Genomic DNA, 92,776 nt, shown 5'->3' on the forward strand with positions numbered 1-92,776 from the left:
TTCTTTTTGTACTTCAGCTTACATTCATATAATCTGCATACTTCTCTTAAGATAGCGGGAAGTGTCTTGATCAACGTGATACAAATGCTGGTCAAACAGACTATGAAGAAATGATTCACCATAAAAACCCTAAAGATAAAGTACATACGCTCTCTTCAAAGAAAACATTTCAGTAATCCTCCTACAAGTATATATACGTAAAAAAAAGTAAAAATCCTAAAAAACTTTTGGAAAAAAGTAAAATAACCTATAAATAATATAAAAATTTTTATCATGTATAAGATTTAACTACATTTTTTGAAAATATTCCATAAAGCAATTATTGATGATGTTGTTGAATTTCATGTTCAAAAGAAAAGCTTGATCGTATAAAAATTAAAATAAATGATTAGAATATATGACAGAGTGTATAGAAACTAAAAAAAGTTATAAATACCTATTGTAAACCATAAAAAAGCTGATATAATAGACATGTATCAGTAATGCATACGCAAACAAAGAAAACATGAGAAAAGGAGAAGCAGGCGCGCTTCTCCTTTTCAATTTCGTAGTTGGACTGAATCAATGAGAGTTCTTTATGTACAAAAGGAGCTCACCATTCTTCCCAAAAACTAATTACTTCTTTTTCTTCTTTTTGTACTTCAGCTTACATTCATATAATCTGCATACTTCTCTTAAGATAGCAGGAAGTGTCTTGATCAACGTGATACAAATGCTGGTCAAACAGACTATGAAGAAATGATTCACCATAAAAACCCCAAAGATAAAGTACATACGCTCTCTTCAAAGAAAACATTTCAGTAATCCTCCTACAAGTATATATACGTAAAAAAAAGTGAAAATCCTAAAAAACTTTTGGAAAAAAGTAAAATAACCTATAAATAATATAAAAAATTTATCATGTATAAGATTTAACTACATTTTTTGAAAATATTCCATAAAGCAATTATTGATGATGTTGTTGAATTTCATGTTCAAAAGAAAAGCTTGATCGTATAAAAATTAAAATAAATGATTAGAATATATGACAGAGTGTATAGAAACTAAAAAAAGTTATAAATACCTATTGTAAACCATAAAAAAGCTGATATAATAGACATGTATCAGTAATGCATACGCAAACAAAGAAAACATGAGAAAAGGAGAAGGCTCACCATTCTTCCCAAAAACTAATTACTTCTTTTTCTTTTTGTACTTCAGCTTACATTCATATAATCTGCATACTTCTCTTAAGATAGCGGGAAGTGTCTTGATCAACGTGATACAAATGCTGGTCAAACAGACTATGAAGAAATGATTCACCATAAAAACCCTAAAGATAAAGTACATACGCTCTCTTCAAAGAAAACATTTCAGTAATCCTCCTACAAGTATATATACGTAAAAAAAAGTAAAAATCCTAAAAAACTTTTGAAAAAAGCAAAATAACCTATAAATAATATTGGCTTGTGTAAGATTTAAATACATTTCTGAAAAAATGTATGGAAAAGTGAATGAAATTTTCTGCTGAAAATATCATAGGGAGTGAATATCTGTCGGGACTCTGATATCATAAAGAAAAGGAGATGTGTTTATGAATCAATTTGTATATTATGCACCGACAAAGGTGTATTTTGGAAAAGGACAGGAAAACCATGTCGCAGAATATATTAAACAGTATGGTGGAACGAAAGTGTTGCTGCATTATGGTGGACATAGTGCTGAAAGAAGTGGTCTTTTGGACCGTATCAAAAATCTATTAGAAGAAGCTGGATTAGCTTATGTATGTCTAGGTGGTGTTGTCGCAAATCCAGTATTATCTAAAGTCGAAGAAGGCATTGCTTTATGTAAAAAAGGTGGTGTTGACTTTATTCTGGCAATCGGTGGAGGAAGTGTGATTGACAGCGCAAAGGCAATTGGCTATGGTGTTGTAAATGAAGGAAATCTTTGGGATTATTATGAGAAAAAACGTACAGTTACAGGCTGTCTTCCAATCGGATGTGTGCTAACAATTGCGGCTGCTGGCAGTGAGATGAGTAACTCCAGTGTCATAACCAATGAAAATGGTCAGTTGAAGCGGGGACTGACAAATGATTATGGAAGATGTCGTTTTGCGATTATGAATCCGGAATTAACATATACGTTGCCTCCATATCAAAGTATGAGTGGTGCGGTTGATATTATGATGCATACGTTAGAGCGCTTTTTTGTCAGTGAAGAACCGATGGAAATCTATGATCATTTTGCGCTTGGTGTATTGAAGACAGTAGTTCATCATGCGCCAATTGTTTTGAAAGAGCCGATGAATTATGAAAGTCGCTCAGAGCTTATGTGGGCAAGCAGCTGTTCACACAATGGTATGAGTGGACCAAGAGAAATCGGCGATTGGGCATGTCATCAGCTGGAACATGAATTATCAGGAAAATATGGTGTTGCACATGGTGCTGGATTAAGTGCTGTGTGGGGCAGCTGGGCAAGATATGTATATGAAGCAGATGTAAAACGGTTTGCGAAACTTGCCAGAGAACTTTTCGATATGAAAGAAGAAGACGACCATGTTTGCGCATTAAAAGGAATCGAGGCAATGGAAGCATTTTTTACATCAATTCAAATGCCGATTTCTTTACATGAATTAGGGCTTGAAGTCAGTGATGAGGATATCAGAGAACTGGCGCATAAGTGCAGCTTCTTTGGAAAACGAACAATTGGATGTGTAAAGAAATTAGATGAAAAAGATATGCGAAATATATATAAAAACGCAAAATGAAAATAATTTTCAGAAAATAAATCAAAATATTTGTAAAATATCTTGAAAATGTTTGAAACGAGTGATATACTTTAATCAGATTTTGAAATAAATCTATTCTATACATTTTATAAAAGGAAGAGTTCGTGTGAACGTAGTGTTCGTTCAACCTCCTTATTTATAAACTTTCCTAATTATCTCGTTTCTTTCATAAAATGTACATTAAAATCGCCAAGTGCGATTTTTTTTGGTATAATAATGAGGGTTTTCAAATTTTGAAAAGAAAACAAGATAGAAAGGTGTTTTGTATGAAAATAAAACATGGAATATTGTTTGTCGTATTATTGATGATAGATCAGATTACAAAGTGGATCGTTGATACGAATATGCAGCTTCAGCAGTCAATGGATGTGATTCCCGGTTTTTTTAGAATTACGTATTTACAAAATACAGGTGCAGCATGGAGTATGCTGGAAGGTAAAATGTGGTTTTTCTATATCATTACCATCATTGCGCTTGCGGTTATGGTGTATTTCTATATCAAAAGTAAAAAAGGTGATATACTGTTTCAGACAGGAATCGTATGTATGATGGCAGGTACCGTCGGTAATTTAATTGATCGAGTTATGCTACAGCATGTGCGTGATTTCTTGGATTTTTTGATTTTGGGATATGATTTCCCAGTATTTAATGTTGCGGATATGGCACTGTGTTTTGGGGTATTCTTGATCATAGTGGATATACTGCTGGAAGAACGAGGTGTAAAGGCATGAAAGAAATAACCTATATTGTAAGTGAAGAAGAAGCTAAGACACGTTTAGATAAATATTTAGCAGCACAGGATGAAGCTTTATCAAGAAGCCGTATCCAATCCCTTGTCGACGAAGGGCAGGTATGTGTGAATGGGAATATACAAAAAGCAAATTATAAAGTAAAAGCCAATGATACCATTGTATTAAAAATGGAAGATGATCGAGAATTGGAAGTAGAACCGGAAAATATTCCTTTGGATATTCGTTATGAAGATGAGGATGTCATTGTGATCAATAAGCCAAAAGGTATGGTGGTGCATCCAGCGAATGGCAATCAGAATGGAACACTTGTCAATGCTTTATTGTATCATTGTAAAGATTTAAGTGGCATCAATGGCGTTTTACGTCCTGGCATTGTTCATCGTATTGATAAAGATACGACAGGATTGCTGATTGTCGCAAAAAATGATATGGCACATGCATCTTTATCCAAACAACTGCAGACAAAGAGTGTCAATCGTTTGTATTATGCACTTGTTCATGGTGTTATCCCACATGATTTTGGGACAATTGATGCACCGATTGGAAGAGATGTGAATGATCGTCAGAAGATGGCAGTAACAGCCAGTAATTCAAAGGATGCCAGAACCCATTTTAAAGTAATTGAGCGTTTTAAAGAATATACATTAGTAGAATGCCGTTTAGAAACTGGAAGAACACATCAGATACGTGTACATATGCAATATATTGGACATCCCGTCGTTGGTGATGAAAAATACAGCTATCGTAAAACCATGAAAACAGGTGGACAGCTGTTGCATGCACATCAATTGACGTTTGTACATCCAAAAACCAATGAAACCATCACAGTGGAAGCTCCTTTGCCAACGCAGTTTGAAGAGATTCTTGAAGAACTCAGGGCAAAGGAGGCGTAGCGTATGGATATTACGATTTATGATTTATATACCATGCAGCTGCTTCATTATTTGATTACGCAGTATGACTATACGATTGTAAAGGTTCAACAGCATAATGAAGATATATGGCTGATGAATGCCCGCTCTCAGGATTATCCGGTGCTTCGTATCTGTAACAAAGAAAATGCGTGTACACTTTCCGATACAGATTATATCCGAAATGTTCACCGTTTGATTTTAAATCTGATTCATCGTGAGGGTCCGGTAATGATTTTAAATGTGCATCCAGACAGTGCACCAATTGAAAATCCATTATTGACGCAGATTCGCATTACCAAAGATCAGGTGAGCAATCCATCCATTCTTAAAACGTTTCCAGGCATTGATCATATCATTCATGATGTAGAAAATGTACAAGATGAATATGCGAAATTAAGCAAAGAAATAGAAGAAGCTCAGCTGATTCAACAGAAAGAGTCTTTGGAAAAAGCCAAAAAAGCAGCCCGTCCAAAGGCAACGGTAATACTTATGGTCATTAGCGTTATCTGGATGGTGATAACCTATATCATGAGTATCTTGTGCAAAGATGCCTTAATGGGGGTGTTGGTGAGTGGAGGCTACTATAAATTGAATGTTGTCGCTGCACATGAATTCTATCGTTTATTTACAGCGGGTTTTGTTCATGGGGATGTTTTTCAGCTGATGGTCAATCTGTTTGTGCTATATAGCGTTGGCAAGGTATGTGAACGCATGTATCAAAAGAAACAATATGTATGGATCTTTTTGGTATCCATTGTCATTGGCAATATATTTGTTTATATATCAGCCGGCAACACGATCAGTTATGGCATGAGTGCTGGTATTGTCGGTCTGATTGCCGCTTATCTTACTGCCTTATTCAGTAATGGCAGCTGGCGGATTCCACTAGTTCGTTTTTCGATGATCAAGATTATTTGGTTTGGTCTGTTGATGTTAATCGTATCTGGGGTACCGATGATTGGATGTGTGGGCGGTGCTGTGTGTGGACTGTTTATGGGAATATTATTTTCTAGAGGCAGAAAATACATGTTTTTGAAAAATAACATTCGATTATCCGGGGCTTTTTTACTAGTGGCGCTAGCATTTATGATGAGCCAGGTATCTACGGTACAGCCGATTCATAAGGATGTAGATACACAATTAATTGAAGTTTATCGACATACACCGCTTGATGGGTATGCAAATTATTTACAGCGTTGTTTTGAAAAACAATATGCAAAGGAGGAGCTTTCATGAAACGTGAAGATGTATTGACTTGGGATGAGTATTTTATGGGACTGGCGCATTTAAGCGCAAAACGTAGTAAAGATCCCTCTACGCAGGTGGGGGCAGTGATCGTATCAAAAGATCATCGTGTTGTAGGAATAGGATATAATGGATTTCCAAATGGATGCAGTGATGATGAATTTCCATGGGATCGTGAAGGCGAATTCGCACAGACAAAGTATCCATTTGTTGTACATGCGGAATTAAATGCCATTTTAAACAGCAATTCTGATTTACGTGGATGCAGTATTTATGTATCTTTATTTCCATGTAACGAATGTGCGAAAGCGATTATTCAAAGCGGCATTTCCAGAATTGTCTATGAATCTGATAAATACGCAGATACAGATGGCACAAAAGCAAGTAAACGTATGTTGAAGGCAGCTGGTGTACAGCTGGAACAACTGCCATATCAAATGGAATTGTCTATTCATAAAAAAGACCAATAAAAAAGCGTAAAATTATACATACGCTTTTTTTCATCGAATTTTTAAATATTGCTTCGTAAGGTGTATCCTATTACCCCAAAGCTTTCTTAGTATTTGCAAAGTGAAGCTTTGCGACCTTATATAACTCATCTTTTCCAAAGCGTTTCACAAAATCACGGATATTTTGATCTACTTTATTACTTGCGCCTTTTAAGAAATGGAAATCATATTGTTTTTCCATCGCGTCAAAGGATAACAGAAAGGCATAGCGGGCAATGATGGATCCACTTGCGACTGCCAGATATTTGTTTTCTGCTTTTGTTTCAAAATGGATATCACGAATGACCTGTGGTTCTTCTTTCAGATAACGATAATAACTTTTTCCTTGTACGAATTGATCGATAATCACAAAATTCGGCCAGTTTTCTACTTTGTTTTTTAGATGTACAAAAGCCTGATTATGTAGCTTGCATTTAATCGCAACCATATTATCTGTATCATGAATACGGTTATATTTCGCATTGTTTAATATTAATAAACTGTGTGGCAGGCGTTCCATCAGCTTTGGCCCCAGCTCACGTATTTTGGTATCGTCCACGGCTTTAGAATCTTGAATGCCTAGTTCTCGAAGCCATGCGACATCTTCTTTGGATACATAGCTTGCGCAAACAACAACTGGTCCAAAGTAATCTCCGGTACCAACTTCATCACTTCCACATTGGGGATACAGCTGCTCACGAAAACTGCCTTTTTCTTTTGTGGTTTTTTTCTTTTCAATGATGGCATAACTGTCCGCATGATAATCGGCGCCATCTCCTTGAAAAACAACTTTTCCTGATTCATAAGCAGTAATGACACAATCACTTAATTTGATCTGATAGATTGCATAGGGAGGTGTTTTACGCTCCTGTGCCATAGGATAGCGGGCTTTTAAATCCATGATTTCTTTTTTTGATAAAACGACTGTTTTTGTACTCATAAAATACCTCCTCGTGCTTGTTATTTTATCATAAAAACAGGCATCCCGCATATATTTCGTATAGAAAATGTGGTAGAATAAGAAAGCAAAAGTAGGTGTTAGATATGAATATTGAACAAAATACATGGTTGATGATCGATCTTGTTGTGGTCATAGTTTTCGCATTATTGTTATTTAGCGGATATAAACAGGGGTTTTTGATGAAACTCATCAGTATTGTAGGATTTGTGGTTGTTGGCATTTTTTCATGGTGGATATCCGCACCGATTTCTCGTATGCTGTCTTTATATCCAAAGAGTCAGCTGCCCATAGAAAATGATTTGATCAGCTCATTTATATATGATAATATCAATCGGTTATTCATCTTTGTGGTGTTATTTGTGATTTTAAATATCGTGATTTTATTTTTAAAGCCACTAATAAAAGCCATCTCTGATATCCCCGTGGTATCCGCAATCAATAAGGTAGCAGGTTTGTGTCTGGGTGCGATACAGGCAGTTGTTTTGATGTTTGTGGCAACATTGATTTTACGACTTCCTTTCATATCCCAAGGCAATACATATGTAGAAGGCAGTCTTTTAAAATATAGTGAACCAATGATGAATACCCTGATGTTTTATGCGAAAGAACCACTGCAGCAGATATCCGCTGTATTCGATTTGATCAATGAAAAAGAAACATTAACGAAACAGGAAGTTGAAAATATTCATGACTGGCTTGTTTCACAGAATTTAAAGGAGGAACAGGTAAACGCAATCATGGCGAGCCTGAATAGTGAAAGATGATGAAAGATAAACAGGAAGCATTACAATTAGACGAGGTAAAAGAACAGTTTGTACATCACTGTTCCTTTTCCCTTGGTAAACAAAAAATAAGAGAAGCATATCCCAATTATGATTTATTGTGGATCAATCGTGAATTAAGAAGAGCGAAGGAAGCGTACGATTTAGTCGTACGTTATGGAAATATGCCTTTTGGCGGTATACATGATGTATCCTTGAGTGTAGAGGATGCGATGAAGGGAATCACGATTCGACCTCAGGAGCTGCGTCAGATAGCAGAAGGAATTCGTGCATCCGAGAGTATGCGTAAATATATGAAAAGCAGTGAAATTGAAACACCATACATACAGGAGCTGGTAGATTCTTTAAGTGATCATATGAAATGTGCAAGCAAGATTGAAGCATGTATCAATGTAAATTATGAAATCTATGATAATGCCAGCAGTGAACTAAAACATATCCGAAAAGCGATGCATACATGTACACAGGAAATATCCGTTAGTGTCCAGCAGTTTATCTCACGCAATGCAAATAAGTTAATGGATACAATTACGACCATGCGTAATGGGCGTACATGTGTGTTAGTGAAAATCAGTGAAAAAAACAGTGTAGAGGGTATGCTGCATGGGGAAAGTGCCAGTGGACAGACCGCATATATTGAACCACGTTCTTTGGTAAATCTGAATAATAAACTACAGAGTCTGATCAGTAAAGAAAAAGAAGAGATTGAAAAGATTTTGGCAATGTTAAGCGCTGAAGTGGCATTGATTGGTCATGAATTGTTAGGCAATCTAGATACATATGGTCTGTTAGACAGTATCTTTGCGAAGGGACAGTGGTGTAAACAGTTTGATGGATGTATCGCAAGTATTGAAGAAAAAACAGAGCGATTATATCTTAAATCTGCACGTCATCCCTTGATTGATCCACATCATGTTGTTGCGAATACATATGAAATCACACCACCTTATCACAGTCTGTTGATTACTGGAAGTAATACGGGTGGGAAAACGGTAACTTTAAAAACGATCGGTTTGTTTGCGGCCATGAGTATGGCAGGTTTTCCAGTCGCTGCCCAGGAAGCGATATTTCCAATGTTTGATGGTATCTTTGTGGATATTGGAGATGATCAATCTATTCAAGAATCTTTATCCACGTTCTCTTCCCATATTTCTAAAATGGCATATATCGTTGATCATGCAGGACCAAAATCACTTGTATTATTAGATGAATTAGGCAGTGGGACAGATCCAAAAGAGGGAGAACCACTGGCAGTTGCGATATTAGATGATTTACGTCAGAAACATGCGATGGTCATTGCGACAACACATTATTCCGCACTTAAAACATATGGCGCAGATCATGAGGATGTATTATTGTCCAGTGTGGAATTTGATATGGAGCATCTTCGTCCAACGTATCATTACATTCAGGGAATCTCTGGAACATCCAATGCTTTTGAAATCGCAAAACGTTATGGCTTAAAAGATGCCATCCTGCAAGAAGCACGCAAACGCAAGGAAGCGTCTAAGACTAGAGGGGAAGAAGCGATGGAACAGCTGGAAGCTTCTTTGATGGAAAATCACGAATTAAAACAGCAGCTGGAAGAAAAACTGGAAGATGTACGAAAGCTTCAAAAACAGCTGCAGGATGAAAAAACAAAACTGCAGAATGAAAAACAGAAAATTTTAGATGAAATCAAGGAAAAGGCAGAAAGCCGTCTTGAAGAACGTTTAAAAGAAGCAGATGATATCATTGATCTGTTGAAGGAAATGAAAACAGACGCAAAACCACATGAAATCAATGAATTAAAAGGCGCATTACGTTCACTTGATGAAGAGGAAGAAGAAGTCATTGAAAAGAAGGAAGAAACATTCGCAATCGGTGATTATGTGAAAATTGATAAACTGAATTACTATGGAGATATCATCTCCATCAATAAAGAAAAAGTATGTGTCATGACCAATGGAATGAAAATGAATACGACCATACATGATATATCCAAGGCAGTAAAACAGGTAGAGAAGAAAAAGAAAAGTAAAGGCTACAGTAAAAGTGGTGTGAAATCTTTTTCCATGGAAGTCAATGTTATCGGTATGCGTGTTGCGGAAGCAATTCCCATTATTGATAAATATTTGGATAATGCATGCCTTGCGAAAGTTTATCGTGTACGTATCATTCATGGCATGGGGACTGGGAAACTACGTGCCGGCGTACATGATTATCTAAAACATAATGCAAGAGTGGAAAGCTTTGTCATGGGTGGACAAGGTGAAGGCGGCCTTGGCGCAACCGTTGTGACCTTAAAGCAGAAGAAGTAGGTGATCACATATGGCCAATATGGCAAAAATACAGGATAAACTGGCAATTCTGCCAGCACTTCCCGGCTGTTATCTGATGAAAAATAAAGATGGAGATATCATCTATGTCGGAAAAGCCAAAAAACTAAAGAATCGTGTGCGTCAGTATTTTGTGGGCGCACATGATTTTAAGACAACTCGTCTGGTTTCTAATATTGATGATTTTGAATATATCGTTACAGGCAGTGAAAAAGAAGCGCTTTTATTGGAAATCAATCTGATTAAAAAGCATACACCTCCCTATAACATCATGTTTATGGATGATAAGACCTATCCCTATCTGAAGCTCACAAAAGAAAAAGCACCGGTGCTTAAGGTGGTACGCAATACCAAAGATAAAAAGGCAGAATACTTTGGACCATTTCCTGATTCTGGGGCAGCTTGGGAAACAGTAAAGCTGTTAAACCAGCTGTATCCTTTACGCAAATGCAAACGTCTGCCAAAAAAAGAATGTCTGTATTTTCATATGGGACAATGCCTTGCGCCCTGTGTAAATGAGATTGATCCCAAAACATATCAGGATATGGCCGCAAATATTCGTAAGTTTTTAAAAGGTGATGTAAGGGATATTTTAGATACGTTACAGAAAGAAATGGAGGAAGCAAGCGAAAACCTGTTGTTTGAGAAAGCACAGGAGAAACTTGATTTGATCCATGCGATTCATCATGTCACAGCCAAACAACAGATTGACTTTAAAGATCGTAAGGACAGGGATGTATTTGGCTATTATGTAGACAAGGGCTATATCTCGATTCAAGGCTTCTTTGTACGTGGTGGAAAGCTGTTAGAGCGTACCTTGTCCATTGAACCATTATATGAACGGGAAGAGGATGCTTTTGTGTCCTTTGTTGCCCAGTATTATAGCGCAAATCCATTGCCACAGGAGATTTTAATACCAAAAGAATATGATATTACCCAGCTGGAGGAAATCCTGGATACTAAGATTTTACAGCCGGTACGCGGGGATAAATTAAAACTGGTAGAAATGGTACTAGCCAATGCGAAAAATGCCCATGAACAAAAATTTGAACTGGTAGAACGTAAAGAAAGTCGTAAAGAAGAAGCGATGGCACAATTATCCAACCTTCTACAAAAAGAAATCCACCGTATCGAAATCTTCGATAACTCTCACATATCCGGTTCTTTTAATGTCAGCGGCATGGTTGTATTTGTGGATGGGGAAGCCAGCAAGAAAGATTATCGATTATATAAACTAGGAGAATATGTATCCGATCTGGATTCCATGAAAGAAGTCGTTTACCGACGGTATTTCCGCTTATTGAAGGAACGTGGAAGATTTCCTGATTTATTGATTGTGGATGGTGGCTATTTACAGATTGAAGCCGCAAAAGAAATTCTGGATGCATTAGATATCCCATTGACCTTGTGTGGCTTGGTAAAGGATGATAACCATCGTACAAGCAATCTAATGGATCGCAATGGAAAAATCATTCCAGTGCCACGAGATTCCTCTTTATTTTTCTTGTTGACACAGATGCAGGATGAAGTGCACCGTTTTGCGATCAGTTATCATCGTCGTGTCCGTAATAAAGCCATGACCAAGTCCATTTTAGATGAAGTGGAGGGAATTGGAGAAGTACGCAAAAAAGAGATCTGGAAACATTTCAAATCTTTAAAACGTCTGAAAGAGGCCAGTGTTGAGGAAATCGCCCAGGTGATTCCTGAAAAGACAGCCATAACCTTATATAATGTTCTACATAACACAGACCAAAATGGAAATGAAGCATAACATAAAGATAGGTAGGATATTGTATAGGGGGTAAATACTACGCAGAAAATATTGACGAAACGCGAGAAAGAAGTCTTCGATCTTCTGATTGACAATTATAGTACCGCCGAAATCGCAGAGAAAATGCATATCTCTGATAAAACGGTGCGAAACCATATATCCAACGTGATGTTAAAGCTTGGAGTTAAGGGCAGAGCACAGGCAGTCGTGGAATTGATCAAGCTCGATGAACTGAAATTATAGACAAAAAAGCTTCTGAAAGAAATTTTCAGAAGTTTTTTTAGGATTTTTGTACCTTTTTTACGTATATAAATAAGTAGGAGGTAATTGTCTATGAAAAAGAACTTAGAAGTGACGTATGTATTAAAAACGACACCGGCGCAGTTTCGTTATCTGAAAACCGAAATGAACAAAACCATGCAGATGTATGAAACCATTTGTAAAGAACAATGCCGATGTCAAAAGCAGTATGAATTATCACAGCGCATCAAAGGCTACGCAAAGGCGTATCTGCCAAAGATGAGTCCACAGGAAATGAAGCATATGGAAGATTGTATCAGGACTCATTCTGCCTATGGATTAAAACATGTGATCGGTTCTGGCTTTATCTGGAGAGGCATCCATTTGTTTCAGATGCTGATGATACCACATACATGGATGAAAGAACCCATCATATTTCATGCGCCGATATTAAACAGCCATTTATATGAAAAAAATGATCAGCTGTACCTGCATATCTGTTTTGGACGTATACATACATGAAAGAGCCTGCTCTTTCTATTATAGATTCTTACGAATTTTGTACTATTGACTTTTTATTCCTACTTTATGGTATAATGACTAATGCGAGGTGTTTATGATGAAAATCAAACGAATGTTGTTTATCATAGTTTTGATTGCTTTATTTGGTGGTTGTTTTTATGCGATGAACCAGCACTATGATGAACTAGCAAGATACCCTTATGAACTTACACAAAAACAACGTGACATCGTCTTAGAGCATCTGGATACAGAACAAATCAATTATCTAGTTGCTCAAAAGATAGAACCGGATGAGTTTCTTCCTTTTATTGAAGAAGAAGGGTTTACATTAGAAAATACACTATGGTATACCAAAGCTATGAGTACCAGAAAAGAAGAAAAGTCATATATCGTAAACTTCATCAATAAGTATAAAGAACATATGGAATATGGCGAATTACAAAACCTTTTGACATATTATTCTTATAATGTTTTAACACGTTTTTATGATGAAGGATATACCTATGGAGAACATGCAAAGCTTATCGCAAATCCAAGTAGTATGTATACGATTTTAAATACATCCAAAACGATATATACATATGAACCAAAAAACTTAGTGACAATTACCACCCTGCCACATGATTCTATCGTGGATAATGCTAATGATATCATGATTCAAAAAGAAGTCGTCAAACCTTTGGAAGAATTGATGAAGGCAGCAAAAGAAATCAATCGTAAAAACTATGGAGATATGGTCATTACAACCGGCTATTTATCTTATGAAGATCAAATATCACTGTATGAGAGCAAACAAAAAGAATTTCCAAAAGATTTTACGATGTATTGGGATCATCCTGGACAAAGCGAATACCAGCTTGGCTATACGATTACCCTGAAACCTAATGATAACAAAGGTGACAGTGAAGAAAAGAAAAAAGAAGAAGATCGTGAACAGGCCGTCTGGTTGAAAGAAAACGCATATAAATATGGTTTTGTGATACGATATCCAAAACATAAAGAAGATGTGACGAAAAAAGCGTATCAGCCATATACCCTTCGCTATGTTGGAAAACAGGCAGCAAAGCTTATGCATGATGAAGATAAAGCGATGGAAGAAATAGATTTCAGTGTATTTGAAAAATAGAATTACGTGCATTCGCAAAGGGTGCACGTTCTTTTTATGTATCAGCCTTCATAAACTTAAGACAGAGGTGAAGGTATGCAGCGCTTTAAAAAACAATTTGCATTCTTATTCGGGATGATTGCCATTGCGGCATATGCATCCATCCGTTTCTTTCCAACAGAAGAGGCAACAACACCTGTCATTCAAAGTGAAACAACAGGTAATCACATGCAGATTTATATGATGGATCATGATAAAACCCTGATTCCTATCAGTATTCCTGTGGATGAGGAAATGAGTGAAGAGGATCAGGTCAATATCATGCTTGGCTATATGAGTGGGAAACAAAGCCTGAAAGGTTTTTCTCCATTATTCACGAAAGAAGTGCATATGGACAGCTTTCAAATCAATAATGGGATCATCGCAGTAGACTTTGATGACAGTTTAAAAAATTATACAAAAGAAAATGAATTACGTATATTAGAATCCTTGACATGGGGATTAACGCAGTTTCATGATGTAGAACGTGTCAAGTTAATGATGAATGGGGAAACATTAACAGCAATGCCAAATGGCTCTACACCGATTCCAGAGATATTAAATCGCAGCATTGGCATCAATCATTTTGAAACATCCACGTCTGCTTTGCATACAAGTGATGAAATGACAGTCTATTATACCAAGAAGGTACAGGGAAATACCTATATGGTACCAAAAAGCAAACGTTATCCATCCACACGCTCTTCTTTAGAATCCAAAGTCAATGAAATCATAGAAGATGTATCAGTATCCAGTACCCTGACACAGCCAATGGTAAAAGACAGTATCAAAATGGAGTCCATGAGCTTTGAGAAAGGAACATTAAAGGTATCTTTGGATGAACATATCTTAGGCGCAGATAAAACCGTAAAGCAGGATGTTTACGACTCACTCACCTTATCTTTATTAAGCCTTCCAAGTGTAGAACATGTACAGGTGCTGGTTGATGATGTGGTCGTTTCTTTACAAGATGAAGCAAAAACAGTTTCCCTGCAAGATATTTCATATAATGAAGTAATGTTTTGAAATAATTATTTATTCTTTCATGGATTTTTGGTATACTTACTACAGTAGGTGATCAAAATGAAAATTATACTTGTTAGTGACAGTCATGGAAAAGATGAAGCGTTAGATAAGGTATTAGAAACATATCCAGATGCGGATGCATTCGTTCATTGCGGGGATATAGAAACATATCCAGAATGCTATCCACAATTTATCACAGTACGTGGAAATAATGATATCTATTACGATTATCCAGAGGAACAAACATTGCATATCGCAGGACATGGAATCTATATCACCCATTCTCATCATTTTATGTATACACACAGATTGGAACAGATGGCAGAAAAAGCAAAAAGCTTAGATTGTGATATCGTGTTTTACGGGCATACACATATTGCCGCAGATGATGAGGTAAATGGTGTACGACTCATCAATCCGGGTTCATTATGGAGAAGTCGTGATGGCCGTGGACCATCTTATGCTATTGTGGATTTAGATTCCTATCATGTGGATGTGGAATTTGTATTTATGCCAAAACCGAAAAGCCGTTTTGGATTTTTCTGAAAAATGTAAAAAAGTCATGTTTGTTTCATGACTTTTTTCTTTTCTTTTTCCATAAATTACGCTATAATAAGTCTGCGTGTAAACGTTTTATTTAAGAAAGGTGTTTGAAAAACATGGAAAGAAAAGTTGGAACAATTTCTCGTGGGGTACGCTGCCCGATCATTCGAGAAGGTGATGATTTAGCTTCTATCGTCGTTGACAGTGTATTGGAAGCCGCTGAATCAGAAGGATTTGAAATGCGTGATAAAGATGTAGTTGCGATTACAGAATCTATCGTTGCCCGTAGCCAGGGAAATTATGCCAGTGTGGATGCAATCGCAGAAGATGTGAAAGCTAAGCTGGGTGGAGAAACCATTGGTGTGATTTTTCCAATCTTGAGTAGAAACCGTTTTGCAATTTGTTTAAGAGGAATTGCTAAGGGAGCAAAGAAAATTGTATTGATGTTGAGCTATCCTAGTGATGAGGTAGGAAATCATCTAATCAGTGTAGATGCATTAGATGAAGCAGGTGTCAATCCATATAGTGATGTATTATCACTTGAAAAATATCGTGAACTGTTTGGAGAAAACAAACATGAATTCACTGGTGTCGATTACGTGGAATATTATCAGAATCTGATCAAAGAAGAAGGCTGTGATGTAGAGGTAATCTTTGCGAACAGCGCAAAAACGATCTTAAATTATACAAAGAACGTATTGACTTGTGATATTCATACAAGAGCTAGAACAAAACGTATCCTAAAAGAAAATGGTGCAGAAAGAGTATGTGGTCTGGATGATATCCTGACAACTTCTATCAATGGCAATGGCTATAACAGTGCATATGGTCTGTTAGGTTCTAATAAATCTACAGAAGATACTGTAAAACTGTTCCCAAGAGAATGCCGTGATTTAGTATTTGATATCCAGAAAAAATTAAAAGAACGTTGTGGCAAAGATGTAGAAGTCATGGTGTATGGTGATGGTGCGTTTAAAGATCCTGTTGGAAAGATCTGGGAACTTGCTGATCCATGCGTATCACCTGCTTATACAGATGGTTTAGAAGGAACACCAAATGAATTGAAACTGAAATATCTTGCAGACAATGATTTCAAAGATTTAAGTGGTGAAGAACTACAGAATGCCATTGAAGCAAAAATCAAAGAAAAAGATGGCAATCTGAAAGGGGATATGGCATCTCAGGGTACAACACCAAGAAGATTGACTGACCTGATTGGTTCTTTATGTGACTTAACAAGTGGTTCAGGTGATAAAGGTACACCAATCGTACTTGTTCAGGGTTACTTTGACAATTTCACAAACTAAGAACTGGAAGAAGGACAAATCGTCCTTCTTTTTTAATGGAAAGAAGAATAAGTATTGAGGTGTTAAACTGCTTCTCATGTTTCAAATGATGGATTATTTTAGGCTTTTCAATCATAAAGGTTCTTGGATAATATGATAAAAATCGGTATAATAGGTATTGAATAAATACTGTATAATATTTACAAGGAAAAAAGGGGAATTTTACACATATGGAAAAGATTAAAGAGTATATCACAAAGAACAAGAGAATTGTTATACCTGTAGTAATCATCATTATTTTATTATTGATTGGCGGTATCTATTTTGCTTTGCAATCAATTAATGGCAACAGTGATCCAAAAATAGAATCAACTAAACAAGAAACGAATAAAAGCAAGGAAAAAGAAACTACAAAAGACCTAGACACTTACGTAAAAGGTATAACAGACTGGACAATCGAAGTGGGTGCCAAGAACGTAGACTTCCTTAAGGATTTCACATTTGACAAGAAGGTCATAAAAGACGTTACTGTTGATGCCAGTAAGGTTGACCTCACAAAAGAGGGAAAATATGATCTTATATACAATATCATTCCTATTGACACCACAATCGACAAAAAGACTGTAACAAAGACAGTCGAAGTAATTTCTAAAGAAAAAGCCCAGAAAGAAGCAGATAAAGGAAATCAAGTCATTACTTCTAATAATGAAATTAAGAAGAACTCCAAAGAAGATGGTACCGACTCAAAGAAGGAAGTATCTTCTAATCAGAATAATTCCAATACTGCAAATACTTCCGACTCACATAATACTGATAAAAATAGTACTAGTAATAACAACAATGGAGGTTCTAAGCCGAATACGGATAACAATTCTGGAAACTCCAGCTCTAATAATAGTAAACCTGTCAAACCGACTAAGCCTGCACCAGAACCTCCTGTTCATCAGCATAACTTCAGCATCTTCGTACCAGAAAAAAGTCATATCGAATATGGCGAAGAAACATATGAGGAACAAGTTCCAAAATATATTAAAATTTATTGGTACGAATGCAATGTCTGCCATGAACATTTTGATGATGAAACAAAAGTTGCAACACATTGCGAAGATGTTTGTGGTTGTGGCTACGCATTTAAGAAAGACACCGTTCAAGACGGTTACGACACTGTTACAAAAACACGTCCGACATCTACCAAAGTCGTTGACGACCCAGCTCACTACGAATGCAGTTGTGGCGCACGTAAGTAAATACCATATTGTTGTTCATACACATTATAACGAATTTACTATTTTAAAAGAGTTTTACCTATGAATGTATAAACTAGATGATAAAGAAAAAGGTATTAAGAAAAGGGGAATTTTGCACATATGGAAAAGATTAAAGAGTATATTACAAAGAACAAGAAAATTGTTATACCTGTAGTAATCATCATTATTTTATTATTGATTGGTGGTATCTATTTTGCTGTGCAATCAAATAGTGACCACAATGATCCAAAAATAGAATCAACTAAACAAGAAGCGAATAAAAGCAAGGGAAAAGAAACTACAAAAGATCTAGACACTTACGTAAAAGGTATCAAAGATTGGACAATCGAAGTGGGTGCCAAGAATATAAACTTCCTTAAGGATTTCACATTTGACAAGAAGGTCATAAAAGACGTTACTGTTGATGCCAGTAAGGTTGACCTCACAAAAGAGGGGAAATATGATCTTACATATAATATCATTCCTATTGACACCACAATCGACAAAAAGACTGTAATAAAGACAGTCGAAGTAATTTCTAAAGAAAAAGCACAGAAAGAAGCAGATAAAGGAAATCAGGTCATTACTTCTGGTGATGAGATTAAGAAAAAATCTAAAGATAACGATGCCGACTCAAAGAAAGAAGTTGCTTCTAATAAGAACAATTCCAATACTTCCAACTCACAGAACACTAATGGAAATAGCGATAACAACAATAACAATGGAGGTTCTAAGCCGAATACGGATAACAATTCTGGAAACTCCAGCTCTAATAACAGTAAACCTAGCGAATCTACTAAACCTACAGAACCAGTAAAACCAGTTCATCAACATGATTTCAGCATTTATGTACCAGAAAAAAGTCATACAGAATATGTGACTGAAACATGTGAGGAACAAGTACCAATTTATGAGTATGTAGAATGGTTTGAATGTAACAATTGTCATGAACACTTTGATAATGCAACTGATGTAGCATATCATTGTTTAACCGTATGTGGTTGTAATTACACTCTGAAAGGTGATAACATCCTAACAGGTTACTCAACTGAAACCAAAACTCGCCAGAAAGCTATAAAAGTTGTTGACGACCCAGCTCATTATGAATGCAGTTGTGGCGCACGTAAATAACACCTTTGAGTACAGAAAAAGGTTTTATATGAGCATTAATAAAAAACTCCGCAATGAAGTTTTTTTGCGGCTACCAACTGCAAAAATTCTATCACGGAGGAATGACAAATGAATAAACAATATTCAGATGTCTTATATAGTTTGCCATACATGTTATGGGGTTGTAAATATAGGGCTTATGCACAACTTGCCATTGTGAAAAGCAGTTTTCGGTAAAATGATAGAATATCGTGAAAAAGATTATAAAAAAATTTTTTTTGAAAGCGGTTATATTATGGAAAATGGTGTATAATAGAAGAAGATATAAGGGGTCGAGGTCATGAAAGAGAAGAAAGTAATGTATCCTTACTTTATCGTGGCATTGCTTACGGTATTTATCATTGGAACAATGGCTTATTTTTATATGGACTATTTGAATGCACAAATTGGTGAAGAAACCATGATCAGTATGAATGAAGTTAGTCAGAAGAATGCTGCCACTATAGAAAATCGTATCAAAGATAATCTGCAAATGGTAGATTCTTTATCTGAAGTTGTCATTTATGAAGATCTTAATAAGCCACAAGAAATTGTTGAAAAGATGAAATACCTGGCTGAAAAAAATCATTTAAAGCGTATTGGTATTGCGGATGTAACGGGTGATTGCTATACCACGGATGATGAACATTTAAATATTTCCCAACGTGAATATTTTCAGAAAGCTTTAAAAGGTGAAAGCAATGTTTCGGAAGTAATTACAGATAAAATAGGTGCTGGAGATAAAATCAATGCATATGCAACACCAGTGATGCGTAATGGAGAAGTCAAGGCAGTTTTTTTCTATGTTAAAACAGTGGAAGATTTTTCACAGGATATTCTGATTACCAGCTTTGGTGGAGAAGGGCATTCTATTTTAAGTGATACAACAGGTAAAATTATTTTACGATGTGATGATTATGATGGTTTTGATGGAATTGATACAATGAAAGATTTGTGTTATTCAGGTAAAACGAAATATTTTGACGATGATAATGACAGTGGATTTATTAAGTTTATCGATGCGAAGGGAGAAGATTGTTACTTATCTTTTGAAGGTATTGATTATAATGGCTGGTTTGTATTGACAGTTGTACCGGCTTCTGTTGTGACCGCAAGAATTACTTCTTTTTCAAAAATTGCCTTCCTCACATGGTTTATCATCATTCTGGTTGCGGTAATATTCTTTGTGGTGTTCTATCATTTCCGTCGTCGTTCTCAGCGTCAGATGGAGGCAGCACTTTATAATGATCCATTGACTGGTCATGAGAATTTTAATAAATTTAAAACAGATGTATCGTTATTGTTGGAAACATCACCAAAACGTGATATCTTCAGTATCGTGGAATTTGATATATGTGAATTCAAGATGTTTAATAAAATCTATGGCTATGCTTTTGGGGATGATTTGTTAATTACAATCATGTATGCGGTCAATCTGCATTTACGCTTCGGAGAGCATGCGGCACGTATCAGTGAAGATCGATTTGTCGCATTGCTACAGGAACATGAGGAAGAAGAAATCACCAAGCGAATATCTAAGATTTATGCGGAAATACAAAATGACTATACAAGGCATCATCCTGGCAGCAAATTTGCCATGCAGTTTGGTGTTTATCAGATGCATATGTATGATTATGATTTGATGAAATGTCTGGATAAAGCCATTTATGCGAAAAACAATAAGAAAAATGACCCTAAAGCATTTATTTCATTCTATAGTGAAGAAATGTATCAGGATATCGTAAGAAAAAAACAAATCGAAAGTCGTATGCAAAGTGCGATGGATCATGGAGAATTCGTTGTATATTTCCAGCCAAAGGTAGATATTGAAACAAATAAAGTGGTTGCTGCGGAAGCTCTTGTGCGCTGGAAAGATCCTCAAAATGGATTGATTTCTCCGGGAGAATTTATACCGATTTTTGAAAAGAACGGATTTTTGGAAATTCTGGATATGTATGTCATTGATACGGTATTGACCTATATGTCCTCATGGCGAGGAAAATATGCGCCAATCAGTGTATCTGTCAATCTTTCTAAAACATATATTTTCCAGGAAGGATTTGCCCAGCGAATATATGACATGACACAAAAACATGGCATTGAAGCGAAATATCTGGAATTAGAGATTACAGAAAGTACGATGTTAGATAACAGTGAACGTCTGATAGCGTTAATTAAGGAATTAAAATCCTTTGGCTTTTTGATATCCATGGATGACTTTGGCAGTGGCTATTCTTCTTTGAATATGTTGAAGGAAATGCCAATCGATATCATCAAATTGGATCAGGTATTCTTACGCAGTAATGAACAGACAAGAGAAAAGAGTAAACTGATTGTTGAAGGTATTATGGATATGATCAATCTGTTAGGTATTGACAGTGTGGCAGAAGGTGTAGAAACAAAGGATCAGCTACAGCTGTTATATGATGTACATTGTCGTATTGCACAGGGATTTTATTTCTATAAACCAATGCCAATATCAGAATTTGAAAAATTATTGTAAAGGGAAACGCAAATGTTTCCTTTTTTTCGACAACTTGCCATCCTGCTATCGCTTATAATGCAATAGGAAAGGATGAAGGGTATGGAAGGATATATAGAAGTCAGTTTTCTTTTTTGTTTTCTTACCATCTATTTATCGGTGAAGCTTGCTTGCTTCAGCTGTATGAAGATGATCAATAAAAAACAGATACTGTTCTATAGTGCCATCACAGCAATCCATGGATGTCTGTTTTTTGATAACGCATGGATATGTTTGATTATATGGGAGTGGTTGTGCTTTCTTCAGATATTTAAAAGTCGCAGAAAGGTTTATTTTATGGCATATGCTATTCGCGTTCTTCTGTTTTTCAGCGTATTTGCATGGTATCATGGAAGCTTTCATAATGGCATGTATTATCTACCAATTGATGAACATATGTGGATGGTGTGGCTGCTTTATGCATTCCTCTTTTTTATGCTGAAAAGAAAATGGCATACCTTGCTGGCACAGGGCAATTATGTATATCCTGCGACATTATCCTTCGCCGAAAAGAAACTGTATATCAAAGGGTATCTGGACAGTGGCAACTTGCTTCGTCATAAAGATTTGCCGGTTGTTTTTCTGGATGCGAAATATGCGTCATATTTTGATGAAAAAAACATAGAATTGGTAGTAATGGATACCATACAGAAAACAGGCATGATGCAGTGTATGAAAGCACAGCTTTACATGGAAGGAGCTGGTACACAGCCAGTATATGTCAGCTTTGCGAAAACATTGCATTTACCTTTTGATTGTGAGGTACTCTTAAACATGAACGTGATGACGTTGGGGTGATGAACATGAAAAGACTATGGAAGTTATGGAAACTGCTGTTTGGAAAAGAAACAGCAATGGATGTATTTTACATCCAGGGAAGTGATGTATTACCCAAGCCTTTAAGCAAGGAAGAAGAAACAGCCGCATTGATTGCATTGGAAGATGGAGATGAGGAAGCAAGAAACACATTGATTGAGCATAATCTAAGACTTGTTGTTTACATAGCAAAACGCTATGAAACCAATCCGATTTTTATGGAAGATCTGATCAGTATTGGTTCGATTGGACTAATCAAGGCAGTCAACACTTTTAAACGAGATAAAAACATTAAACTGGTCACATATGCCTCCCGATGTATTGAAAATGAGATCTTGATGTTTTTACGTAAAAAAAGCAGAAGGAAAGTGGAAGTTAGTTTTGATGAACCTTTGAATGTGGATTATGATGGCAATGAACTATTGTTGAGTGATATTCTGGGTACCGATGATGATCTAGTCACAAAGGAATTTGAAAAGAATGAAAATAAGCGGGAACTGATTGCCGCCATGAGCACCTTAAAGGAGCGAGAACGTATGATTCTACAAATGCGTTATGGTATTGAGCATGAAGAACTGACGCAAAAAGATATCGCTCAAAGACTTGGCATATCACAATCATATATCTCCCGTTTAGAAAAACGTATCTTAAAGAAATTGAAGGTACAGATGAAGCAAAATCAAAGATAAACAAATAAAAAAATTAAAAAATGTATTGACAGCAACCGCTTACAGTGATAAACTGAGAATGTAAAAATTGAACGGAACGTGTGTTACTGGTAAAGCAGGCATTAACGATTAAAGCATGATACAAAGGATATTTGTATATGTGGAGAAGTTAGTGCCTTTTTTGTTGGATTGCGCGCGTTCAACAGGGCACCCGTCAGTTTTACTTGATAAAATAAAAGGAGAAAAAAGTTATGAAAGATAAAATTTTCGGTGTTCTGCAACGTGTAGGTAGAAGCTTCATGCTTCCAATCGCAATTCTTCCAGTTGCTGGTTTATTCTTGGGAATCGGTGGTTCCTTTACAAATGCAACTATGATTTCTGCGTATCATTTAGAATCCATCTTAGGTCCTGGTACCTTCTTATATGCAATTTTGACAGTTATGAGTAAAGCCGGAGATATCGTATTTGCGAATCTTCCAATCATCTTCGCAATGGGTGTTGCCATCGGTATGGCAAAGAAAGAAAAAGAAGTAGCAGCACTTGCTGGTGCAATCGGCTTCTTCATTATGCATACAGCCATTGGTGCTATGTTAGATATCACTGGTGCTGCCGCAACAATGCCTAATGGTTCTGTTACACAGGTTGTAGGTATTACATCCTTACAGATGGGTGTCTTTGGTGGTATCATCGTTGGTCTGGGTGTTGCTGCATTACACAATAAATTCTATAAAATCAAACTGCCTCAGGTATTAAGCTTCTTTGGCGGTACACGTTTTGTGCCAATCATCACAGCAGTTGTATATTTGTTTGTAGGTATCGCCATGTTCTATATCTGGCCATTCATTCAGGAAGGCATTTATGCAATCGGTGATGTTGTACGAGGTTCAGGTTACTTTGGAACCTTCATCTATGGTGTTATGGAACGTGCATTGATTCCATTTGGTTTGCATCATGTATTCTATCTTCCATTCTGGCAGACAGGTGTTGGTGGTACAATGATGGTTGCTGGCAAAACAATCGAAGGTGCACAAAATATCTTCTTTGCTCAATTAGCTGATCCTAATACAGTTAAATTCTCAGTAGAAGCTACTCGCTTCATGTCTGGTAAATTCCCATTAATGATCTTTGGACTTCCAGGTGCTGCTCTTGCAATGTATCGTTGTGCAAAACCTGAAAAAAGAAATGTGGTTGGTGGTTTATTGATTTCCGCTGCCTTAACAAGTATGTTGACAGGTATTACAGAGCCATTAGAATTCACCTTCTTATTCGTCGCACCACTTCTGTATATCATGCACTGTGTATTAGCAGGACTTGCCTATATGTTAATGCATATTTTCCAGGTAGGTGTTGGTATGACATTTTCTGGTGGCTTGATCGATATGTTCTTATTTGGTATCCTGCAGGGTAATGATAAGACAAACTGGATCTGGATCGTAATCGTTGGTATTGTTTACTTTATCGTATATTACTTCCTGTTCACTTTCGTTATCAAAAAGATGAATTTAAAAACACCTGGCAGAGAAGATGACAATGAAGAAACAAAACTATATACTCGTGCAGATGTAAATGCGAGAAAAGAAACATCTACTACATCAGGAAAAGCAGATGAAAACAGTGTTTCTGCTATGATCTGTGATGGCTTGGGTGGAAAAGACAACATCTCTGATGTAGATTGCTGTGCTACCCGTTTACGTACAACTGTAAAAAATCCTGACCTTGTAAAAGAAGATGTCTTAAAAGCAAGCGGTGCTGCCGGTGTCATTAAAAAAGGCAATGGTATCCAGGTCATTTATGGGCCAAGAGTTACTGTGATTAAATCAGACTTAGAAGATTATTTATCAAAATTATAGGAGGAATCACGTATGAAGCTATATTTGAAACGCATGTGCGCTTATGCAGTAGATTTATTGATCACTGCGGTTGTATTAAACATCTTTCTGTTTTCCTATCAGGTATTTCAACTAGATCCACAAATGGCAGTCAAAGGTAATTATATGCTGTTGTGTGCAGTTTTAAGTATATTGTTTCTATTCATTTATATCCCAACCAAACAAAATGGGCAAACGATTGGGAAAATGCTGTTTCATTTACGTGTCGTAAATACAAACGGACAAAAACGTACATGGTTTCAAAGCTTCCTGCGTGAATGTGTATTAAAGTTTTCATTCATTGTATTCTTGATTCCTATGGATATCGTGTATACAATCATGGAAAGCATTCGTCAAAGAAAATTTATAATCTGTATCGGGCATGATGCATTATTGAATACTGAAGTATTAGGAGGATAAAGATATGGGATTATTTAACAGAGGTAAAAAAACAATTGAACTACAGGCAATCTGTCAAGGTGAAGTAAAAGATATTATCGAAGCCAGTGATGCGGTGTTTTCTCAAAAGATGATGGGAGATGGTGTGATGGTTATTCCAGAAAGCGGGGATATCTATGCGCCATGTGATGCCACTATCGCTATGGTATTTCCAACCAAACATGCTATGGGTTTAAAATTAAAAGATGGTAGCGAGCTGTTATTGCACTTTGGTATCGATACAGTAAACTTGAATGGAGAAGGTTTTACAGTGTGTGTAAAAGAAGGCGATCAAATCAAAGCTGGTGATGCATTATGGCATGCGGATTTAGCCTATATCAAGGAGCATGCGCCTAGTGAAGCGATGATGATCGTAGTAACTTCACTTGCGGATGGAAAAACGATAGAAAAAGTACTTGGCAACAAAAAAACAGGCGAAAAGTTTTTGGAAATTCGTTAAACCGTGTTACAATAAATACGTAAGGTAGGGAAGGAAGTGTCATATGTATCAGATACAAAGAGTTCTAAATAATAATAGTGTACTGGTATGTGATGAGCATCAGGAACAGATCATCTTTGTGGGTAAAGGGATTGGTTTTCATCGCAAACCGAATGAATCCTTTCAATATGAAGACTGGATGGATGTCTTTCGCTTTTCAAAGAAAACAGAAAAGGGCGATGCCATGGAAATTATTGAAAGTGTGGATCCTGTGTTCATTGAAGCAGCTGCCGCTATCATTCATGAGGCACAAAAGGTGTTTGAAAAGGTGGATACCAATATATTGTTGCCATTAGCTGATCATATTGCCTTTTCCTATGAACGTATCAAATCAAACATGGTGATTTCAAATCCATTCGCAAATGAAATCCGCTTACTGTTCAATGATGAATATGAGGTTGCTTTAAAAGGCAAAGATATCATTAAGCAAAAGTGCGGTTTTGAGATCAATGAAGATGAAATCGGCTATATTACATTGCATGTTCATTCAGCAGCGTGTTCAGAAAAAGTGCCAGAATCCATGCAGGCTGCCATCATCATCAAAGAAAGCATTGAACAGGTAGAAAAAGATTTCCATATCCGTATTGATGTAAATTCTATGTCTTATATCCGATTGATGAATCATATGAAATTTCTGTTATGGCGCTTACAGACAGGTGAAAAGCTACAGGTAGATTTAAGTGATTTTGTGGCTGAAAAATTTCCGTATGCGTATCAGACCGCAGAAAAAATTTGTAAAGATTTATCAAAAGCATTAAAAAAGGAATTAAGTGAAGTAGAAATTGGTTATCTTGCGATTCATATCGAACGAATTAAATCAAGTGAATTAGAAAAAATAAAGTAAAAAGTCAGTTATACAGAAGGAATGGTTTCTGTATAACTGTTTTTTTTAATGGAATTCTTTATCTATTTCAAAATCAAAACACCTGTGAATAAGATATCCTTCTTTTACATTTACAGGATAAATGCAAGAGGGTGAAATATCCACCGTTTGTACTGTAAATAATTATAAAAAGCTTTTGGTTTTCTGCTATTCATTATTAGAAAAATATGATAAACTAATACTGATGTTTTTAAAGGAGTTGGACCTATGTTAGGATTATTTACCCCCAATTATTATATACATCGATTCAATGCATTACGTCCTGCATATCTAAAGGAACATGGTATTGAGCTTTTGGTGTGTGATATAGACAATACCCTTGTGGCGCATGATATTGCAGTACCTGATCAGGATGTATTGGATTTTCTTACAGCGATAAAAGAAGCAGGCATACAAATTGTATTTATTTCCAATAATGTAGAAGAGCGTGTCGCAACATTTGCGAAAGGATTAGATATTCCCTATTATCCTTTTGCGTTAAAACCACTTCCTAAAACTTATTGGAAGATGCTGAAGGATTATAAAATAAATAAAAAACATGTCGCAGTTCTTGGCGATCAGCTGATGACAGATATTTTGGGTGCTAACTTTGTAGGCTTGCATACCATCTTGACTGCACCAGTTGTGGAACGTGATCTGGCATGTACAAAAATCAATCGTAAGTTTGAAAATATGGTATTTAAATTATTGAAGAAAACAAAGCGATTGACGAAAGGAGTCTATCATGAGTAAAAAATGTAAGGGCTGTGGTGTTACATTACAGACAACAGATAAAAACAGTATTGGATATACACCGAAAGCAGATGCGGATTATTGTCAGCGTTGTTTTCGTATCCGTCATTATGATGATGTGACCATCAGTATGAAGCAGGGCGTTGATGGTGATCAGGTGCTGGCACAAATTGCGCAAAAAGATGCTTTGATTGTTTGGGTTGTGGATCTGTTTGATTTTGAGGCAAATTTGATATCTGGATTAAATCGTCACTTGTTAGGGAAAGATATTATCATGGTGGCGACAAAACGCGACTTGCTGCCAGAAACTGTTGGTAATGAAAAATTAGGGCAGTTTATCTTATCCCGATTGAAAGAAAACGGCATTATTGTACAGGGAATTGTTATTTGTGGTGATTTAGCAAAGCATGCAAAACGTGAAGATAACGCTTCTGTAGAAGAAGTAGAATATGCAATCGATCAATATCGTCATGGCAGAGATGTTGTGGTTATGGGAATGGCAAATGCCGGCAAGAGTACATTATTAAATGCAATCTGCGATAATCAGGAGTTAACAACTTCTCGTCATCCTGGTACCACACTTGATTTTAATGAAATTGAAATGGATGGATATACTTTGTATGATACACCGGGTATTACACGTATGGATAGTATTTTAACCCATGTGGATGATGACTTGTTGAAAACAGTGATTCCGTTAAAACCATTAAAGGCAAGAAATTATCAGTTGTATGAAGATCAGACATTATCCATTGGTGGACTGGTTCGTTTAGATTTGATAGGTTGTGAACAGGTAAGCTGTGTTTGTTACTTTTCTGAACGATTAAAGATTCATCGTAGTAAACAGGCTAAAGCAAATCAGTTATGGAGTGAGCATATCGGGGAATTATTATCTCCGGCGATGTGTGACAACTATACAGAAATGAAAACTTTTGAATTACATGACATTCATGAAAAAACGGATGTAGTAATTCATGGACTTGGATGGTTTTGTATCAGTGGACATGTAGAACATATAAAAGTATTTGTACCTGCGCAAAGCAGTGTAACATTTAGAAAGGCGATGATTTAATGTTAACAGGAAAACAAAAAAGCGAATTAAGAGGAATTGCACAGACAAAAAAAGCATTGTTTCAGATTGGTAAAGATGCAATATCAGAAAATATGGTAAAAACCATTGGTGATTCATTAGAAGCACACGAATTAGTAAAAATCAATTTATTAAAAACCTGTGCGTTAAGTGCAAATGAGGCAGCTATCGAATTAAGTGCTGCAACACATAGTGAAGTAGTACAGGTAATTGGCCGTACATTCACTTTATATCGTAGAAGTAAGAAAAATAAACTGGGGATGTAGTCTTATGAGAATTGCGGTGTTAGGCGGAAGCTTTGATCCCATTCATAAAGGACATATTCAGATTGCGAAAATGGCGTTGAAAAAAATGCGAATTGATCAAGTTTGGTTCATGCCGGCAAAAGACGCCCCATTAAAGGATCATCAAAGTGTATCTTTTTATGATCGCTGTCAGATGGTCAGATGTGCCATACGACCATATCGTCATATGAAGCTTTGTACCTTGGAAGGCGAGCGAAGTGAAAAATCTTATACGATTGATACAGTAAAAGAATTAAAACGACGTTATCCTAACGATGAATTCTGCTGGCTGATTGGAGATGATCAGGCAAAACAGTTTTCTGCATGGAAGGATCATGAACAATTATTGAAAGAAATCGACTTTTATGTATTCTCAAGAGAAAAAGATATGGAATTAGATGAACGTTTTCATCGGGTGACGATGCCTTTAATCGATGTATCCTCTTCACAGATACGTGAAGGAAAAAAACTATATCAGCTTTGTAAGAGTGCACGTATATACATGGCAAAGCATGGGTTGTATTTTGACTTGATTACAGCAGCACACATGAGTGAAAAGCGATATCGGCACTCTTTATCTGTCGCAGATTTATGCGTGGAATTGGCAAGGGCACATGGATTAGATGAAAAGAAAGCCTATATGGCTGGCTTGATTCATGATGTGTGTAAACAAATGCCAGTTGATCAACAGCGTATTTGGATGAAGTATCATTTGCCACAGTTTTTAGATGAAGCAAGTGCTATCTGGCATGGATATATTGGCGCATATTATGCAAAACACACATTGTATGTAACGGATAAAGATGTAATTCACAGTATTTATCATCATGTCAAAGGAAGAAATATCAACGATTATGAAAGGATTTTGTTTATTGCGGATAAATTGGATCCTTCTCGTGGATATGATTCTTCAAAAGAAATCAAAATTAGTAAACAGAATTTAAAAAAAGGCTATGAAGTTGTGAAACAACAACAGCAGGAATATCTGAAGAAAGAAGGGAGTATTGCCTAAATGAGCGAAATGTTAGAAGTATTAAGAAAAGCAATCGATGAAAAAAAAGGAGAACGTACCATCATTTATGAATTCAGTTCTTTGAATCCATTTATTGATCATGTCATTATTACCGAAGCAAGCAATCTGCGTCAGGTCTATGCCATCGCAAGTAATATTGTGGATCGTATGAAAGAACATAATTTCCCTGTAAGAAGCATGGAAGGGGATAAGGACAGCCGCTGGGTCTTAGTAGATTTACATAGTGTGATCGTACATGTGTTCTTAGATGAAGAACGTGATCATTTCCAATTGGAAAAATTATATGCGGATTTACCTTGTGAGGACTTTTCTTTATGATGTATCAGGTACTTGCCAAGTATTATGATGCATTGGTCAAGGACGATGAAGCAACAGCTGCATGGGTGGATCTAATCAAAGCACATATGCCAAAAGGCGATATTATGGAGCTGGCATGTGGAAGTGGTGAAATCACAATTGCACTTTCTAAAGAAGGCTATCATGTATCTGCTAGTGATTTGAGTCAGGATATGATCAATGCCGCAAAGTCAAAACCGGGAAGTGAAGCAATCAGCTGGTCTGTAATGGACATGAGTGAATTTGAAGATGAACATACCTATGATGGTATTCTTTGCTTGTGTGACAGCTTTAATTATCTGTTAAGTGATGAACAGGTAGATCATATGTTTACAAAGGTCTATGAACATCTGCGTGAGCATGGTGTTTTCATTATGGATATGCACTCCATGGATCGTTTAGATGAATTTGAAGAAGAATACAATGAAGCAGGCAAAATCATGTCACATGAATATCAGTGGACAATTTATGCAGTAGAAGATCGAATCTATCAAAATTTTGCTTTTTACGATGAAGAAGGCAGAGTTACATTGGAACAGCATATCCAAAGAGTATATGATCCATTGGATATCAAGACACGTTTAGAGAAAACAGGCTTTCAGGTAGAAATTTATACGGATTTTACAGAAGAAGGAATCTGTGAAGGTGAGAAACAGTTTTTTATCTGTAGGAAGGAGTCATTATGATTGCAGTCATTGCGGCTATGGATTCAGAAGTTTCCGCAATCGTATCAAAAATGAATGCAGAAGCTAAAAAAATACAAGGCATTGAATTTTATGAAGGAACATTAGAAAATAAAGATGTTGTGGTCATGAAAAGCGGTGTTGGAAAAGGCAATGCAGCGATGTCCACAACGATTTTACTGGAGCATTACCCAGTAGAGCAGATTGTTAATATCGGGACTGCTGGTGGCTTAAAAGAAAATGAAAACATTTTAGATGCAGTTTTAAGTGAACGTGTTGTTCAACATGATTTTGATACCAGTCCCATTGATGGAGAAGCAGGAATTGGTCTATACTATGATGCTGATCCAAAACTTTTAGCAATTTGTGAAGCAGCGTTAAGAGGCTTAGCTGTGACAGTACACAAAGGCCTTGTGGCAAGTGGAGATCAATTTATAGCGGGGGAAGCGACAAAGAATTTATGCGATAAATTTCCAGATGCTATGTGTGCAGAAATGGAAGCTGGCGCTATTGCGCAGGTTAGCGCACATTATCAGGTACCATTTGTAATCTTAAGATCATTATCAGATGTCGCATGTAAACCTGATTCTCATATGGATTTTCAAGAATATGTAAAACATGCAAGTGAGCGAAGTGCAATGTTTACACAAGAACTAATGCGAAGATTATAATTCGCATTTTTTTATATCCTGAATTGCGGTGGATATAAAGACAAAAAGCGAAAAATTGTGTATAATAATACCATATGTGAAAGGAGTTCTTTTCATGAAATTTAATGGAAAATCAATAGCATTTACCACTTTGCTGGTAATCATATTACTGGCAGTGATTTTTATAGAAATCGCATTATTTATTACTGGTCCATCTGCCAAATATGATGCGAAAGTTGAAAAACAAATACAAAATATACAAAAAAACTATGAGAAAATTGAAAATATACAGCGTCATGTATTCCACTATATCATTTATATTGGAGAAGATGAGGATAATATCGTTTGGTTTAACGAAGAAGGTAAGCCAATCGTTACCAAAGAAAAAGCTACTTTACAAAAAGATAAGGCTGCGCAAGAAGCACAAAAACTATATGGCTGGAAAGATGTAAAAGTAACGCTTGGATATGGTTATGATCAGCCAGTATATGTAATAGAAGCAAATAACTGTGAAGTTTTATTAGATTATGATACCTTAAAGGTGGTATATTATCTGGATAAGGATGTGAAGTCATGAATACAAAGTGGTATAAAGAAAAATTTATCAACCGGAGAAACTGGATATTGGATCATTTAGATGAATTAAGTGTAAGTGCAGAAGAAACCCTCGTATTGTTGCTGATTGATTTTATGAATGAATATCAAATTAGTGTATCGCATCAGGTATTAGCAAAAAAACTGAAAAAAAGTGATGATGAAATTGATGATATTTTATCAAGACTTAGCGCAAAAGGTTTTTTGAATCTGGAACTAAGAGATGGAAGAATCATTTTTGAAATCGATGGGATTTTTGAAGGTGAACAAGAAAAGCCAATCGCTATGGATACTTCCTTGTTTGATCAATATGAAACAGAATTTGGCAGACCATTATCCCAAATGGAAATGCAGCGACTGGCAGAATGGACAAATACATATCATCAGAAAATGATTATTTATGCATTACGTGAAGCGCTTACCTATGATAAGAAAAGCTTTGATTATATCGAGCGTATTTTGATTGAGTGGAAGAAGCGAGGCTTAACACCAGAAGAATACGAGGAAGGGAAACGATAATGACAACGGATGAAATTTTAGATATTTTAGAAGAAATGTTTCCAAATGCAGAATGCGAATTGATTCATAAAAATGCTTTTGAATTATTGATTGCGGTGGTATTGTCTGCACAGACTACCGATGCATCCGTAAACAAAATAACTCCGGGTTTATTTGAAGCATTTCCTACACCGCAGGCATTAGCAGATGCAGATATTAAAGATGTAGAAAATAAGATTAGAAGAATTGGATTGTATCGTAATAAAGCACATTCTATCAAAGAATTAAGCAGAGCGCTGGTAGAGAACTTTGATGGTGTGGTACCAGAAACGATGAAAGAACTGACAAGTCTTGCAGGTGTTGGTCGTAAGACAGCCAATGTTGTACGCAGTGTCTGCTTTGATATCCCTAGCATTGCCGTGGATACCCATGTAGAGCGGATTAGCAAACGTTTAGGACTTGCCAAGCCACAAGACAGTGTAGAAAAAGTTGAAGAAAAGTTAAAACGAAAAATCAAAAGAGAACGCTGGAATCGTGCACATCATTTATTTATCTTTTTTGGAAGATATCATTGTACTGCCAGAAATCCTAAATGTGAGAGCTGTCCTTTTCAATCATTCTGTAAGAAAGACAAGCTAGAAGCATATAAGAGTAAATTAAAGGTAAAATCTTGATTTACTCTTTTTTTTCACAAAGAAAAAGGGAAGCGCGAAATTGCGTTTCCCAAATTTTTTAATCCTTACGGAGCAGGTGTTTCACCTTGATTGTCTGCAGGTGGTGTTGGTGCTTCCGGTGTATTTTTTACCAATCCATTTACTGCATTCTGCAGGTTGTTTAATGCCTGATCAACTTCTGCTTGAGTAGCACTTGTGTTATCCATGACAATTTTTGCAGCCTGTCTTGCGGAATCAAGTGCCAGCCAGCTTTCTGGAGTATATTCTGTATTATTCAGGGCAGATGCACTTTGATATAATGAATTTAATGAATCTTTGCTAACGGCAGCAGTTGCTGAGATTTCTACACACTTCTCATTTGATTTTGCTTTCGCATCATCAGAATTCTTGTACTGATAGAAGCCACAAACTTTTCCAGTTTTTCCTTCAGGAATAGCACCAGATATTCTACCAGTTGTCGATGTGTAAGTTTCCTGTTTTGTTACACTGCCATCAACTGTAATCACAACTTTATAAACAATGTCACCATACATCTTAATCATATCACTGTTCTTATCACCAGGATAAGCACCGAATGTGAAGTCGATATCTGTTCCTGCAGCATTTGCTTTTGTAACAACAAAGTTCACAAGATTAGATGGTGGAGTAATGGTAGCATTTTCTAAATTCTTCGCATATTCAGATTTGATCAATCCAGAGATTGCATCTTTTGCACCTTTTGGCGCAAGCTTGTAAGGATACATACCTTTCATAACAGTGATATCGGATAAGCCACTTGGTCTTTGTATTGGACCAGCGCCTCTTGATACAGTTTTTAACATCGTACTACAAATCTTTCCAGGTGTTCTTGTTGCTAATAAATCTTCATAGCTAATATAAGTGGTTCCTGTTTCAGCACCTCCATCAAAGCCTGTCCATGTCGCACATACATAATTGCTTGTATAGCCAATCATCCAGTTATCTTTGATAGCCATAGGTTCTATACCATAACTGTTTTCACCCCAGTTTGTTGTACCTGTTTTACCATATGCAGTATAAGAAGAATCTAACAGATCTCGAAGGAATGCACCCTGTACACTGTATTTTCCACTTACCGCTTTATTTAACAGATCACTCATCATATAAGCTGCCTGTGGTGACATGATAGAAGTCTTTTCATATTTAGGATCAAGGATTTTACTGCCATCTTTGAATTCTACTTTTGTGACCATATGTGGCTCTATATAATATCCACCATTCGCAAATGAGGCATAAGCCGCAGCCATTTGCGTAGGGGAAGCTTCCATTTCTGAACTACCTATACCAAATTGTGTATTAAAATTTTCTGTGGTTATATTGTTAAATCCAGCTTTATTCATATATTCTACAACACCATCTACACCAATTTTTCCGATGATTGCTTGTAAAGATTTAATTGCTGGTGGGTTAAATGATTCTGTGATTGCCTGTTCCATAGAAACTTCTCCATGGTATTTACCATCAGCATTTACTAGATTATAACCACCCATATCCACTGCTTCATCTTTTAATGTGTGAGCTGTAGACCAGCCTAATTTATCAAATGTCAATGCATAATCTAATACCGGCTTGATACTGGAACCAGGCTGTCTTGGTTCAATAGACATATCTTTCCAGTTGCCGCTTGCATAATCTACATTTAAACCAGGTCCGATTGCAACGATTTCACCTGTCTGGTTGTTCATCATTGTGAAACCAAACTGATAATACTTGTTGTCTAATAAGGTTAATCCTTCACCAGAACAAAGCTTTGTTGCCTGTTCCTGTGCATCTAAATCAATAGAAGTATAAATCTTCATCGGTGTGGTATAAGGATCTTGTCCAGTTAATTTCTGTACTTCTTTTGCGACTTGATTGGTAATGGCGTTGAAAGAAGAATCATCAGATGATGAGCTGCCACCTGCTAACTGGAATGCCAGTTTCGTGGACTTAGCTAAAGCTGCTTCTTCTTTTGTGATATAGCCATGATTGACCATCATATCCAATGTTTCATTACGTCTGTTGGTTGCGGCTTTATAATAATTGACATTACCCACAACACCGTTATAAGGGTTAAAGGCATTTGGCGCATTGATGACACCGGCTAAGAATGCACTTTCACTTAGATTTAACTCTTCTACATTTTTGCCAAAGTAATATTGAGCTCCCTTTTGAATACCACGTGCATGCTGACCAAAGTTGATCTGATTTAGATAAGCAGTGATGATATACTCTTTACTTACATCATTATCTAATGCCATACTCAGATAGATTTCTTTGATCTTACTGACGATTTTATCCAGACTGCTGTAAGTTACACCATTCTTCTTATCTTCTTCCTCTTTTGGCTTGATAATATAGTTATCAATTGTCTGCATCGTTAATGTAGAACCACCCTGAGATAAATCTTTATTTTTCAGGTTGTTCATGGCACTACTGATGAAACGTGGAAGGTCAAAACCATTGTGTGAATAGAAACGGCTGTCCTCAATCGCCAAAAAAGCATCGATTGTGACCTGTGGAATCTGTTCATAGGTAATAACTTCACGACTTTCTCCACCAATTTCATTCATTAATACTTGTTTGCCATTTCTTACCCCATATATTTCTGATGGTTCCTTGCTTACAATTTTTGATGGAAGATCTTTGGTTTCTACTTCAGATACAATTTTAGCAAATACACCAAATACACTTACACCGCCAATTAATACCAGCGCCAGAAAAACAATGATCACACGATCAAGTATGCTTCTTCTGGGTTTTTTCTTTTTAACAGTTTTCTGTTTGTTATCAGGATTCTTTTCCATATGATTCCTCCTCTTTGAAGTATATTGCATCAACATTGTCCAGATAGCGAAGTCTTGGTGTTAGACTTTCTTTGATTAAAGAGCCACATTGCTGAACATCTTGATAAGTGATTGATTTTTTCCCTTCATCCCACATTCTGATGATGATTCCCGCATCAATCAGGAATGTTTGCCCATAAGATGTGAAACGGATAATAAAAAATCCAATTCCCTTATGATAGAGAACCTTGCGCAGATGCTCTATCTGATGCTTATGTATACTTTTAAATGGGAAAGACGTTTTTGACTTTGTTTCTTTTGCCTCAAAATCGATCGGTTTCCCGCGATAGATGCCATTGTAATCTGTTGTACTTGGCGTTTTATAATACGCTTCACAGATCCTGGCGGCACTTCGTGCAGGATACTCCACTTTTACCACCTGAATCGGTGTCGGCTTTTTATGAATCAGGGCACGATCAACATGTTCATAGTACGTATTGGAATCATTGAGATCTTTTTCAAGATTCATCCCACGTCCCATATGATTATCGCTTTTTTGTACCGGCTGTTCCATTTGTTTTCTATTTGGATATCCTATCAATACTATCACCATTTCTTATTATATACAATTTCACTTTTAATTTCCATAGTTAAACGAAATTCATGTGATTTTAAGAATCCTGTAAGAATTGGGAAAAACCACTTGGCAAAGATGAAAAGAAATGCAGAAATCTAAAATTTCACTTGCAATTTGTCATCTTTTTTGAGAAACTATTTAAGTGGAAGGTGAGACAGATGGAAAAAAGATTTAATTTGACTGTACAGGAAGTACTTGATAAACAGTTCAATGTGGACTTTAAGGGATACTCTTCTGTAGAAGTTGATGAATTTCTGGATCTGGTCATTGCAGATTATCAGGAATATGATGAAATGATCTCTACTTTAGGGGATAAACTTCAGGAGTATGAGAAACAGATCAATACATTAAAAGCTAAAATTATTGAATTAGAAGGAAAACAGGATCTGGCGGAGGATGCTTCAGCAATTGCCGGCAGCAATGTGGATATTCTAAAACGTCTGACTCGCTTGGAAAACGCAGTGTTTAAAAAGCAGTAAAGTAAAAACAGTTCATGACGACAGTCGCTGGCCATTATGGCTAGAGGAAAGTCCATGCTCGCACGATCTGCGATGATCGTAGTGTTTGTGCTGGATGAAAAAATAAATCCAGGCAGTGTTAAACTGACGGCTGAAGGATGCCTAAGGCTTCATGCTATGGCATAACTTCTTTAAAAGTGCCACAGAGACGAGCTTTAAGAGAAATCTTAAAGATGGAACGGGTAAACCCCGCAAGCGAGAAACCCAAATTTGGTAGGGGAATCCTTCTTTGGTGAAATGAAACCATTGGGGAACATGAGCAATCATGTAGATAAATGACTGTCACCTTGAAAAAGGCTACAGAACATGGCTTATGAAATGAACTGGTAAAAGCTGTCAGAAGACAGCTTTTTTTCTTACGAAAATTAATGGAAATTTAAGGATATAAGATTTACATATCAAAAAATGAATGCTACAATAATAGAGATTAGCAAATCAGGTCATAGTAATACAGAATAAGAGGTGCTCTATGGAAAACATCGGTAAATTATTGAAAGAAAAAAGATTAGAGCTGGGGTTGACCATTGAAGAAATCAGTGAGAAAACCAGATTAACTACAAAGCATATTAAAGCGCTGGAAGAAGGAGATATTTCATTTTTTAAGAATGATCTTTCATACCTTCGCTTTTTTGTGAAATCCTATTGTGAAGCAGTAGGAATTGATTTTGAAGATGTAAAAGATGATCTTCGTGAATGTGTAGATGACTATACAATGGCATTTACCAATACCATGACGATGGAACATGAGGAAATGGAAAAACGCATTTCTAAAACAGAATTAAGCAAAGTTTCAAAAACTGAAGAAGATGGAAAAAAAGTATTGCATCATGCGCATACAGTGAGAAAGAAAAATAAGAAAAAAATGAAAAAACCTGATTTTTCTTTAGTATCTTTGATTGCTGTAGCAGCAGTTGTTGCAATCATTCTGATGGCGGCATTTGTCATTTATCTAAATTCTAGTAAGAAAGATGATTCTCCGGATGTAAAACCGCCAGTGGCAGATGTACCAAGTGAAGGTGCAACGAATACATATCCAAAAGAAGATGAAAAGCCAAAAGAAGAAGAGAAAAAAGAACTGACGATTACTAAAAATGACGCAACCCACTATACCATCACAGATTATAAAGAAGGCGATGAAATAACGATCGGCACTTTATTTATCGGATGTGATACAGCTTATAGTGTAACGGTTGTAGAAGATGGTAAATCAAATGTTTTAAGTGATCCTGCAGGAATTATTTATTATTCAAAAGATCATGCTGAAAAACCAGTTGATGCGAAAGTGACTGCCAAGAAGGGTACAAAAGTACAACTATACTTTGGACACATTTACAATATTGGTGTAAAAGTGAATGATAAGTCATTAAAAATTGATGAATCTGTGATGTATTCTGGAGGTTCTTATACTCTGGAAATCACGTTTGGGTAATGCGTATGAATCTGCCTAATAAATTATCTATGTTTCGTATCATACTGGTACCGGTAATCGCTGTTTTATATCTGCTGCCTTATGATATGGGCACGCTGGTTTGGGAGTTTCAGGGAGTAAGTGTCAGTGTGGCACCTATGGATCTTGTGGTCTTAGTATTATTTGCCATTGCTTCATTCACAGATTTTCTGGATGGAAATATTGCCAGAAAGAATAATCTTGTGACATCTTTTGGAAAATTCATTGACCCAATTGCGGATAAATTGCTGGTAAACACGATGTTTGTGCTATTTGCAGTGCAGGGTGTTGTCAGTGTGATTCCCGTTATTGTCATGATCTGGAGAGATACAATTGTAGATGGACTTCGTATGAACGCCAGCAAGTCAGGTGTTGTTGTGGCTGCTGGATGGCCGGGTAAAGTAAAAACCGTTTTACAGATGTTTGCGATTATTTTCCTGTTACTACATAATATCCCATTTGCGTTCTTTGAACTGCCTGTTGCGGATATTCTGGTATGGGGAGCAATGATTGCTTCTGTGATTAGTGGAATCAAGTATTTCATGGAATTAAAAGATATCATAATGGAGACGATGTAAATGCAGGAACTGATTGCATTATTGAAAGCAAAAAATTTAACAATAGGAAGCTGTGAAAGCTTTACGGCAGGCTTGTTTTGCGCAAGCCTTGCTTCTGTTTCTGGGGCAAGTGCGGTTTTGAAGGGTGGCGTAGTGACTTATGCAACCTGTATAAAAACGGATGTTGTACATGTAGATAAAAATATCGTTGATACCTATGGGGTCATCAGTAAAGAATGTGCAATAGAAATGGCAAAAAAAGCCCAGCAGCTATTAGATGTGGATATATGTGTTTCTTTTACTGGTAATGCTGGTCCATCAGCAATGGAGGGCAAGCCGGCAGGAGAAGTATATTGTGCAATTGCTTATCATGATGATGTAATTGCTTATCAGCTTCAAATTCAGGAAGAACGAAATAAAGTTCGTGAAGAAGCGGTGCGTTTCATGTGCCAAAAGCTTTGCGAACGCTTATCATAATAAACACTTTAGAAAGGATGACAACGGTAGAACTTATGGATGAAAAAAAGAAAAGTGCAAGTGCAGAAAAAGCAGCACAGAAAAATGATGCGGCACTAAGTGAAGCTATCAAAACAATTGAAAAAGCATATGGAAAAGGTAGCATTATGCGCTTGGGGGATCGAGCAGCAGTAGAAGTGGATGCCATTAGCAGTGGCTCATTGAAAATTGATGAGGCACTTGGAATCGGCGGATATCCAAAAGGCAGAATCATTGAAATTTATGGTCCTGAATCAAGTGGTAAAACAACCCTTGCTTTACATGCCATTGCGGAGGTACAGAAAAAGGGTGGACGTGCTGCATTTATTGATGCAGAAAATGCAATTGATCCTATTTACGCAAAAAATTTAGGTGTAGATATTGATGATTTGATTCTTTCTCAGCCAGATAGTGGAGAACAGGCACTAGATATCACAGAAATGTTGATTAAAAGTGGTGCGATTGATTTAGTTGTTGTAGACTCTGTAGCAGCGCTTGTACCACAGGCAGAATTAGATGGGGAAATGGGAGATTCACAGGTAGGTTTACAGGCTCGTTTAATGTCAAAGGCAATGCGTAAATTAAGCGGCGTCATGAATCGTAGTGAATGTACTGCAATCTTCATCAATCAGTTGCGTGAAAAAGTAGGTATCATGTTTGGTAATCCAGAAACAACGCCTGGAGGAAGAGCATTAAAATTCTATTCTTCTGTACGTTTGGATATCAGAAGAAGTGAAGCAATTAAAAATGGTACAGAAATCATTGGTAATAAAGTAAATGTAAAAGTTGTAAAGAATAAAGTGGCGCCACCTTTTAAGACAGCCGCCATTGAAATTATGTATGGAGAAGGAATTTCTTATGTGGCAGAGCTGCTAGATTACTGTGTAGATTATGATATCATCGCTAAAAGCGGTGCTTGGTTCTCTTATAATGGAGAAAAAATCGGACAGGGTAAGGAAGCTGCGAAAAACTATTTAAAAGAACATCCTGATTTTATGAAGGAAGTAGAAGGCATCTTGAAAGAAAAGATGAATCCTAAACCTGCGGAAGAAGAAACAGCAAAGAAAAAAACAGAGAAAAAAGAAGAAAAGAAAGAAGAAGCACAAGGGTAAATCCCAGCTTCTTCTTTTCCTTTTGCGATAAAAATTATGGAAACGCTTTAGCTTTTAGCATTTTGTTTGGGAAATGTTACACTTTTCTGTTGTGAAATTTCTATTTTTTAGGTACAATAGAATACAGGAAGAAACTTACTTCCTAAAATAAACACAAGATGAATGGAGGAGATATGCTATGAATAATGGCGTAATCATCTTTTTATCTGGGTTGACAGGTCTTGCTTTAGGAATTATTGTAATGATCGTAATTTCAAAAGCGGGTTTAAATAAAGATCAGCAAAAGGCTAATCTAATGCTTAAGGAAGCAGAATCAAAAGCTGATTCTATGGTAAAACAAGCAGTATTAGATGGTCGTACACAAGCACATGAATTAAAGATTGCAGCAGAAAAAGAAATCAAAGAGAGAAAACAGGAAGTAACAGATATGGAAAACAAACTGTTACGCAGAGAAGATAACCTGAATTTCCGTGATGAAACATTAACAAGTAAAGAAAAACAAATTGATGTGAAAAATGCGCAATTAGCTGATAAAATGGCAATGCTAGATAAAAAAGATAAAGAATTACAGGCAAAGATTGATGTACAGGTACAGGAGTTAGAACGTGTAGCAGCGATGACCACTGCAGAAGCGAAAGAAGAATTATTCGCAATCACTGAAAAACGCATGGAAAAAGAATTAGTATCTTACATTAAAGAAAAAGAAGAAGAAGCAAAGGCGACAGCAGATGAAAAAGCTAGAAATATTGTGGCATTAAGCATTCAACGCTTAAGCAACGATGAAGCAATTGAACGAACTGTTTCTGTTGTTGCACTACCAAGTGAAGAAATGAAAGGTAGAATTATCGGACGTGAAGGACGTAATATCAAGGCAATTGAACAGGCGACTGGTGTTGACTTGATTATTGATGATACACCGGAAACAATTACCGTCAGCTGTTTTGATCCAATCCGTCGTGAAGTTGCAAGACTTGCATTAGAGCATTTGATTAAAGATGGAAGAATTCAACCAGGACGTATTGAAGAAGTTGTCAATAAGATCAAACGTGAAATGGATACTAATATTATGAAAACTGGTGAAGATACAGTATTCAAACTTGGTATTGGTAAAATTGATCGTGAAATCGTGAAGATGATCGGACGTTTAAAATATCGTTATTCTTATGGACAAAATGCATTACAGCACAGTATGGAAGTTGCACACTTAAGTGGTATGATGGCCGCAGAACTTGGCTTAAACCAACAATTGGCAAAGCGTGCAGGTCTGTTACATGATATCGGTAAAGCAATGGATTTTGAAGTTGAGGGAAGTCATATTGAACTTGGCTATAAATTCTGTAAGAAGCATGGTGAAAAAGAAGTTGTATTAAATGCAATCCAGTCACACCATGGGGAAGTGGAACCAGAATTCTTAATCAGTAATCTGGTTATTGCAGCGGATACATTAAGTGCAGCCCGTCCAGGTGCACGTTATGAATCTTTACAGAACTACATCAACCGTCTGGAAGAACTGGAAAAGATCACAAAATCATTTGATGGTGTGGAATCCAGTTATGCAATTCAGGCTGGTAGAGAAGTACGTGTCATGGCAATTCCAGAAAAAATGGATGATATTGCCTGCCACAAATTAGCTCGTGATATCAAAGACAAGATCGAAGCTGAATTGACATACCCTGGTCAAATCAAGGTTACTGTCATTCGTGAAACTAGATCATGTGAATTAGCAAAATAGTATGAATGTTTTATTTATTGGAGATATTGTTGGTGCCAGTGGCAGAGAGGTTGTAAAAAATCTGCTGCCCGAATTAAAGGAACGCTTTCAAGTGGACCTGGTGGTTGCCAATGGTGAAAACTCCGCACATGGAAAGGGCATTACCCGTAAGATTTATCATCAGCTGTTAAGTTATGGCGTAGATGTCATCACAATGGGAAATCATACATTTTCCAAGAATGATATCTATACTTTTATTGAAGATGCTGATCGAATGGTACGTCCAGCCAATATGGAGCCATGTGATTACGGAGAAAGTACTATTGTCGTGAATGTTTTAAATAAAAAAGTTGCGATTACAAATCTATGCGGAGAGATATGGATGAACGATGTTGTAGATTCTCCTTTCTATTGTATGGAAGATGTATTGCAGGATATTGATGCGGATATTTATCTTGTGGATCTGCATGCGGAGGCAACTAGTGAAAAAATTGCTTTTGCGTATAACTTTGCCGGACGTATCGGGGCAGTTGTAGGGACACATACACATGTACAGACAGCCGATGAGCGTATCATAGGTGGAACTGCTGCTATTACCGACTTGGGAATGTGTGGCGCATATACCAGCGTGTTAGGTAGAGATGTGGATGAGATATTGACACGCTTCATGACAAATGAGAAAACACGATTTACAATAGCGCAAGGTCCAGCAATATTTTGTGGGGCACTTGTTAGCTTTGATGATAAAACAAATCAGGCAATTGCGATAGAACGAATTCAAATTCGACCAGATGAGAATTAAGGGAACCTTGTGTTCCCTTTCTTTTTTACAATGTAAGCATATCAATGTTGCGAAATAACATAAAAATGTTGCGTTATGAGCGTTTTTCCGCTATAATAGAAACGGTTGTAAAGGAGGAATAAAGAATGCCAGTTAATGTAAATGAAGATGCTTGCATCGGTTGCGGTGCTTGTGTAGGGGTTTGTCCAGTTGGCGCTTTATCAATGAATGGTGACGGCAAATCTGTATGCGATGAAGGAACTTGTATTGACTGCGGTTCATGTGTAAGCGCATGCCCAGTTGAAGCAATCTCTCAGTAAACCAAGCAAACGCTTGGTTTTTTTAAGGTATTCTTTAAAAATATACATCATAGAAAAAAAGGAGTTGTAATCATTATGAAAAAACAGCCAGGTTGGGCACTTCCAGATTTAAAGGAAGCACAAAAAAGAACAAATGCAGAAGCACACATAGAAAAAAATCTGTTTCAGATTCCTGAACAAATCAAAATGCTTGGACAGGGTAAAAAATATTATTTGCGTACCTATGGATGTCAGGCGAATGAACGTGATTCTGAAACATTGGCAGGCATTCTGGAAGAAATGGCATTTACACCATGTGATAATCCAGAGGATGCTGATTTTATCCTGTTAAATACCTGTGCGATAAGAAAAAACGCTGAAGATAAAGTGCTGGGGGAATTAGGCTCTTTAAAACGTTTAAAAAGAGAAAAACCAGATATTGTATTTGGATTATGCGGCTGTATGGCGCAGGAAGAAGAAATCGTAGAGACACTATTGGAAAAATATCGTCATGTTGATTTGATTTTTGGAACACATAATATCCATCGTCTGCCTGAATTATTATATCAGGTCATGATGAATGGAAAACGTAGTGTGGAAGTGTTAAGCAAGGAAGGCGATGTTATTGAAAATCTTCCTGTCAGACGCTTTGGCAAACATAAAGCATGGGTAAATATCATGTATGGATGTGATAAATTCTGTACCTATTGTATTGTGCCATATACCAGAGGAAAAGAACGTTCCCGTACTATGGAGGATGTATTGGATGAAATCCGCACATTAAAACAAGAAGGATTCAAAGAAGTAACATTGCTTGGTCAAAATGTAAATTCATATGGAAAAGATCTACATATTGAAGGCGGATTTGCGAAACTGTTGGAAGAAACTGCGAAAATTGGTATAGAACGTATTCGTTTTACAACAAGTCATCCATGGGATTTCAGTGATGAAATGGTCGATGTCATTGCTCAATATGACAATATCATGCCATTTATCCATCTGCCAGTGCAAAGCGGTGACAGTGATGTATTAAAGCTAATGGGCAGACGTTACTCTATCGAACAATATAAAACGCTGTTTCATAAGATTGAAGAAAAGATTCCTGGATGTGCAATATCTACAGATATCATCGTTGGTTTCCCAAATGAAACAAAAGAACAGTTCCAGCATACGTTGGATTTAGTTGATGAATGTAAATTTGATAATGCATTTACATTTATTTATTCTCCAAGAGAAGGAACACCTGCGGCACGAATGGAAGATAATATTCCTTTAGAAGAAAAACAAGAACGTTTACAGCAGTTAAACGAACGTTGGAATAAGTATGCATTAGAAAAAAATCTGGCATATATCGGTAAAACAGTAAAGGTGCTGGTAGATGGCCCAAGTAAGAAAAATAAAGACATTTACAGTGGATATACAGACACCAATAAACTTGTAAACTTTGTAAGAAAAGATGCAGAGCCAGGAGATATTGTAGAAGTCAAAATTACGGATGCGAAAACCTTCTCTCTGGATGGAGAACAGCTATAAAGAAGTGAGTAATCACTTTTTTTCTTGGAAAAAATTTTTGAAAAATAAGCAATAATCGCCTAAGAGATGTAAAAACGTGGTATAATATAACCAGTTTATCGTGCTTTTGAAGAATTATAATCAGCAAAACATAATAACAACTATAAATTGGAGGTAAAACTATTATGGATAAAGTACGCATTTTTGCGCTTGGCGGACTTGATGAAGACGGAAAAAATATGTACGTTGTAGAAGTCAATGAAGCTATATTTATTATTGAAGCCGGTTTAAAATATCCGGACACAGACCAGTTAGGAGTGGAATTTATCATTCCGGACTTTACGTATTTAATTGAAAATAAAGATCGAATTCAGGGTATCTTTATTACACATGCACATGACGATGCCGTTGCGGCGTTGCCATATCTTTTAAAACAAATCAACATCCCTGTCTATACAGGACCATTAACTGCGAACATCATTCATGAAACACTGAAAAAAGAAGGTGTGAAGAATGCGAAGATTCACCGCATGAAACGTGCCAGCAAACAGGTAATTGGTGGTGTCAAGGTAAGAACATTCCCAATGACACATGCATTTCCTGATAATTTTGGTCTGGCTATTCAAACAGATCAGGGATATATCGTGTATACAGGTGAATTCATCGTTGATTACGATATGCTGCAGGAAGAATTCCTGTGTGATCTAAATGAATTAAGTGATATTGGAAAGAAAGGTGTATTATGTCTTTTATGTGAATCCCAGTATGCAGATAAGAGTGGACATACAGCACCAAAACATCGTGTAACTTCTTTGATTGAACCAATCTTTGAAGAAAGCAGAGGAAGAATATTGATTTCCAGTTATTCACAGAGTTTATTCCGTATTATTGAGATCATTGAGCTAGCTAAAAAATTCAATCGTAAGATTTTCTTCCATGATAAAGATATGCGCGATATGTTAAAGATTTTAGAAGAAATGAAATACTATCGTGTACCAAAAGAAATGCAGGTTACAGAAAAGAATTTCGATGATGAAATGGAAGATATCGTGATTCTGTTGACAGGAAGTGGTAAAAACTTATTCCGTACGATGTCAAATATTGCCAATCATGAAGATAAATTTGTATCCTTTAGAACAAGTGATACCATTATTGTCGCAAGTCCTATTGTCAGTGGTACTGAAAATGATGCCAATGTCATGGAAAATGAAATCTATAAAGAAGGCGGAAAAATCTTTACACTGGATGGAAAAACGGTTTTATCCATGCATCCAAGCAGTGAGGATTTAAAGATGATGCTGTATTTATTCCGTCCAAAATACTATATTCCGGTAAAAGGTGAATATCGTCATTTATATGTTAATGCGAACCTTGCGACCAAGATGGGATATGGACCAGATAAGATTTTAATTCTAGACAATGGACAGGTTGCACAGTTTGAAAACAAAGTGTTGACCAGTGTTGGCGAACGTCTGGAATTGGAAGATACACTGATTGATGGTAAAGAAAACTGGGACGTTACCGGTGTTGTATTAAAAGATCGTGAAGTGTTATCTACGGATGGTGTCATGGTAGTTGGCGTAGGTGTCAGCTTTAAGACAAAAGAAGTCATCAATGGACCAGATGTACAAACAAGAGGTTTGATCTATTTAAAAGATGCAGAATATATTATCAAAGAAGTTGGTAATATTATGGAACGCTGTATTGAAGCTGCTGTCAAAGAAAAACGTTATGACAATTTGCAGGTTCGTGCAGAAGCAAGAGATAAAATCAGTAAATATCTGATGAAGGAAACAGGAAAACGTCCAATGGTGTTGCCTGTGATTCTAGAAATTAATATTTAAAATTTTATGTAGGAAGGGGCGAGGTTTGCGTTGGCAAAGGCTAAGACTAGAAAATCAACGAAACAGAAGCAGAAACTGGAGAATGAAATTCTGGTATACATTTATGCCCTGGTGCTGATTACGTTATCCATTATCGGTGGATTACAAATCGGATTCATTGGAGAAACAACGACTGGAATTATTCGCTATGTATTTGGAAATTTATATGGAGTTGTTTATGCCCTCGTCATCATTGGCAGTATTGCCATGATGTTGAAAAAAAGCATGAAGGATATTCCTGTAAAATACCTTTTAGGTATCGGAGTGTTGCTTTTGGCATGGATCATTGCGGCCAGTGTACCAGAAGATACGACATTAAAAGGTATGGATATTTTCAGTAAGTTTTTAAAAGACAGCATGCTTGTATTAAAAGGTGAAATAGCCGCAAAAGGTGGCTTGATTGGTGCTTTCTTGGTATCTTTAAGTACCTTTCTGTTTGATTATAAAGGAACATGGATCGTTGTTGGCGCACTTGTTATCTTAGGTTTGATTTTACTGCTTTGCGGGGCGCCGTTTGCTTCTATAAAGGAAATGGGTGCCAATATGGTGAAACCCTTTCAAACATGGAAAAGCAATGGTGGACAAAGAAAACAAAAGCGAAATGATAAACAAGAACAGCGTCGCAGAGAAAAAGAAGCCAGAGAACAGGAAGCAAGAGAGCGTACCCAGCAAAAACATGAAACCATGCTTGGAAAAATCAGTCTGGATGATCGAGTAAAACCTGGTCAGGTATCTTTTCTGGATATCGATGATGATTTTGATATCGAAAGCAGTAAGGAGCATATACCAGTAGAACCAGAACCGGAAGAAGAACCTTACATACCAAACAGCGATGTTGTGGTTGGATTCCATGAACATAAAAAACAGGATGATAAACGAATCATCGAAGAAACAATTGGTAAAGAAGATACCTTTGTATCGGAGTTTACTCAGGATTTTAGTAAGTATAAACTGCCGCGTTTAACCTTATTAAAAGATCCTGGCAAAAAGAATAAAAACATGAATAACATTGCGGCTGCCAATGACAGTGGCCGCAAGCTGATTGAAATACTGGATGAATTTGGTGTCAAAGCCACCCTTGTGGCGACGCATATTGGTCCAAGTGTCACAAAATTCGAAGTAAAACCAGATCTTGGCGTACGTGTAAATAAAATCAGTAATCTTCAAAACGATATCAAAATGGCGTTGGCAGCCAAAGATATTCGTATAGAAGCACCGATTCCTGGAAAATCCAGTGTGGGTATTGAAATTCCAAATGTAGAAAAAACTACGGTAAGCATGAAGGAATTGATGAAGAATGTACCCGAAAAATATGCGGACAGTAAATGCCTGTTTGCACTTGGAAAAGATTTGATGGGAAACTGTGTTTATGGGGAATTAAACAAGATGCCGCATTTATTGATTGCGGGTGCGACAGGTAGTGGGAAGTCCGTATGTGTGAATTCCATTATTACATCTATCCTGATGCGTGCAAAACCAGATGAAGTCAAGCTGCTTCTGGTCGATCCCAAAAAAGTAGAATTTACACCATATCAAAAGGTACCACACTTGCTTGGTCCAGTCATTACAGATGGAGAAGAAGCAAATCGTGCATTAAAAGTCATTGTGACAATGATGGACAACCGCTATGAGTTATTTTCGATGGCAGGTGTTAGAAATATACAGGGATATAATGCATATCTAGATGCTCATCCTGAAGAACAGTTACAGCGTTTGCCTTGGATTGTTGTCATTATTGATGAGTTAGCTGATTTAATGCTTGTGGCCGCAAAAGAGGTAGAAGGCAGTATCCAGCGTATCACGCAGCTGGCACGTGCTGCGGGTATTCATTTGATTGTCGCAACACAGCGTCCTAGTGTGGATGTCATCACTGGTGTAATCAAAGCAAATATTCCAAGTAGAATTGCATTTGCTGTTTCCAGTGCTGTTGACTCAAGAACAATTCTTGATCAAATGGGCGCAGAAAAACTGTTAGGTTATGGAGATATGCTGTATGTACCTGTTGGAGAAACTGTCGCAACACGTGTACAGGGAGTATTTGTATCAGATGATGAAGTTCAGGCAATCTGTGATTTTGTGTCAAAACAGGCAAAACCTAAATATGAAGACGCATTCCTTCGATTAGAAGCGTTAGATAACAGTATGGGCTCCTCTGGCGATGATGTTAGTGACCCTCTTTATGAAGAAGTAAAAGAATTCATTATACAGACCAGAAAAGCAAGTACATCACTGATTCAGCGTAAATTCAGTATTGGATATGCGAGGGCAGCACGTTTAATCGATACCATGGAAGAAAAGGGAATCGTTGGACCAAGCCGTGGCAGTAAGCCAAGAGAAGTGTACGCAAAGAGTGAACAAGAAGAAATGGAATAACTCCTGACATTCAGGAGTTGTTTTTTTGAAACAGACAGTGTTTAAAGATACTGTTTGTGTTAAAATAGTAATACATGTTTATACTAAGGATATGGAGGTTTTAGAATGGACATAACAACAGGAGTCAGACTGCATAAAATACAGACAAAGAAATTTAAAGATATTGGAATCAGTATACGTTTTCAAAATACCTTGGAACGAAAAACAGCATGCGCAAGAAGTCTTTTGGCATTGATGCTGTGTGATCGCAGTAAACACTATGATACAAAGAAAAAAATGAGTGATGAACAGGATGCCTTATATGGAGCTACCCTGAATGCACAGACGGCAGGATATGGTTCAAGTCAGATCATTGAAATCAGAAGTAAAATCATACATCCCTGTTTTGTGGATGAAAAGGAAGATATCCTTACAGAATGGCTGAGCTTTTTAAAAGAAATCTTGTTTTCTCCTTTATTAAGTGAGGAAGCATTTGAAGAATCAAAACATATTTTATTATCAAAAATTAAACGAATGTTAGATGATCCAGCGCAATATGTCATTAATGAGTGTTTAAAGCTGGCAGGTAAGAATACTTCTCTGGGTATTTCTGCACTAGGTGAAAAACAGAATGTAGAAGCCTTATGTTTAGATGATGTCAAAAAGGTCTATGAAGATATGATCCAACATGATCAAATTGATATTATGATTTGTGGTGATATCCAAGAAGATATGATGGAAACCATCGCTTCCCAGTTGAACTTTACACCAAGAAAGACTGCTTTTGAAAGCTATTATGTAGCTCAAAATGATTTACATGCGGAAGTGGCACAACAGTATAAAAATATTTCTCAAAGTTATATCATGATGACATGGTTCACCAATACAAGTGCAGTTGATAAAGATTATTACGCCTTGCGTGTTGCGAATGCAATGTTTGGTCAATATTCTACAAGTCTTTTGTTTCAGGAAGTACGTGAGAAAAACAGTTTATGTTATTCTATCTTCAGTAATCTTATCAGTTATGATGCTGCACTGGGTGTAACAACAGGTATAGAAAAAGAAAATATCGAAAAGACCAGAACACTGATTATGGAACAGTTTGAACGATTAAAAAATGGCGATTTTAAAGATGAATTAATGGAAGTAAGTAAAACGATGATCATCAATTCCCTTCGAGCAAGTGATGATTCTATGAATTCATTGATTGCTCTTGCATATCAAAACACACTTTTACAACGCAATTATACAAGTGAAGATATCATTTCACTTATACAAAAAGTCACAAGAGAAGATGTGCTTCGCGTGATTTCCCGTTGTGAATTGAAACAAACGCTGATTGTCACAAAGGAGGATGATGCTCATGATCAAGAAGGAGAATAAACGTTATCAGGAAAGTTATGTGGAAGAAACCTTGGATAATGGACTACATGTTGTTTTATGGCAGAAACCAGATTATGCGAAAAGTCTGTTTATGATGGCAACGCCATTAGGGGCGTTAGACATGAAACAAAAGGATGAAGATGGGAAAGAATATGATTTTCCTGCAGGTATCGCACATTTTTTAGAACATAAAATGTTTGAAATGGAAGATGGAGATGTTATGGATTTATTTTCCAATATGGGTGCCAATGTGAATGCATTTACCTCTTATACAGAAACGGTATATTATTTTTCTACCACAGCAGATGTCATTCAGCCTTTACATTTATTATTAGATTTTGTACAAGATTTATCCATTACGAAGGAAAGCGTAGAAAAAGAAAAGGGAATTATCATACAGGAGCTGAATATGTATAAACAGATGAGTGATCAGCGCCTGCTGATGGAAACATTTTCATCTTTGTATAAACACCATCCACTACGCTATGATATCGGTGGCGATGCAGAAAGTGTCACATCTATCACTTTGGAACAGTTAAAACAGTGTTATGATATTAATTATCATCCAGGTAAGATGATTTTGGTGGGTGTCAGTGCACAAGATCCTGAAGTTTTATTGAAAGAAATCAAGAAAAACCAACAGGCCAAAACTTTTCCAGCAGGTAAAAAGGTTATAAGAATGATGCAGGAAGAACCTTATGAACCAGCCAGAAAAGATTTTGAATTTCAAATGGATGTCAGTATGCCAAAGCTTTCCATTGCGTATAAGATGCGTGGTGTAGAAGATATTTATGAACGTATCAAAAAGGAGTGGGCGATCCGTATGGTATTGGATGCGACCTTCTCATCATTAAATCCAGACTTCCAGAAATGGTTAGATGAAGGTATTATCAATGATTTTGTGGGCAGTGATGTCGATCTGGGTAAAGATTATGGTATGATGATGTTTTATAGTGAAACAAATAAAAAAGAAGCATTCTTAGCGATTGTAAAGGATATTGTTCAAAAGATTAAGCAGGAAGGTATTTCTGAAAGTTTACTTGAACAGTTGAAAAAGCGCTATTATGGACAATCTTTACGAAGCTTAAACAGTTTTGATGATATTGCGATTACCATGGTACGTAATTATTTTGATCAAAGCGATTTCTTTGCTTCTATGGATGTATTATATGATATTACACTACAGGATGTAAAAGATGCCTGTCAGATGATAGATGTCGACAATTTCTGTGTGATTGATCTTTTACCAGAAAATAAATAAAAAAAGTCCGTATTTGCAGATTCATCAAATAAATTTACATTTTTATAACTGAAATCAGGAAAAAATGTAAAAAAAGATGATTTTTATGCAAATACGGATTTTTGCATTCCTTTTGAATATCCATCATAATAGATAAAAAGAAAGGAATGATGAAAATGAACGTAGTAGCATTTGTAGGAAAAGTAAAAGAGATGCCGGTATTAAAAGAATCCAATGCAGGCAATAAGTTTGCGACCATGATCATGGAGGTTAACCGTAACTTTCAAAACAGTGATGGAACCCTTGATACAGATAAGATATCTGTGACGTTATGGAAGGGGATTGCAGAAACAACGATCAATACCTGCCGCCCGGGTGACTGGATTTCTGTAAAAGGCAGATTACAGGCACATGAATATGAAGGCAGAGATGGCATGATGCGCAGTGCATATGATATCATTGCAGAACATGTATCTATATTACAATAAAAAAACAACCAAATCGGTTGTTTTTTTTTAAGACTATCTGTTGTAGAATTCTACTACAAGCAGTTCGTTGAATTCCTGGTTTAATTCAGAACGTTCTGGAAGACGAAGGTAAGTACCTTTCTTAGCGTCTTTGTCAACGTCAACGAATGCTACAGTATTTAAGCTTGCTTCTAAAGCTTCTGTGATAGCTTTCATGTTTTTAGATTTTTCTTTAACTTCGATTGTCATACCAGGTTTACATACGAAACTTGGGATATCAACTTTTTTACCATTTACTAAAATGTGTCCGTGGTTAACCAGCTGACGAGCTGCTCGACGAGTTCTAGCAAATCCTAAACGGTAAACGATGTTATCTAATCTTGATTCAAGTAATGCTAAGAAGTTGTCGCCCTTAACACCTTTCATTTTACTAGCTTTCTGGAAAGTGTTATAGAACTGACGTTCATTTAAGCCATACATGAAACGAATTTTCTGTTTTTCACGTAACTGCATACCATAGTTGGTAAGTTTTACACGTTTTGTAGGTCCGTGCTGACCAGGTGCATAAGCACGTTTCTGTAATTCTTCTCCAGTTTCTAAAATTGAGAAACCAAGACGGCGGGATGTTTTCCAAACCGGTCCATTAATTCTTGACATTTTATGTCCTCCTTATTGTTTTATAAGCTATAAAACAATAACAGTACGATACAAATCATCATTACACTGTGTTTCTGCTCACGATATCTTCGCCTGGCAGCCAGGTTACACAATATCCCGTATAACACGTCAGAAACGCTGAACTATGCAAGACTTTGTATGCTGCTATCAATTTTACGCCACTTTACTATAACAAATCTAACTTTTGTTGTCAATCAATTTTCAGGATTATTTTCTTATATTTCCTATTTAAATTACGTTTTATAACGGAGAAAAATATGATACAATATAGGCAATGAGAAATAAAGAGGTGTCGGCATGGAAAACTTTATCAACAATATCAAAAACGTCGTTTCAATTGATATACTGATTTACATTATTATCGCATTGATCGCATTGATTATTTTGACGATTGTCATTATGGCGTTAAGAAAAAAGAAAGCACGTAAAATGCTGGAAGATATGGAACTTCGATATAACACATTGAAAGGTGTGCCACTGGCATTTAAACTGAATAAAGCAGTTGCTTTATCCCGTGTAAATGAAATGATAGCGGAAGCAGTGGACAGCTGTAAGAGTGCTTTTGATATCGTACAGGAAAAACTAAAGGATTGTAGTGTACAGTTAGCGGAAATTGATGATTTGATTTATGTACACAAAAGCAAAAAAGCTAGAAATAAAATGCAGGAGTTGGAGGAAGATCTGAAAGTATGTGAAGAAAACGTAAATAAGATCAATGAAACACTGGATGGAATTCTGGAGCAGGAAAATGAACAACGTGTGCATATCAATCGTTTAAAAGAAAAATTCCGTTCATTGAAGAAAAAAATCGCAGATAATAAAACTTCTTATAATCAAAGCAATGAATATCTAGATAAAGAAATCGTACGTATAGAAAAGATGTTCTCATCTTTTGAAGAATGGATGTTTGCGTCTGAATTTAATAAAGCCGCAGATCAGCAAAAAGAAATCGGTGATGCCATCAAGGCATTAGAAGAATTAACAGATGTATTGCCTTCTATGTATGAACGTGCGAAAGGTGTTTTGCCAAGAGCAATCGATGAAGTGGGATACAATTATGCACAAGCAAGAAATAAAGGCATTTATTTAGAACATTTAGAAGTAAAACGTAATTTGGAAGTTATCAGCGATATGCTGAAGAATGATTTAAATAAATTGAGAAATGGAGATCCACAGGGTGTTCATGAAGATTTGAATGATTGTGAAAAACGTATTGTTCAGCTGCAAGAACAGATTTCCAAGGAAGAAAAAGCATTTGAAGAGGTCAGCAGTAATATTGATATCCTTTATGATAGTATTCGTACCATCAATCAGGATGTAGAAGACATCGAAAAGCTGTATGGAAAAGTTTATGAACGTTTTGGCTTTGAAAACTGGACATTACGTTTGAAAGAAACAAGTGAAAAGCTGGCAGCATTAAATGATATGAAACGCAGTGTTGATAGAATTATGAGTGAACATAGTGTACCATATTCTACCTTGCTTATCAGTTATCGTGAACTTGAACAAAGTACTGCAGTGTTTGCTGGTGAAGTTGTGGAGATGAAAACTAAGCTGAACAACGCATGTAGTGATGAAGAACGTGCGAAAAAACAGCTTGTAAAATTACAGTTGATTGTAAATGAGATTCAGGTGAAAATGCGTAAACACAGACTTCCTAGTGTATCACAGAAATACGAAGAAGATCTGCATAAAGCAGAGCGCATGATCAAAGATATCAAAGTGATTTTAGACAACTCTCCATTGGATGTGAAAGAGCTGAATAAAGAATTGAAAGTTGCAATTGATTATATTTATACCTTATACAATAGTGTGAATAATCTGGTTGGTATGGCAATTATGGTTGAAAATACGATTGTATTTGGTAACCGTTACCGCAGTACGTATCCTGAAATAGATTCAGAATTAACACGTGCAGAACTGTGTTTCCGTAACGGACAATATACAAAGGCTTTAAAGATTGGTATCCAGTGTATTGAAAAAATGCATCCGGGAGCATATGAAAAACTAATCAATAAAGACGACACAAGTTTATTACGACAGGAGGCATAAAAGATGATTTATTTAGATTATGCTTCAACAACGCCAATACGTAAGGAAGTATTAGATACATATACAATGTTATTATCAAAATATTATGGGAATAGTGATTCTTTACATGATATCGGACGTGAAAGTGCCAGATTGATGGAACAAAGCCGTGCAAATATTGCACAGCTTTTCCATGTTCAGAAAGATGAGATATTTTTCACTTCCTGTGCAAGTGAATCTAACAATTATGCGACAAAAGCATATGCATGGGCAAATCAAAGAAAAGGCAAACATTTGATTACGACCTGTGTGGAGCACAGTTCTATTACCAATGCAATGAAACAGTTAGAGGAAAGCTTTGGCTTTGAAGTAACGTATTTACCAGTCAATGAGAAAGGCGTTGTTTCTTTAGAAGATTTAAAGAAAGCATTGCGTAAAGATACCATATTAGTATCTATGATGATGGTAAACAATGAAACAGGGGCAATCAATCCAATCAAGGAATGTGCTGATTATGTTCATCAAAATTCACGGGCAGCTTTTCATATGGATGGGGTACAGGCATTAGGGAAAATTCCGGTAGATTTAAAAGATGTAGATATGGCTACTTTTTCTGCGCATAAAATCTATGGTCTAAAGGGCAGTGCCTTATTTTATAAGAAGAAAAACATACAGGTTTTGCCTTTGATCAGTGGTGGTCAGCAAGAAGAAGGACTTCGTGCAGGCACTAGCAATGCGCCAGCGGATATCGTATTGGCAAAGACATTGCGTTTAGCACTGGAAAGTCTGAATGACAATTATACCTATGTAAAAAAATTAAATACATGGCTTCGGGAAGCATTATCAACATGTGAAGATATTGTGATCAACTCACCAGAAGTGACATCTCCTTATATATTAAATATATCTGTGTTGTGTATTGGCAGTGAGGTTATGTTGAATGCTTTAAATGATAAAGGGTTTGCGGTATCTGCGCAAAGCACCTGTTCATCAAAGAGTAAAGCAATATCCCATGTATTATTGGAAATGGGACTTGGGGAATTAAGGGCAACACATGCCATACGTATTTCCATGTCACATATGACCACAATGGAGGAATTAGAATTATTCGTGAAAGCAATCAAGGAGGTTATTCATGACTATCGAACAAAATAAACTACAATACGACCATATATTGGTGCGTTTTGGAGAATTAAGTACAAAAGGAAAGAACAAAAAAGATTTTATCAAGCGTCTATTAACCAATGTGAAAAATGCATTGCGTGATTATGACAAATTAACTTATGAGCGTACCCATGATCGTATGTATATCATGCTGCATGGGGAAGATCCACATGAAGTAAGTGAACATTTACAGAAAGTATTTGGTATTTCTTCATTTTCATTTGCGATAAAAGTTGCGACCGATATTGAAGAAATGAAGAAAACAGCATTGATCATTGCCCAGCAAAGCGATGCAGAAACATTCAAAATCATTGCACGCAGAAGCTATAAGCGTTTCCCAATGATATCTGATGAAATTAATCGTGAATTAGCGGGAGAAATCCTGCGCAACACATCTTTACGCGTGAATGTGAAAGAACCACAGCTTCGTATTCAGGTGGAGGTACATGAATTTGATACCTATATCATGACCGGCAAAATTGCTGGTGCAGGTGGATACCCTGTTGGTGTAGGTGGAAAAGGAATGGTCATGCTTTCTGGAGGAATTGATTCACCAGTCGCAAGCTATCTGACCATGAAGCGTGGTGTTGCAATTGAATGCATTCATTATGCATCACCACCATATACCAGCAAAGCAGCTCAGGAAAAAGTTTTACAGTTAGCCACAAAACTTGCGCCATACCAGGGGCATATCCGTGTACATATCGTACCATTTACGGATTTACAGCTTGCCATTTACCAAAATTGTGATGAGTCTTATGCAATTACCATTATGCGACGTATGATGTATCGTATTGCCCAGCGTTTAGCTGAGAAACAAAACTGTCTAGCAATTGTGAACGGTGAAAGTATTGGACAGGTTGCCAGTCAAACATTAGAAAGCATGCAGACAATCAACTGCGTAACCAATATGCCAGTGATTCGTCCAGTGGCATGTCTTGATAAATTAGAAATCATCGACATTGCGAAGAAGATTGATACATATGATATCTCTATTCAGCCTTTTGAAGACTGCTGTACGATCTTTACTCCAAAAAATCCAGTGACAAAGCCTACAATACACAAGGCGGAGCATCTGGAATCCAGATTTGACTGGGATAAATTAATTGATGAATGCATAGAAAAAACAGAGAGCATCAATTTATATCCAACCAGCAAGATTGGTGAAGAAGATAACGAAAATATTTTTTAGTATAAATCTCAAAATCATCTCCATACTATTATCGAGGTGATAAAAATGGAAAGAAGAAATCAGCATAACGAACAAGTTCAACAGGACTTATATCAGTACGAAATGGGTATTGAATTAGGCGCAGATGTAGAATCTGAAAAGAGAAACCATCAGCGTGAATATGATGTTGAAAATTGCGGAAAAGACTTCAAAAACGAAGCCAACAACAAAATGAACAACAATCAGAGAAACAATAACCAGAACAACAACAAGTTCAACCAGAACCAGGATCGTTAATAAAGGAGAAGGATTTTTCAATTCAGAAGAATCCTTCTTTTTTTGTCGTCTGAGGTATGGTAAAATAAGAAAGAATGGAGAGAAGAAAATGTTAGAATGTCCAAAATGTAAAAGTGAATTAATAAAAACGAAACACTGTTATCAATGTGTGAACCATCACAGCTTTGATATAGCCAAACGCGGGTATGTTAATCTTTTGTTAGGCAATCATAAAGCAACTGGGGATGATAAGGAAATGGTGAAAGCGAGAACGATTTTTTTAAGCCATGGATATTATACCCACTTAAAAAATCGTTTGATTGAACTATTAAAAGATAAACAAATAAAGACACTGGCAGATGCAGGATGTGGTCAGGGCTTTTATACCAATGCCATACATGACGCATTACAATGTGATACCTATGGCTTTGACTTATCCAAATATGCAGTGGATGAAGCTTGTAAAGCACACAATGGGGTCTTTTATGGTGTGTGCAATATTTTTCATATGCCATTATCAGATGAAAGCTGTGATGGCGTACTATCTGTATTTGCGCCAGTGGATATGAAAGAAAATGCCAGGGTGTTAAAATCAGGTGGATACTTTATCAAAGTAGGACCTGGTCCTAAACATCTGTTGGAAATGAAACAGGAGCTATATAAAGAGGTATATGAAAATACTGTAGAAACTGGTTATGCAGGATTTACATTATGTCATGAAGAACTGTTGGAATACACCATTGATTTACAAAATGCACATGATATCAAAGCATTATTTCAAATGACACCTTACTATTGGCGTACACCAAAGGAAAGCGTGGAACATCTGCTTTCTTTATCTGTGTTGACCACAAGGGTATCATTTCATATTACGATATATCGAAAGGAAGAGGCATGATGGATAGGAAAACAATGATACAATCGTACTTTGAAAGCTGGCTGATACAAGATCGTACGATCTGGCCGGAAATATTTTCAAATGATATTACATATTATGAATGTTATGGACCGTATTATCAAGGATTGGAGCAAATACTCAAATGGTTTGATGAATGGATGCGTTTTGGGAAAGTGATCGTATGGGATATTCATGATTATATGGAATGCGGCAATAAAAGTATCGTGACATGGTATTTTCAAACATTATATGATGGAGATGAAGATGCTTTTGAGGGTGTATCTTTGATCACTTTTGATGAATTTGGCCGGATATGTGAAGTGAGAGAATATCAATCCACACTGCCACATGTAGAAATTACCATGAAATAGCTTTTATAAACAATTTTGCTATGATATAATAAACAAGAATGTAATGAGAAAGGCGGAATTTAATAATGGCATTTGAATCATTAAGTGATCGTTTACAGAAAACGTTTAAAAATATAACAGGAAAAGGTAAGTTAACAGAAAAAAATATGAATGACATGCTGCGTGAAGTACGTATGTCTTTATTGGAAGCGGATGTCAACTATGGTGTCGTTAAAGATTTTATTGCCCGTGTAAAAGAAAAAGCAATGGGCACGGAAGTTATGACATCATTAAATCCTGGACAGATGGTCGTAAAAATCGTTCATGATGAAATCGTTGATTTACTTGGAACGCAGGATGCGCCATTAAATTATAAGGCAATGGGTCTAACAACCATCATGATGGTTGGTTTACAGGGTACTGGTAAAACCACAGCCAGTGCAAAAATTGCGAATGTAATCAAAAAGAAACAAAGCCGTAATCCATTATTGGTTGCATGTGATGTAATTCGTCCAGCTGCAATCGAACAGTTAAAAACATTGGGAGAAACCATCGGTGTTGAGGTTTTCTCTTTAGGTGTAGAAACAAAAGCATTGGAAACTGCTCAGAAAGCAATGGCGTATGCACAGGAAAAAGGTTATGATACGGTGATTTTTGATACCGCCGGCCGTTTGCATATCGATGAAGAACTAATGCAGGAATTACAGGATATTAAAGCATATGTACATCCAGATGATATCTTATTGACAGTAGATGCAATGACTGGTCAGGATATCGTCAATGTGGCAAACAGTTTCCATGAACAATTGGATGTAACAGGTCTTGTTTTAACAAAGCTTGATGGTGATTCTCGTGGCGGTGGAATTTTATCTGTACGTGCAATTACCAATGTACCTGTTAAATTCGTTGGTTTAGGTGAAAAAATTGAAGATTTGGATGTATTCCATCCAGATCGTATGGCAGATCGTATTCTGGGTATGGGAGATATCTTATCACTTGTGGAACAGGCACAGGAAAAGATGGATATGGAAGCAAGTGCCAAGAGTGTAAATCGTATGATGAATGGTCAATTTACTTTGACTGATATGCTGGTACAATATGAACAAATTGAAAAAATGGGTTCATTAGGCGGCATGATGAAGCTGATTCCTGGCTTCTCACAGATGGCAGGGCAGATTGATGAAGATAAAGCAGACAGTAAATTAAAGAAAAGTAAAGCCATCATTTTGAGTATGACACCAGAGGAACGTGAAAATCCTAGTATCTTAAGAGCAAGCCGTAAAAATCGTATTGCCAAAGGTAGTGGAACAAGCGTTGCGGATGTTAATCGCTGTATCAATGAATTTGAAAAAATGAAGACTGTTATGAAGCAGATGTCCAGTATGGCAAAAGGTGGTAAAATGCCTGGTATGGGTGGCATGGGTGCTCTTGGTGGCATGAAACAAATGCGTGCCATGAATAAAGCCATGAAGAAAAATAAGAAAAGAAGATAGAAAGTAAGGAGGAATCCTTGCTTTTTCTATGGAATACGAAAAAAATGCAAGGTGTAAAGTAAAAATACTTGACACCCTTAAAATCTATGGTATACTAAGACAGGTAAAAAGATAAATAGGAGGAATTAACATGGCTGTTAAATTAAGATTAAAAAGAATGGGTTCTAAAGGAAAACCTTTCTACAGAATAGTAGCTGCTGACTCACGTTCACCTAGAGATGGACGTATTATCGAAGCAATCGGTACTTACAATCCAACAACAAACCCTGCAAACGTTACATTAAATGAAGAACTTGCAATGAAATGGTTGAACGATGGTGCTCAGCCTACAGATACAGTTCGTAACATCCTGTCAAAACAGGGTATCATGAAACGTTTCCACGAAGAAAAAAACGCTAAATAATCATGATCGATTACGAAAAAGTTTTATTGGATCTTGTAAAACCGATGGTAGAAGACAAGACGAACGTTTCCGTTAAACAGATGGATTCTTTAGACGACAACGAAATTTTACTGTATGTATACGCGAACAGTGAAGATGTTGCACGTTTAATTGGACGTCGTGGTATGATGGCAAGCAGTATTCGTCAAATGATGTCTGTGGCATCACGTAAAGAAGATAAACGTGTAACCATCAAGTTTGAATCTTATTAGGATGCACAATGCATCCTTTTTTTGGAGGAATAATATGAAACAGATAAAAATCGGTGTTTTAGTGAATACACATGGATTAAAAGGGGAAGTAAAAGTAAAACCAATGACAGACTTTCCTGATATCCGTTTTCAGAAGGGCAATACAATCAATATCCAATATCAGGATAAATTGATTCCGGTTGCGATTAAACATGTTAGAGAACAGAAGGATTTGCTGCTATTGACATTTGAAGGATATGATGACATCAATCAGGTGGAATCTTTTAAGGGCAGCGTATTAAGTATAGATGAATCACAGTTACATGAACTGGAAGAAGATGAAGCTTATTATTTTGAACTTCAGGATTGTGAAGTATATGATGAAACAGATCATTTGATCGGTACTGTTTGTGAAGTAATTGAAACAGGTGCGAATGCAGTTCTTCGTGTAAGGGGAGAAAGAGAATATCTGATTCCATATGTGAAAGCATTTGTCACAGACTTTGATGCGCAAACAAAACGTATCACAGTAAAGATGGTGGAGGGTTTATGAAAATAACCATATTGACCCTGTTTCCAGAATTTTTCGACAGCTTTCAAGCAACATCAATTATCAAACGGGCATTAGATCGTCAGCTCGTTGAATTTGAAACTGTTGATTTTCGCCAATATACCTTAGATAAACATAATCACGTGGATGATACACCATGTGGTGGTGGGCAGGGTATGCTGCTATCCTGTCAACCAATCGTGGATTGTATCAAAGCCGTAAAAACAGAAGGCTCTTTGGTTGTTATGATGTCACCACAGGGTAAAACATTCACGCAGAAAGTGGCACATGAATTCGCAAATGTAAACCATTTGATTTTATTGTGTGGACACTATGAAGGTTTTGATGAACGTATTCGAGATTATGTCGATATGGAAATCAGCTTGGGCGATTTTGTACTGACAGGTGGAGAAGGAGCAGCTATGGTAATATCCGATGCAGTAATCCGTCTGTTGAATGGTGTGATTCTGGAAGAAAGCCATGCAGATGATTCTTTTGAAAATGGATTGTTAGAGTATCCTCAATATACAAGACCTGTAGAATACGATGGAAAGCGTGTGCCAGATGTATTGTTAAGTGGACATCATGCCAATATACGTAAATGGCGGTTAAAACAATCATTGATCAGAACGATGGAAAAACGCCCGGATTTATTAGAAAATCGTGTATTTACAAAAGAAGAAGAGAAATTAATGCAGGAAATCAAGGCAGAACGTGCCTTAGAGAAAGAAAAGTAAAATAAACAGGTAATAAAATCAATAATATAAATTATGTAAAATCACTTTTCAATTACTATTGAAAATGGTATGATTAATACATGAAAGTACCCGTAAACTTTCTTAATAACGACGACAAAAAACAGATGTAAAAAAATGAAAAAAACAATTGCAAAGACGATGATCCTATGATATTATTATAAAGCCTATTGGCACGCGGTTCCGCTGAACATATTCTGATTTATGAACCTCAACGTAATATATGATAGAAAAGGAGCGCCGTGAATTATGAACATGCAATTAGTTAACGAAGTAACAAAATCACAATTGAAGAAAGATGTACCTTTCTTTAAGCCAGGTAGCACTGTACGTGTACACGTTAAGATCAAGGAAGGTGACAAGTCACGTATCCAGATCTTCGAAGGATTGGTAATCTCTAAACAGGGTGGAGGAATCGCTGAAAACTTCACAGTTCGTAAGATTTCTAACCAGATTGGTGTAGAAAGAACTTTCCCTATCCATTCTCCAATTGTTGAGAAAATTGAAGTTGTACGTAACGGTAAAGTTAGAAGAAATAAATTATTCTACTTACGTGGACGTTCAGGAAAAGCTTCTCGTATCAAAGAAATTCGTTAGTAAAGGAAAAGTCGGGTGTCTACTCGACTTTTTCATTAGCTTTTTCGCCTACTGGAGGAATGAAAGATGGCTCGCGAAAACAACAGACATAAAGGAGATTCCAAAGAAACCTTAGGAAAAGTGATCGCTTCAAATTTGTTTTCTTTATTGAAAATCTTTTTGTTGTGTCTTGTCGCAGTCTATGGAACATTTAATTATCTTGTGAAACCAACATGGATCTATGGGGTAAGTATGTATCCAACATTAAAAGATGGTGCTTTTGTGGTAAGCAATGCCTTTGTGGGACATTTTATGGATGTTCACCGGCAGGATATTGTCATTGCCTATGATTCAAAATTTGCGCCAGTCGTGATTGTAAAACGTGTCATTGGCCTTCCAGGAGATACCATTTATGCGAAAAACGATATTGTATATGTTAATGGAAAGCCATTAGATGAGCCATATCTGGAAAGTGACTATGCCAGAACGTTTCGAGAACTGCAAGGCAGCTTTACAAGTGACTTTGGTCCGGTCACATTAGGGGAGGACGAATATTTTCTGATGGGGGATAATCGTGTGAAATCAGAAGATTCCCGTGTGCGGGGACCAATCAAACGTGACGCAATCAAGGCATGTGGTACCTTTGTCATACTGAAGGGAAAATAATAGGAGTAGTTTATGAAAAATCGAAAAGAAAAAAAACAAAGGGATCGCTTGGATATCCTTTTGACGATTTGTGATTATGCAAGGGTTTTTGTGATTGCGATATTGATTTCCCTGCTGGTATTCACCTTTGGTGTTAGAAAAAAAGTAGTATCCGGAAACAGTATGTATCCTATACTGCAGGATAAAGAAGATGTATTGATCAATGTGGCCGCTAGCTATCTGACAAGTATTGACCGTTTTGATGTGGTAGTGGTAAAAAATGAAAATGAAGAACATGATCTATGGGTAAAACGTGTCATTGGCCTTCCAGGTGAAACCATCGCCTACAAAGATGGAAAACTGTACGTTAATCATCAGGTGGTAGAAGAAACATTTTTAGATACAACATATATGGAAAAGGCGATGAAAGAGAAATCCCTTTCTGTATTTACACAGGATATGGAGGAAATAACACTTCAAAAGGATGAATACTTTCTGGCTGGAGATAATCGTGTAAATTCATTAGACAGCCGTACACCAAGTGTTGGTCCTTTTCATAGAAATCAAATCATTGCGAAAGGTGTACTGGTGTATTCACCTTTGTCGAAAGTGAGGTATATATCAGATGGAAATTAAAGAAAGTAAAATACGTATTCAATGGTTTCCCGGTCATATGACCAAAGCAAAACGGGAAATGCAGGAAAAGATGAAGATGGTAGACATGGTCATTGAATTAAGAGATGCCCGTATACCGAATGCCAGCAAGAATCCGATGATTGAAGAATTATGTGGACAAAAGCCACATCTGATCATCTTATCTAAAAAAGATAAAGCGCAGGATGTGATCACCAAAAAATGGATAGATGCATTAAGTAATGAAACTACCAAAGTTATTGCCTTAGATATCATCAAAGAAAATATCACACCCAAAGTAGTCGCAGCCAGTAAGGAGCTGATGAAAGCGAAGATTGATCGTATGATCAAGCGTGGCATACGCCCGCGCGCAATCCGTGCGATGGTGGTCGGTGTACCTAATGTTGGAAAGAGCACCTTCATTAATCGTATTGCGAAAAAGAAAGTTGCAGTGACAGGTGATCGCCCTGGGGTAACAAGGTCACTTCAATGGTCAAAGGTCAACCAGGATTTAGAATTATTAGATACTCCGGGTGTATTATGGCCAAAATTTGAAGATGAAACCGTAGGTGTACTATTGGCGATTACAGGAGCCATACGTGATGAAATTCTTCCATTGGAAGAAATTGCGGCATGGGCAATGCGTTATCTGATTGCCCATCATCCAGACGCACTTGTCAAGCGTTATGGCGTAGAAATCTGTGATAATCCATATGAGATGTTAGAACGAGTTGCCAGAAAACGGGGCTTTATGCGTAATCAAGAAATGGATGAAAAACGTACCATTGAAACATTCTTAAGAGAGATTAGAGATGACAAGCTGGGCGCAATCAGCTGGGAGGTACCAAATGAAATGTGAAAATGAATATGAAATCGCATGGTGGAACCAGGGAAAAAAGAAAATCATAGGAATTGATGAAGCAGGACGAGGACCAATTGCTGGTCCTCTTGTTGTAGCTGCAGTTAGTTTTCCTGTTGGTTTTTCCCATGAAGAAATTTATGATTCAAAAAAAGTAAGTGAAAAGAAGCGAAAACGTTTATTTAAAGAAATCATTACGCTGGCAAGTGAATATCATATCGCCATCATTGAGCCACCAATCATTGATGAACTGAATATTTATCGTGCAACCCAAACGACTATGCAAAAGTTAAGTGAAATGTTTGTAGACGGTGATGGGGTGTTGACAGATGCGATGCCTCTTCCTGAAAATAAGCTGGATGTCATATCCTTGGTAAAAGGCGATCAAAAAAGTGTTAGTATAGCGGCAGCCAGTATTTTAGCCAAAGTCACGCGTGATGGCATCATGCAGGCATATGATAAACAATATCCCCAATATGGTTTTGGCAAACATAAAGGATATCCAACAAAAGGTCATATAGAAGCTTTGCATACTTATGGTGTGATAGAAAAACTATACCGGAAAAGCTATGGACCTGTTGCAGAAATGAATCAATTGACACTGGATATTTAGAAATAAAATAAGAAAAATAAGAAATATAAAAATATGATTGCAAAAAAATAAGAAAGAGAATATAATGAAGATAAGAAAGGTGGTGGCAGTATGTTAGAATGGGTGAAAGGCAATGTGTACACGCTGGTATTGACATTATATCCCAACAACATAACGCTGAACAGCAGCGCTGCTTCTTACTTCAAGGATGTAAGATGGTCGATGATTGGACTGGATAAGGAAACACATCTGCTGGCAATTAAGCCGGTAACAAAAAGAGAGGTGGATCTGCAATTAGTACCTTTGGATCAATTGCATAAGGTATCTGTTGGAAAAGGTTATGCAAGGATTTCAAATAAGACGATCATCGAAGAAATATCGTATATGATTGATGCAGATATTGATGGGCTAAAAGTAAATGCTACATTTGATGAGAAGGAAAATATGCTGATTGCAGATTTATCGCTTCTCGTAAAAGACAAGGGGTGAAATTATGATAACTTTCATTTGGATTGCCATTAGTGTTGGTGCTGTGGTACTAGAGCTGATCACACCAACGGCCTTAGTGAGTATATGGTTTGCTGTAGGTGGCATCATTGCAGTTATCTTGGCTGCATTAAACATGCCATTATGGCTTCAGATTGCAGCATTCGTCATTGTATCTTTTGTCAGCATGCTGGTGGTAAGACCAGTCGCTTCCCGTTATCTTCGTGGAAATACCGTTGCGACAAACGCTGATCGCTGTATTGGTGAAATTGGAATCGTAACAAGAAAAATCAGTGAAGATGCATGGGGAGAAGTGAAGGTAAATGGTGCATTATGGAGTGCTGTTTCCGTAGAACATGATACAATCGAAGAACATGAAGAAGTAAAAGTAGTCGCTATTGAAGGTGCTAAACTGCTTGTTAGAAAAGTGGTTTAACATAGATAAAAAAGGAAAGACAGGTGAGTTATATGAGTTTATTTTGGATTATTGTATTAGTAATTTTAGCATTGATTGTCATTGGATTATTTGCATATCTTGTACGTATCGTACCACAGGCAAAAGCGTACGTTATTGAACGTTTGGGTGCCTATCATACAACTTGGAATACCGGGGTGCATTTTTTAGTACCATTTATTGATCGTGTATCTAATAAGGTGACCTTAAAAGAAGTTGTAAAAGATTTCGCACCACAGCCAGTTATCACAAAAGATAATGTTACGATGCAAATCGATACCGTTGTTTATTTTGCGATTACCGATCCTAAACTTTATACGTATGGTGTCGTAGGACCAATCACAGCAATTGAAAATCTTACAGCAACAACTTTGCGTAATATCATTGGTGAACTGGAGTTGGATGAAACATTGACATCTCGTGATATCATCAATACAAAGATGCGTGCGATTTTGGATGAGGCAACAGATCCTTGGGGCATCAAGGTAAATCGTGTAGAAGTAAAAAACATCATTCCACCACGTGATATTCAAGAAGCCATGGAAAAACAGATGCGTGCAGAACGTGAACGTCGTGAATCTATCCTTCGTGCGGAAGGGGATAAACGTAGTGCTGTTTTAACTGCTGAAGGTGAAAAAGAAGCTATGGTACTGCGTGCAACTGCAAAGAAAGAAGCAATGATTGCGGAAGCTGAAGGTCAGGCACAGGCAATGGAAAGAATCTATCAGGCACAGGCCCGTGGTATTGAAATGATTAAAAATGCCAACCCTACAAAAGAATATTTAAGCTTAAAGAGTCTGGAAACTTATGAAAAGATGGCAGATGGCAAAGCTACAAAGATCATTGTGCCAAGTGAACTTCAAAACATGGCCAGTGTATTAACCAGTGCTAGAGAAATCCTGATTGATGATGCTGAAAAAGAAGTTGAAACATTGGTCAAAGGTAAAAAATAAGGAAGAAAAAGCAGGTATTTGAAAAAATATCTGTTTTTTTAAAACTTTTTTAGGATTTTCACACCTTTTTTACGTATATAGATAGTAGGAGGTGTTTTTTTTATGAGAGAAAAGCTTTTGTATTATGCGGTAAAGTATGATGGTGATTATCAAAAGATCAAAAAAGCCATAGAGAAGGATGAACCATGGGAGAAGATTACCTATGATGGTTGTTACCTGACCATAGTGGATGCGATGTATCCAAAGAAACTCAAACGGCTGCAATATGCGCCATGGGTATTGTTTTATGAAGGGGATCTTTCTTTGATGGAGCGTAATGCGTGTGGGATTGTAGGCAGTCGAAATGTATCTGCATATGGAGCACAAATGTGTCATATCATCACAAATATTTTGAAAGAGAAATATACCATTGTATCCGGTCTTGCCAAAGGGGTAGATGCTTTATCTCATCGATATGCATTAGATACCCATACCATCGCCGTCATCGGCTGTGGCTTAGATGTAATATATCCCAAAGAAAATGCATGGCTGTATGATAAAATACGCAAACAGCATTTACTATTGAGTGAGTACCCCAAAGGCAGTAAGCCTTTTGCTTATCATTTTCCATGGCGAAATCGTATTCTGGTTGGTTTAAGTGATCAATTGGTTGTGGTAGAAGCCCGTAAACGAAGTGGAACCATGATCAGTGTAAACGAAGCGCTCGCAATTGATATACCAGTATATTGTGTGCCACATGACTTTTTGAAAAAGGAAGGAGAGGGGTGCAATCTACTCATATCTCAGGGGGCGAATATCCTAGTGGATGAAGAAGATATTCGCAACATTTGAAATAAAATGTTTGACAAAATCAAAATATACGCTAATAATAGGATACGTATATTTTATCAAGTAGGAGGCTATAATGAAAAATTTAGTAATTGTGGAATCACCTTCCAAATCTAAAACAATAGAAAAATATTTGGGGGAAGACTTTCATGTCGTTTCTTCCAAAGGACATATTCGTGACCTTGCGACAACAGGGAAAGGCGGCTTGGGGATTGATGTTGATCATGACTTTGAGCCAACCTATAAAATCAGTACAGACAAAAAAGCAGTCGTTAAAGAATTAAAAGAATTGGCAAAGAAAAGTGAACAAGTGTATCTAGCAAGTGACCCCGACCGTGAAGGAGAGGCAATTGCATGGCATTTGGCAAATGTATTAGAACTGGATATGGATCAGGATAATCGTATCATTTTTCATGAAATCACGAAAAATGCAGTGACAGATGCTTTTCAGCATCCAAGGAAAATCGATCAGAATCTTGTGAAATCACAAGAAGCAAGACGTATGCTGGATCGTATCATCGGATTTAAATTAAGCAAGCTGTTACAAAGTAAAATCAAAAGCAAGAGCGCTGGTCGTGTTCAATCTGTTGCATTGCGTTTGATAGTAGAACGTGAAAATGAAATCCGTGCATTTAAGAGTGAAGAATACTGGACACTTGCGGCAAATATCACAAAAGATGGTAAGATGTTTGCGGCTTCTTTAAATAAGGTAGATGGAAAAAAAGCTGAACTGAAAAATCAAGAACAGGTAGATGCCATCATCAATCGCTGTCAGGATGATTTTACAGTAGCCAAGATTGAGAAAAAGGTTCGTAAAAAAGAAGCAAAAATGCCTTTTATCACTTCTACATTACAGCAGGAAGCAAGTACAAAGCTTGGCTTTGGCGCAAAAAAGACCATGCAGATCGCTCAAAAGCTGTATGAAGGTATTGCATTAAAAGGCGGCTCACCGGAAGGTTTGATTTCCTATATGCGTACCGATTCTACACGTTTAAGTGATGTCTTTGTAAAAGATGCAGAAGATTACATCGAACAAACATATGGAAAAGAATATAAAGGAAAAGCCAAACAAAAAAACAGTGAAAACGCACAGGATGCCCATGAAGCTATTCGTCCAACTAATATTTTAAATACACCAGAATCTGTGAAAGAATATTTGACGAATGATCAATATAAGTTATACAAACTGATCTATGCACGTACACTTGCATCCTTAATGGCACCAAGTAAATCTGATGTTGTTAATGCGCAGATCGTATGTAATGGCTGTGAATTTAGTGCAAATGGATCAATCTTGACATTTGATGGTTATTTAAAAATATATAGTGCTTATGAAAGTGTAAAAGATGAAATGCTGCCTGCCTTAAATGAAGCAGAAATATTAAAAGAAGTCGAGCTAGAAGGCAAACAGCACTTTACAGAACCACCACTTCGTTATAGTGAAGCACGTTTGATCAAAGATCTAGAAGAAAAAGGTATTGGACGTCCTAGTACGTATGCCATTATCATTGATACCTTACAGGCAAGAGGCTATGTTTCATTAGAACGTGCCAGTGAAGGCAGTAAGACAAAGGTGTTCTTCCCAACAGAACAGGGAGAATTAACTGATACTAAACTACAGGAGTTTTTCAGTGGAATCATCAACGTTTCTTATACAGCGGATATGGAGCATCATTTAGATGAAATCGCAGCTGGTAAACGTGACAATATTGAAGAAGTACGTACCTTCTATCATGAATTTGAACCATTGTTGGAAAATGCATATGAAAATATGGAAAAGAAGGAATTAGAACGTACAGGAGAAATGTGTCCAGAATGTGGCAGTGAATTGGTCTATCGTGTGGGACGCTATGGTAAATTCATCTCTTGTATCAACTTTCCTACCTGCCGTTATACCAAGGGAGAAGAGGATGATGAAAATCCTACAGATGAAGTGTGTCCAAAATGTGGTGGAAAATTAGTGACCAAAAAAGGACGTTTCGGTTCATTTTTAGCGTGTGCAAATTATCCTGAGTGTAAATATATCAAAAGCAACAAGCCAAAAGAAGAACCTGTACCTACAGGAGAAATGTGTCCGGAATGCGGGCATGAATTGGTACAGCGTAAATCACGCTTTGGCACAACTTTCATTGGATGCAGCAATTATCCAAAATGCCGTTATATCAAAAAAGAACCTAAGAAAACAAAAGAAAAAGACGAAACAGAAGAAAAAAAGACAACAGCCAAGAAAACCACAAAGGCAAAAACAACAAAAGCGAAGACGACAAAGAAAACCACAACCAAAAAAGTGGTAAAGAAAAAATCTGAAGCAGAAAAGGAAGCGTAAAATATGCAGAAAGTAACTATTATCGGCGCAGGACTTGCGGGAAGTGAAGCTTGTTATCAGCTGATCAAACGAGGCATACCCGTACGTTTGATTGAAATGCGCCCTGTTCATACATCGCCTGCGCATCAAAGTGATCGTTTTGCGGAGCTGGTATGCAGTAACTCTCTGCGCTCTGATTCTTTAAATAATGCAGTAGGTATTTTAAAAGAAGAAATGCGTCATTTAGATTCTTTGATCATGAAATGTGCAGATGAACACCGCGTTCCTGCAGGCAGTGCCCTGGCAGTCGATCGTGTTGGCTTTGCGCAGGCAGTGACTGATTATCTAAGTCAGCATCCCTTAGTAGAAGTCGTACATGAAGAAGTTGATCAGATACCCGAAGGACCGCTGATCATTGCCAGTGGACCATTAACCAGTGATGCATTAGCAAAAGCAATTCAGGAATATACCCATGAAGATTATTTTCATTTCTATGATGCCGCAGCACCAATTATTGAAAAAGACAGCATTGATTTTTCCAAGGCTTATATCAAATCACGTTATGATAAAGGTGAGGCAGCATATATCAACTGTCCTATGACAAAGGAAGAATTTGATGCATTTTATCAGGCGTTGATTCATGCGGAAACTGCAGAATTACATGATATTGATCATCAAACATATTTTGAAGGCTGTATGCCATTTGAAGAAATGGCAAGACGGGGAGAAAAAACATTGTTATTTGGGCCAATGAAGCCGGTAGGCTTGGAAAAGCCAGATGGTACTTTGCCCTATGCTGTTGTTCAACTGCGTCAGGATAACGCCGTGGCAACTTTATATAATGTGGTAGGATTTCAGACGCATTTAAAATGGGGAGAACAAAAACGTATTTTATCTATGATCCCGGGACTGGAAAATGTATCTATCGTACGTTATGGCGTCATGCATCGAAACTCCTATTTATGCGCACCTAAGGTATTAAGAGAAACGTATCAGCATGTGTGTCGGGATGATTTGTTTTTTGCTGGTCAGCTAACTGGTGTAGAAGGCTATGTAGAAAGTGCTGCCAGTGGATTGCTGGCTGGCTTAAATATGGCAAATCTAATCAAAGGCAAACCTGCAGTTGCACTACCGGATACCTGTGTGATTGGTTCTATGGCACATTACATCACACATGCATCTGCGAAATACTTCCAGCCAATGAATGCCAATTTCGGTATCATGACATTGAAAGAAAAAGTCAAAAAGAAAGATCGAAAAGAAGCATTTGGTAAACAGGCATTAGCCGTTATTGATGAATATAAGGAGCAATTTACAGACTAATGTACCCCTCTGTATTTGAAAATTTTCTTGACCGGTTTTTAGACTATAATCAAGCCATGAATACCGGCAGTATTCATACCTTGGATGCATATCGTCGTGATATCTGTGAATATTTTGACTTTTTGATGGCAGAAGGTATAGAAAGCTTGGAGGATGTGGATCGTAAAATCGTTATGAACTTTATTTCTTCTTTACGTATGAAAGATGGTCAATATGGTACGTTGAAGAATTCTACCATCGCAAGAAAACTATCTTCTCTTCGCTCTTTCTATCGCTATCTGAATGAGTATATCGGTATAAAAACCAATCCATTTCTTTATATGAAATCGCCCAAGCAGGGAAGAAGGATTCCAGAATTTCTTTTTCTAGATGAAATGGAGCTATTTTTGAATTCATTCGATGAACATGATGATGCAGCCATTCGTGATCGCGCAATGTTTGAGATTATGTATGCCTGTGGTCTGCGTGTAAGTGAAGTGGTCAATTTGCGCTTTGATGATATTGATTTTAATGATCAAATATTGCGAATCCTTGGTAAAGGAGATAAAGAGCGTATCGTACCTTTCTATAAACAGGCAGGTGATCAGATCCAGTACTATGTTGGACATGTACGTAGTAAATGGGTCATAAAGGAACATGGCTTTGTATTCGTCAATCAGCGTGGAGCAAAAATGACAACACGCGGGGTACAGTATCGGATGCAACAGCAGGCAAACCAATGCGATTTACATATCCATATTCATCCACACATGTTTCGTCACAGCTTTGCGACACATCTGTTAGATAATGGGGCTGATTTGCGCCTGGTTCAGGAATTATTAGGGCATGCCTCTTTGTCTACCACACAGATTTATGTGCATGTAAGCAAGGAAAGATTAAAAAACGCTTACTTTGCGGCACATCCTCGAGCAAAAAAGTAGGAAAAATTAAGAAAAGTATTTGAAACAATAGAAAAATATGGTATAATCAACAATGGCGTTTAGAAATACGTCAATACACACATCATGGATTCGCATGGCCCGTGCTTTAGCTGAATGAATCAGCAATGATAAGTTGCCATGGTTTGAAATGATGGAGGTTAAACGGAAAGTGAGGAAATTTAAATGTCAGTAGTAACAATGAGAAAATTATTGGAATCTGGTGTACACTTTGGACATCAGACACGTAGATGGAACCCTAAAATGAAACCAAACATCTACGCAAGCAGAAATGGTGTGTATATCATCAACCTTGAAAAATCAATGGAACAGATCGATACTGCATACGCTGCAATGAGAGATATCGCTGAAAAAGGCGGTAAAGTATTATTCGTAGGAACTAAAAAACAGGCACAGGCTGTGGTTGTGGAAGAAGCTTTACGTTCAGGAAGTTTCTTTGTTAACCAGAGATGGCTTGGTGGATTGCTTACAAACTTCCGTACAATTCAGAAACGTGTAAAACGTTTGGTTGAAATTGAAGAAATGGAAGCTAGTGGCGTATTAGATGTATACCCTAAGAAAGAAGTTGCTCAGATCAAGAAAGAAAAAGCAAAACTGGAAAACTTCTTAGGTGGTATCAAAGAAATGAAAAAACTGCCAAACGCATTGTTTGTTATCGATCCAAAAGAAGAACACAATGCTGTAGCAGAAGCTAAAAAATTAGGTATCCCTGTATTTGCTATGGTAGATACAAACTGTGATCCTGAAATGGTAGATTACCCAATCGCTTCTAATGATGATGCTATCCGTTCAGTAAAACTGATCACTACTTTGATGGCTGATGCAATCGTTGAAGCTAAAGGTGGATTATTAAGTGTAGCTCACAATGTAGATGAAAACGAAGAAGATGTAACAATGAAAGATGTTATCATCAACGTTGAAGAACAGATCGCTGAAAACGAAAGACGTCGTCGTCAGAGAAATGAAGAAAGAAGAAACCGTCGTCCTTATGATCGTAACCGTAACGGACGTGGTGGAAAAGCTCCTTACCAGAAACGTGAAAACGTTAAACCTGCTGAAACTACAAATGAAGAAGCAAAACCAGCTGAAACTCCAGCTGCTGAATAATTAGGAAACTATAGGAGGTAAGATCATGATTACTGCACAGATGGTAAAAGAACTGCGTGAAAAAACAGGCGCAGGTATGATGGACTGTAAAAAAGCTTTAACTGAATGTGATGGAGATATGGCTAAATCAATCGACTGGCTGCGTGAAAAAGGTATCGCAAAAGCAGCTAAGAAGAGTGATCGTATCGCTGCTGAAGGTTTAACACGTGTTGCTGTTGAAGGCAATACAGGTATTGTATTTGAAGTTAACTCAGAAACTGACTTCGTTGCGAAAAACGAACAGTTCCTTGCTTTATTAGATACAGTAAGAGATGTATTATTAACTGAAAAACCAGCTGATTTAGATGCTGCTTTAGCATGCACAGTAAATGGTGAAACAGTTGCTGATATTATCACAACTGCAACAGCTACAATCGGAGAAAAAATTACACTTCGTCGTTTCGCTGTTGTTGAAAAAGCTGATGATGAATTCTTCGGTGCTTACATGCACATGGGTGGAAAAATTTCTGCACTTGTTGTATTAAAAGGTAAAGAAGATGCAAAAGTTGCTAAGGATATTGCTATGCAGGTAGCAAGTATGAATCCTCAGTACGTGTCACGTAATGACATGCCAGCTGAAGTTGTTGAACACGAAAGAAAAGTTCAGACTGAAATCGTTAAGAACGATGAAAAACTAGCTAGCAAACCTGAAAAGGTATTGGCTGGTATCATCGAAGGTAAAGTTAGCAAGAACCTGAAAGATTCTTGTTTAGTTGAACAGGAATTCTTCTTGAATCCTGATCAGAAAGTTGGACAGTACCTGAAAGAATCAGGCGTTGAAGTACCTAGCTTTGTACGTTACGCTGTAGGTGAAGGTATTGAAAAACGTGAAGATAACTTTGCTGAAGAAGTAATGAGTCAGGCATTTGGTAAATAGGACACACATCGTGTCCTTTTTTTGAGGAAAAGATGTAACTTTCTCTTTTCTTTTGTAAGCTTTTTCTTTATAATAAAGAATAGAGGATAAAATCCGGAAGGTTAATAAAAAAGGTGGATGAATATGTACAAAAGAGTGTTATTGAAATTGAGTGGAGAAGCACTTTCTTCTCCTGGAAATTCTTTCGATCCCCAGATTTTAAAATCACTGGCACAGGAATTGAAAGAAGTTCACGAATTAGGGGTTGACCTTGCTATCGTAGTAGGCGGCGGTAACTTCATTCGTGGCAAAATGGCAGAAACTATGGGCATTGAACGTGTACAGGCAGATTATATGGGTATGCTTGCTACTGTTATCAATGCGCTGGCTGTTCAGAGTGCTTTGGAGCAGGAAGGTGTTCCTACGCGTGTTCAGACTGCAATTGAAATGCAGAAAGTTGCTGAACCATTTATCGTTCGTAGAGCAATTCGTCATTTAGAGAAAAATCGTGTGGTTATTTTTGGCGCAGGTACAGGTAACCCATATTTCTCAACAGATACAACAGCAGCACTTCGCGCAAGTGAAATCAAGGCTGATGTAATCCTGATGGCGAAAAACGGAGTAGATGGTGTTTACAATGCGGACCCTAAGACGAATCCGGATGCAGTAAAATACGATTCACTTACATATATGGATCTGATTCAGGAAGGTCTTGCAGTTATGGATACAACTGCAACAAGTATGTGTATGGATAACGATATTGACCTTGTTGTATTCAATATGAATGAACATGGCAATATCTTAAAAGCAGTAAAAGGTGATATCACTGGTACTGTGATTTCTAAAGAAAGGAACTAAATTTATGGAAAATGTAATCGAAGTAATGAATCATAAAATGGAAAAAGCTGTTTCTGCATTAGAAGAAAACCTAAAGACCCTTCGTACAGGTGTTGCAAACGCATCTTTGTTAGATCATGTACATTTTGACTATTATGGAAGTCCTACACCAATCAATCAGGTTGCTAGTATCAAGGTTGTAGAAGGTAGACAATTGATGATCAAACCTTATGATAAATCATCATTAAAAGACATCGAACGTGCAATTTCAACAAGTGATGTTGGTCTTGTACCACAAAACGATGGAGATGTTATCCGTTTGAATGTACCTTCTTTAACAGAAGAAAGACGTAAAGAACTGGCAAAACATGCTGGAAAATATGGCGAAGAAGCAAAAATTGCTATTCGTAATGTACGTCGTGAAGGTATGGAAGCAATTAAGAAAGATAAAGAATTAACAGAAGATGATAAGAAGGAAATGGAAAAGGATATCCAGAAAGTTACAGATAAGTTTGTAAAAACTGTGGATGCTGCTGTTTCTGCAAAAGAAGCAGAAATCATGAAAGTATAATTACTTTTTCATTCTGATATTTGTAAAATTATATGGGAAAAGGACATTTGATTGACAAATGTCCTTTTTTATACGTTTTCGCATGGTTTTGCGTATAGAAATAGATTGTTTTATGGTATAATACAAGGGAATATTTATGTATATAGGAAAGTTTAGGAGGAGCGCTGTTATGGAAGAAAGAATTATCCCGCAGCATATCGCCATCATCATGGATGGAAATGGAAGATGGGCAAAGAAAAGAGGACTGCCAAGAACTGCAGGTCATAAGCAGGGGGCAGAAACAATACGTAAGATTGCGATTGCTTGTAACGATTTAGGTGTAAAGGCACTTACATGTTATGCATTTTCTACTGAGAACTGGAAACGTCCAGAGGATGAAGTAGATTATCTATGTAAATTACCAAAGATGTTTTTTAATCGTTATATTAAAGATTTAAAAGCCAAAAATATTCGTGTAACATTTATAGGCGAACTGGAGCGTTTTCCAAAAGAAACACAGAAAGTTATTCTGGATGCGGTGGAACAAACAAGTATGAATACAGGATTAAATCTGTGTATCGCTATTAACTATGGTTCACGTCGTGAAATTACATTAGCAGCAAGAAAATTTGCACAAGATGTAATCGATGGCAAAGCTGACATTCATATCGATGAAGAAGCGTTTGGCACGTATATGATGAGTGAAGGCATGCCAGAGCTAGATTTAATGATTCGTACAAGTGGGGAACTTAGAATCAGTAACTTCTTATTATGGCAGCTTGCTTATGCAGAATTGATTTTTACACCCGTTGCATGGCCTGATTTTGATGAAGGGGAACTGAATAAGGCAATTGATGAATTTAATCATCGACAAAGAAGATTTGGAGGGCTGTAGTATGAAAACCAGAATATTGACAGCACTGCTGATTCTGGCATGTGTCATTCCTCCTTTGCTGTTAGGTGGTATCTGGATCAATTTATTGATTGCATTTATTATCATCGCTGGTGGTTTGGAATTATTAAATTTGACCGAACATGAAGGCAGCTGGCCTTTTATCATCAAACCATTTGCTATGCTGTGTGTGTTTGTATTATCATATGGCAATCAAAAATTATCGGTTGCATTGTTGGGAATCTTTGTATTGGTATTTTTATCGATTCCAGTGTTTACTGATACATTTCATGCAAAAGATGGTTTTCTTTGTATCAGCTATATCACGTTCTTTTATATGATTGCCAAATCATTCATGCATATTTATGACATGAATCGTATGTATGTATGGCTGATTATTGTCGCAACTTATGTTTGTGATACAGGGGCTTATTTCTGTGGAAGATTCTTAGGAAAACATAAACTGAATGAACGTATTTCCCCTAAGAAAACATGGGAAGGAGCTATTGGCGGATGGATTTTTGGAGCAGCCTTATCCTTTGCATTTGCCTATTTTCTGATTCCGGATATGAGCATGAATCACATACTGCTTGCCAGTGTTGTGATGCCAATTACCGGACAAATCGGAGATCTGGCTTTCAGTGCAATCAAACGCTGTTTTAAAATCAAAGATTTCAGTGATTTATTGCCAGGTCATGGCGGTGTACTTGACCGTGTAGATTCTCTTGTCTTTAATTTTATATGTTTTGACTTTATATTGGTGGTGTTATCATTATGAAAAAAATAGTATTACTAGGAGCAACCGGCTCCATTGGAACACAGACAATTGATGTTGTGAACCATCATAGAAACGAATTTTCTATCATAGGATTAAGTGCTGGGCATAATATGAAAAAGCTGTCTGAGTTATTAGACGTATGCCCTGATGTTAAATATGTATGTGTTGCCCGCAAGGCAGATATGGAAGAAATGCAGAAAATGTATCCATCCCTTACGTTCTTCTGTGAAGATAAAGGGCTGGAGGAATTAGCAAGTCTTTCTGATTATGATATCTTTGTAAATGCGATTGTCGGATTTCGTGGTTTATTGCCAACACTTTCTGCGATAAAAAATCAAAAAGTGATTGCTCTTGCGAATAAAGAGTCCTTAGTGGCAGGCGGACCACTTGTAAAAGCGGCATTAAAAAAATACAATGTACCATTATATCCAATTGACAGTGAACATTCTGCGATTTTCCAGTGTTTACAGGGAAGCCATGCAGATGAAGTAGATAAACTGATCATTACCGCAAGCGGTGGCAGTTTCCGTGATAAAACAAGAGAAGAATTAAAGGATGTTACTGTGGCACAGGCGTTGAAACATCCTAACTGGAATATGGGTGGCAGAATCACAATCGATAGTGCAACTATGATGAATAAAGGCTTTGAAGTGATAGAAGCACATTATTTATTTGATGTTCCATACGATGATATTGATGTGCTTGTGCATCGTGAAAGTGTTATCCATTCCATGGTACAGTTTCATGACCATGCGATCATTGCACAATTAGGAACAGCGGATATGCGCTTGCCAATACAGTATGCATTATCATATCCAGATCGTTTAGAAATGCATAATGCAGAAAAATTTGATTTTATGAAATATCCTGCTTTGCATTTTGAGGCAGCCAATACCAAACGTTACCCATTACTTGGATTAGCATTTGAAGTTGGTAGAAAAGGGGGAAATCTTGGCGCAGTCATGAATGGCGCAGATGAAGAAGCTGTCGCATTGTTCTTACAGGAAAAGATTTCATTCCTTGACATTGAAACATATGTTATTCGTGCAGTAGAAGCTGCTGTATATATTGAACATCCTACATTACAGGATCTGATTGATGCGGATCACTTCGGACGTGCATTCGTAAAAGACACATGGAAAGGAGTGGTCGAATGAGTATAATGACAGTTATTTATTTTGTATTAATTCTAAGTGTCATCATCATTATTCATGAGCTTGGACATTTAATTGCCGCAAAACATTTTGGCGTATACTGTAAAGAGTTTAGTATTGGCATGGGGCCAATGATTTATCAAAAACAGGTTGGAGAAACAGCATGGTCTGTTCGTGCATTACCAATTGGCGGTTATGTAGCGATGGCTGGTGAAACTTTAGAAGATGATGGAGAAGACGAGGAAGATATTCCATTTGAAAGAACGATCAATGGCATCAAGCCATGGAAACAGATTATTGTTATGGCTGCCGGAGCGATTATGAATATTCTTTTGGCATGGGTAATTTTTGTGGGAATCACAGCTTATCAGGGACAGATTGCAATTCCAGGAAGCCCTGTTATCACTAGCTTTTCAGAAAACAGTCCTGCAGAAAAAGCCGGATTTAAAGTGAATGATGAAATCATCAAAGTGCAAAACGGTACACATAGTGAAAAAGTAGACGAATTTGATGATGTTGTGGAATTTATTAATTACTTTCAGGGAGAAACTACATTTACTGTACTACGTGATGGTAAAGAAGTAGAAGTCAAGATGACACCAGTGTTAGATGAAGAAGAAAACATCTATAAGATGGGCGTATATCATGATAATTATGATGTAAAAAAGATCAATCTTTTAGAAGCGATTCCTTATGGTACACAAAAAATGGTAGATAGTGTTTCTACAATTCTTAATTCATTAGGAAAACTTATTCAGGGCATTGGATTAAAAAATCTAAGTGGTCCTGTGGGTATCTTTAAGATGACAGATCAGATTACACAAACAGGCTTTTTAACAACCATGGCATTTGTTGGCTTATTATCGGTCAACGTAGGTATCTTTAACTTATTACCAATTCCTATTTTGGATGGTGGCAGAATCTTTATCACATTGATTGAAATGCTGATTGGAAGAAAACTAAGTGAACGTGTACAAAATGTGATCATGACAATTGGATTGGTAGCCATTGTTGCGTTGATGTTATATGCCACATGGAATGATATTACTAGATTATTTTAAAAAAAGACGATGAGAATTCGTCTTTTTTAATATAATTCATATAGTCTGCTTTGTGTTTCTTCAGATTGATAGTTGTGATATTGATCGATATGAATACCGTTTTCATCTGCCAGATTGAAAATCTTGTTATCACGCTTTAATTTATCATCAATATCTTTACATACATCATTTGTACTGCACTGGAAGAATATTGCCGGCTTCTCTTTTTTCTTTTCTTTTTCCAACAACGCTTTGATTTTTGATTCATCATAATTTGTAAAATAAGCATTCTGTTGATAGAAATAAGAATCTTCCACAGCTGTTGTTTCTTCATATTTTTCTTTAGGCTGATACAGCTGCAACATCTGTTCAGAATTCATTGTCATAAAATTATAACGCCAGCGCTGATCAATTTCTTCATCACTAATATCCCCATTGGTCGCATCTAAGTAATAGTAATGATCATTTAATTTTATCATATTCCATGCATGCTCCTCATCAGCATAAGTTGTTTTACCCCATAAATACGTACAGGGGATACCAGCTTTATTTAAAAGATACTGCATGCTTTTCGCATAACCTGCGCAAACACTGGAACAATAAAGAAATACACTTAAGATTGTTTGATTATGTACGCTGTTTTCATTATAAGAGGTTTCATCAATTAAATAATCATATATATACCGTACTTTTTCAAAGTCGTTAGAAAATTTTGCGACATGATCCATAATTGGCTGTGTGATCTCATCTAACTGTTTCTCATATGCTCGGATTTCCTCATTTGTGAATGTCTTACTGGCATAGATTTCAAAGGTCTGTGCACTTTCTGTATAGGTGACTTCACTGCCATCCTCCCAAAAAAGCTCCGGATGATCGCTTAACACATAATTGTATATTTTAAATAGCGTGTCTTTGTCTTTAGCTTCTATACCATAAGATTCATCACGCTTGCTTATATGATAATAAATCAAATCATATATTTTTGTATCACTATCATTTAACTGATCACGATAATATGTAAATCCCTGGTATTGACTGGAATAGTTGCTTGCTTCTTCCACATGCCCCTTGGTAGCGGCACTACAGGAGCATAGAAGGAATAGACATAACGCCAGGTTAAGTATTTTCTTCATAACATCCCTCAATTTCTATGTTTAGTATAACAGAAACATGCAAAAAATAACACTGTTAAATGATAATCTAAAAAAAAGAAGACCAGTTTTATCCTGATCTGAAAGTGAATAAATAAAAAATCGATCTATTGATCGATCATTTATGCAGCAATTTCGTTGATTGCTTTAGCCAGACGTGATTTCTGTCTTGTTGCGTAGTTCTTGTGGTGAATACCTTTCGCAACAGCTTTATCTAATTTACTGCTTGCTACACTGTAAGCAGCTTTTGCAGCTTCAACATCTTTTGCTTCGATAGCAGCTAATACGTTTTTGATTGCTGTTCTTAAAGCAGATTTCTGAGAACTTACAGCCAAGTTTCTTTTGTTATTAGTTAATACACGTTTTTTCTGTGATTGGATCTGTGGCATGATTGCACCTCCTAATTTCAATTGCCAGTAAATTATAACAAAAACATTCAGAAAAAGCAATATAAAGGCGAAAAAAAGACATACTATACGCATGAGGTGAATAATATGATAGAAAAATATACATTAAGAAGTGATTTTGCTGACGAAATCATCACATTGAATACCAAACAAGATGCCTATGAGCATGTTGAAAAACAAAATGAACATATCCGCAGCAATTATATAAAAGTTTTAAAAGAGGATAATGAATTACACAAAGCCATAGGGGAATATGTATCGATAGAGTTTCATGATTTAGATGATCATATCGTAAGAGAAAATGCGATTGAAGCAATCGTGGATAATCTGAAAATCATGGAGCAGCATCTTAAAAGAAAACCAGAAAAAATTCTGATTGTAGGCTTGGGCAATCGTATGATCACAAGTGATGCACTGGGGCCTATGGCCGCAAATGAAGTGCTGGTAACGGCACATTTATACGCAAATGAGAAAAAAGCATATTTAAAAGGAACCCGTAATACTGCAATATTGACACCTGGTGTAATGGGACAGACCGGTTTGGAATCCATGCAGATTGTAAAAAGTGTTGCACAAAGTTATCAACCAGATTTAATTATCGCCATTGATGCTCTTGCGACCAGAAATATAGCACGAATTAATCGGGTAGTACAAATCAATAATACTGGCATACAGCCGGGAAGTGGCGTAGGAAATCATCGAATGGCATTAAATAAGGCGTCTTTGCATGTTCCCGTCATCGCCATTGGAGTTGCGACGGTTACCAGTGTTGGTGCAATTTTAAAGGAAGCACTTGATGAGGCAGAAATTGACAAAGAACGTGTTTTTTCTTATTTATACGATCAAAAACGACTGGATCTGGTAGTGACACCAAAATCTATGGATGATGAATTAAAACAATTAGTTTATATCGTATCACAAAGTATCAATCGGTTTATTCACCCTGATTTTATGAATTTATAATTTTAAAATTATCATAAAATATATTACATAAAAGGACATGAAAGTCCTTTTTTTCTCATAAACTTTATTATGGGAGGGATGATATGAAAGCAACCTGGAAAATTTTAATCAAGCTTGTATTGATTGGATGTATTTTTTATATCACACCATTTTATGATACCTGTATGCAAATGCTTGGACAAACCAATATCAAAACATTTGCTTATGAACAAAAAACCATTGATCCATCCATATCCATCAAAGATGAATTAAACGTAATGTCATCACATCAAGTAAAAAAAGCAGAAAAAGATGATGTGATCAAAGTAGAAACAACACAAGAAAATCCTGTTGTTGTGCCTACACCGAAAAGTGAAGAATCAAAGAAACAGAAAACTGTCTATATTTATGATACACATCAAAAAGAAGACTACGCAGATGGCAAAGGCGTAATGGATGCAGCAGCTGATTTAGGCAAACATCTGGAGGAAAAAGGTATAAAGGTCGTATTAGAAACACATAGCTTTCAAAACTATATGGATGCACATGGAATGAATTATAATCAATCCTATCTTGTATCTAATAAATATCTTCAGGATGCACTGGTGAATTATGGCGGTTTTGATTTATGTATAGACTTACACCGTGACAGTGTTCCAAGAAGTGCTGCTGTATTAGAAGCAAATGGAAAGACTTATGCGAAAGCCATGATGGTTGTTGGAAGTCTTGCGACCTATCATGATTCCAGTGCTAAAATATCTTCGACTTTAACTGACATAATGAATAAGAAAGTAAATGGTATTATGAAAGGCGTAATGACAAGGGAGGCGTATTATAATCAACAGGTCGCAAATGGTATTGTCTTAATTGAAGTAGGCGCAGAAGTAAACAGTTTTAAGGAAATCACCAATACCACTAAGGTATTGGCAGATGGTATTTATGATATGTTAATGAAAGGAGAATCATAATGAAACGATTTCTTGCGGATGCTGTTTTAATATTTGTTTTGATAACCATTGGCAATTATGTCAAAGAGCAGGAGCATACACAATCTAGTGTTACAATTGAACAAAAAGTAAGTGACTTTGAAGATGATATTGCACAAAAGCATACCATCAAACAACAAGTAGAAACAGGTTCTTTAAATGAAATAAAAGAAAACAAAGCAAGTGCGCTTGCGAAAAGCACGAGCGAATTTGTCGTCGATGCCATCCATTCTTCAGTTACTGCAGTTTCTAATATCTTTGATAGTATTTTTGCCTGAGGTTTGCTATAATAACCAATAGAGGTGAGTGAATATGAAAACATGCAGAATATTATTTATGGGAACACCGGATATCGCGGTTTCCATGTTGAATAGAATAATAGCAGATGGCTATGATGTGATTGGCGTTGTAACTCAGCCGGATAAACGGGCAGGAAGAAAAAAAGAACTGAAGATGCCTGAGGTAAAACAACGTGCTATAGAAGCAAACATTCCTGTTTATCAGCCAATCAAAATTAAAGAAGCAGTGGATGAATTGATGCAGCTGGATATTGATTTGATTGTCACATGTGCATATGGTCAGTTTATACCATCAAAATTATTAGAATATCCAACATATGGCAGTATCAATGTACATGCTTCCTTATTGCCAAAACTTCGCGGAGGTGCACCTATTCATAAAGCAATCATCAACGGAGATAAGCAGACAGGAATGTCCATCATGCGTATGGTAAAGGCTATGGATGCAGGTCCTGTCATGGCACAATGTGTAGTGGATATTGATGAAATGGATACAACGGGTATCTTGTATGATAAATTAGCGAAAGCAGGTGCAAAATTGCTTAGTGAAAGTATTCCAAAATTAATCGATGGAACAGCAGAATTTGTCGAGCAGGATGAAAGCCAGGCAAGCTTTGCCTACACCATCAGCAAGAAAGAGGAATGGATCGATTTTGATCAAGACGTACAGCGTGTGTATGATCATATCCGTGGATTGATTCCAAATCCTACAGGATATGCTTTACTGGATGGCAAAAAAGTGAAATTCCATAAAGTTAGAATGCGTAAAGATGACAAGGTACATACACCAGGTGAAATTGAAGGCATGATAGAAAATGGCTATGCTATTTCTGCACAGAATGGCTATATTTTAGTAGATGAAATTCAAATGGAAGGAAAAGCCAAAACCGATGCGAAATCCTTCTATAATGGAAGTGGGAAACAGCTGATCCATAAAATTTTTAATAGTAAGTAGAAGACAGAGGATTCTGTCTTTTTCTATATAATATCTATTGAAGATATAAAATTTAAAACTTGGATTTATCCAAAAACAGGGTTGAATTTAAACAAAACAAATTCATACGTTTTTTATGAATCATTCAATTATCAGATACGAAGATTCCTTTATTTTTTTCTATGCAAGAAATTTAGTTTCTGCTATAATAGTCGGGTATGAGGAGTGATAGCTATGAATCAACAACATATTCGTAACTTTTCCATTATTGCACACATCGATCATGGAAAATCAACGCTGGCAGACCGTATTCTTGAAATAACAGATACAGTAGAACAGCGTGAAATGAAAGAACAGCTATTGGATACCATGGATCTTGAAAGAGAACGTGGGATTACGATAAAATTAAATGCAGTACAGTTAAAATATACTGCAAAAGATGGACAGGACTATATCTTCCATTTGATCGATACACCGGGTCATGTGGACTTTACATATGAAGTATCCCGTTCTTTAGCAGCTTGTGAAGGCGCAGTTTTGGTAGTTGATGCTGCTCAGGGTATTGAAGCGCAGACACTTGCAAATGTTTATCTGGCATTAGATAATGACTTGGAAATTATTCCTGTTATCAATAAAATAGATTTACCAAGTGCACAGCCAGATGTTGTGAAAAAAGAAATAGAAGATGTCATTGGCTTGGATGCAAGTGAGGCACCTTTGATTTCAGCGAAAAACGGGTTGAATATACAGGATGTTTTAGAAGCAGTAGTAAAAAATGTACCGGCACCACATGGAGATCCCAAAGCCCCTTTACAGGCACTTGTTTTTGATTCTTTATATGATGCGTATCGTGGTGTTATCGCATTTGTACGTGTAAAAGAAGGCGAAATTCGTGTGGGTGATAAAATTCGTTTTATGGCGACAGATGCTGAATATGAGGTGTTGGAAGTTGGTATCCGTACACCAAAAGAAGTAAAAAAAGATATGCTGGAATGTGGTGAAGTAGGATGGCTTTGTGCTTCTATTAAGTCTATTAAAGATGTACGTGTCGGTGATACGATTACCCATGCACAACGACCAGCAGATGCTCCATTACATGGTTATCGTGAAATGAATCCGATGGTATATTGTGGATTGTATCCTATTGATTCTGCAAAATATAATGATTTAAGAGATGCACTTGAAAAATTACAGCTGAATGATGCCTCTTTACAATTTGAGGCAGAAACATCACAGGCGTTAGGATTTGGCTTTCGTTGTGGATTTTTAGGTTTATTACATATGGATGTTGTACAAGAACGTATTGAACGTGAATATAAAATAGATCTGATTGCGACTGCGCCAAGTGTTGTATACCATGCATACTTAACAGATGGCAGCATGATGGCGATTGATAATCCAAGTATGTTGCCAGATGTTCAAAAAATCGATCATATTGAAGAACCTTTTGTGAAGGCAAGTATCATGACGCCAAACGATTATGTTGGGGCAATTATGGAACTGTGCCAAAGAAAACGTGGTAACTATAAAGATATGATATATATAGATGAAGGACGAATGAATGTCATTTACGAATTGCCATTGGGTGAAATCGTGTTTGATTTCTTTGATAAATTAAAATCCTGTACGAAGGGATATGCTTCATTTGATTACGAATTGATTGGATATCAGACCAATAAACTTGCGAAAATGGATATCCTGTTAAATGGAGATATCGTCGATGCATTAAGCAGTATCGTTCATCGTGATTTTGCTTATCCTAGAGGTAGAGCAATTTGTGAAAAATTGAAAACACTGATTCCAAAACAGCAATTTGAGATACCTATTCAGGCAGCTATCAATGGGAAAATCGTGGCGCGTGCAGATATAAAATCTTTGCGTAAAAACGTCCTAGCGAAATGTTATGGTGGAGATATTTCACGTAAGAAAAAACTGTTGGAGAAACAAAAAGAAGGTAAGAAACGTATGAAATCCGTAGGTAGCGTAGAAGTACCACAGGAAGCTTTCATGGCGGTTTTATCTATGGATGATGAGAATTAAAAAGTATAATTTTTATGGTATTTTTACAAACTTGTACTTTTTCATGGTATTTTGTAACTTTTAGTTGAAATCCTGTTCTGACATGCTATCATTACAAGTAGCATTTATCAAAAAATGGTTAATATTGAACAGGAGCTGGTCAATTTGATTAAGGTATTTCTATGTGTAAGTGATTTTGATGTCATCAAAAATATGATGGATTATGAAAATGATAACAGTAAAATAAAAATTGTAGGCATATCAACAACGGTAATGGAGCATTTAAAAGGTCTGGAAGAATTAGATGTGGATGTGTTTGTATTACAATATACACTGGATAAAAAGAAATCAAATGATTTATTAGAGTATGTATTATTGAATAAACGGGAATGGCGGGTATTGCCACTGTTTCAGGAGCTTGACAGTGAAGTGATCCATTTGCTTTTACAATATGGACTTCAGAATTTTCTGGTTAAGCCATTCAGCTTTCCACAACTGCTAGCGGCAATTGAAAATGAGCAGCTGCAGCAACAAACACTGGCTGCAGCTACTACAGTAGAATCAATGGCTAGTGAAATTATGCTGTCTTTAGGTTTGCCAGCTCATTTAGATGGATTTGGATATATTCAAACAAGTGCTGTCTATGTTGCAAAGAATATGGATGTCATGCACTTACATATGAAGAATGTCTATCAGCAAACTGCAAAAGCACATCACTCCACAGCCGCAAGGGTTGAAAAGTGTATACGAACGGCCATTGCTTTTGCTTATCGTAATCAGCCAGAAAAAATTTGTATCAATAACTGTAAACCAACCAATACGCAGATTATTTCCTATATTAGTGAAAAATTAAAATTGTTTGGAAACTCATGAGGTGTGTTATGTGTAAAAGTGCTTATCTACATGTTCCATTCTGCAAAGATATTTGTGCATATTGTGATTTTACTAGATGTCGATATCATGCAGGACTTGCTGAAAAATGGCTAAAGGCCATTGAAAAAGAAATCAAACAAAAATTAAAAGGTGTCACTTTGGATACCTTTTATATTGGTGGGGGAACACCCAGTGCTTTGACATATCATCAATTGTCAAGGTTGCTGATGATGTTAAAACCATATACTAGAACATGTGAAGAATTTACAATGGAAGCGAATGTCGATAGTCTGGATATTGAAAAAATACAATTGTGTAAAGAAAACTATATCAATCGTATATCCTTAGGGGTACAAAGCCTTCAGCCAGAGCTTTTAAAGATGATAAAAAGAAATCATAACAGAGAAGACATCTTAAGATGTATAAAAGAACTGCATTCAGCAGGTATAGATAATATATCAATTGATTTGATCTATGGTCTGCCAAATCAAACCATGCAGATGTGGAAGGATGATTTAAAAGATATCGTTGAACATTTTGATATTCAGCATATCTCTTTGTATGCCTTGACGATTGAAGAACACAGTGAATTTGGACGATTACATATAAAAAATATCGATGAAGATATAGAAGCAGATATGTATGAGTATGCTATTGCATATCTAAAACAAAATGGTTTTGAACATTATGAAATCAGTAATTTTGCGAAAGCTGGAAAATATTCTAAACATAATATGGCATATTGGGATTATGATGATTTTATTGGTATGGGTATGGGGGCAAGTGGAAAGCAACAGCATCAGCGTTATGATAACACGAAAAATATGCAAACATATTTTGAAAAAGGTGCAGCCCCAACTATTATACAATTAAATAAATCAGATGAAATGTTTGAAAATATCATGATGTCTTTACGTACAAAAAAAGGGTTGAATATTCATCAGTTTGAAAAACGCTATGAAATATCATTCTTGAAACAATATCATAAAGAATTAAAACCGTTGTTAGATCAACACCTGTTAGAACACAGCGATGGTTATATACATGCGACAGAACAGGGGATGGAAATTTTAAATGAGATCCTTTTAAAATTTCTTCCAGATGAATGATGCAGTAAAAAGTGTTTATAAAACAAATAAAAGAATATTCGTTCAAAAATATAAAAAAAGTTTAAAAAAGGTATTGTAATTTCTGAAAAGATTGGTTATAATATCTAAGCACTTGCCCGAGTGGTGAAACTGGTAGACGCAACGGACTCAAAATCCGTCGGTAGCGATACCGTGCCGGTTCGAGTCCGGCCTCGGGCACCATGCAGAACTTGAAGCCTTGAAAAAGGCTTTTTTTCTTATTATATACCAAAATATATAGGAAAATTATCCTGATATCATAAAAATGTCATATGAAAACCGAATTTTTCATAATAAAGTGCTTTATCCATTGTAAAATATCATGAATTTTGATAAGATAGAAGTGCAATAAAAGATGAAATTGATGGGTGGGATTTTATCCTATTATTGTATGTTGAGTAATCAACATCATAAAAACCTCTTGTTATGCTAGCACAAGAGGTTTTTTTATAAGAAATCATAATAAACATATTAAAAATTCTATATGAATAGAAATGTACTTGACGAATTTGTAATATAAGAAGTAAAATTTCAAAAAAGAAAGAGGCGATAAAACATGAAAGTGTTTATATATGGATATAGAAAAGAAGAAACAGTTTTTTTTGAAGCGTGTGTAAAAAAATATGGATTAGAAATAGCAACTTGTGAACAACGTCCCAATATGGAAAATGCACATCTAGCAAAAGATTATCCCTGCATCAGTGTATTATCAACGCCGATGCCTAAAGAATTGATACAAAAATTCTATGATTTAGGGGTGCGTTTTATTTCCACAAGAACAGTTGGATATGATCATATCGATTTACAGGCAGCACGCAAAATTGGTATGCGCATTGGCAATGCTACTTATGCAAGCGAAAGCGTTGCGGATTATACCATTATGTTGATTCTTATGGCCTTACGGAAAATGAAGCTGATCATGAAAAGTGCGGAGGTACAGGATTATTCATTCGATGGTGTACAAGGCAGAAATTTAAAAAATAAAACATTAGGTGTGATTGGAACTGGGAATATCGGGCAGACATTGATTCGTCATATTGCTGGATTTGAATGTCATATACTTGCCTATGCACCTCACCCAAAGGAAGCAATGAAGGATTATGTAACATATGTAGATTTGGATACACTTTTAAAACAAAGTGATATCATTACCTTACATGTTCCATTAACAGAAACAAATTATCATATGATCAATAAGGAAACCATTGATAAAATGAAAGATGGGGCAGTTATTATCAACACAGCAAGAGGTGGACTTATTGATAATGAAGCGTTGATAGAGGCAATAGAAAATGAAAAACTGTCAGGAGCAGCTTTAGATGTTGTAGAAGGTGAAACGGGAATCTATTACAATAATCGAAAAGCAGCAATATTAAAGCAACGGGAAATGGCTATTCTAAACGCATTTCCAAATGTAATTATGTCACCACATATGGCTTTTTTAACAGACGACAGCAATCGCGATATGGTATATCATTCTATGGAAAGCTGTGTGGACTTTTTACAAAACAAAGAAAACCCATGGGAAATACAATAGGTTATCTGTACATACAGGTAATCTTTTTTTTGCAATCTTTTAGAAATATGATATACTATATTAGTTCACTTGTGAACTAAATAAAAGGGTGATGATATGACAAATGTTGAAAGTATGTTAAAACAATTTGCCTCCATACGAAGAGCATATGGAAAATATCTGTATACTTCTATGAATGCAAATAATTTTTCTCCAAGCGAAATTGATATTCTGATATTTTTATCGAATAATCCCTCCATCAACACGAGTAAAGAGCTGGTTGTTTGTCTGGCAGTTTCAAAAAGTCTGATCGCCAGAAGTGTCGATGCCTTGATACAAAAAGGAATGCTCAAAATGGAAGAAGATAAAAATGATCATCGACTACAACATTTAAAAATCACAAAAGCTGCTGTTCCATATATTAATGAGATAAAAAAATATCGTGATAGTTTTACAAAGCTTGCCTTGGCAGACATCGATGAACAGGATTTAAAATGTATGGAAGAAACAGTGAAGAAAATCGAAGACAATATGCAAAAAATCATTAGAGGTGAAAAAGGATTATGAAGATGTCAAATGAAGTAGATTTAGGAAAAGAACCAATTGGCAGGCTGCTTTTCACATTAGCAGTACCAGCCATTGCATCACAAATTGTGAATGCATTATACAATATGGTGGATCGTATGTATATCGGACATATTGCAGATGTAGGTGCCAATGCTTTGACTGGCGTCGGTGTTTGTTTTCCAATTATTATGATTATTTCAGCATTTGCGGCATTGGTAAGTATGGGAGGCGCACCAAGAGCAAGCATTTTGCTTGGGCAAAACAATCATAAAGGCGCAGAAAAAATATTAGGAAACTGCTTTAGTGCACTTGTGCTGACTGCAATAATCTTAACCGTTGGAGCTCTGTTGTTTCAAAAACCGTTACTGTTATTATTTGGCGCCAGTGAAAATACATTGCCCTTTGCCATGGATTATTTAACAATTTATGCGATTGGAACCATCTTTGTGCAGCTGACATTGGGTATGAACGCCTTTGTATCAGCCCAGGGTTTTTCCAAAATCAGTATGATGACAGTTGTTATCGGGGCAATTACCAATATTATATTAGATCCTATTTTAATTTATGGATTAAATATGGGAGTACAAGGTGCCGCTTTGGCAACCATTATATCTCAGGCAATCAGTACGATCTGGGTGTTAAAATTTTTATCAGGAAGCAAAACTACAATTCGATTGAAAAAAGTGAATTTCAAAATAGATGCTCAGGTATTGCTTCCATCTATGGCTTTGGGAATTGCTCCATTCATCATGCAGGCAACAGAAAGTATCTTAGTATTATGCTTTAATTCATCTTTGTTACGCTATGGCGGTGATACGGCAGTAGGTGCAATGACGATACTATCCAGTGTCATGCAGTTTGCAATGTTGCCATTACAGGGATTTACCCAGGGTGGACAGCCGATTATCAGTTATAACTATGGAGCCAATCATGCAGATCGTGTAAAAAAAGCATTTAAATTATTGTTGATATGCTGTTTAACTTATTCTACTGTATTATGGGCATTATCAGAATTATTCCCAGATTTGTTTATCGCAATATTCACAAGTGATCCAGCATTAGAAGAAATCACGCAATGGGCATTGCGTGTATATATGGGTGGTTGTTTATTGTTTGGTGCACAAATTGCATGTCAACAGACCTTTATCGCATTAGGGAATGCAAAGACTTCTGCTTTTTTAGCAATGTTTCGTAAGATTATCGTATTGATACCGTTAATATATATATTACCAATGTTTATAGAGAATAAAGTGTTTGCAGTTTTTCTTGCTGAACCAATCGCAGATACCCTTGCGGTTCTAACGACAGTAACATTATTTGTGTTTGAAATCAAAAAAGTTATGCGTGAAATGAATGAGAGAAAAGTAAAAGCATAGATGTTTATTTAAATGAAAGACACTAATAAAGGCCTTAAAAAAGCTTTATCAGTGTCTTTTTCTGTTATATTGTAGCAGTTTCGATAAAAAAACGAAAAAAAGATAAAAAAAGCGTTGACAGGAGGAAGGATGTTTG

Annotated in this window: 94 protein-coding genes, 1 tRNA gene and 1 other RNA gene; 90 read left to right on the plus strand and 6 right to left on the minus strand. The window is 36.6% G+C overall.

The features are described 5' to 3' along the window. The first annotated feature begins 1,573 nt into the window (after positions 1–1,573). The 5 genes from DW761_RS17410 (at position 1,574) to DW761_RS17430 (ending at position 6,148) form a co-directional block, all read left to right on the plus strand. Positions 1,574–2,746, plus strand: a complete 1,173-nt coding sequence (locus DW761_RS17410) for an iron-containing alcohol dehydrogenase (RefSeq protein WP_117518908.1) — start codon at positions 1,574–1,576, stop codon at positions 2,744–2,746. A 287-nt stretch (positions 2,747–3,033) separates the two neighbouring features. Further along, positions 3,034–3,498: a signal peptidase II gene (gene lspA, locus DW761_RS17415; RefSeq protein ID WP_117452318.1), complete on the plus strand. Its 465-nt coding sequence runs from the start codon at positions 3,034–3,036 to the stop codon at positions 3,496–3,498. Continuing rightward, positions 3,495–4,412 carry an RluA family pseudouridine synthase gene (locus tag DW761_RS17420; RefSeq protein ID WP_117518909.1) on the plus strand — a complete coding sequence of 306 codons (918 nt, stop codon included), beginning with the start codon at positions 3,495–3,497 and terminating at the stop codon, positions 4,410–4,412. Before lspA ends, DW761_RS17420 begins: the two co-directional genes overlap by 4 nt. Before the next feature lie 3 nt (positions 4,413–4,415). After that, on the plus strand, positions 4,416–5,669 hold the full coding sequence (locus DW761_RS17425; protein WP_117518910.1) for a rhomboid family intramembrane serine protease: 1,254 nt from the start codon (positions 4,416–4,418) through the stop codon (positions 5,667–5,669). Beyond that, positions 5,666–6,148, plus strand: a complete 483-nt coding sequence (locus DW761_RS17430) for a deoxycytidylate deaminase (RefSeq protein ID WP_117452312.1) — start codon at positions 5,666–5,668, stop codon at positions 6,146–6,148. Before DW761_RS17425 ends, DW761_RS17430 begins: the two co-directional genes overlap by 4 nt. 70 nt (positions 6,149–6,218) lie before the next feature. Here the strand turns inward: DW761_RS17430 and rnhC are convergent, their stop codons facing one another. Then, on the minus strand, positions 6,219–7,106 hold the full coding sequence (rnhC, locus tag DW761_RS17435; protein ID WP_117518911.1) for a ribonuclease HIII: 888 nt from the start codon (positions 7,104–7,106) through the stop codon (positions 6,219–6,221). Positions 7,107–7,210: 104 nt separating this feature from the next. Between rnhC and DW761_RS17440 the strand changes: the two genes are divergently transcribed. From DW761_RS17440 to nth, 28 genes are all read left to right on the plus strand, one after another. Further along, positions 7,211–7,891, plus strand: a complete 681-nt coding sequence (locus DW761_RS17440) for a CvpA family protein (protein WP_117518912.1) — start codon at positions 7,211–7,213, stop codon at positions 7,889–7,891. Further along, complete coding sequence (locus tag DW761_RS17445; RefSeq protein ID WP_117518913.1) at positions 7,891–10,209, plus strand: endonuclease MutS2; 2,319 nt, start codon at positions 7,891–7,893, stop codon at positions 10,207–10,209. Before DW761_RS17440 ends, DW761_RS17445 begins: the two co-directional genes overlap by 1 nt. Positions 10,210–10,219: 10 nt before the next feature. Next, complete coding sequence (gene uvrC / locus DW761_RS17450; RefSeq protein ID WP_117518914.1) at positions 10,220–11,998, plus strand: excinuclease ABC subunit UvrC; 1,779 nt, start codon at positions 10,220–10,222, stop codon at positions 11,996–11,998. A gap of 51 nt (positions 11,999–12,049) precedes the next feature. Continuing rightward, complete coding sequence (locus tag DW761_RS17455; protein WP_117452302.1) at positions 12,050–12,241, plus strand: helix-turn-helix domain-containing protein; 192 nt, start codon at positions 12,050–12,052, stop codon at positions 12,239–12,241. Between the two features lie 90 nt (positions 12,242–12,331). Next, on the plus strand, positions 12,332–12,760 hold the full coding sequence (locus DW761_RS17460; RefSeq protein WP_117452301.1) for a hypothetical protein: 429 nt from the start codon (positions 12,332–12,334) through the stop codon (positions 12,758–12,760). A gap of 94 nt (positions 12,761–12,854) precedes the next feature. After that, positions 12,855–13,886: a M15 family metallopeptidase gene (locus tag DW761_RS17465; RefSeq protein ID WP_317286400.1), complete on the plus strand. Its 1,032-nt coding sequence runs from the start codon at positions 12,855–12,857 to the stop codon at positions 13,884–13,886. Between the two features lie 75 nt (positions 13,887–13,961). Beyond that, positions 13,962–14,930 carry a GerMN domain-containing protein gene (locus DW761_RS17470; RefSeq protein ID WP_117518916.1) on the plus strand — a complete coding sequence of 323 codons (969 nt, stop codon included), beginning with the start codon at positions 13,962–13,964 and terminating at the stop codon, positions 14,928–14,930. A gap of 57 nt (positions 14,931–14,987) precedes the next feature. Then, a complete protein-coding gene (locus tag DW761_RS17475) occupies positions 14,988–15,476 on the plus strand; it encodes a metallophosphoesterase family protein (protein ID WP_117452295.1) in 489 nt (162 codons plus the stop codon). 113 nt (positions 15,477–15,589) lie between these two features. Next, positions 15,590–16,780, plus strand: coding sequence for a coenzyme F420-0:L-glutamate ligase (locus DW761_RS17480; RefSeq protein ID WP_117518917.1), 1,191 nt, complete (start codon positions 15,590–15,592; stop codon positions 16,778–16,780). A gap of 209 nt (positions 16,781–16,989) precedes the next feature. After that, on the plus strand, positions 16,990–18,006 hold the full coding sequence (locus DW761_RS17485) for a hypothetical protein (protein ID WP_117518918.1): 1,017 nt from the start codon (positions 16,990–16,992) through the stop codon (positions 18,004–18,006). A gap of 120 nt (positions 18,007–18,126) precedes the next feature. Continuing rightward, positions 18,127–19,137 carry a hypothetical protein gene (locus tag DW761_RS17490; protein ID WP_117518919.1) on the plus strand — a complete coding sequence of 337 codons (1,011 nt, stop codon included), beginning with the start codon at positions 18,127–18,129 and terminating at the stop codon, positions 19,135–19,137. Positions 19,138–19,456: 319 nt separating this feature from the next. Further along, positions 19,457–21,658, plus strand: coding sequence for a GGDEF domain-containing protein (locus tag DW761_RS17495; protein WP_117518920.1), 2,202 nt, complete (start codon positions 19,457–19,459; stop codon positions 21,656–21,658). A gap of 81 nt (positions 21,659–21,739) precedes the next feature. Then, positions 21,740–22,474 (plus strand): sigma-E processing peptidase SpoIIGA, encoded by a 735-nt coding sequence (locus DW761_RS17500; RefSeq protein ID WP_158553842.1) that lies wholly within the window; start codon positions 21,740–21,742, stop codon positions 22,472–22,474. Further along, the gene (gene sigK / locus DW761_RS17505; RefSeq protein WP_178695117.1) at positions 22,474–23,181 is read left to right on the plus strand and encodes an RNA polymerase sporulation sigma factor SigK; all 708 of its coding nucleotides are present in this window, start codon (positions 22,474–22,476) and stop codon (positions 23,179–23,181) included. The genes DW761_RS17500 and sigK overlap by 1 nt, the downstream gene beginning before the upstream one ends. A 230-nt stretch (positions 23,182–23,411) precedes the next feature. Then, positions 23,412–25,010, plus strand: coding sequence for a maltose/glucose-specific PTS transporter subunit IIC (locus tag DW761_RS17510; protein WP_117518922.1), 1,599 nt, complete (start codon positions 23,412–23,414; stop codon positions 25,008–25,010). 12 nt (positions 25,011–25,022) lie between these two features. Beyond that, entirely contained in the window at positions 25,023–25,448 is a 426-nt protein-coding gene (locus DW761_RS17515) for an RDD family protein (RefSeq protein ID WP_117518923.1), read from the plus strand. A gap of 4 nt (positions 25,449–25,452) precedes the next feature. Continuing rightward, a complete protein-coding gene (locus tag DW761_RS17520) occupies positions 25,453–25,926 on the plus strand; it encodes a PTS sugar transporter subunit IIA (protein WP_117518924.1) in 474 nt (157 codons plus the stop codon). Positions 25,927–25,969: 43 nt separating this feature from the next. Beyond that, positions 25,970–26,809 carry a PRD domain-containing protein gene (locus tag DW761_RS17525; RefSeq protein WP_117518925.1) on the plus strand — a complete coding sequence of 280 codons (840 nt, stop codon included), beginning with the start codon at positions 25,970–25,972 and terminating at the stop codon, positions 26,807–26,809. A gap of 246 nt (positions 26,810–27,055) precedes the next feature. After that, positions 27,056–27,580: a YqeG family HAD IIIA-type phosphatase gene (locus DW761_RS17530; protein ID WP_117452274.1), complete on the plus strand. Its 525-nt coding sequence runs from the start codon at positions 27,056–27,058 to the stop codon at positions 27,578–27,580. Further along, entirely contained in the window at positions 27,573–28,652 is a 1,080-nt protein-coding gene (gene yqeH, locus DW761_RS17535; RefSeq protein ID WP_117452272.1) for a ribosome biogenesis GTPase YqeH, read from the plus strand. Before DW761_RS17530 ends, yqeH begins: the two co-directional genes overlap by 8 nt. Further along, on the plus strand, positions 28,652–28,936 hold the full coding sequence (locus DW761_RS17540) for a YhbY family RNA-binding protein (protein ID WP_117452270.1): 285 nt from the start codon (positions 28,652–28,654) through the stop codon (positions 28,934–28,936). The genes yqeH and DW761_RS17540 overlap by 1 nt, the downstream gene beginning before the upstream one ends. A 4-nt stretch (positions 28,937–28,940) precedes the next feature. Continuing rightward, positions 28,941–29,966 carry a nicotinate (nicotinamide) nucleotide adenylyltransferase gene (gene nadD, locus DW761_RS17545; protein ID WP_117518926.1) on the plus strand — a complete coding sequence of 342 codons (1,026 nt, stop codon included), beginning with the start codon at positions 28,941–28,943 and terminating at the stop codon, positions 29,964–29,966. Further along, positions 29,967–30,305 (plus strand): ribosome silencing factor, encoded by a 339-nt coding sequence (gene rsfS / locus DW761_RS17550; RefSeq protein ID WP_117452266.1) that lies wholly within the window; start codon positions 29,967–29,969, stop codon positions 30,303–30,305. It abuts the gene before it with no gap. Beyond that, a complete protein-coding gene (locus tag DW761_RS17555; RefSeq protein WP_117452264.1) occupies positions 30,302–31,009 on the plus strand; it encodes a class I SAM-dependent DNA methyltransferase in 708 nt (235 codons plus the stop codon). Before rsfS ends, DW761_RS17555 begins: the two co-directional genes overlap by 4 nt. Beyond that, complete coding sequence (locus DW761_RS17560) at positions 31,006–31,677, plus strand: 5'-methylthioadenosine/adenosylhomocysteine nucleosidase (protein WP_117518927.1); 672 nt, start codon at positions 31,006–31,008, stop codon at positions 31,675–31,677. Before DW761_RS17555 ends, DW761_RS17560 begins: the two co-directional genes overlap by 4 nt. A 94-nt stretch (positions 31,678–31,771) precedes the next feature. After that, the gene (locus DW761_RS17565; protein ID WP_117452260.1) at positions 31,772–32,233 is read left to right on the plus strand and encodes a hypothetical protein; all 462 of its coding nucleotides are present in this window, start codon (positions 31,772–31,774) and stop codon (positions 32,231–32,233) included. Next, complete coding sequence (locus DW761_RS17570) at positions 32,230–32,769, plus strand: DnaD domain-containing protein (protein WP_117452258.1); 540 nt, start codon at positions 32,230–32,232, stop codon at positions 32,767–32,769. The genes DW761_RS17565 and DW761_RS17570 overlap by 4 nt, the downstream gene beginning before the upstream one ends. Continuing rightward, positions 32,769–33,422: an endonuclease III gene (nth, locus tag DW761_RS17575; protein WP_117518928.1), complete on the plus strand. Its 654-nt coding sequence runs from the start codon at positions 32,769–32,771 to the stop codon at positions 33,420–33,422. The genes DW761_RS17570 and nth overlap by 1 nt, the downstream gene beginning before the upstream one ends. 65 nt (positions 33,423–33,487) lie before the next feature. Here the strand turns inward: nth and DW761_RS17580 are convergent, their stop codons facing one another. After that, positions 33,488–36,226, minus strand: coding sequence for a transglycosylase domain-containing protein (locus DW761_RS17580; RefSeq protein WP_158553843.1), 2,739 nt, complete (start codon positions 36,224–36,226; stop codon positions 33,488–33,490). Beyond that, entirely contained in the window at positions 36,210–36,746 is a 537-nt protein-coding gene (gene recU / locus DW761_RS17585) for a Holliday junction resolvase RecU (RefSeq protein ID WP_233513127.1), read from the minus strand. Before recU ends, DW761_RS17580 begins: the two co-directional genes overlap by 17 nt. Positions 36,747–37,000: 254 nt before the next feature. On the opposite strand from recU, the gene DW761_RS17590 reads away from it, so the two are divergent. The 15 genes from DW761_RS17590 to DW761_RS17660 all read left to right on the plus strand — a co-directional run bounded on the left by DW761_RS17590 (position 37,001) and on the right by DW761_RS17660 (position 52,620). Further along, positions 37,001–37,321, plus strand: coding sequence for a DivIVA domain-containing protein (locus DW761_RS17590; RefSeq protein ID WP_117452250.1), 321 nt, complete (start codon positions 37,001–37,003; stop codon positions 37,319–37,321). Positions 37,322–37,333: 12 nt separating this feature from the next. After that, an RNA gene (gene rnpB / locus DW761_RS17595) (RNase P RNA component class B) lies at positions 37,334–37,679 on the plus strand. Between the two features lie 150 nt (positions 37,680–37,829). After that, complete coding sequence (locus DW761_RS17600) at positions 37,830–38,789, plus strand: helix-turn-helix domain-containing protein (RefSeq protein ID WP_117518931.1); 960 nt, start codon at positions 37,830–37,832, stop codon at positions 38,787–38,789. A 5-nt stretch (positions 38,790–38,794) separates the two neighbouring features. Further along, positions 38,795–39,385 carry a CDP-diacylglycerol--glycerol-3-phosphate 3-phosphatidyltransferase gene (pgsA, locus tag DW761_RS17605; protein ID WP_117452470.1) on the plus strand — a complete coding sequence of 197 codons (591 nt, stop codon included), beginning with the start codon at positions 38,795–38,797 and terminating at the stop codon, positions 39,383–39,385. Beyond that, positions 39,386–39,841 carry a CinA family protein gene (locus tag DW761_RS17610; RefSeq protein WP_117518932.1) on the plus strand — a complete coding sequence of 152 codons (456 nt, stop codon included), beginning with the start codon at positions 39,386–39,388 and terminating at the stop codon, positions 39,839–39,841. 35 nt (positions 39,842–39,876) lie between these two features. Then, positions 39,877–40,971: a recombinase RecA gene (gene recA / locus DW761_RS17615; RefSeq protein ID WP_117452244.1), complete on the plus strand. Its 1,095-nt coding sequence runs from the start codon at positions 39,877–39,879 to the stop codon at positions 40,969–40,971. A gap of 178 nt (positions 40,972–41,149) precedes the next feature. Further along, positions 41,150–42,703, plus strand: coding sequence for a ribonuclease Y (gene rny / locus DW761_RS17620; RefSeq protein WP_117452242.1), 1,554 nt, complete (start codon positions 41,150–41,152; stop codon positions 42,701–42,703). 1 nt (position 42,704) lies between these two features. Beyond that, the gene (locus DW761_RS17625) at positions 42,705–43,484 is read left to right on the plus strand and encodes a TIGR00282 family metallophosphoesterase (protein WP_117452240.1); all 780 of its coding nucleotides are present in this window, start codon (positions 42,705–42,707) and stop codon (positions 43,482–43,484) included. 125 nt (positions 43,485–43,609) lie between these two features. Then, positions 43,610–43,783, plus strand: coding sequence for a 4Fe-4S binding protein (locus DW761_RS17630; RefSeq protein ID WP_117452238.1), 174 nt, complete (start codon positions 43,610–43,612; stop codon positions 43,781–43,783). Between the two features lie 75 nt (positions 43,784–43,858). Continuing rightward, entirely contained in the window at positions 43,859–45,295 is a 1,437-nt protein-coding gene (miaB, locus tag DW761_RS17635) for a tRNA (N6-isopentenyl adenosine(37)-C2)-methylthiotransferase MiaB (protein ID WP_117518933.1), read from the plus strand. Positions 45,296–45,459: 164 nt separating this feature from the next. Then, on the plus strand, positions 45,460–47,118 hold the full coding sequence (locus DW761_RS17640; RefSeq protein ID WP_117518934.1) for a ribonuclease J: 1,659 nt from the start codon (positions 45,460–45,462) through the stop codon (positions 47,116–47,118). Between the two features lie 30 nt (positions 47,119–47,148). Beyond that, positions 47,149–49,530, plus strand: coding sequence for a DNA translocase FtsK (locus DW761_RS17645; RefSeq protein ID WP_117518935.1), 2,382 nt, complete (start codon positions 47,149–47,151; stop codon positions 49,528–49,530). 105 nt (positions 49,531–49,635) lie between these two features. After that, positions 49,636–50,892: an EF-P 5-aminopentanol modification-associated protein YfmF gene (yfmF, locus tag DW761_RS17650; RefSeq protein ID WP_117518936.1), complete on the plus strand. Its 1,257-nt coding sequence runs from the start codon at positions 49,636–49,638 to the stop codon at positions 50,890–50,892. Continuing rightward, positions 50,873–52,153 (plus strand): EF-P 5-aminopentanol modification-associated protein YfmH, encoded by a 1,281-nt coding sequence (gene yfmH, locus DW761_RS17655; protein WP_117518937.1) that lies wholly within the window; start codon positions 50,873–50,875, stop codon positions 52,151–52,153. The genes yfmF and yfmH overlap by 20 nt, the downstream gene beginning before the upstream one ends. A gap of 155 nt (positions 52,154–52,308) precedes the next feature. Beyond that, complete coding sequence (locus tag DW761_RS17660) at positions 52,309–52,620, plus strand: single-stranded DNA-binding protein (protein ID WP_117452227.1); 312 nt, start codon at positions 52,309–52,311, stop codon at positions 52,618–52,620. 33 nt (positions 52,621–52,653) lie between these two features. Here DW761_RS17660 and rpsD read toward each other — a convergent pair whose 3' ends face one another. Next, entirely contained in the window at positions 52,654–53,256 is a 603-nt protein-coding gene (rpsD, locus tag DW761_RS17665) for a 30S ribosomal protein S4 (RefSeq protein WP_117452225.1), read from the minus strand. A 318-nt stretch (positions 53,257–53,574) separates the two neighbouring features. Here rpsD and DW761_RS17670 point away from each other — a divergent pair, with 318 nt between their 5' ends. From DW761_RS17670 to rseP, 31 genes are all read left to right on the plus strand, one after another. Further along, a complete protein-coding gene (locus tag DW761_RS17670; protein ID WP_117518938.1) occupies positions 53,575–55,329 on the plus strand; it encodes a septation ring formation regulator EzrA in 1,755 nt (584 codons plus the stop codon). A gap of 3 nt (positions 55,330–55,332) precedes the next feature. Further along, a complete protein-coding gene (locus DW761_RS17675) occupies positions 55,333–56,463 on the plus strand; it encodes a cysteine desulfurase family protein (RefSeq protein WP_117518939.1) in 1,131 nt (376 codons plus the stop codon). Then, a complete protein-coding gene (gene thiI, locus DW761_RS17680) occupies positions 56,444–57,664 on the plus strand; it encodes a tRNA uracil 4-sulfurtransferase ThiI (RefSeq protein ID WP_117518940.1) in 1,221 nt (406 codons plus the stop codon). Before DW761_RS17675 ends, thiI begins: the two co-directional genes overlap by 20 nt. 45 nt (positions 57,665–57,709) lie before the next feature. After that, positions 57,710–57,940 (plus strand): hypothetical protein, encoded by a 231-nt coding sequence (locus DW761_RS17685; RefSeq protein WP_117452221.1) that lies wholly within the window; start codon positions 57,710–57,712, stop codon positions 57,938–57,940. Positions 57,941–58,028: 88 nt separating this feature from the next. After that, positions 58,029–58,817: a putative RNA methyltransferase gene (locus DW761_RS17690; RefSeq protein ID WP_117518941.1), complete on the plus strand. Its 789-nt coding sequence runs from the start codon at positions 58,029–58,031 to the stop codon at positions 58,815–58,817. Further along, positions 58,814–59,188: a nuclear transport factor 2 family protein gene (locus DW761_RS17695; protein WP_117518942.1), complete on the plus strand. Its 375-nt coding sequence runs from the start codon at positions 58,814–58,816 to the stop codon at positions 59,186–59,188. Before DW761_RS17690 ends, DW761_RS17695 begins: the two co-directional genes overlap by 4 nt. A gap of 65 nt (positions 59,189–59,253) precedes the next feature. Next, positions 59,254–60,660, plus strand: a complete 1,407-nt coding sequence (gene ffh, locus DW761_RS17700) for a signal recognition particle protein (protein WP_117518943.1) — start codon at positions 59,254–59,256, stop codon at positions 60,658–60,660. Between the two features lie 130 nt (positions 60,661–60,790). After that, a complete protein-coding gene (rpsP, locus tag DW761_RS17705; RefSeq protein WP_117452213.1) occupies positions 60,791–61,063 on the plus strand; it encodes a 30S ribosomal protein S16 in 273 nt (90 codons plus the stop codon). A 2-nt stretch (positions 61,064–61,065) separates the two neighbouring features. Beyond that, positions 61,066–61,314 carry a KH domain-containing protein gene (locus DW761_RS17710; protein WP_117452211.1) on the plus strand — a complete coding sequence of 83 codons (249 nt, stop codon included), beginning with the start codon at positions 61,066–61,068 and terminating at the stop codon, positions 61,312–61,314. 34 nt (positions 61,315–61,348) lie between these two features. Then, a complete protein-coding gene (gene rimM / locus DW761_RS17715; RefSeq protein ID WP_117518944.1) occupies positions 61,349–61,846 on the plus strand; it encodes a ribosome maturation factor RimM in 498 nt (165 codons plus the stop codon). Beyond that, positions 61,843–62,580, plus strand: coding sequence for a tRNA (guanosine(37)-N1)-methyltransferase TrmD (gene trmD, locus DW761_RS17720; protein ID WP_117452207.1), 738 nt, complete (start codon positions 61,843–61,845; stop codon positions 62,578–62,580). The genes rimM and trmD overlap by 4 nt, the downstream gene beginning before the upstream one ends. A 267-nt stretch (positions 62,581–62,847) precedes the next feature. Continuing rightward, positions 62,848–63,195 (plus strand): 50S ribosomal protein L19, encoded by a 348-nt coding sequence (gene rplS, locus DW761_RS17725; RefSeq protein WP_117452205.1) that lies wholly within the window; start codon positions 62,848–62,850, stop codon positions 63,193–63,195. Between the two features lie 66 nt (positions 63,196–63,261). Continuing rightward, positions 63,262–63,840, plus strand: a complete 579-nt coding sequence (gene lepB / locus DW761_RS17730) for a signal peptidase I (RefSeq protein ID WP_117452203.1) — start codon at positions 63,262–63,264, stop codon at positions 63,838–63,840. A gap of 12 nt (positions 63,841–63,852) precedes the next feature. Continuing rightward, on the plus strand, positions 63,853–64,455 hold the full coding sequence (gene lepB / locus DW761_RS17735; RefSeq protein ID WP_117518945.1) for a signal peptidase I: 603 nt from the start codon (positions 63,853–63,855) through the stop codon (positions 64,453–64,455). Continuing rightward, on the plus strand, positions 64,451–65,311 hold the full coding sequence (gene ylqF, locus DW761_RS17740; protein ID WP_117518960.1) for a ribosome biogenesis GTPase YlqF: 861 nt from the start codon (positions 64,451–64,453) through the stop codon (positions 65,309–65,311). The genes lepB (DW761_RS17735) and ylqF overlap by 5 nt, the downstream gene beginning before the upstream one ends. Beyond that, entirely contained in the window at positions 65,301–65,924 is a 624-nt protein-coding gene (locus DW761_RS17745; RefSeq protein ID WP_117518946.1) for a ribonuclease HII, read from the plus strand. Before ylqF ends, DW761_RS17745 begins: the two co-directional genes overlap by 11 nt. A 90-nt stretch (positions 65,925–66,014) precedes the next feature. Beyond that, entirely contained in the window at positions 66,015–66,392 is a 378-nt protein-coding gene (locus tag DW761_RS17750) for a hypothetical protein (protein WP_117452195.1), read from the plus strand. Between the two features lie 7 nt (positions 66,393–66,399). Then, positions 66,400–66,825 (plus strand): NfeD family protein, encoded by a 426-nt coding sequence (locus DW761_RS17755; protein WP_117452469.1) that lies wholly within the window; start codon positions 66,400–66,402, stop codon positions 66,823–66,825. A gap of 32 nt (positions 66,826–66,857) precedes the next feature. Next, positions 66,858–67,796, plus strand: coding sequence for an SPFH domain-containing protein (locus DW761_RS17760; RefSeq protein WP_117518947.1), 939 nt, complete (start codon positions 66,858–66,860; stop codon positions 67,794–67,796). Positions 67,797–67,898: 102 nt separating this feature from the next. Continuing rightward, a complete protein-coding gene (gene dprA / locus DW761_RS17765; protein ID WP_117518948.1) occupies positions 67,899–68,627 on the plus strand; it encodes a DNA-processing protein DprA in 729 nt (242 codons plus the stop codon). A gap of 73 nt (positions 68,628–68,700) precedes the next feature. Continuing rightward, positions 68,701–70,950, plus strand: a complete 2,250-nt coding sequence (gene topA / locus DW761_RS17770; RefSeq protein WP_117518949.1) for a type I DNA topoisomerase — start codon at positions 68,701–68,703, stop codon at positions 70,948–70,950. Positions 70,951–70,953: 3 nt separating this feature from the next. Next, positions 70,954–72,252 carry a methylenetetrahydrofolate--tRNA-(uracil(54)-C(5))-methyltransferase (FADH(2)-oxidizing) TrmFO gene (gene trmFO, locus DW761_RS17775; RefSeq protein WP_117452187.1) on the plus strand — a complete coding sequence of 433 codons (1,299 nt, stop codon included), beginning with the start codon at positions 70,954–70,956 and terminating at the stop codon, positions 72,250–72,252. Continuing rightward, complete coding sequence (gene xerA / locus DW761_RS17780) at positions 72,252–73,172, plus strand: site-specific tyrosine recombinase/integron integrase (protein WP_117518950.1); 921 nt, start codon at positions 72,252–72,254, stop codon at positions 73,170–73,172. Before trmFO ends, xerA begins: the two co-directional genes overlap by 1 nt. 183 nt (positions 73,173–73,355) lie before the next feature. After that, positions 73,356–74,297: a 30S ribosomal protein S2 gene (gene rpsB / locus DW761_RS17785; RefSeq protein WP_117452183.1), complete on the plus strand. Its 942-nt coding sequence runs from the start codon at positions 73,356–73,358 to the stop codon at positions 74,295–74,297. 25 nt (positions 74,298–74,322) lie between these two features. Then, positions 74,323–75,213, plus strand: coding sequence for a translation elongation factor Ts (tsf, locus tag DW761_RS17790; RefSeq protein WP_117452181.1), 891 nt, complete (start codon positions 74,323–74,325; stop codon positions 75,211–75,213). Between the two features lie 123 nt (positions 75,214–75,336). Beyond that, complete coding sequence (gene pyrH, locus DW761_RS17795) at positions 75,337–76,050, plus strand: UMP kinase (protein ID WP_117452179.1); 714 nt, start codon at positions 75,337–75,339, stop codon at positions 76,048–76,050. Positions 76,051–76,054: 4 nt separating this feature from the next. Further along, positions 76,055–76,600: a ribosome recycling factor gene (frr, locus tag DW761_RS17800; RefSeq protein WP_117452177.1), complete on the plus strand. Its 546-nt coding sequence runs from the start codon at positions 76,055–76,057 to the stop codon at positions 76,598–76,600. Positions 76,601–76,769: 169 nt separating this feature from the next. Further along, positions 76,770–77,474, plus strand: a complete 705-nt coding sequence (locus DW761_RS17805) for an isoprenyl transferase (protein ID WP_117452175.1) — start codon at positions 76,770–76,772, stop codon at positions 77,472–77,474. A gap of 1 nt (position 77,475) precedes the next feature. Further along, positions 77,476–78,249 carry a phosphatidate cytidylyltransferase gene (locus DW761_RS17810; RefSeq protein WP_117518951.1) on the plus strand — a complete coding sequence of 258 codons (774 nt, stop codon included), beginning with the start codon at positions 77,476–77,478 and terminating at the stop codon, positions 78,247–78,249. Beyond that, positions 78,246–79,406 carry a 1-deoxy-D-xylulose-5-phosphate reductoisomerase gene (gene dxr, locus DW761_RS17815; RefSeq protein WP_117518952.1) on the plus strand — a complete coding sequence of 387 codons (1,161 nt, stop codon included), beginning with the start codon at positions 78,246–78,248 and terminating at the stop codon, positions 79,404–79,406. The genes DW761_RS17810 and dxr overlap by 4 nt, the downstream gene beginning before the upstream one ends. Continuing rightward, complete coding sequence (gene rseP / locus DW761_RS17820) at positions 79,403–80,464, plus strand: RIP metalloprotease RseP (protein WP_117452169.1); 1,062 nt, start codon at positions 79,403–79,405, stop codon at positions 80,462–80,464. The genes dxr and rseP overlap by 4 nt, the downstream gene beginning before the upstream one ends. Positions 80,465–80,490: 26 nt before the next feature. On the opposite strand, the gene DW761_RS17825 is transcribed toward rseP, so the two are convergent. Beyond that, positions 80,491–81,576: a transglutaminase domain-containing protein gene (locus DW761_RS17825; protein WP_117518953.1), complete on the minus strand. Its 1,086-nt coding sequence runs from the start codon at positions 81,574–81,576 to the stop codon at positions 80,491–80,493. Between the two features lie 140 nt (positions 81,577–81,716). Further along, positions 81,717–81,983, minus strand: coding sequence for a 30S ribosomal protein S20 (rpsT, locus tag DW761_RS17830; protein WP_117452165.1), 267 nt, complete (start codon positions 81,981–81,983; stop codon positions 81,717–81,719). A gap of 105 nt (positions 81,984–82,088) precedes the next feature. Between rpsT and gpr the strand changes: the two genes are divergently transcribed. The 11 genes from gpr (at position 82,089) to DW761_RS17885 (ending at position 92,640) form a co-directional block, all read left to right on the plus strand. Continuing rightward, positions 82,089–82,964 carry a GPR endopeptidase gene (gene gpr / locus DW761_RS17835; RefSeq protein WP_117518954.1) on the plus strand — a complete coding sequence of 292 codons (876 nt, stop codon included), beginning with the start codon at positions 82,089–82,091 and terminating at the stop codon, positions 82,962–82,964. 83 nt (positions 82,965–83,047) lie between these two features. Beyond that, positions 83,048–83,911 (plus strand): stage II sporulation protein P, encoded by an 864-nt coding sequence (gene spoIIP, locus DW761_RS17840; protein WP_117518955.1) that lies wholly within the window; start codon positions 83,048–83,050, stop codon positions 83,909–83,911. Next, entirely contained in the window at positions 83,911–84,207 is a 297-nt protein-coding gene (locus tag DW761_RS17845; RefSeq protein ID WP_117452159.1) for a hypothetical protein, read from the plus strand. The genes spoIIP and DW761_RS17845 overlap by 1 nt, the downstream gene beginning before the upstream one ends. A 34-nt stretch (positions 84,208–84,241) precedes the next feature. Next, complete coding sequence (gene fmt / locus DW761_RS17850) at positions 84,242–85,183, plus strand: methionyl-tRNA formyltransferase (RefSeq protein WP_233513126.1); 942 nt, start codon at positions 84,242–84,244, stop codon at positions 85,181–85,183. A 213-nt stretch (positions 85,184–85,396) separates the two neighbouring features. Then, positions 85,397–87,202 (plus strand): translation elongation factor 4, encoded by a 1,806-nt coding sequence (lepA, locus tag DW761_RS17855; RefSeq protein ID WP_117518956.1) that lies wholly within the window; start codon positions 85,397–85,399, stop codon positions 87,200–87,202. A gap of 114 nt (positions 87,203–87,316) precedes the next feature. Beyond that, positions 87,317–88,054 (plus strand): sporulation initiation factor Spo0A C-terminal domain-containing protein, encoded by a 738-nt coding sequence (locus DW761_RS17860; protein ID WP_117452154.1) that lies wholly within the window; start codon positions 87,317–87,319, stop codon positions 88,052–88,054. A gap of 8 nt (positions 88,055–88,062) precedes the next feature. Beyond that, complete coding sequence (hemW, locus tag DW761_RS17865) at positions 88,063–89,163, plus strand: radical SAM family heme chaperone HemW (RefSeq protein ID WP_117518957.1); 1,101 nt, start codon at positions 88,063–88,065, stop codon at positions 89,161–89,163. A gap of 114 nt (positions 89,164–89,277) precedes the next feature. Further along, positions 89,278–89,364: transfer RNA gene (locus DW761_RS17870), tRNA-Leu, on the plus strand. A 373-nt stretch (positions 89,365–89,737) separates the two neighbouring features. Beyond that, positions 89,738–90,718: a D-isomer specific 2-hydroxyacid dehydrogenase family protein gene (locus tag DW761_RS17875; RefSeq protein WP_117518958.1), complete on the plus strand. Its 981-nt coding sequence runs from the start codon at positions 89,738–89,740 to the stop codon at positions 90,716–90,718. A gap of 96 nt (positions 90,719–90,814) precedes the next feature. After that, positions 90,815–91,264 (plus strand): MarR family winged helix-turn-helix transcriptional regulator, encoded by a 450-nt coding sequence (locus DW761_RS17880; RefSeq protein WP_117518959.1) that lies wholly within the window; start codon positions 90,815–90,817, stop codon positions 91,262–91,264. After that, entirely contained in the window at positions 91,261–92,640 is a 1,380-nt protein-coding gene (locus DW761_RS17885) for an MATE family efflux transporter (protein ID WP_117456230.1), read from the plus strand. Before DW761_RS17880 ends, DW761_RS17885 begins: the two co-directional genes overlap by 4 nt. The last annotated feature ends 136 nt before the right edge of the window (positions 92,641–92,776 follow it).

Origin of the sequence: Absiella sp. AM29-15 (assembly GCF_003434225.1) — a bacterium.
GTDB classification, from domain to species: domain Bacteria; phylum Bacillota_I; class Bacilli_A; order Erysipelotrichales; family Erysipelotrichaceae; genus Hoskinsella; species Hoskinsella hominis.

Excerpts from the sequence above, each read along its gene's own strand:
- DW761_RS17410 (WP_117518908.1), top strand. The coding sequence starts at position 1,574 with ATGAATCAATTTGTATATTATGCACCGACAAAGGTGTATTTTGGAAAA.
- lspA (WP_117452318.1), top strand. The coding sequence starts at position 3,034 with ATGAAAATAAAACATGGAATATTGTTTGTCGTATTATTGATGATAGAT.
- DW761_RS17420 (WP_117518909.1), top strand. The coding sequence starts at position 3,495 with ATGAAAGAAATAACCTATATTGTAAGTGAAGAAGAAGCTAAGACACGT.
- DW761_RS17425 (WP_117518910.1), top strand. The coding sequence starts at position 4,416 with ATGGATATTACGATTTATGATTTATATACCATGCAGCTGCTTCATTAT.
- DW761_RS17430 (WP_117452312.1), top strand. The coding sequence starts at position 5,666 with ATGAAACGTGAAGATGTATTGACTTGGGATGAGTATTTTATGGGACTG.
- rnhC (WP_117518911.1), bottom strand. The coding sequence starts at position 7,106 with ATGAGTACAAAAACAGTCGTTTTATCAAAAAAAGAAATCATGGATTTA.
- DW761_RS17440 (WP_117518912.1), top strand. The coding sequence starts at position 7,211 with ATGAATATTGAACAAAATACATGGTTGATGATCGATCTTGTTGTGGTC.
- DW761_RS17445 (WP_117518913.1), top strand. The coding sequence starts at position 7,891 with ATGAAAGATAAACAGGAAGCATTACAATTAGACGAGGTAAAAGAACAG.
- uvrC (WP_117518914.1), top strand. The coding sequence starts at position 10,220 with ATGGCCAATATGGCAAAAATACAGGATAAACTGGCAATTCTGCCAGCA.
- DW761_RS17460 (WP_117452301.1), top strand. The coding sequence starts at position 12,332 with ATGAAAAAGAACTTAGAAGTGACGTATGTATTAAAAACGACACCGGCG.
- DW761_RS17465 (WP_317286400.1), top strand. The coding sequence starts at position 12,855 with ATGATGAAAATCAAACGAATGTTGTTTATCATAGTTTTGATTGCTTTA.
- DW761_RS17470 (WP_117518916.1), top strand. The coding sequence starts at position 13,962 with ATGCAGCGCTTTAAAAAACAATTTGCATTCTTATTCGGGATGATTGCC.
- DW761_RS17475 (WP_117452295.1), top strand. The coding sequence starts at position 14,988 with ATGAAAATTATACTTGTTAGTGACAGTCATGGAAAAGATGAAGCGTTA.
- DW761_RS17480 (WP_117518917.1), top strand. The coding sequence starts at position 15,590 with ATGGAAAGAAAAGTTGGAACAATTTCTCGTGGGGTACGCTGCCCGATC.
- DW761_RS17485 (WP_117518918.1), top strand. The coding sequence starts at position 16,990 with ATGGAAAAGATTAAAGAGTATATCACAAAGAACAAGAGAATTGTTATA.
- DW761_RS17490 (WP_117518919.1), top strand. The coding sequence starts at position 18,127 with ATGGAAAAGATTAAAGAGTATATTACAAAGAACAAGAAAATTGTTATA.
- DW761_RS17495 (WP_117518920.1), top strand. The coding sequence starts at position 19,457 with ATGAAAGAGAAGAAAGTAATGTATCCTTACTTTATCGTGGCATTGCTT.
- DW761_RS17500 (WP_158553842.1), top strand. The coding sequence starts at position 21,740 with ATGGAAGGATATATAGAAGTCAGTTTTCTTTTTTGTTTTCTTACCATC.
- sigK (WP_178695117.1), top strand. The coding sequence starts at position 22,474 with ATGAACATGAAAAGACTATGGAAGTTATGGAAACTGCTGTTTGGAAAA.
- DW761_RS17510 (WP_117518922.1), top strand. The coding sequence starts at position 23,412 with ATGAAAGATAAAATTTTCGGTGTTCTGCAACGTGTAGGTAGAAGCTTC.
- DW761_RS17515 (WP_117518923.1), top strand. The coding sequence starts at position 25,023 with ATGAAGCTATATTTGAAACGCATGTGCGCTTATGCAGTAGATTTATTG.
- DW761_RS17520 (WP_117518924.1), top strand. The coding sequence starts at position 25,453 with ATGGGATTATTTAACAGAGGTAAAAAAACAATTGAACTACAGGCAATC.
- DW761_RS17525 (WP_117518925.1), top strand. The coding sequence starts at position 25,970 with ATGTATCAGATACAAAGAGTTCTAAATAATAATAGTGTACTGGTATGT.
- DW761_RS17530 (WP_117452274.1), top strand. The coding sequence starts at position 27,056 with ATGTTAGGATTATTTACCCCCAATTATTATATACATCGATTCAATGCA.
- yqeH (WP_117452272.1), top strand. The coding sequence starts at position 27,573 with ATGAGTAAAAAATGTAAGGGCTGTGGTGTTACATTACAGACAACAGAT.
- DW761_RS17540 (WP_117452270.1), top strand. The coding sequence starts at position 28,652 with ATGTTAACAGGAAAACAAAAAAGCGAATTAAGAGGAATTGCACAGACA.
- nadD (WP_117518926.1), top strand. The coding sequence starts at position 28,941 with ATGAGAATTGCGGTGTTAGGCGGAAGCTTTGATCCCATTCATAAAGGA.
- rsfS (WP_117452266.1), top strand. The coding sequence starts at position 29,967 with ATGAGCGAAATGTTAGAAGTATTAAGAAAAGCAATCGATGAAAAAAAA.
- DW761_RS17555 (WP_117452264.1), top strand. The coding sequence starts at position 30,302 with ATGATGTATCAGGTACTTGCCAAGTATTATGATGCATTGGTCAAGGAC.
- DW761_RS17560 (WP_117518927.1), top strand. The coding sequence starts at position 31,006 with ATGATTGCAGTCATTGCGGCTATGGATTCAGAAGTTTCCGCAATCGTA.
- DW761_RS17565 (WP_117452260.1), top strand. The coding sequence starts at position 31,772 with ATGAAATTTAATGGAAAATCAATAGCATTTACCACTTTGCTGGTAATC.
- DW761_RS17570 (WP_117452258.1), top strand. The coding sequence starts at position 32,230 with ATGAATACAAAGTGGTATAAAGAAAAATTTATCAACCGGAGAAACTGG.
- nth (WP_117518928.1), top strand. The coding sequence starts at position 32,769 with ATGACAACGGATGAAATTTTAGATATTTTAGAAGAAATGTTTCCAAAT.
- DW761_RS17580 (WP_158553843.1), bottom strand. The coding sequence starts at position 36,226 with ATGGAAAAGAATCCTGATAACAAACAGAAAACTGTTAAAAAGAAAAAA.
- recU (WP_233513127.1), bottom strand. The coding sequence starts at position 36,746 with ATGGGACGTGGGATGAATCTTGAAAAAGATCTCAATGATTCCAATACG.
- DW761_RS17590 (WP_117452250.1), top strand. The coding sequence starts at position 37,001 with ATGGAAAAAAGATTTAATTTGACTGTACAGGAAGTACTTGATAAACAG.
- DW761_RS17600 (WP_117518931.1), top strand. The coding sequence starts at position 37,830 with ATGGAAAACATCGGTAAATTATTGAAAGAAAAAAGATTAGAGCTGGGG.
- pgsA (WP_117452470.1), top strand. The coding sequence starts at position 38,795 with ATGAATCTGCCTAATAAATTATCTATGTTTCGTATCATACTGGTACCG.
- DW761_RS17610 (WP_117518932.1), top strand. The coding sequence starts at position 39,386 with ATGCAGGAACTGATTGCATTATTGAAAGCAAAAAATTTAACAATAGGA.
- recA (WP_117452244.1), top strand. The coding sequence starts at position 39,877 with ATGGATGAAAAAAAGAAAAGTGCAAGTGCAGAAAAAGCAGCACAGAAA.
- rny (WP_117452242.1), top strand. The coding sequence starts at position 41,150 with ATGAATAATGGCGTAATCATCTTTTTATCTGGGTTGACAGGTCTTGCT.
- DW761_RS17625 (WP_117452240.1), top strand. The coding sequence starts at position 42,705 with ATGAATGTTTTATTTATTGGAGATATTGTTGGTGCCAGTGGCAGAGAG.
- DW761_RS17630 (WP_117452238.1), top strand. The coding sequence starts at position 43,610 with ATGCCAGTTAATGTAAATGAAGATGCTTGCATCGGTTGCGGTGCTTGT.
- miaB (WP_117518933.1), top strand. The coding sequence starts at position 43,859 with ATGAAAAAACAGCCAGGTTGGGCACTTCCAGATTTAAAGGAAGCACAA.
- DW761_RS17640 (WP_117518934.1), top strand. The coding sequence starts at position 45,460 with ATGGATAAAGTACGCATTTTTGCGCTTGGCGGACTTGATGAAGACGGA.
- yfmF (WP_117518936.1), top strand. The coding sequence starts at position 49,636 with ATGGACATAACAACAGGAGTCAGACTGCATAAAATACAGACAAAGAAA.
- yfmH (WP_117518937.1), top strand. The coding sequence starts at position 50,873 with ATGATCAAGAAGGAGAATAAACGTTATCAGGAAAGTTATGTGGAAGAA.
- DW761_RS17660 (WP_117452227.1), top strand. The coding sequence starts at position 52,309 with ATGAACGTAGTAGCATTTGTAGGAAAAGTAAAAGAGATGCCGGTATTA.
- rpsD (WP_117452225.1), bottom strand. The coding sequence starts at position 53,256 with ATGTCAAGAATTAATGGACCGGTTTGGAAAACATCCCGCCGTCTTGGT.
- DW761_RS17670 (WP_117518938.1), top strand. The coding sequence starts at position 53,575 with ATGGAAAACTTTATCAACAATATCAAAAACGTCGTTTCAATTGATATA.
- DW761_RS17675 (WP_117518939.1), top strand. The coding sequence starts at position 55,333 with ATGATTTATTTAGATTATGCTTCAACAACGCCAATACGTAAGGAAGTA.
- thiI (WP_117518940.1), top strand. The coding sequence starts at position 56,444 with ATGACTATCGAACAAAATAAACTACAATACGACCATATATTGGTGCGT.
- DW761_RS17685 (WP_117452221.1), top strand. The coding sequence starts at position 57,710 with ATGGAAAGAAGAAATCAGCATAACGAACAAGTTCAACAGGACTTATAT.
- DW761_RS17690 (WP_117518941.1), top strand. The coding sequence starts at position 58,029 with ATGTTAGAATGTCCAAAATGTAAAAGTGAATTAATAAAAACGAAACAC.
- DW761_RS17695 (WP_117518942.1), top strand. The coding sequence starts at position 58,814 with ATGATGGATAGGAAAACAATGATACAATCGTACTTTGAAAGCTGGCTG.
- ffh (WP_117518943.1), top strand. The coding sequence starts at position 59,254 with ATGGCATTTGAATCATTAAGTGATCGTTTACAGAAAACGTTTAAAAAT.
- rpsP (WP_117452213.1), top strand. The coding sequence starts at position 60,791 with ATGGCTGTTAAATTAAGATTAAAAAGAATGGGTTCTAAAGGAAAACCT.
- DW761_RS17710 (WP_117452211.1), top strand. The coding sequence starts at position 61,066 with ATGATCGATTACGAAAAAGTTTTATTGGATCTTGTAAAACCGATGGTA.
- rimM (WP_117518944.1), top strand. The coding sequence starts at position 61,349 with ATGAAACAGATAAAAATCGGTGTTTTAGTGAATACACATGGATTAAAA.
- trmD (WP_117452207.1), top strand. The coding sequence starts at position 61,843 with ATGAAAATAACCATATTGACCCTGTTTCCAGAATTTTTCGACAGCTTT.
- rplS (WP_117452205.1), top strand. The coding sequence starts at position 62,848 with ATGAACATGCAATTAGTTAACGAAGTAACAAAATCACAATTGAAGAAA.
- lepB (WP_117452203.1), top strand. The coding sequence starts at position 63,262 with ATGGCTCGCGAAAACAACAGACATAAAGGAGATTCCAAAGAAACCTTA.
- lepB (WP_117518945.1), top strand. The coding sequence starts at position 63,853 with ATGAAAAATCGAAAAGAAAAAAAACAAAGGGATCGCTTGGATATCCTT.
- DW761_RS17745 (WP_117518946.1), top strand. The coding sequence starts at position 65,301 with ATGAAATGTGAAAATGAATATGAAATCGCATGGTGGAACCAGGGAAAA.
- DW761_RS17750 (WP_117452195.1), top strand. The coding sequence starts at position 66,015 with ATGTTAGAATGGGTGAAAGGCAATGTGTACACGCTGGTATTGACATTA.
- DW761_RS17760 (WP_117518947.1), top strand. The coding sequence starts at position 66,858 with ATGAGTTTATTTTGGATTATTGTATTAGTAATTTTAGCATTGATTGTC.
- dprA (WP_117518948.1), top strand. The coding sequence starts at position 67,899 with ATGAGAGAAAAGCTTTTGTATTATGCGGTAAAGTATGATGGTGATTAT.
- topA (WP_117518949.1), top strand. The coding sequence starts at position 68,701 with ATGAAAAATTTAGTAATTGTGGAATCACCTTCCAAATCTAAAACAATA.
- trmFO (WP_117452187.1), top strand. The coding sequence starts at position 70,954 with ATGCAGAAAGTAACTATTATCGGCGCAGGACTTGCGGGAAGTGAAGCT.
- xerA (WP_117518950.1), top strand. The coding sequence starts at position 72,252 with ATGTACCCCTCTGTATTTGAAAATTTTCTTGACCGGTTTTTAGACTAT.
- rpsB (WP_117452183.1), top strand. The coding sequence starts at position 73,356 with ATGTCAGTAGTAACAATGAGAAAATTATTGGAATCTGGTGTACACTTT.
- tsf (WP_117452181.1), top strand. The coding sequence starts at position 74,323 with ATGATTACTGCACAGATGGTAAAAGAACTGCGTGAAAAAACAGGCGCA.
- pyrH (WP_117452179.1), top strand. The coding sequence starts at position 75,337 with ATGTACAAAAGAGTGTTATTGAAATTGAGTGGAGAAGCACTTTCTTCT.
- frr (WP_117452177.1), top strand. The coding sequence starts at position 76,055 with ATGGAAAATGTAATCGAAGTAATGAATCATAAAATGGAAAAAGCTGTT.
- DW761_RS17805 (WP_117452175.1), top strand. The coding sequence starts at position 76,770 with ATGGAAGAAAGAATTATCCCGCAGCATATCGCCATCATCATGGATGGA.
- DW761_RS17810 (WP_117518951.1), top strand. The coding sequence starts at position 77,476 with ATGAAAACCAGAATATTGACAGCACTGCTGATTCTGGCATGTGTCATT.
- dxr (WP_117518952.1), top strand. The coding sequence starts at position 78,246 with ATGAAAAAAATAGTATTACTAGGAGCAACCGGCTCCATTGGAACACAG.
- rseP (WP_117452169.1), top strand. The coding sequence starts at position 79,403 with ATGAGTATAATGACAGTTATTTATTTTGTATTAATTCTAAGTGTCATC.
- DW761_RS17825 (WP_117518953.1), bottom strand. The coding sequence starts at position 81,576 with ATGAAGAAAATACTTAACCTGGCGTTATGTCTATTCCTTCTATGCTCC.
- rpsT (WP_117452165.1), bottom strand. The coding sequence starts at position 81,983 with ATGCCACAGATCCAATCACAGAAAAAACGTGTATTAACTAATAACAAA.
- gpr (WP_117518954.1), top strand. The coding sequence starts at position 82,089 with ATGATAGAAAAATATACATTAAGAAGTGATTTTGCTGACGAAATCATC.
- spoIIP (WP_117518955.1), top strand. The coding sequence starts at position 83,048 with ATGAAAGCAACCTGGAAAATTTTAATCAAGCTTGTATTGATTGGATGT.
- DW761_RS17845 (WP_117452159.1), top strand. The coding sequence starts at position 83,911 with ATGAAACGATTTCTTGCGGATGCTGTTTTAATATTTGTTTTGATAACC.
- fmt (WP_233513126.1), top strand. The coding sequence starts at position 84,242 with ATGAAAACATGCAGAATATTATTTATGGGAACACCGGATATCGCGGTT.
- lepA (WP_117518956.1), top strand. The coding sequence starts at position 85,397 with ATGAATCAACAACATATTCGTAACTTTTCCATTATTGCACACATCGAT.
- DW761_RS17860 (WP_117452154.1), top strand. The coding sequence starts at position 87,317 with ATGGTTAATATTGAACAGGAGCTGGTCAATTTGATTAAGGTATTTCTA.
- hemW (WP_117518957.1), top strand. The coding sequence starts at position 88,063 with ATGTGTAAAAGTGCTTATCTACATGTTCCATTCTGCAAAGATATTTGT.
- DW761_RS17875 (WP_117518958.1), top strand. The coding sequence starts at position 89,738 with ATGAAAGTGTTTATATATGGATATAGAAAAGAAGAAACAGTTTTTTTT.
- DW761_RS17880 (WP_117518959.1), top strand. The coding sequence starts at position 90,815 with ATGACAAATGTTGAAAGTATGTTAAAACAATTTGCCTCCATACGAAGA.
- DW761_RS17885 (WP_117456230.1), top strand. The coding sequence starts at position 91,261 with ATGAAGATGTCAAATGAAGTAGATTTAGGAAAAGAACCAATTGGCAGG.